The following is a 115,343-nucleotide window of genomic DNA, read 5'->3' on the forward strand; positions in this document are numbered from 1 at the left end:
GATTTCCCATTGGGATGACATTGTGAACACTTTGGGCCAATGGTACATCTTCCAAAAACTGGGCCAGTTGGTGTCGTGGGTTGGTGATCAGTTTGAGCTCTTTGGCCATGCAGCCATGGCAGTTTGGACCAATCTCATCACCACGCTGCGCAGTGTGCCATTTTTCAATTACCTGACCACCCATTTTCAATTGCTCTTTGAGAAAGCCACCGGAGTGTTTGAAGGCATCGCACTTGTGGGGCAAGGGGCGTGGCAAGTACTCGGGGGCGCGGTCAGCTTTTTTATGTCGCCTTTCACCGTGGCTTGGACCTTGGCCAAAAGCTTTTTCAGTTTACTCAAAGACGGTCCCAGCGCGGCGATGGAAGTGCTCAGCACCATTCCTCAGCACTTTATCAACATTGGCCAGAGCATTAGCTCGGGATTGGGGATCGGCTTTGATGGCGTAACGCAGTTTGCTTCCTCGGTGATGGACGTCATGGGCCAACATTTTTCGATGATAAGTGATGGGATTGATTGGCTTATCGACAAGTTCAGCCTCATTCCAGGTTTAGATTGGTCGTCAGAGACGGTCGATGAATTAAAAGTGCAGCGAGCCGCGCCTGCTGTGCACCCTTTGATGAATCCTGCGCGCCCGTCTGTGACTCAGCCGATCTCCGAGTATCTGCAAGGCCAAGGGGCCCCGCGACAATCGGTCGCCACTTACATCAAACAAGCCAGTGGCACAGGGTACACCGATAACAGTCAAACCATGCACACCGGAGACATTGTGATCAAGCAAGAGCAACCTTTTACCCCTGATCAGTTAGCCGAATGGCAGGAGATGGCGACCCCATGAGCCCTCAATACATCGATTTATTAGTCAATGATGGCGGGATTGATTTTGATGCAGGTCAGCAACCGATTTACACCAGTGACCGCAACAGTATCGCTCAAGACATCAAGCACGCGATCATTGAAAGTGGTTTGCTGCGAGAAATGCAAGCCGAGAGAAACCGAGCCCTACGAGCCGACGTGTTGACGCGCATTGAAATGCTGGTTGAACAAGATAAACGCATTGTGCCAGGCAGCGCCGAAGTGACCGAACAAACCAGCGAGAAGATTTGGATCTTTGCCGAAACCGAGGCGTATGGGGCGATGCAATACGGAGTGACGTTATGAGTGTCAGACCCAGTGTGAACTTTCGCCAGTTACTGGCACAAGAAGGTGTGCCTACGACGGAAGAGGCCATGGCCATTGAACTTCAAAAGCATGTGGTGGCTGCAGGCAGTCAGGTGTCCAATGACAGTCGAATGTCGCCTTTTTGGCGCTTAATCAAAGCGGTGGTGATTGCGCCTGCGCTTTGGTTGATCGATACCTTGCTCGCGGGGCATGTGCTGCCCAATACCTTTGCGGCAACAGGTAAAGGACGTTATCTCGACTTAAAAGCTTGGGATGTGGATTTGGTGCGAAAAGCCGCCACCAAAACCCGCGGTGCCATCACCTTTTACAAATCAACGCCAGAGAATCCGCTGGTTGTGCCCAAAGGAACGGTGATTGAAACCGAGCAGATAGAGCAAAAAGTGTATCGCCTGATGGTGGTTGAAGATGCGCTTATCCCTGCAGGTCAAGCACACGGTTTGGTCTTGTGTGAAGCGCAAGAGGCAGGCAGCGGGTTTAATCTGCCTGCGGGGTATTTTGCCATCATGCCCAAAGGCGTATCGGGCATTACGCATGCGGTCAATGAAGCCGATTGGATCACCGCGCTGGGCTCGGATTTGGAAAGTGATGAAGCCCTTTCTCTGCGAATTCGTAATCAATTCAGTGTGGTGGGGCGTTATCACATCGATGCGATATACCGCTCAATGCTGGCTTCAGTGGCAGGGGTGCGCAGCGATCAAGTGTACTTTTTGCATGACGCGCCGAGAGGGCCAGGCAGCGCGAATGCCTATCTATTGATGGACGTGGGCCGCACACCAAGCCAACTGTTAAGGCAACTCAATCATTATGTGATGGGCGAAGGCCACCACGGCCATGGCGATGATTTGCTTTGCCTGGCATTACCAGAAACCGAGCATGACATCGAAGTGACCGTGACGGCCAAACCCAATACCTCGTTAGCACGTCAACATCAGTTGTATCGAGAGGTAGAAAATATGATCCGTGCGGCGTTTCGTGAAAGCGATTCCTATCGCCAAGTGACGCGCACTTACCCCAAAAGCACGTTTTCATTCAGTAAATTGACCGAAGAAATTCACACCGAGCTCAATGCGGATTTGCTCAGCCTGAATTTTAACTGCAGCGACATTGTGAGTGCCTTGAGCATTCCGCGTTTGGCCAGCGTCGAGGTGATTGATGGAGGAGCATGATAAGCAAGCGCCCACACTGCCCAGTCGACAAATACCATGGTGGATGGACGGGCAGACGTTAGCGAAAAGCCTCAAAGAGCCGCACTTTCTTGCGGCCGGCTTACAACAATTTTGGGGCAAACTGCGCCGCGTGATGCTCTACCCACTGGCGCAGTTAGATCCGATGACCTGCAGCGAGCGATTGCTTGCGGTGCTGGCGTGGGACCGAGACATTACCCGTTTTTACCAAGAGCCGACGACCCTGTTTCGCAAGCGGGTGAAATACGCGTTCGTGAATGCCCGCGATGCAGGGGAAACGCACGGATTTATTGAGATCTTTAAACGGCTTGGTGTGGGCGTGGTCGAAATTGATGAGCGCACCCCAGAGCGGGATTGGGACATCATCACCATCCGTCTCAGTGACAAACAACTGGCCAATAATCATGATTTATTAGCCACCTTACTGCAGCAATACGGCCGAACGTGCCGACGTTATGAATACCAGGTGATCGACACAACCCCGATGTGCCTCACCGTCTCACCGCTGGATTGGGATCACCAATGCACGGTGGCAACGCTAAAGGAATAAACATGGCCCAGAGCATCATTACTCGTGAATTTGAAGCCTACAAAGCCCAGCAAGACGCGCTTGAGCAGCCTGTCATTTTAGATGAATTCGTCTTGGCGAAGGTGCCAGGACTCGACCCTGATGAGCCGATTGACCGAGATGAAACCCTGCCAGAGCGCGAGCACATTGTGTATGTGGCTGGCGTCACTCAATCTGGCTACGTGAACCCCAACGCGGTGGTGTATTCGCTCATCATGGACACCAGAGTGGGGGATTTTCAGTTTAACTGGGTGGGGCTGCGCAACAAAGAAACGGGCCTGCTTGGGGCCATTCTTCATTTGCCCGAGCTGACCAAGTACCAATCCATTGCTGGAGTGCAAAACGGCAACGCCATCACGCGCTCAATCTTAATGAGTTATGAGGGTGCGCAGCGCATCACAGGGATCACGGTCGACGCGTCCACATGGCAAATCGATTTTACCGCCCGTTTGTTTGGTCTTGATGAAATGGACCGTTTGGCTAATTTGGATGTGCTCGGCCCTGCTGCCTTTTTGGATGAAGGGTTTAAAGTGGTCCCGACGGAGCAAGGTTTTCAGGCCCTTGCAGGGTGCGGCTATGTGGGTGGGCTGCGGTGTTATTTAGATGAACCTCATACACTGCCCGCGCTGACGCTGCCGTGTAAGCTTTATCTTGACGCCACTTGGAAAGGGCAGCCAACCAGCCAATGGCACTGTGAATACGTCATCAGGGTGGCAGAAACGTTAACCGATTTTCACGATGAGGACGGTTACGCGCATTTTGTTGCGCCGATCGCCGAGATTAATGCACAGGGTGAAGTCACTGACCTGCGCTTTCTTGAAGGCTTTGCGCAATATTATCGGCAGAAACACGTCGACCGATTGCTCGATATGAAAGTCGATAAAGCGGCCATCACGGACAGCACCAACGATTCATCCAGCGAAAAAGTGGCCTCAGCCAAAGCGGTGAAAGACGTCGCTGAAAAAGTCCAAGAAGCCATAGCGCAGACGGAAACCAAACTGCCCAAAGCGGGCGGGACCATGACCGGAAACATCCGCTTTATTGATAATCAACAAGGCATCGTTTGGGAGCGCAATACCGATGGCGCGTTCATTAGATTTAAGAACGACAGCGATCAAGACACCGATTCGTATTTGGAGTTCGGCACGTTGGATAATGGCAACGAGTTCTTTAAATGGACCATTGATGGTATCGAGCGCGCCAGCTTAAAAAGCGATGGTTTTCGGGTGGCCAACACCATTTTTGAAGGGGGTACCGCACTCAGTAATAAGTATCTTGGCAAAACAGGCAAAGCCGCCGATGCTGATAAACTCGATGGCGTGAATTCAAGCGGGTTTGCTCGGGCGTACTCCTCCAGTCATGGCACAGGGGGCGGACACTGGAGCACTGCGCAGTTGGTCAGCTGGCTGAAAAGTAAGGGCTGTTTTAACCACCCGTATTGGATGATGAAAGCCTCTTGGGATTACGCGGGCAATCGACTGATTAGCGATACGGGTTGCGGCAAAATTCATCTGGCAGGCTGCGTGATTGAAGTGATGGGGCGTGAAAGTGCCTACACCATTCGAGTGACGACCCCTACCACCTCATCAGGAGGGGGCACCACCAATGCGGTGTTTACCTATACCAACCACGGGCCCGGTTATCATCCGTCATGGCGTCGGGATTTTAATACCAGGCAAAAGCCAACCGCGGGTGATATCGGTGCCCTGACGCAAGCGCAAGGCGATGCCAGGTACTTAGGTAAAACCGCCAAGGCCAGCAGCGCGACGATCTCCGATAAAATACAAATTTATCCTTCTTCGACCACCAACTTTCACCCCATTGTGTGGAACAGTGTCAATATGCTCTACACCACCAACTCAGGCAGTGGCATGTCTTACCGCCCGAGCGATGGGTTTTCGAAAATCAAACATGGCCAAATGGCTGGATATTATTTAACCCACGACACCTCGGGAAAAATAAAACCTGCCAATGATAATAAGCGCAGTGCGGGTATGTATGGTTTGTATAACTCACACAAAATTGCCCACATTTGGTCGATGGGCGAAGCGTATAAAATTCATGATCGAGGAGCCAACTTTGGCAACTTACACGGCCTTGCTTATAAGCACACCAACAATGGCACAGGCGGCACCATGGCAGGAGGCCATCAAGCGGTGTGGTGTGAAAATGGCAGCCCGAAAGCGGCCATGGGTAGTCACGGGCTTTGGGGGCAACAGGTGTTTGATGGGGCGGGCAATAATCGCAAGCGGGTCTACAGCCCAAACAATCCGCCACCTGCCCCGCCACCTGCCCCGCCGCCAGGAGTCAAATGGGTAAAAGTGGCCTCTGGTTCACTGAATCATCGCCTTTTGAGCCATTCTAATGCCAAGCGTGAAACGGTCGTGACAAATTTCCCTTGCTCAGGTGGGCGACATCATACGAACCGATTTAAAGTGGTTATTACTACTTCTGGCAGTGGCGTTGTGACTCACGACATTCCAAATTGTTGGTGGAGTGCGAAAGCCGTGATACATGAAGAGCGCACACGCTGGAGTGGTGCCGCTTATGTAACGTTTGATGTCTATACCACCGGAGCCAATATTTTGAATGGTCCCACTTGGGGCAAAGTGACTGGCTGGGAACTGTGGGAGCTAAAATAGTGAGTTATTATCAAGCGCTGATTGCGCATCAACCGAAATGTTATTACTTACCAAGCCACAAAGCGTTTGCCAATGTCACTGAAACACCTGAGCACTTGCCCTCTGATGCGGTGCTTATCACGATTGAGCAGGCGATCGCCTTATCTGAAGAATGGCGCCAAGAGGCAAGCGAATGAGTTGGCAATCAGGTCAATGGCGTTTACCACCTTGCACGCAAGCCATTAATGATGCTGCGCAGTCGGTGACCCAGCAAATCCCTGCCGAGCAAAATCAAGCGTTAGCCCGTTTGCGTGCCCTTGGCTCTAAAGTGGCGTTTACCCCGCCAAAACTCAGTGCCCAAGCCCAGCAACATGAGGGGCTAAGAGCAGAGCTAGATAGAGTGATGGCCAAAGGGCAAGCCTTGTGCGTGCATCCTTATCAGCAAGACGTTGGCAGTAAATATGGCCGTGAGCATCATTTGACGGCGCGAACGGCAACACACGTTTTGGCTAAAAAACTACGAGATACCCACGATGGGCATCACCCCAAAGGCACCTTATATGGATTGGCTTGGATGCTCAGTGAAGCCAATTTAGCCGCGTTCGCCAGTGCCACGCGTCGTGCCTATGCGCAAACCGGATTACCCGAATTAGGCATGGTGAGCCGCCGAGCAAGCTGGGAACAAACCCAGCAAGCCGATAATTTGACTCAGCCACCGACCATCATTCAGCCGCGCTTGTTGCCCCGTGCTGATTTAAATGTGACACCATGGCGAGTAACGCGCCGTCAGGTCAGCGGCCAGTTAGCCCAACTTGAATCCTTATCTCAAGGGCAAGCCACGCCCGTGGATAAATTGGTGGCGCTGGCCCAAAAGCGCGAGCAACACCTGCAGCAGTTACAAGCGATGCCCACCTTTGCTGGCGGCTCATTACACCGATTGTTCTATCAAGGTGAAGCGGGGGTGCTTGCAACGGTGCTTGAGCAGTCGACACTGCCGAGTATCACAGGGCCTTATACCTTTGTGGTGCTGTTTTTAAGTGCGCACCCTCTTAACTATTTGATGGAGGTCTTGGCATGACCCAAATTGCCTTAGATGCGGAAATTATCCCGCTTAATTCACCGCGTTTGGATTTGTCGATGGAACTCAAAGAAGAAGACATGAGCGGCCAAACCTCCGGCACGGATGGCAGTGAGCAAGGGGACAAAGGCATGGTGCTGTCGGTGACGGGCCTGATCCCGTTTAAAGAAGCCAAAACTCTCAAGCGTTTGATGGTGCTATCGAGACAAAAAGAAGGCGGCAAACGCAAGATTTACCGGATAGGAAACGAGCTGGCCAAGAGCATGACCATTCGCCAAGTGCGCTTTGTGGGGCGTGTGACCGCCGATGAACAAGAGCGATTGATGTCATGGAAAGTGAGCTTTCAGCTTAGAGAGCATTTATCGGTTTCGGAAGTAAAAGAGCAGCGCGAGCAAGAAAAGGCCAAAGAGGCCAGTGTGCAAAGTAATGACAGCGCCAAGCCCGTGAAACCTAAAGCTCATGCCGCGATTGATAATAACCAAGCCTCAGAGACAACCACGCGATTTGAGCAAGCCTTAAAGCAACAGGAGCGGGAACTGTAATGAAATTAAACCAACGATTGACCATCAACGGTGAGCCTCAAGTGTTAGTCGATGCACAGGTCATTCTTGAGCTGTGCGCCGGAGGCCGAGCGACCTTTGTGGTGAAAGGCGAAGTAAAACCTAATGACTTGGTGCTGTTTGATATCGGCTATGAAGCGGAATTGGTGCGTTATTTTGATGGTTACGTGAGTAAAGCCCAGCCCGCGCAAAATGGGTTTACTCGGTTTATTGCCAGAGAGCGTTCGGGACTGTTGGCGTCAAGGTGGCCTGTCAGTATTCAACATGCGACCATCAGTGAAATCATTGAGCAGCTTAGTTTTGATACCGGCTTAGATTTTGTGTTACCAGAGCAAGATTATGTGTATGAACGCATCGCAAACTTTACCTCTCAAGGCAGTGGTTACCAATTACTGAGCCATCTTGGCCGAGCGTTTCAGCTTGAAGACTTTGTGTGGTTTCAGCAATCTGATGGTCAAATCTATTTAGGCGAGTTTACAGAAAGTCGCTGGCACTCAAGGCCGATTACCATCGATCCTGCTTTGGCCAAGCGTGCAAAAAATGGGGAGAGCATGACCTTGGCGGTGATGCCTTCGGTGCGTCCAGGTGTGGTTCTCAATGACAAACGCATCACTCAAGTGCATTTGCAGCAGGGCAACATGACGCTGTACTGGGCGCAAGGGCCAAGCAGTGAAAAGCGCAAAATGCATTATCTGTTTCCTGAATTGGCCGCAGGTCATCACCTGCCCAAATTGGCGCGAGTGGTGGCCATCACAGACCAAAGCCAAGCAGGCCAAGAAAATCACCCTTTTCGTCCCCGTTACGCGGTGGATGTTCAGCTCTTAGACCAGCATGGCCGTGATGATGCTTTGGTGCCGCTCTATAAAGCGGTCCCTTTGCCAACGGGGATTGGTGGGCCAGAGCAAGGTCAATTGGCGATGCCAACCGAGGGCAGCATTGTTGAAATTGCGTTTGCTTATGGTTGCAGTGATAAGCCTTTTATTCGAACCGTGTTAGGTGATGGGTGGTCGCTGCCCAGTCTCGCCCCAGGTGAGCAAAGAACGCAGCAACGCCATGAAGTGTATTGGAATACGGATGCCGCAGGGCATCATCGCCAAAGTACAGACCAAACGCGTTTAATCGAGGCATTTCAAACCACAGAGCGAGCCGAGCAGCACACCAGTGAATTTGGTTTGCATGAGCTTTTCACGGTGGAACACAGCCAAGAGTGGATTGGGGGACAAAAGCGCATTGAGGCGATGGGGGCCATTGATGTTTTGGCAGGTGATGCCATGAACCTCGCCACATTAGAAAGCATGCACTTAGCCAGTGGTGGGGAATGGGCGCAAGTGATTGGCCAGTTACGTGATGTGGTGGTTGGCTTGGATGACAAACTGACGGTGCTTGGAAATCAGGTGATTAAGGTTGAGAAAGACATCGAAGCCAGTGCTAAGAACATGCGCTTTAGCGCTGACCTTATCACCATGAATGGAGGCAAAGGTGTAGTGCAAGGCGATTGTATTTGCGCGTACACGGGCAAACCTCACTCTGATTTATCTTCAACAGTTAAGGCGGGTAAATAATGGCATTAGATAAAACATCACTGACAGATAAACTCGTTAAAGAGTTACAAGCGAGAGGGTTTGAGACCAATGGCCCACACGCGAAAAGCGCCGCCATGGCCGAAGCGATTGCCCATGCAGTTATAGATGAAATCACGCAAAATGCTCAGGTTACGGTTGATGCTGGGAGTTCTGCAGGGGAATATTCTGTCTGTTAAAACTGGGGTGGCTAATATTTGGTAGTGCTAATAAAATACATCCTAATTAAATAATGTATTGAGGTAAAAACACAGGCTGATTAGTAAATTAAATGGAGGGTAATTAATAATAGATAAAAGTAAGCACATTCTTTTAGGTAATAAGAATATTTGTGGCTCTATTCCATCGTTAAAATGTAATTTAATTCTAATCATCAAACAACACAATAAATGGTTTATTAGTGTTTATTGTGTAATTAAAAGTGACGTTTAGTTTGAGGTGCATTCAAGTATTAATTAATTTGTGGTGGCTATGTTATATGTTGAAGTGATATAAGTCTGGCTTATTAATACAATAATATCTCCTATTGTTAATAATGAATCTCTCCCATGCAATTAAAATCGCTGATTTTCACGGCTGCACTCTTAGCCAGTGGGCCTCTTTTCGCTTCAGAGCAAGAAACCATCACTTGTGATTCCAAAACGCCCGGAACGGTGATGATTGAAAATGATGAAATCTTTGTCATCGTCAATGACAAGTTAATCCGCAATTCAGACTATTGGCAAAACTTTTTGGATGGCAACATTCAACTCTGCACCAGTCACGTAACAGACATGAGTGACCTGTTTGCTAAAGACCAATACTTCAATCAGGACATCAGCCGTTGGGACACCTCTCGTGTGACCAATATGGACCGCATGTTCTCCGGCGCCAAGCGCTTCGACCAAGACTTAACCCACTGGGACGTCAAGCGTGTCTCCCGTCATGCCGACTTCGCCAAAGGCAGTGGCCTGTCTGAAGATAGCCTTCCAACTTTTACGCAATAACGTCTATTCAACCCAAGGAAAATACAATGAAAAGAACCATAACTTCCCTTCTAGTAGGCGCCGCTGCGCTCGCTAGCCAAACCGCATTTGCTGCAGATATCTCAGTAAAATGCCCTGACCAACCTGTTAACTCCGTGATGCTTGAAAACGGGCAAGTCTATGTGGTGGTGGATAACACCCTAATAAAAAACGAGACGTTGCTCGATAAATTAGAGCAAGGCCACATAGGATTTTGCACAACACAGGTGACGGATATGAGTAGAGTTTTTTATGACCGAGTTTCTTTTAATACAGATATTAGTGATTGGGATACATCAAATGTGACGAACATGGCTTGGATGTTTAAAGGAGCTAAATCTTTTAACCAAGATATAGGTTATTGGGATACATCTAAAGTGGCGGATATGCGCTGGATGTTCGGAGCCACAAAATTATTTAACCAAGATATAGGTCACTGGAACACATCAAATGTGACTGATATGGGCTACATGTTTTATCAATCAGAAGCCTTTAATCAAAATATAGGTCATTGGGATACATCAAATGTGACTGATATGGGTATGGTGTTTGCTAGAGCAGAAGCCTTTAATCAAAATATAGGTCATTGGGATACATCAAATGTGACGAATTTGACTTATATGTTTAGTGGTGCAAGTGCCTTTAACCAATATATCGGTGGGTGGGATACATCGAATGTGACAAGCATGGAAGGCCTGTTCACTAGAGCACAAGCATTTAATCAAGATATAGGTGCTTGGGATACATCGAATGTGACGGATTTTAGTTTTATGTTTGATGGTGCAAGCGCTTTTAACCAATATATCGGTACTTGGGACACATCCAGTGTGAAGGTTATGAAATATATGTTTAGTGATGCAAGTGCCTTTAACCAAGATATTGGTGCCTGGGATACATCAAATGTGACGAATTTGTCTTTTATGTTTATGGATGCAAGCGCCTTTAACCAAGATATAGGTGCCTGGGATACATCAAATGTGACGGATTTTGGTTATATGTTTAATGGTGCAAGTGCCTTTAACCAATATATCGGTGGGTGGGATACATCGAATGTGACAAGTATGGGAGGCCTGTTCTCAAGAGCACAAGCATTTAATCAAGATATAGGTGGGTGGGACACATCGAAGGTGACAAGTATGAATGCCCTGTTCTATGAAGCCCAAGCCTTTAACCAAGATATAGGTGATTGGGATACGTCAAATGTGACGAATATGGTTTTTATGTTTTATGAAGCCCAAACATTTAACCAAGATATAGGTGATTGGGACACATCTAATGTGACACGTATGAGAAGCATGTTTGAGAAGAATAAAGTTTTTTCCCAAAGTTTAACCAGCTGGAATGTTAATAAGGTAACAGACCACACTAACTTTGCGAAAGACAGTGTTCTGACTGAAGAACACCTGCCGTATTTTGTAGACTAACCCTCTCATCGGTTTAACTAAACAAAAGCCAGTGTTGATTGATTCAGTGCTGGCTTTTTTGTTGGTTGAGTCACTCTTAAAAAGTGGCGGCAAAGTGGCGGGAAAGACACTTCCTATTGAAGGGAGGAGTTGTTACAACGACTGAGACTGTCGCCACTTTGTCGCCATAAACTTTATATATTTTTATTAAGTTATTGTTTTGTATGGTTTAATTTTTATTTTGTACATAATGGCTTCTTTGATTCAATCTGGTTTAGATCTCTCACCGATCATCACCCATCACTACAAGATTGATGACTTCCAAGAAGGCTTCGATGTCATGCGTAGCGGGGCTTCCGGCAAGGTTATCCTTGATTGGGAATAGGCAAAATTAGCTCCTAAATAGCAAAAGGCGACAGTGTAAATTGTCGCCTTTTTTACGTCTAAAACCGCTAAATAATGTTCTATAACCAAGTGACCTTAACTCTCAGGCTTTGTTAACGATTCTCAATGTAGAACGACTATATCTTCGAATCGTTGCCGCGCCTGAAAGTTAAGGTCATCTCGCTGAACACAGCATCTTGAGGTTACTTGATGTAATGGTCTTCCCCCGCACTAATCGGCATCGCGATGTGCCAAGATAGAATTGAAAAAGAATCTTATCTAAAACGAGGGAAGACCATGAAGAAGTGTAAGACAATTGGTATCGATTTAGCAAAAAATACATTTTATCTCATCATGTTGGACCAAAATGGCAAGCAAGTTGGGCGAAAAAATTAAATCGACAACAACTCATGCGTTATCTCGTGAAGCTGGAAGCTTGTGTTGTAGCGATGGAAGCCTGCGGTACTGCGCATTACTGGGGACGAAAAATTAGCCAACTCGGACATTCAGTTGTGTTACTTCCCGCTCAGCATGTGAAAGGCTATTTACGAGGTCAAAAGAATGACTACAACGATGCCAAAGCAATTGCAGAAGCGTGTCAGCATGGAGCAATACGTCCGGTAGCGATAAAATCGTTAAAGCAGCAAGATGAACAGACCTTTTTATGCATGCGTCAACATGTGAGCAGTGATAGAACACGTTTAATCAATCATGTGAGGGGATTGTTGGCAGAGTATGGCGTGGTGCTTTCAAGAGGAAAGCACGTGCTGCGCAAAGAGCTGCCATTTATTCTAGAAGATGCTGAAAATGGCTTAACAGACGAGTTCCGAGAGCTCCTATTCAGACAGTACAAGCAACTAGAAAGACTTGATGAAGAGCTGCAGTGGTACGATGAAAAGCTCGCAGTAAAAGCGAAGCAAGAAGAGACTTGTCAGCGTTTAATTGAAATCCCAGGTATTGGTCCAGTGGTCAGTGTTTCATTGAAAGCTTGGATGGGAGATGGTCAACAATTTAAGCGGGGGCGTGATGCTTCTGCTGCATTAGGTTTGGTGCCCAAACAATTTAGCACAGGGGGCCGTGATGTGTTGTTGGGTATCACAAAACGAGGAAATCGGCAGTTAAGGTCATTAGTGGTTCACGGGGCAAGAGCGGTTGTGAGCCGAGCCAAAGATAAATCAGATAGGCTGAGCCAATGGATAATACGCCTGGTTGAAACGAGGGGATTTAACAAGGCAGTAGTCGCCTTAGCGAATAAACTAATTCGAATATCATGGGTAATAATCTGTCGAGGAGAAAAATATAAGGCTCCAGTCGCGATTTAACGAGAAGAGTTAACAAAGTAAAAACCACCCCCAAAGCATTGCGTAGATAGCAATTAAGATGAAAAACAGGTAAGACCAGCATATAGCGAATCTGATATACCCAAAGGTTTACTAAAACCGATTACTTGATAAGGGCTATATGCGCGAAGTGTCATCAAGGCCAGAAGCGACAGCTTCACGCGTAGGCCGGATATATGGAAGCAACCTGTCCCTTTTATCGGCATTGGTATCTTGTCAATAGGGAGAAGACCATATATGGGTATATTACAGTGGCTGCCGCCATTTTGCTGATTTATTAGCATTAAGTGTTTTTTAATAATTTATCTGTTTTTTTGGAGGAACGGTCTTTTTCTTGAATAGAAAATCGAAAGAAATAACCTTAATATATTATGATAAATTAGGGTGGGGGTTTACTAAAAATAAAATGATTTGAGTCAGCCTAATTCTCATGAAAATATTAATCAATGGCTTATCCACTTTGATGAACAAACTAAACAACCTAGTACAGGTTATCCAAAAAAATGACTTATAAAAGCATGATTTTAAAATATCCTGATAGCGATTTTGAATTTAATCCAAGTCTAGATGACTTGGTATGGAGATTTGGAATCTATGATCGTGAAGATACTTTAGGTGAGTATTTGAGCCGTTTCGACCCCAATGACCCCGAACAGCTTTGCACCTTACTTGATGAAAGATTCTTTAAGTTTATAACGAAACCTGATTATTTATCAGAACATCATTATGTACTAATGGAAATGTTAAAAGTTGCTCTGTGTGATAAAGAGTATGACTTTGCTCCTTTTCTTAACAACAATGATGATGAGTATTTTTATTTACCTTGGACTTGGGATATAAAAAGTCCTCGTAGATTCTTTGAGATTGCATATCAGCAAATGTATAAGAATTGGGCTGAGCAGCTTATAGCGGAAGGTTATGAAGTCACAAAACCAGAAGAGATATTTAAAGAAATCTAATTATTTATCCAATTCAATGAAAATGAAACCATGACCTTAAAACATCCATATAGTGAAGTAGATTTCAATGTCACTGCTGCTTTCTGCCTTGGTGGCTTTAATATATACGATCGTGAAGAATCCTTGGGTGAGTATTTAGATCAATTTGACCCTAATGACTATGAACAGCTTAGTATATTGCTAGACGAAAGATTATTTGAAAGTAGAATGAAAAATGGTTACTTACCAGAACATAAAAAGGTAATCATGAATGTGTTGAAAGAGGCATTAATAGATGAAGATTATGATTTTGAAGCAATTCTACAAGATGACGATGATCACTACTTTTGCTTGCCTTGGGATTGGATTATCGAGAACCCACGAGGATTCTTTGAGTTCGTATATTTAAAAATGTATGAAAAATGGGCTGAGTTGATTGTGGCCGATGGTCTTACAGTGACAAAACCGGAAGAGATAAGCAGTATCGCGAATAACTAATCATGTAAGGCAACTGCTAAGTAGGTCTAATGTGAAAAAAGTCGGTTTTTTTGTTGGCTTTCATGTAAGAAATATTGGGTCACATAGAAAGAGAGCCCCTTGTTATGCTAGTTATTCTAACATCGCAAAGTAGTTTTTGACCCTATGACAGGCGAGGTGTTTAGTGTGTTCCCAACTTTAAAAATTCAATAATGATAAAAATAAACTCTGATATTGTAAAACCGACAGCAATGGTTGAATTCTTAGAACGATTCCAAGATAAGATTCCTGCTACTTTTTTTACACCAAAAGGTGATATTTTAAGTATTCAATACTTCGTTAAGGACGGTTGGTTAAAGAGGCCTGAAAATCCCGATAATTTACTTATATTTGCAGTTAGTACCGATGCACAGAGATTATTAGTTGATATCAATGATGAGAAACTTGAAATTCTACAAGATGAACAGATAGAAATAGATTACATCGATATAACTATATTTGAATTACTAGAAGCAGTTGTAGAGCCACTCTGAGTTTGGAGAGATAAGAAAGATGTTTGAAGAAGCTCACAGCATCAAATAGTTCATTCACTTCTCCTTATATCCTGCAACTTCTTGGCGAATATGTTATCGCAATTATTGGTCTCATCTATAAAAACAGAGAGAATCTCAATAAAGAAAATTTGGTTTACCATACATCGAGAAACCCAGAACACTATGAAAAAATCAGGCACTATGCCTATAACTACTGGGATTGCTACTATCGGCGTACATACCCAAAATTCAAGAGAGGTACTATTCCAAAGGGCGATTGTGACCTCGATCATCCTAGGATAAAAATGGTATGATACATCAATACATTATTGCCTAGCCACAAGCTCTAATAAAATATCATCAGCAGGCGAATATGAGACTATCAATAAATAAAATAGCGGCTTTGGTCATCATCTTCATTATCATTGTTATGGCTTTGAAGATACCTAGCGTAGATCGAACGGCTAAAAGATATGGTGATGGATTATATTGGAAAGACGTTAATTATATCGCTGTAGGCGATAATTATACCACCCCGAAGAACGATCAGATTCTCGCTGAAGATCAGAATGGAGGGAGTGTGATTGGTTTTGGTGAGGACAATCAGCATACATACTTGATGGTAGATTCTTTCTTAGATCAGAGATTATTTGTTAGAGAAGACTATGTTCCTAACGATAATGGTCCCTTGACCGCTGTTGCGCTTAGGGGCGCACTGGTTAAGTCCGTTGAATATGGGCATCGAATTAAGCTGCTTTTAGAAGAATCAAAAAAAGCGCGCTCTAAAAATTGTAAATTCAATAATATCAATGAATTGTCCAAGGTTGAGTATTCCTACAATGATAGCCGAGTCACTGACTTCTTTGCTGGCTATATTTCATTTCATAATGGAGCCTGGGTATATGTAAGGAGGCTGAATGATGATAGTTTTATGGACCTTTATCACCGTAAAAATGTGAACGTTGAATGTTACGAAATTACGGACCCCCATAAAGTGTTAACAAATAATCATTAGCTAGACCGTACAGTGTGGAGCTGTTGCAAAAATTGAAGATGTTTCGGGGGTCACATACTGATCTGCTCAGTGATGAGTCATAGTGAAAGTCTAAGGGGCATGAAGTTATTACAACAGTCCTAATAATCAAGCATATTTACTCTTCGCTGAGGGTTACGATACACGCTTGTGCTAGCTGCTGATATTCTGCTTGCATGGTAAGGAGAAAATCATCCGCGTTTTTAAACTTCTCAATTGGTGATCCTAATACTACATCACAGTTAAAAGGGACAAACATCGCGGTTCCTTTGGGGAGCGCTCGGCCCAATCCGCGCATTACTACTGGAATGACTGGGCAGACTTGGTATTCATGAACTAAGTGATATATACCTTTCTTTAATCCGCTCATGATTTCAGGCTCACCACGGCTGCCTTCCGGAAAGATAATCAAGATATCTCCTTGATTAAGGGCCTTATGGCACTCATCAAACACTGCGTGACGATCACTTTTACTCGGTGAACGATGAATAGGAATAATGCCCAAGATATTGAGTGATAACCATGCTGAGATTTTGTTTTTGAGAAAGTAATCTGCTGCTGCCACTGGGCGCACTTTATGTATCATGCTGATCGGAAAGAGAGCCAGGAGTACCAATGTATCAAGATGACTATTATGGTTGGCAGCGACCACCATAGGACCACTGAGCGGCAAGTTTTGTCGATTGATGATGTTGAGCCCTAAACCAACAAATACTAGCGGTTTCACAAACAGTAAGACGAACAAAACTTTAAAAACTCTCATGTCGTCCTCTTAGTAGTAAAGGTAATAAATAAAGTGGAAGAATAAAGGAGCGGTGAACATCAGGCTATCAATACGATCTAAAATACCGCCGTGGCCGGGGATGAACTGACTGGTATCCTTAATTTGTAAGTCCCGTTTCACTGATGAAATGACCAAATCGCCAATAAAGCCACTGAGGGCGATGATCATCCCTGCAACTAATCCTTGAACAGACGTTAATGGTGTCAGGTAAGGTGCCACAAAATAGCTTGAGATAATGATAGTTGCTGCCCCACCAAGAAAGCCTTCCCATGTTTTGTTAGGGCTGACTTTCGGTACAATTTTGTGTTTACCGAAGCTCTTACCCCATACGTATTGGCAAACATCATTTAACTGAGTGAAGACCAATAAAAACAGAAGCATTCCCATTGAACCCGCCTCTTGGTTTTTGCTTGGTAATACCAATAGATAGGCCATATGGCTCACACAAAATACCGTTAGCATTAGCGCCCAATGAATGATGCCGGCTGAGCGTATGAAACCTTTGGTATCACCAATCAACACCGCGACCATAGGAAGGTAGAGGAACATGTAGACTGGAATGAAGATGATATACATGCCATACCAACCGATTGACAACCAGTAGTATTGAAACGGGATTGAAAGATAAGCCCAGAAAATAACACGTCGATCTGTCATGCGAGTGGGTACAATGGAGAGAAATTCTTTCAGCGCCATAAAGCTTAAAAAAGCGACAAAGATCAGCGTGTATCGAGTGGGTAGGTAGAGCACGACAAAGACGATCCCGATCATCCACCACCAAGAACGAATACGGAGTTTGAGCTCGTGGTAATCCTTGTTTGGATTACAGCGTGATAAATAGAGGTAAACCAAGGTGCCAATGATGAGTACGAGCGTGATCGCAGCCATCATGTACAGCGAATGAATAGGAATATTAGTCATGGATAATATCACCAAACGGCTTATCAACTGAGTCATTGGCGGTGGGCGGCTCAGTGTGTGGACTATTTTTTTTACTCGACGATGAGTTAGCGAATTGCTCTTTGGTATTAAAAATAGAGACTAAACGACGCCAACAGGTTATAGAACAGCCAATGATCATGATCGTAAGCGCGATATCCATCAGATATATGTCAATAATAGGTAATAACGTAAACCACTGGCTAAGAGCCATGGCTAATAGTGTTACGGTGAGAAGGGCCATTCGATGTTGTTTGGCCATTGGCCCCCTAAAATCTGCCGAGCAATCCATGCTAACACCCAATACGCGAATGTAGGCCGAAAGTACAGCCAGTAGTGCCGCTAGCCAAGCGAGAGGCATAGCGAATGTAGAATGGGCGACGAATCCTGCTGCGATAATAAGCAAAGGATCGGCGATACGATCTGGAACATCGTTGAACAATTCACCGGTTGGGGTTTTCTTGCCACCTTCGACAGCAACCATACCATCAAATAGGTTGCACAATAAGCGCATTTGAATCATCAAAGAGAACAACACTAACCAAATAGGCGCAGGCCAGAAGTGATAACCAACTGCAAAAGCAAAGCCAATAGCGGCAAATAAGATGCTCATTAATGAGATTTGGTTGGGAGTAATGTTTTTCTGGCTCAGCCAAACAGCAATACGTTTGGTAAACGAGATATTACGCACAGCAAGAGGGCGGCGATTAGACTCGTGTTGAGATTCCATGCAGTTAATATCCTTAAATGAGTTTTTTTGCATTATAACTATTTATATTTCTTAGTAAAAGACTATATTTATTAGGTGGGTTTGTTATAAAAGCTGAATATTTTTCTGAGGTGCCCACCTGAGTACCTCAGAAACATACATTAATTACAAAGATATTTAAGTCACATACTAGATGATGCTTGAATGAGAGCTGGTGGCAGTTAAAGGTTCAACTGACTTTGAACATTTTTATGCTTTAACTGAATAACTGTACCTTGAGAGCACTGTCACATCTCCAGTCATATTTACGAAGAAACATTAAACCTAGCTTTTTAGATGAAATAACAAGAGTTTTATTCATATTGACGGAAGATAATGAGTTAAGTATCAAGTAAAATGGATGTGAAATATTAAAAATGTCGTTTTTGGTAGGGAACAGATGGCAACTAATAAAGATGTAAAAAGGGCTATAGAAAAAGTAAAGAACAGAGTACATCAAGCAGATAATGAAGACGATCTTCTTAGCACCTTAGATGAGGTGATTGATTTTGGTTTTCCACTAAAATACAACAATCAAATACAATGGTTTTGTGGTGCAGTTTCATTAGCTATCGGTGTTTTTTATCTTGTATATCAAAACACGACTTCATATTATATCAGTGATGCGGACTATATTATACTTGGCTTTTTTTCTATTGTAGGAGCGATGTTTATTTTTTATGGTTGGTCAAGAATAAATAGTGTAAATTCATTATCTGATGAGATTTTTAAAAAAGACTTACTATTCGATAATGATTTGAATATAAAATCAGTTGATGGTGAAAAATATGCAAAGGAACTCAAAAGAGATTTTTTTGACTTTAACCGAGGTAATCACTCTCGCGATATTGAGTTTCTATCATATGGAAAATATACAGGAATAGAGTACCAGTATGATTTTGAGTATTATTGTTTTCACTACGTGAATAAAAGAACTGTAACCACTACGACATCAGATGGAAATGGAGGGAAAAAAACAACTAGACGTACAGTATATGATGACTATAGAAAATACGGTATTTTATTTGATTTTAACTTTTCCTCTGCCGTTTCTATATATAATGATCCCCCTGAAGGGAAGTACAAAAAAAACTTTAAATCTGCTTCAATAAATTTTAATAAACATTATTCTGTTTCCTGTACAGATGAAATGGTTGTAGCTAAGCTTTTAAAGCCTGTAGTAGTCATTAAGCTTGAAGAAATGGCTGCTAAGTTTCGAGGATTTAATCTTGAAATAAATACTGATGGAAAAGCATGTATTTCCGTGGAAGATAATCTTCTAGATGTTAAGCGAGTTTATGGAATAGATCAGCCAGAGATGTTTAGGAAAGAAATAGCACAAAGCAATGAGTTAAAAAAACTTAATACTATTCTAGAGTTTTCTCATTATTTAATGAAGCAATCAGACAACAACTTTACGAACTAGAGGTAAGCTATTATGGAAATATGGATTATATCTGCCATAACTTTATTAATAATTATCACCATTATCATAATATACAATGGCATAATCAGCAGAGATAATGCTGTCAGAAGAGCTTGGGCTAATGTAATTAATCAAGAACGTCAAAAAAATAAAATAATTTCACATTTAGAGGAGTTAACTACCCAATATAGAGGCTTTGAGCATACAGTATTAAAGCAAATTACTGAGTTAAGGGCAGCGATCAATGACCTTGATGACTCAAGTTTGGATAAAGCCGCTTTAGGCAAAGCTGAAACCAAAACAAAAGATTTGGTTACAGGGCTGAAAGTAGCTGTTGAGAACTATCCAGAGCTGCAAGCTTCTAATCTTTACAACAATCTAATGAAGCAAATAGCTGAACAGCAAGAAAATATAGGCGCATCTATCCGAATATTTAATCAAAATGTTGAACTATTCAATACTGGTATACAGGTTTTTCCTAATTCTCTAGTCAATTCATTACTAAATAAAAAGGAGATTTTGAGCACGTTTAAAGATTCTGATGCTGAAAACGCCTTTGAGTATAAGCCAAACTTTAGCTAAGTTCCGTTGTTCATGATGCCTAAAAGGCTGGTTGCAAAAACTGAATATGTTTCTGATTTCAAATATTCACATTTGAAATCGTACTTGTTTTAATTTTGGTCAGACGTTATGACTATAGAAAGCACGCTTTGCCTAGCCTTTTGGGCACTATAAATCATTAAAATTTAGTAAGATACCTCATAATCGTAAATGTAAGGATGTTGGTATGCTTGCCTTATTTCTTGTGCCTAGTGGTACTTCGATAGATTAGGAATATACCATTTAATGCATTGTTAAGCTGTATGTGATTCTCTGGGGAGAAATATAAATGACCATTGGGACGATTGATTGGCCTGAAGAGCCTAAAATGGCGATTGAACTTTATTTGAATTTTGTGATTAGAATTATTAAAGAAAATAATTTGATCTTTCCTACTCAGTTTAAAGACCCTATCGTTATCACACAGAGGTATCTTGAAGAAAGTATTTCTGTAGAAGAATATAAAGAAGCTGTAGTGGAGTGGTGGGATTATATTGATACAAATGGATTTATTCGAGAGTTTTCAGATAGAAATGCCTTAGTTGCAAGGGTAGCAATTTGCTTATTGTCCGTCACTGCTGAAGACGTCCCAGAGCTCGGTCAGCATTTGTCATGGTTTTTTGAACTACTAGATAAGTTAGGTATCAATACCGATTGCCCAACCAATCAAATGTATGAGCATTTTCCATTAAAATAGTCACCAATTTTATCAGAGACTTTTTGAACTTGAATGATGGCATAAATTGAAAAAGCTTTTAAGGTACTTAGGTACTTAGGTACTTAGGTACTTAGGTACTTAGGTACTTAGGTACTTAGGTACTTAAATTTCGTTCAAAGTGAACAATGTCGACACCAGCTTTAACCTTATAAAGTTGCGCTAAACGTCCACCTGATTTCACTTTTTCATCTGTAGTTTCAAACATGTCCGATGCTTCTATACGTCGAATTAAACTTTTTCGTTGAATGGTTTTGCCGATAATGGTTTCTATCACCGACTTAAACTGACCGACAGTAAAAAACTCAGGCAAGCAATAGACTGGGATCATGGAGTAAAGTGCCTTTTGCTGCAAACGCTCTTTTGCTTGCTCAATAATAAATTTATGATCAAACGCCACTGCTAGTTGATTCAGCATGCCAACGTCAATCCACTTGGCATCCTCAACAGATTCTATGTGTATGGAAACATCGTGTTCAGCAGTGAGTGCAAAATACACCAGAGTAACGCTAAAACCTCTTGGATCACGGCTTATTCCAGAGAAGGTTTGTAGCTGTTCTAAGTATTGTGGGGCCACATTTGTCTTTTCTCTTAACTTCCTGAGTGCCGTCATGTCGGTTGAATCGTCAATATCTACGTCGACAAAGCCTCCCGGTAGTCCCCAACGTCCGATAAATGGATCATTGGCACGTTTAACCATGAGTACTTTCAGTGCATGGTCTTTTACCGTAAATAAAACACTATCCACTGTAAATAAGGGGTTTTTAAATTCTTTAATATCGTATGAGGTTTTCAAGCTGCATGCATCATATTTAGTGTCTTAGTGACACAATAAATCAATTCGTAGTAAACATCAATATATTTGGCCATCTTAATCCCTAACTCAAAAAAGAAACTCACTATTTCATTGTTTTTATAAAATTATACCTCTAGAACACATTTTTTATTGATCGTGGCATTTTATTTTGTTAGATTCATTTTGTGTCGTTGAGACACAAATTAAGGAAAGAGAAAGATGAAAGTCGTTGGATACACATTATTGGGTGAGAAATCTCCAATTATTTATGAAAGTTTTACCTTTTCCGGTGGTGAAGAGCATGTACGATTTGAGGCATTTTGTGCCGACAATCTCTCTAAAATCGAAATACTTGAGCGAGTGACGGATTCTTCTAAAGTCATGAGGCTGATGCTGGCCGTCGATGCATTAAAAAGGATGACAAACGAGTCACTGCCAATAGAGCTCGTTATTCCTTATTTCCCATATGCACGCCAAGACAGGGTGTGTGTAAAAGGTGAAGCATTAGGCGCTTCTGTTATGGCAAATATTATTAATAGTTTGGGGTTTTCTAAAGTCACTGTTTGGGATGCGCATAGCGATGTATCTCCAGCGTTACTGGAAAGGGTTATCAATATTCCCCAAATTAAACTGTTAGAGAAGTGTGACGACTTAGCCCAACGACTTTCAAGCGGTAAATTAACATTGGTTTCACCGGATGCAGGGGCAGCGAAGAAAACCATCAAGATCGCAGAAACCTTCAATGGTGAACCAGAAGTTATTCAAGCACAGAAAGTGAGAAACCTGAAAACAGGTGAAATTGTCAAAACTGAGATTCTTGGTGATGTGAAAGACAAAAATGTACTGATTACAGATGATATTTGCGATGGCGGAAGAACGTTTATTGAACTGGCCAAAGAGCTCAAAGCAAAAGGAGCAAAAGAAATCTCATTATTTGTCACTCACGGTATTTTTTCAAATGGCTTATCTGTCTTCGACGGCTTGATCGAGCACATTTACACAACTGACTCATTCAGAGCCAAAAACGAATTCACCTTTAGTAGCCAAGTTAATCTTCAAGTTTTTGAGATGTAGGGAGAAAATTATGACTATCACAGCGGCAACCATGCAAAAAGACGTCTACAAAGAGTTTCACAGTCGTGCTTACCACCCAGAAGTCAGCGAAGTATATGCCAACTATACATCTCGTAGTGGAAAGTTAAGTAATGTTGAAAATAATGACAAGGTCGCATTTGTTGGGCTTCAGTACTTCATAAAAAGCTATTTACAAGAAGAGTGGGCTGACTTTTTTGCCATGGACAAAGAAAGTGCAGTAAAGAATCATCGAAGAATTATGAGCGCGATGTTGGGATACTCGGTCAATGTGAAATACTTGGAAGACTTACATGATTTGGGTTATTTACCACTGAGAATTAAGGCGCTTCCAGAGGGCTCGTTGGTTCCTTATCTAGTCCCACCGATCACGGTTGTTAATACCAAAGAAGGATTTCAATGGTTGACTAATATGATCGAAACGGTATTGAGCTGTGAAAACTGGCCGATTCAAACGAGTGCGACGACCTCCGTAGCATATCTCAAGGTATTTAAAGAGTTTGCAAACAAGACGGGGCTTCCATTGGATATGGTTCCTTTTCAAGGCCATGACTTTAGCTTTAGAGGGATGTTCGGTAAACAGGCGGCTGCAATGAGTGGCTTTGGTCACCTCGCTTCGGGACTTGTAGGTACTGATACGATTCCTGCGGTATTGTTTGCAGAAAAATATTACGCTGCGAATGTCGATGAAGAATTGGTGGGATGTTCTGTTGATGCAACGGAACATTCAGTGACATGTTCTTGGATTATGGAAGGAGAAATTGAATTCTTTCAGTACCTAATGAGAGAACAATCTCCTACTGGTATTTTAAGCGTTGTTTCTGATACGTGGGACTTCTGGACACTGGTTACCGACTACTTGCCTCAGCTCAAAGATGAAATTATGGCGCGCGACGGAACATTAGTGATTCGGCCCGATTCAGGAGACCCTGTCAAAATTTTAACAGGCTACACAACTTCTCCAGTCTCGGATTACAGTGAGCTATTTGCGACCCAAAAAGAAGCTGAGCAGGACGTGATTGAAAAGGGATATGAAGCGTATCGCTGGCACGGAAAGTACTTCAGCTTTGAAGATGAAAACACGATCGCTTTGATGGACTGCGAAGTAAAAGGACTGATCGAATGCCTGTGGGACATATTTGGTGGCACAATGACTGACAAAGGATACAAGCTCCTCGATGAGCACGTTGGGGCGATCTATGGTGATGCTATTACCCTCATTCGTCAACGCCAAATCTTACAGCGGTTAATGGATAAAGGGTTTGCTTCAAAAGTCGTCTTAGGTATTGGTTCTTACAGCTACCAGTATGTGACTCGCGATACACACGGTTCAGCAGTGAAAGCAACAAGTGTTGTAAAAAATGGTGAGCGAGTGGCTATTTTTAAAGACCCTAAAACGGATACCAAGAAAAAATCGGCAAAAGGGTTACTAAAAGTTGAAAATATCGATGGCGAGCTGACCTTATTTGACGATGTATCTGAACAAGAAGAAAAAGAAGGGCTACTAGAAACTGTGTTCGAAGACGGAAAATTAGTGAAAGAAACGACGCTGAAACAAATCAGGGCCTTAATCAGCGAACAGATCTAAAACAATGATAAGTCATTGGGAAGATGAGCATTGAACCTGATTGTGTTGCGATTAAAAAGTGTATTGCCACTACAAGGGTTTCAAAGTTCAAAGGTAAGATGAGGCTCAATCTTTGTTTTGGTTCACAAAAGCGGCTGAACAGGGGTTCGTTCCTAACGCTCAATGCCTGCTAGGACTCTTATATTATACAGGAGACAAAGTCGCTCGTGACAAAACTAAGGCTATGTCTTGGTTACAAAAAGCAGCTAAGCTTGGGTACACTAACGCTCAATTCTTCCTTGGAGTGATGTACGATAGAGGGCAAGAAAACCTTCGTGACGAGAATCAAGCGTTATATTGGTACAAAAAAGCGGTTGGGCAGGGACATACAAGCGCTCAATTTTATTTAAATAGGATGCGTGATAAGGGTCGAGGAAACTTGCAAGATGGGAGACAAGAGGTTGTCTCTTGGCTCAAAAAAACCGAGCAGGGGTATGATGATTTTCTATTCTACCTAGGAATTACTTTCTATGAAGAAGGCTTCGATCTAGATAAGAAGCAAGCCGTGTATTGGTTCAAAGAAGCAGCTGGGCAGGGAATCAGTGAAGCTAAATTCTACCTAGGGTTTATATATTTGAAAGGTATAGATGTCATTCGAGATGAAACACAAGCCTTGTATTGGTTTAAGAAAGCTGCCAAAGAGGGGCAAGCGGAGGCTCAATTCTACCTAGGTGTTAAGTATAGTGAATACGCCACTCAGGATAAGGCTCAATCGTTATATTGGCTTCAAAAGGCCGCTGAACAAGGCCATATTGAATCAGTGGAATACCTGCATCACAACGATGAAGTAAAAATGTAGAGGTAAAACGGTATTTTGAGGTTATTTAGGTATATATCATTGAAACAGCATAAGTTGAATTCTGGCTGTTACTCGATAATATTCTGAATGATTTGCCAACATTTCGTGGGGTTTGTTTGAAGGACGAAATGAGTCCCCTCGACCTCGTGAATGACGAGTTTCTGGCACCGCCTTTTAAAAGCCTCAAGTGCCCTTTTAGACACCAAGTTATCATTCTTGGGCCGAATATACGAGCAAGGTACTTCGATTTCAATCGTGTGATCGTTTAACTTTGCAATATGATTAATTCTACTTTTTAAGACGTGTTCACTGACAGAATTTAGCGATTTATTGAACAGGGAAACTAATCGTGTATCTGAGAATTGCCCGAACAGCAGCTTACTTAAAATTGGCTTTGGTAAAATATTTCTTTTTAAAACAGTCAAAGGTAAATATTTAGCAAATTGAGCTAATCGAGAAGGGCACTCTAGAAAGCTTGCAACAAAAATGATGTGTTTAATGTTTGGGCTGCCAATCTGTAACATGCTGTAGGCAACCATCCCTGAATAAGATTCAGCAATCAATACAATAGGATCTTCACCAATGTTGGCGATAATATGCTGTGCTTGATCATGATAATCTGCATCAGAACGTTGAAGAAGTGGTAATGAGATTACTTCAATCTCGTCTGGTACCACTTCAATGAAAGGGGCGAATAATAAGCCTGTCCCATCCATTCCTGGTATTAAAACTATTTTCATTATTTAGTCTGATTAATTTATCTAAAAGTGATGCCTATAAAATAACGGTTTCTCCATTAAAAAGTAAAGAATACATACACTCCTGATATACACATGACATATTGGATATGTACTTTATGCTCTCAAAAGTGAAATTTTTCATTCATAATTTATGTTATTGTGAAGTCGGAGGCTTAAGTCAATTTCGTTATTTCTTTTTAACGGAGTGTACTAACCAGATGAAAATTGCTGCATTTTGTTAATCTAATAGGTGAAATCTGAATATAAATCATTGATTTATATTTGTTTTTGTATTTTAATCTCGACAGGAGTGGTTGAACAGGACACACAAGGAGAGCCAAGCCGATGCGGTACTTATTTTTATTGTTGATATTACCTTTTTATTCTTTTGCTGAAATCAACCTCCCTTTGCAAAAGGAACTTATTGAAATGGAGAATCAAGACCAACATATTCGAAAAGTAATAGGAGAGACAGGGTGGAAAGATATACCTAAAGAACTCATAGAAAAAATGATTGAAATAGACAAAACTAATACAGTAAAGCTTAAAGCGATCATTAAAAAACATTCTTGGCTAACAAAAGATTTAGTTGGGATTGAAGGAGTGAGTGCAGCATTTATGATCATCCAACACTCACCTGATGAGGCATTTCAAGAATATATGCTTCCTTATTTAAAACGATCATATTCAAATGATGAAGGTGTTAGTGGACAGCAAATTGCTCTTTTAACTGATAGAATTCTTGTACATCAGGGAAAGAAACAAATCTATGGTACTCAAGCTACTATAACTGATGGAAAAGTTGTATTTCACCCGATTGAAGATGAAGCTAATGTTGATGAACGTAGAGCAAGCATGAAGATGCCGCCATTAGATTTTTATCTAAAAATTATGGAGGAGAGCAACGGGATTAAAGATCACCCTGAAATAGACTTAAGCAAGATGTAATAAGGCATTAACTTCGAATGCCTTGCTCTCCGGTATGTTCATGTATTGCAAATGAAAAACTAATCTTGTAAGTTCGGTTAAATATCAATTTATAAAAAACAGTGTGCTCATTTAATACGCACAACTATGATGTTAACGACCAAGGAATATTCTGTGCGTAGTGAAATATTAGAGAACCTTAAAGCTCTTGAAGTCAAAGAGGACATTAAAATACTGTATGCTTGTGAATCAGGCAGTCGTGCATGGGGGTTCCCCTCTGCTGACAGTGATTACGATGTGCGTTTTATTTACGTCCGAAACAAGGATTGGTATCTAAAAGTTGACCATGAATATCAAAGAGATGTCGTGGAAAAGCCGATCAGTGACTTATTAGATATCAGTGGCTGGGACTTAAAAAAAGCACTTAAACTTCTCAGAAAATCAAACCCTGCTCTAATAGAGTGGTTTAACTCGCCAATTATTTATCATCAAAATAAGGAATTTACAGACGCTTTTAAAAAGCTAATACCAACCCTGTATTCTCCACGATCTTGCTTTTATCACTATTCTCATATGGCAAATGGAAATTTTAGAGAATATTTACAGGGTGAAACAGTAAGAGTTAAAAAGTACTTTTATGTACTTAGGCCTATTTTAGCGATGCAATGGATTGAGCAAGAACGCGGCGTCGTGCCAATGGAATTTGAAGTATTAGTGAACGAGTTGGTGCATGATGAAACCTTGAAATGTGCCATCCAAAAGCTGCTTGAAGATAAACGTCAGGGCTTTGAAAGTGCATATCTTCCTAGAATTGATGTAATTAGCGACTTTATTAGTTCAGAATTAGAAAGGTTTAAAGATAAGGCTCAAGAACAGCAAAAATCTGAAACAGATTTTAGTCAGCTTAATCCATTTTTCATTGATGTTTTGAATGGTGTATATGGCAGTGAATAAGTAATGAGTGATGAACATGAGTTAAAGTGTGGTGGATAGTTAAAGTTTTTCAGCAAGTCCTTCTGAGTAGGATATACTTATTTATGCAAGATTTTATTGAATATATCCACTAGCTGATTAAGTTTGAATTAAGCCACTAAAAGCACAATCAAAAATATGAAAGCAAATAAAAACAATGATCTACACTTTTATGAATTGTTCATCACCTTGCAAGGCCGTATCAGCAGGCAAACATTTATTGTCGGTACTGTCTTTGTAATAGCGGCTTTTCTTTGTGCGAATATACTGCTGAGTTACACATCTGTTCATACAATGGCTGCTTCATTTTATGTGTTTTTACCCTTCGCGTGGGCCTTGTTAGCGTTAGCTGTAAAGCGCTGCCATGACATCAATTATTCCGGTTATTGGTTGATCGTTTTGCTATTACCAGTAATTGGCCCATTATTCCTTTTGGGCCAATTATCATTCCGTAAAGGAAATGCCGCTCTTAATCGTTTCGGTTTACGCTTTGAAGACATTGAAACAGACTATTTTAAAAATCCAGATGTTGAGAATAGACTGGTCAATGACGTCACCTTACAAAATCCAATCACCGTGAAACAAAGTCTCAAGCCAGCTACGGTTGAAGAGCTTATCAATTTTATTAAAACGACTCACGAGCCTATCTGTATCGGTGGCGGTCGTTTTAGTATGGGTGGACAAACTGCGAGTGCCGAAGCCACGTTTATTGATATGCGTGATCTCAACCAAGTGACGCACTTTTCACTTCCTAATAAAACCGTCACTGTACAAGCTGGCGCACGCTGGTGTGATATTCAACGCTTTATTGAGCCATTCGACCTATCCATTAAAATTATGCAAACCTATTCCAACTTTACTGTTGGTGGCTCCCTCAGTGTGAATGTGCATGGTCGGTATATTGGATTAGGCCCATTAATTCTCTCTGTTAATTCAGTGACAATTCTTCTTCTCGATGGCACAGTGAAAACCGTTTCGCCAACAACGGATTCGGAGTTGTTTTATGCCACCATTGGAGGCTACGGAGCAATCAGTATTATATTGGAGGCAGAGTTGAGTCTGGCAGACAATATTCGTCTCGAAAGATCCAAACAGCGCCTATCCGTATCAGAATATCTCAAGTTTTTTAAAGACAACGTTCGTCAATCTCAATCGATTGTATTGCATAATGCCGATATCTACCCACCGCATTATAACAAACTCCTTGCGATATCGTGGCAAGCAACCGCTCGCCCGGCTACAACCGCTACGAGAACTCAAACAGTTAAACGTGTTTATCCGATTTTCCGTTACTTGTTCTGGCTAGTTTCTAGCATTCCTTTTGCAAAATACTTCCGTGAATATGTCATAGATAGCTTGTTTTATAGTAAGAAAGTCGTCCATTGGAGAAACTATGAAGCTGGCTATGATGTTGCTGAGTTAGAACCGGAATCAAAAAGGAAGTACACCTATTTTTTGCAAGAATACTTTGTTCCAATTGATCGCTTGGATGACTTTATGAGCGACATGCGTGAAGTCCTAAAGCGTTATCAAGTTAATATGATTAATGTTTCGATCCGACACGCCTTTGCTGATCATGGCTCATTGTTGGCCTGGGCACAAACGGAAGTCTTTGCTTTTGTGATCTATTACAAGCGTAAAAATACGCCAGAGGATGCTAATAAAACCGCTATTTGGACGAGGGAGTTGATCAATAAAGTATTGAGAGTGAATGGCAGTTATTACTTACCCTATCAGATACAAGCGAGTGAGAGAGCGTTCCATCAAGCATATCCGAGAGCAAAAGAATTATTCGCGTTGAAACAACAATATGACCCAACATATCGACTGCGTAATCAGCTCTGGGACACATATTACAAACCACAAATTGATAGACAGGCAAAGACAACATCAGCAAATGCAGAGTTTCATGCCGTTTTAAACCATAGTGATTGGCACGACAAGCTGTATTTGTTCTTGCAAAATATTTTCCGCCTTTATCCTGAAGACAAATTTTTTATCTTGATAAAAGAGCTCTCACGCGGTTTTGATAACGATAATGAGACGTACAATGCGATTCAACAACAGATTAAATCCATCAAGCCATTGTTGAGTGAGTTAACTTATGCGGTTCCGGCTCTGCGTACACAAAAAGCAGAAATGCTGAAACAAACCCGGCAGTTATTGGGTATGCGTAATCAATTTGATGGTTATGTTGAAATGGGGTCGACCGGTCGCTATTTCAGTGTACTCAAGAAGCACATGAGCTTCACAGGGAAACAATACTTTATTCATGAAAGCCCACCTAGCAATAGTCCACCTGATCTATTAGATAGAGGTCAATTTAAATTTGAAGGTCAATACCTGCCACTCAATGATTATGCAGCGATAACACCTGAACAAATACCTGATAATAGTATTGAACTGTTTACTTGTTATATTGGGCTTCACCATATCACACTTGACCGTCTTGATGCCTTCATCGCCTCTATCGTCAGAGTGTTGAAGCCGGGTGGTGTCTTTATTTTACGAGATCACGATTGTACGACAGAAGAAATGAAAACCTTTGTTTCACTTATTCATACAGTGTTTAACTGCGGCACTATAGAAACGCTGGCCTATAATCAAGCGGAGTTTAGACACTTCCGTGCAATCAGTGAATGGGTAACAATGTTAAAGCAGCACGGTCTAACCACAGATGGCAGAAAGCTTTTACAAGCCAATGATCCTTCTGATAACTTACTGATGCTCTTTACTAAAGAGGAGCGTTCGGCATGAATCTGAAAAAAGTAACCTTGGTTACCCTTGGCTTACTGGTCGTTTTAGGTATTAACAACTTATGGCGTTCTTCTGAGCCAAGACAAGTTATTGATTCAAAGCCAGCCCAATCATCTGAAATTGTTACCCCGATAGAATATCAACGTCCACTCAATCAGACACTGCTGACTTTCTCTGAATGGTATCTTGTTTATAGCCCCAGTAACTTTGCGACGTTTATTAAAACCCATTTCACCAATCAGTTTCCTTTCTTCGGTGAGAGCTTACAATTTTGGCAAGGCTATTATCAAATCAGCAGATATGCGAAACAATTGAATTATTCAAATGTATCCTACCATATTATGCTCTGGGTCATTGGAAGCAGTACAACGATTGAATACACCATCCGTGGTATTTATGAACAAACCATTGGTGCCTTTACTGCGAGCGTTTCTGGTCGGGTACAGGAGGATGATTACGCTGCCAAAGTCGCACAAGATTACGTGGATTTTATTAATAAACGTCCTTGGTATGAATTTGACTTCGGCTCAGCCCTCAAACATCTATGGACTGATAATGCATCAACACCACTTTCATTGAGAAAATTTGAACGTCTCTATGTGTTGACTAGTGAGTACCTCGTTAAAATGATTTATGCGAAAGTCATCAAATTAGGTACCCATAGCGCATTTGGTGTCGCGAAACCAACCACTGCTGTACTGCTGCAAGCAAAAGCAACAGAAATTCCAAAATCGGCTGAAATTAAACAACGTTATGAGAACGGAGACGTGCTGGTACTGGCACCACGTTATGAACCTTTTACACAATTTGTGCTTGAATTGAGTAAACAGCCTGCAGCGATCAAAGAAATCGCCGGCAACAACCATTTTATTACTATCAGCGCCATCTCGGCTGATACCGCAAACCTTAAATGTAATGCGTGCCTCACCTTATTTACACAAAATATCCTTACTCAACCGCATCAGATCAGAACCGTACTGATTGCACCAGTGACTACCCTCCTCGACAATATCCGTGAGATCCAAAGCAGTGGTTATAGGATTGAACATGTTTATGATTTTTGAGGATGATTAAAATTGCTCCACTTCCAGAGTGGCGTTGTATTCACAACGGAGAATGGCGTACCGAGTCTGAGATTGCACAATTAAAAAAAGACAGTGGCAATACGCTAAGTGATACGGTTTGACGTATTTTATATGATTGCATTAAGCCATCATGGAATGAAATTAAGAAGCCTTTCTAACTGGAGGCTTCTTTTTTTATTCGTGAAGGTTTAAGCTTTGGGGTGCAGGCAAAAGAGATATAATCGTGAAATGTTTATAGCATACCTGCCAGTTTTCAGTGTTTGTCCCTGTTGCTCGTGCCTGTTTCGCTGTTTTCGAGCAATGTAAGAGGATGAGCACATACATTTCTCAGCCAACGATAATATTTTTAAAGGCTTAGCTGAGGTTTTTTATTGAAAGATTTAAACTGCAATAGATGAACTAATAGTTCCATGCCGAAAAACTTATCAGGTTTGCGGTTAGAAGCATAAAACTCGAAAAGAAGATCCAATTCTTTCTCTTAGGTCGTATTTTATACACTCTTTCATCACGTTGTACATAGACGTCACCACTAAGAAGCAAGACAAGAGTGATAGGCGTGCATAACAGCATAGTCATAATTATAAACCAAGCCCGACGGTACCATGGCGTTTGCTCATAGCGGATATCTAATATTTCAAATTGGTCACTGGGAAGTAATGAGTTATCTTTATTCTTTGTCATAAACTATATCTAATTTTTAATCTTGAAAATTTGATTGCTGTGATCATCATAGCTAATAAAAGCTGCTATCTTTTAAACGTTGCCATGAGGAGAATTGGTATTTTTGACCAAACGATGCAGAAATATACATGCCATTAGTTTAAAGTTTATATTTTGTAATGAAAAATAAAATAAGCCTGAATAATTAGTGTTTTTTACTAAATCTTTCTTATTGTGATTTATGTCACACTTTAGTTTTTTCTATACCCTCTGAGAACAATTCAACGAAAAAGTATCAAAATATTATTTTTAAATCAGACTATTGATTAATAGGTTAAAGTACTTATTGGTTTAAGAGGTAACGCTCATCAAGATCCAAGTGGCTCTTCACTTTGCTTTACCATTCCAGTAGAAAAAATTTATAAACTTAAAGCCAGGGCAAAACATCAAATTTATTTTTAATCCGGCACCATCTTTGAAATTCGGAACTAAAGAGATAGACTGTCATTCGCTTATCATCTGTATTGATGGTATATTTTGTGCTGGTGAGCAATTTTCCAAGGCTCCGTTTGTTATATTGCCTTATCCATTTTGAGTGATATTGGTGGGGGCCGCTCCATTACTCAGTATTATTCCTTTCTTATTCAATGGTGTATTTGCAACTGAAACTATATCAATGCTTCCTTGTTACATTCATGTCGCTTTAGGCTTGATATGGTTGATTCTTAGTGCAAGCATTTTATCATATAGGTACCTGATCTATATGCGAAGTAAAATTTGGTTATAAGGCATGACTACTAAAGAATTATATAGCGCTTAGTTGATACTTTGATTACGAAGTTAATATTTACTCTAAAGGAAAATTAAGAGTAAAGGCACCTCTGTAGTGCCTATACTTGTTTATTTCTTTAGTTATGTTCTTTATATTTTTATTGTTGTTTTTCACCGTGCCTAATTACAAAGCGATTGTGGCGTCGACTTCTACGAGCAGATCGGGGTGAAACAATCCTGCAACCTGAACCAAGGAGCTTGCGGGGTAATGGCCGTTATAGATCTCTATTAACGCTTCTCTTGCTGTAGGAATATCTGCGGTATTAGTAATGTAGATTGTGACTTTTATCAGTGACGCTAATGTCTCTCTATGATCCAGGGCAACGGTTTCAATCTGTTTATAAATGACTCTGAGTTGTTCGTCAATGCCTTGTTTTTGCGCACTCGAACCGAATGCAGTAAAGCCCGAAGTATAAAGTACATTTTGGTGTTCTACTGCATGAACATAAGGACCCACTGCATCCCCGAGTTCTGAGTAATGGTGCTTCTTAATTTTAGCGTTAGGCATGTTATTTTCTCTGAAATTTGAATTGGATTATTTTTAACGTGATGCTTTGGATGAACGGACCAAAAACGATGGAAATAGTGGCTGCTGTAGGCCAAGCAAACATAAATGCTTTCCCCAAGCACTTAAAAAACTTTCTTTAAACCCTATATTTAACCACGTGATCCACAGTGTCATTATGCTTGATAATAACAGCGACATGAGTAATCCCAAAATAGCTCTTTGTTTCATATGAGTGTTTATCTGTGAGCCCTCCATTGGAAAGCTTGCACGATCTTTATCATCATCAATGTATTACGGTCTCACATTTATCAGTCTGGAATTTCAAACATAAGCAAACGAGAGAAACTGCATCAATTCGGCAGCAGAGTAATCTCCAAGTTGATGATATTAAGATGGCAAGCCAGTTCGCTCGTGATGGGCTTGGTTTATCTTTATTACCTGTTTCTGAGGTTTACAATATGTTGCAGTCAGGTGAATTAGTGATGCCACTACCTAATTGGTTTGGACCAAAACGAGATTTATACTTGATCTGGCCAAGCGGGCGTCTACTTGGTGCTAAAGCACAGGCTTTTAAATTTGATGTACAGAAGTATATGAGAGAAGTGATTCATTCGTTTATGCAATTTTACTAATAGGGTAGGCTAGATGGTGTTTTCCCATATTGACTCTGTGTGCTTAATTACCTAAGTTTTTTCTTTAAAAGCTTGTTTATATTGCGGTAAATTCGATAGAGGGAGAGGTTGTATTGAAAATTACAGAAGTGGCTAAGCCAAGCGATGAGGAGTTTGAAACGCTTAAATTTGGCCTAAATGGATTTAATGAATTTTATACTGGGTTATTATACCGAGAAACGGTTTCTTCCTTTGTAAAAGATAACAATGACAAGACTGTTGGAGGTATTCTCGGGGAAATAAAATGGGGTTGGTTGTACGTGCAAGGGCTGTGGATTTATGAACCTCTGCGTTCAAAAGGCTTGGGTGCTGAATTATTGAACCATCTAGAAGAATTTGCGTTGTCTAAAGGTATTAGGAATTATCGACTTGAGACAACTTCATTTCAGGCTTTAGGGTTTTATAAGAAACATGGCTATGAGGTATTTGGACAACTTGATGATATGCCACCAGGTTATACGAGTTTCTTTCTCAAGAAACAGATAGATTAATAATTGCGAGTAAAAGGCAGAAATTAAACAATAAAGGCTAGAAAAATAGGGACCTTCCGATCTCTACTCCTATTTTATTTTGGGTATATATAAATAACCGACCTATACTCTATCTACCTAGTCACCTACTAAGTACTCAGGAGTTGCGTCATGAAAAAAGTGTTATCTTTATTAATCGCAGTATGTTTTGCTGTACCCAATATGGTACTGGCTGTCGATGTCAATAAGCTGACAGAGTCTGTCGATAAAGAAAAAGTGACTGATTCGCTTGATATGGAAAAGTTAAAATCATCAGTGGATGGAACAGATGTCGATTACAAAAAAGCCTATGAGTCCATTGATAAAGATAAAGTCAAAGATGCGGTTGACCTAGATAAAGCAAAGGCTGCGTTACTTGAATAGTATCGAGCCGTATTTAAGATAACCGGGCGATCATTGGATCGCCCTCTTTATTTCTTGTTATTATTATACCCTAGTCTTTAGATGCCCATTCTCAGTATTCACTTGTTGTATTCGAGTATGATTTTATATTTTCACCGTATTTGGTTGCTGGTTTTCTTTCATGGTATTGACCTCTTGTACTTGAATACGCTTCCATATGTTTACGGTATCTAGCACTCGGGTCCTCTAACTCGCTATTTTCTGATTCTATCTCCGTGTTTTCAGCTGTTTTAGTAATGTCTGATTCTTGGCTTTCTGGTTCAGCACTTACTTCTGATAATAGCGAATTTTTGTTTGCTTCAGTGATACTTGGTATTGGGTTTTCTTGTTCACTATCGGCTTCTGATAAGCGTGCATCTTTGTCTGTTTCCGTGAGATTCTGTATTGGGATTTCTTGTTCATCATCGGCTTTTGATAACAGCGAATCTTTGTTTGTTTCAGTGATACTTTGTGTTGGTTTTTCTTGCTCAGTACTTTCTTCGGATGAGAGTGAGTGTTTGTCCGTTTCTACGTTCGCTTCTACGATGTTCTGTATTTGGCTGCCTTGTCCAGCATCCGTTGCTAGCGCCTGAGGTTGTTTATCTGTTTCTACGTAATTTGGTGCTTGGTTTTGTTGCTCGAGCTGAGCTTCTAATCTCTGAATTTTTTGCTCTAACTCTGTGATTGTTCGTGCCTGGTTTTGTTTTTCTATATTTACTTCTAGTGCCTGAAAGTCTTGAATATTTCTAGTCGTTTCCTTTGCTTGTTTTTTTTTCTTGTAACGCACCTTTTGCTTGTTAGGGTGTTTGTTGGCTTTTGTTGTACTTGGTGCCAGATGCTGTTTCTTTTTACGTACTTTTTGTGTTTGAGAGTGCTCTTCAGCCGTTTTGGCGCTGATTACCGGTGTATAATTTTCTTCAATCACTGGCTGTGTTTGGATGCTTTTATCTAGTCTCGCAACATCCTCGGCTAGCAGTTGGATACGCTGTTCCATGAACGTGTTATCAGAAGGGCGCGATGTATCACTAATACTATTTTTCTGTGAGCGAGAGAGCCCTATTGCAACTGTCGTAAAAAAGACAATAGTCGCAGGAAGCCACAAACTCTCATTATATAAGAGACTAGAGAGCATCATTAGCCAATGGTTTTCTGAAACAAGTCTTATACCCATCGTTAGACATACCTCATTCACCAAGGTAAAGCCTGCAATCAAAAATACAATAGTGATGAAAAGTTTACCAATTGCATGAGCAAACCAAGCGAGCAAACTAACAATTATGACGGTTATGATTTCCATACGTTTTTATGCCTATATTTATTATTAACACCCCTGAATTTAAAAGGGATCAGGATAGCCTGACGTTATGTCATCGGTTATTAGAGGCATCATGTCAATGCCTTCAAAAGCGAGGCTTTCGATATTGTATCTTTGGTAATTCAAATGAATAAGTGAATATTCTATAAACCCTCATATGCACTAAATAAAAATACGATTAGAAAGTATTATTTGAAAGTGAATAGTGACAATCACTATTTTGACTGTTTTTTCGACAGATGAAAGGAGCAAACAGGGGAGTAAGAGTATATTGAGCTAAAAAATCATCAACTTGTTATTTTTTACATTTATATCGTAATTTATTAAATGACAATTAATTTAATAAATTACGATATTATTCATAATAAATCATCAATAATATGGTGATTTGGCTATCACATTTTCACAAGATCAAAATTAATATCAGCGATGTCCTGCACTGTATTAGAGTGTCGTGACCCTAATTTGCGTCTCTCTGTTCAACACATTAACGACGCGTGCTTGAAAAATGCTAACACCTTCAAATGTAACAATCCAAACAGGTACTCCTGAACCTAGTAATAAACCTAAAAACCTATCGAAAAACTCAAAGCAAAATTTCTCTAAATCGGTAAGAAAAGTTTCAATGTAGTGGTTTAATGATCCCGGACACCAAGTTAGGTGGTAAAGTCACCACCAAAAATGAGGTGTTCAATGACAAAACGACAACGACGAACATTTTCGTCTGAATTTAAAATGGAAGAGGCAAGCTTAGTTCTTGACCAAGAATACTCGATACCTGAAGCTGCGCGCTCCATAGATGTGGGAGAAATGGCGTTGAGACGTTGGGTCGAGCAACTCAAACTCGAACGTTCTCGTTAATTGACCAATTGAGGGAGTATGAATCAGTCAAAATGCTCTACGAACTGTTCAGTGTCGCCTCATCTTGTTACTACGCGTCTAAACAGCGTAAACCAGATGCCCAACGGGTCCGACTGATTAGCCGAATAAAAGAGCTCTTTAGCATGAGCCGAGGTTCAGCAGGCAGCCGACGCGTTGTCGGCTGGTCTCTATCCGACAAGCCTGACACTGACTTAGCTTGCAGAGCTTTAGAAATGGCTTGGGAGCAGCGAGGGCGGCCTAAGAATGTTATGTTCCACTCAGACCAGGGCAGCTAATACACCAGTCGGAAATATCGCCAGAGGCTTTGGGATACTCAAAACGCAGACTGAATATCAGCCCCAAACGAGCTAGAACTATGCTTGCTGATTAAGTTGAGAGATGGTATCTACTTGATAAATCCTAAACAAATCAAGGTGCCTTTGATATGGATATTAAAAAGCTAAGGCAAGTTGAAACGGACACGATGGAATTTTCACAAAGGCTTGAGGATAGCGTTGAAGTCAGCCGTGCGAAGCGCTCTATTATGGAAAAACAAGATACGCCAGACTTTTCTGGAGTGTTGATCGCAGTGAATAGAGCGGGGAATCAATTTAATATTTATTCACGGGTTGAAGAATCTGGATCTTTGAGGGAGCGCTTGGGAACTGGACGGCCATTCGGCTGTCCAGAGTTTGACCGTAATTGAGCAATATTTTTGTCGAGTTAGATTTTGATTTAAAACGTAGGGATAGACTTATTGAAGTTTTTAATGGTATTTTGCATTTGATTATAATATATAGTGCAACTATATGCGTTGTATTGTGTTACATCAGTTCTGAAGGGTACATCACCAAAACTTGTACTTGTTCTGCTATTAAAAATAGAAATGTTTACCATGTTAGATACTTTATTTAATATCAATACCATTATGTATACTTTCCCAATTGCAGGTTGGGGTGTCGATACTTATGCGATGTCTTATCTGGAATTTTGGGTTAGCCTGCTTAATCTAGGCTCTGTGATTGCTTTTCGTAAAAACCATATCTCAGCTTATCCGCTGTCCATTATTGCATGTGCTGGCTTAGCCGTCATGTTCTATCAAATTAACCTCTACTCAGATCAGTTACTTAATATTTATTTTATCGTGATCTCAATATTTGGTTGGATTTGGTGGAAAAAGAAAAAAGATGATGGCAGTGAGCTTTTTAGTATTCGTTATATGAATAAAGCTTCTCAACTTAGAATGATTGTGGCCTCAGTTATATCTATTGTTTTACTTGGCACTTTTATAGACCCGATTTTTTCCTCACTGGCAACATTAGTCGCGACAATATTAGGTGAGAGCTATACTCACACCAATGCCGCTTTGCCGTATTGGGATGCTACAACGACCGTTTTATCTGTATTTGCCATGTATTTGTTGACAAGACGATATGTAGAAAGCTGGATATTATGGGTGATCGTTAATGTGATTAGTGTCGGGCTTTATTATTATCGTGGTGTTCTGTTTCTTTCGCTTGAATATATTATTTTCCTAGCAAACGCAATTTACGCTTGGTATCTCTGGCATAAGGAGAGCCTTTCATACTCAAGCAACCTCAATACATGTGACTCAGTGACTCGCTCCTAAAGGGACGGCCAGGAGTCGTCCCTCCATTTTGTGATGAGCTGTCTTATGGTATGAATCCGTGACAGCTATTTACCTGTGATTTTTCTGATAGAAAGCTTAATCAAGATAAATATTGCGATGATGGCTACAATCACATACTCAAATGAGGCCATAAAGCCGACAAATAGATTTACTTTCATCAACATCAGTGCACAAAACATCGACAGAGCTAACATCAGAAACAGCCCTATAATGCGCCCAAAACCAGGGATATACCTAAGGTTAGTGTCTTTAGAAATAATCAGAAGGCTGACGATCATCGAAATGATCGTAAGAAAGTAGAAAGTATAATTCACATTTAACAAGCTTGTCCGTGTGAAAAATAATGTATAAGCGGTTAACACAAAACCAATCGCACCAGGAATAGCAGCCGCATAGATGAGGAGAGAGTAGACATACTTATGTGGAGCTTTGATTCGTTGTGCAGGTTTATTGAGTAAGTTGTAGAACAAAGAAATTAAAGGTATCGCAGCAAGGTATATCAACACTTGTAGGTGATATTGCTCAAGTGAAATGAGCAACTGATTTATTGTCATGATTTTGTCCGTATTATTCTGATTAAAATCATTTTAACGGTCAATCTTTTATGTTGAAAGCGCTTATTTTACTATCGAACTTCTTTCAGGTGGTGATAGAAGCTTCTCTTTAATGATTGCTCTCACTGCTTTATAAAACATGGTTTATATTTAAAAATGACAACATATGAGATAGAGTTAAAAATCATCCAATACTCAAAGGAATATCGAAATGTTAGTGAAGAAAGGGTTAATCGCGGCCATGCTCGTGGGAGCTTTTAGTGTTCATGCCAATGATCTTCAAGATAAAAGTGATCTACAGGATGTAAAGGATACGATAGGTGATATACAAGAGAGTATTGCACAATCTCAGGATACGATGCGATTCGAGCGCTCTGTCTCTCCGCCTTTCAACACGCCAGAACCTAAATACAATAAGGATAAGCCTTCACACAGTTACTTTGTATTAGAGAAGTATGATATCTATAGCAGTGCTGAGGGAGAACGCACAGTACAAGCGTTCATCACTAACAACTCTTTTAGTGGTGTTAAACTGAAGCCTTCTCAGATCAAAGCTTACTTTGGTGGTCAGAACTATGTATCGCCAATATCCATCGATCAAGAAGGTAGTTTCGCTCAAGGAGAATCAAAATCAGTGACGCTTCATTTTGGTCAACATGATGTACCCGTTATGGGCTTGATCACTCGAAGTTATTAGAATCTTTTGGCGACAACACCCTACCCAAACGGCGTGGTTAAAATCGTTAAAAAAGTCTGAGAATTAAGGTCGCTCGCTTTTTGTGGGCGCGTTACTGTGCCGACTTCTTACGCCAGATAACCGTTCTTCTTACAAAAAAAGAAAGCGCCTGCTATTCCGTTTCGTTGTCTTCCTTGAGTTCGACTCAGTGACCTCGCCCTTTGGGAGCGTATCACTGAGCCGACTTCTTGGGTCAGAAAACCATTCTTCTTACAAAATAAGAAAGAGCCTGCTATTCCGCTTCGTTGTTTTCCTTGAATTCAACTCAGTGACCTCGCTCTGAATCAAGCATCTTGAAGTCACTTGGGTATAGACCGGCATTTTATTTTGGTCATTAATGTTTCATATCTCAAGCTCGTTCTAACTCGTCTCGCTGAGCAAAGCAGCTTCATTGAAAATATTATTCTGAGGTTACTTGAGTATAATTCAGCCCCTTTTATTTGAATTAAAAGCAGTTGCGCTCCGCTATTTACCCATAATTAATAGCTCACCTTTTTAATCGCTTGTATATGGAATAAATCTATATTTTACATTTATGCGAGCGTATCAGGCAATTGAATGAGTATCTTACGCGATCAAATAAAACGTTTACTTAATCAAAAGAAGTGTTATTTAAAACGGAATAAATTAACACGCCATGGAAAAAAATCCTACGGACTATTAATTTAACAACATTAACATTTAGTAATAAAAACTACGAACAACAGCATTAGTGAAAGATTGTTATTTTTAATTTTATCATGTATTTGACTTTACTTCAGGATTTTAGAGCATGCGTACGTATGTGCTGGTTAAATTATATAAAATAAAGGGAATTTTATGGATATTATAACTTTAGTTGGTGAACAAAATAATCAAATTAAGATCTGTCATAAATTACTTACCGATGCAGGTTTTTGTGTCCATTTGGATACTGCTTGGGATACCCCCTTTTTAAAAAAACATCAGATCTTGTGCTGATTGAACAACCGCAACTGTTAAGCAAAGCAATACCATATCCGTTACCTAACAGTATACCTGTCATTGCCTTAGTTAACTCATCGGTATGCTGGCCGATGACAGAGGTAAATCATGAGATCTACGATTACATTTGGACACCAGTGATTGGTGAAGAATTGATCTATCGCGTTAATCATGCACTTAAGAATACTGCGCGAGTAAAGCTGATAGATAATGACGATAGCTGCGAGGACAAGAGACTGGACATGATTTTTAATAGTCTGGAGACAAACCCTCAAGTTACTCCATTGGTGTTGAAAACTTGTCATTATTTGCATCAACACATCGAGCAAAAGCTAGTTCTGGATCAAGTTGCATCAGCGATGGGTACCAACAGGAGTAAATTGGCCGCAGAGTTCAAGTACTCACTTGGTAAAGGTGTGTTTGAATGGCTGCGTGAACAAAGGTTGCTGAAAGCCAAGCATTTACTTAGCCATACCAAAATGAGCATTCAGCAAGTTTCGCTATCGGTGGGTTATGAAAATAGTGGCAATTTTTCAACGGCCTATAAGAAGCAATTTAGCTTGTCGCCTAAGCAGCAAGTCAAATTAATTCGGTAAAATTCTATCCATTTTTGCAGAAATCGATGCACATTATTACGCGATAAAATGCATATCTTACGCATTCAAAAGAAATGGTTTTAGATTTGCAATAAATTAACAGGGTGGATTAACACCCTGTAATGAAAAGTCACAATAATACAGAGGTTTAAAGAATATATTAGCTATGATTCTGGTGTTGTTATTTACCAGTAATCGTGTGAATAAGGAAATTATCTTAAGAAAGTCAAATGGGACTTTTCGGCGGAGCCTGCTCGAAGGAAAAAAAATGCAATATTGGTATGCGATTTATACAAATCGAGATGCAGAATTCAAACTGCATGACAATATACAAAACTACAGTAATAGCAATTCTCTGAATTACGAAATCTATTTACCAATAGTCAAAGAAAAGCGTCAGTGGAGTGATCGAAAAGTTAAGGTGAATAGGCCAATGTTCAAAAACTATTTGTTCGTCAAGCACGGAGCAGAGGGGTTTCATCAACTCAAATCTCTTCCTGGTTTTAAGGATTATGTTCGGTTGGGACGTTATCCAAGCCAAATTACGCAAGAAGAAATTGATATGGTTAAGGTTGTCGAAAAAAACTTCGATAAAGTTGAATGTGTATCCTCTCGATTGATGCGGGGAGATAAAGTTAAAGTGTTTAATGGTGCGTTAAAAGGGCATCAAGGAATTTTGATCAAAGAGCCACACGGCTACAAAGTCGCATTAGAGCTCACTAGTTTAAGTCAGTGTATTAACGTTGAAGTACCAATTGAACACATCACATTATTGTCGTGAGGACACGATTACCATTGCAAGGAGCATGTTATGAATACACTAAATTATCCATCCATTTCACGCCAACAATGGCAACAACTTACTCAGATGATTGAGAGTAAGTTCGCGATTGTTATCGATTCTGAGCAAGGTCAAGCCAAGAGTAATGGTTTTCGATTTAGCTGGGCATATAACTCGCAGCAACAAGCTCTAGAGCTCATTTGTAACGAGAAGCCTATTTTCGTGCCATATACTCTGATTAAGCATCAAGTAGACTCTCTCGTAAGCCAACTTTAACCGCTGCACTAATCCGTTAGGTTCAAATCATGGATACCACACAAAAACTCTTTAACCTTGTACCTAACCACTGGCAAGATGTGTTGGTACAAGCGCATAAATTTGAAGGCTACATCGACAAGGCGGAGACTTTTGTCGATGAACAGAAAATAGCCCTAGAAGCCCACGTTTCAGAATTATTTAACTTTCTAGATATTGATTGGGAGAAGCTTTCTACTTGGTTGCTACAAAACCCAATTTTAACTAAGTTCTCGGCCGTTAATATTGATATACCCGCGTTCATCGCCTTACCAGATGGGTTTGATGGCAACGACACCGCGCAGATGCAGGCACTTGTCAAAGAGAAGCTCGAATTGCTCAAACAAGCCTTTGCGCCGGTCGAGTTTGAGCAGATGAATCTGGACGAGCTGTTCCCACAGTTAGAAACCATCATCCAAACCTTAGTCGATTTACCCGAAGACCTAGACTTTGACGATCCACTGGCGGTGAACGAATATAAAAACAGCGTGATTGATTCGCTGAGGCCGCAAATTTACGCGCTGGTCAGCTCCTTGTTTGATCTGGACCTGAAAGACAGCATGTTGAATAGCACCTTAACCAGAACACAAACGCTGACCGACGATTTTGCCCAGAAGCTAACACAGTCTCCTCAGTCGCCACCAATGCAGAGCACGCAAGAAGGGCAAGATGTCGATTTCACCGATGAATTGCCCCTACAAGAAGAACCTCAAGAGGGTGTTATTGATCCAGATTTAGGCACACTGTTTGAGCAAAACCCTGTGCAGGGCATTATCGCTTTTGTCGATAAGCTGAAAACCTTGTTACCTGCAATTGCTAACCAGTTTCAAGGCCAAAGCATCGCTGGCTTTGAAGTTGCGACGCTGATTACCATTGCCGAAGAGCTACTTACCCTTATTGCCGATAACCTTGCTGAGCTAGTGAATAAAATCGTAGAGACAGACTGGCAAAATCTAAACCTTGATGGCTTTGTGGCAGAGGTTCAATCAATCAAAGCGTTCGTGATTGAAAAGATAACCCAATCACCGCTTGGTGGATTGTATCTCGCCATCAATTGGCCTTCTTCGTCACTGGGTTACGTGGAATCAACCCCAGAGCAAGCTTATGAAATGCTGAAAGAAGTGATAGCGGTGCCGCAAGAGCTCGAAAGTTGGGGTGAGTTACAGTCACTAACTTTACCGCAGCTGAGCGAAATCGCCCGTACTAAGCTCACCAGCGCGTTTGAACTGTTAAGGCACCTATCACCATTTGGGCTTTCCCCAGCAGGGTTAATAGACAAAGTATCCGAGCCGATGGACGCACTGCTTAGCGTGGCAAACGACCATGATTTTGACGATTTAAGTGCCAATGTTCGCTTAGTGATTGGCAAGCTTACCTACCTTATTGAGCGGTTTTTCCCCAATTTAACGGGATCGTTAGAACTGCCTGATGAGCATGACTTTAACGACCTGAAAGCCAACGGTCGTTTGTTGCTCGAAAAGATAATGGATATGGCTGATAAGTTGATTCCAGAACAAGATCGATCTTTAGACGCCGGTTTAAAACCACTTGGGGAGTTGCCCTTATCGAGCTTGCTGTATTTTGTAGTAGAGCAACTTAAAAAAGGCCAACTGATTTACGACTTTATTCAACAGCAAGACATAAAAATCGAGCTAGTCGATCAGACCCAACCCGCTGCCACAGGGCAAAAGGTGGTGGTGGAAGCACAGATTGGTCAGGAGGAGAAAGAAACCACTCAAACAACAAACCCAACTCAGCCGAATCAAACACAGGCCGCCAATCAACAAAACACCGCTGACACAGAGGCAGAAAAGCCTGATACTGACAATAACAATGCGCAAGACCCAAATTTTGATAACGCAACAGATACCCAAGCAGATCCTCTGTCGCAAACCAATAGTGCGTTGTTAACGAATCAGCAGTGGTTAATGGCGATATTAGGTAATAAACAAACTGGCCTAATAAGCCAGATTGAAAATCAAGCCGAACAAGACTTTATCTTAAATCTACTCAGCGGCACGTTAGTTGATCAGGCAGTGAATACCTTCTTAGCGTGGCCAGAAGTCGCTAGCCTAAAAAACAATGCGCTAAGCGGCTTTGATGAGCTGCTTAAACAGTTAAGCCTGCATCCAGATCAAACCGACACCGCGCCATTAACCCTTGGCAGTTTGGTGACCTTCTCAGTTGAAGCGGTAGAAGCGGTATATAAAGCACTGCTGTCGCTGCTTGAAAAATCGATAATTACAGCCATTGAACTGCTTCACCGCACACTGTCACTATGTTTTAGCTTGCTTCGCTCTGCTCAAGTGCCAGAGGGCATGCTGCCACAGTTTTTCGAGCAACGCTTTGTACCTGTTATCGAATACACAACAGACAGCGATGCAGATGATGGTAGCGCATTGATTCAATATACCGACAGCACTCCCAACATTTTGTGCCTAATGTTGGCGCTACCCGTGTCGACCATATCGAAACTATTAACACTGCCGCTTGAAGAATTGCAAGAGTGGATGGGGGAGGTGACCTAATAAGAGATAGTCTTAATAGGGGCGAAAGGCAAGACCTGCCCCCGTGAGTGTGAGTTACTACGTATATAAACAACGAGAAGGAAGAAAAAATGTCATGGCCAATAGATGAACCTGTTTCAATTGAAGAGTATATTCAGCAAAGTATTGCAAATCAAAAGCTTGTTAAACTTTGTAACAAAGGTATGGAAACATACTCACAAAATACAGAAAAGTTGAATATTTTATTTGATGCTATATTTGAAATATTAGATAGCGCTCAAGGTTATTGTGATAATCATAAACTTAGAAAAGCTGATAATGCATACAAAGGAATCAGTGAGAATGTCAGATTTTTAGTTACCAATTTGGCATCATCAATTAAATATAAGCGAACAAGTACTGAGTACGAAGAAATATGGTCACTATCGGAGGGTGGAAATGACTATAGAAAGCAATTGATTAGCACGGGTGAAAAAATTGAGGATAAAAAAATTTGGTATCTTCCACTTAAGTTGCTTTCTAATTTCGAACCTAAAAAATATGGCTTGTATGGTAGTGGTGATGACTTCTCAGGAAATGTTAGTTGGAATGTTGATGAAAACTCACGTGAAGAATATGAGCTCGTCGAACCCTATGATAGAAATATAGACGCTGTTAACAATGTTGATGTTTTATGCGTCGAATGTAATAGCATCATTGAATTATATAGTCTATTTGAGAAAGTAGATGAATCTAAGGATACAAGTACGCCTGAAATTGTATCTCAAAACTTAATTTATGAAATTATAAAACCAGATGGGTATGAGAAAGGAGACTTTAGTGGTTTTAATGATTATTTTATACTGTCAAAAAATAGAGAAGATTTAGTCAACACCTGTGTTGAGCTCGTTGAGGCAGTGTGGCTTCGCTATATAAATAAGGCGGAGGTACTTTTGGCCAACAGAACTACCGTTATTGATTCATTAAAAATGACGAATAGAATTATACGTAACGTGATCAATTATAGTCGAAAGAATACTACTATAGAGTTAAACGAAACTAAAATAAAAGTACTACCAAACCCTGTAGCAGAGGGATTTATGAATTCAATATCAATGCAAAGTAACATTATTGATAGTCGTAAGGCACTTAGTATTTTGAAAGGGGCCACCTCCTTAGTTTCGCATGACTATCTCATGGTTAAAAATAAGATAGACTCATATGATAATCAATTTTTAGGGGTAAAATTAACCAAAAGTAGTTTGAAATCAAGTTATCCTGAAGAACTACATCGAGGTATAAAATTAAATATCAATATTGAGAAGGGGAATGAAAAATGGGTTGAAACAAAAAAAGTGCTTTTGAAGAAGTTGGATTCTGGCAATGAGCAGTTAGAGGATGATATCCGAATAGTTGATTCTAAATTGTCTTCAAAAGAAATTAATGATATTCCATATTTGAGAACTTCAGTTACTAGATTAATGCAGTGGGCTCGAAAAGAGCCTCTCAATATATCGGTATGGTTGGATGAGTTATTATTGATTATAAATGAGAGAGAGAATCTAATAGGCTCTATAGGATAAGGGACGCTTAAAAGAGGAACAGTAAATAAAATTACCCTGATGCGTTATTTACTACATACCAATAGTACCAAACCCACACACCAAAACATCTCAACAAAATAAACCACCCAACTCAAGCAAAAGGACTTCCCATGCTTGCCAAACTATTCGCAGAAAAAAGCCTGCGCCTGACCACCCCTGCGGTAGATTTGGCGTTGGACTACGATGCTGTGGTTGACCACAGCATCTCCGCCTCAGGTTATGCTATTAGCCTGGGGGTTACCCCAAAACAATTAGAAGGAGATATATTTACCATCATCGAGCTGCTTGGCGGTGACGGTGCAGGACAAGATGCCAAAGACTTTCTTGGCGAAGGTATTGCCGATGTAATGAGCTTTATTCACTTTGAAACAGGGCAAATCAAGCTAGGTGATATGGTGTCGTTCTCCTACGATGACATTCGTTTAGTATATGAACAGGCTGCTAAGGGTGATAAAGAAAAGGAGGAGGCTAACAAAGGCGATACTGGCTACGATGACACTGATAACAGCGAAACCCTACTAACCAAACGCAACACCTGTATTGAGGTACGCGGTGGTTTAATGTTTGATGTTGATGTGTCAGATCTGCTCGGCGAGGGGGCGTCGGTTCCCGAGCTAAACTTTGCAGGACTGCTGCGAATCAACGTCGGTAACATGGGGTTTGCGCCAATCTCGTTTGTGCCAGACGAGCAAAGCGTCGTACTACCAAAATCGTTAACCATTCCTCTGTTTGGCTTAGAAGACGATTTAACCATCACCCCAGATATTGAAGGACTTAACTTTGTCTCCCGAGGCTCGGGTAAAGACAAACACGCCTTGGTCACCTTTAGTGGCACGCTGCTTATCACTGGTGGCCCCTCGTGGATGCAGCCTGCCAATAATGAACCGCTTAAACTGCCGCTAGTACTCAGTGCTAAACAAGTCGATGGGGTGCGAAGACTCGCTCTGACCACGCCACTGTTTATTCAGGCGTTAAGTCTTGATTTGGCTGAGATATTGGGCACAGCAGCAGACCTTGGCGAGTTGGGCTTATCGCTAGGTAATCTGAATCTATTGGTCTCCAGTGGTCACTCAAATAATGGCGACCAAGGCAAAGCGACATGCAGCGGCAGCATAGAATGCCATTGGCGTTTGCCGAGTGTGCTGAATGATGTGTTACCCATTGAGCCGTTTGTTGTCTTTGATAGTAATAGAGCAGAACAAACCACCTTTAAGATGCGTTTGAACTTCTCTGAAAGTGGCTTAACGGTTGATCTGCTTTCATCGCCATTGGCTCCGGCAGAGTTCGCAGGGTTTGAGTTTTATTCCGAGACGCGGCGAAATACCTACAACGAGTCTTGCCTGTGGTGGGTGATGAAATCGCATCAGTTCGGTCACATTGAATTTACTTCACCAAAATTTGTTAGCGATGGTTCGGGAGCCATGCGTGGTAGTGGTAGCTATAAAATCCTTGAGCCACTGTCGCTGCCACTCTCGTTGCTTAAAGATTTGCTCGCCAATGTTGGCTTGGGTGCAGTGGGTGAATTACTGCCTAACAGCGTCGCCCTACCGATACAAAGTGAAGGCAAGGATCTCAAATTAGGACTTGATTCATTCGGCGTTTTGGGCGAGTTAATGGATGATGCTTTAGGCGCTGTCGGTTTAGATATCGATGCGTTTAAAGCATTGTTGCCCGATTGGCTAGAACACTTCTTTACCATTAGTTTGCCATCACAATGTGATTACCACTTTAATATCGACAGTAAGGGCAGTTGTACGGGAGGAATAACGCTGGCAGAAGGCGAAACGCTTAAATTGCTCCTACCAGCAGGCCCCGCATTGTATGGTATCGAATTAAATTCGTTTTCACTTGGCCAATACCAAGCGGGTAAAATGGGCGTGCTTGAAGCCGATGGCACCATTGATCTGTTCTTGTTGCCCGAGATTGTTGCGTCTATGGCGGCAAGTGCTGCCAAGGTGCCGATGTTACCACCGTCAAGCTCGCTCATCACTCAGCTGAAATTTGAAAATCTGCTTGCGCTGGTGGATTTGAATACCAAGTCAATTCAACCTGTGTTTTTTGACGACATCAGTTTAAGTCGAACAGGGGTGGAAGGATTTGAATTGGTGAGTCAATGGCATTTCCCCAAACCGACGGTCGATGCCTTGCAACTTGCTCACACCATTACTCCGCTCATCGACTTTGTGACCACTAAAGAAGCGCTGCTGGAATCTAACGCAGACGACAGTCCTTTTGATACTTATTTTGAGATTGGTGAAAATTATCTCCAATTACCGGAATACTTAGGTGGTGTGATACTGGGTAAAAAAGGGGGCTCGATTGAGCGGTTTGAAGCCAAAGAGCTGTGGCCGTTTGTTGCCAACTCTTTAAATTTTATCAAAACAGGTCAGGTGGAACACTTATTGGCAGCCATGCCAATTGAATATCGAATCGGTAGTCAGGATGTAAGCTTCTTTGGCTTAGCGGATATACAAGTTAACTATCTGCTGAGTTCCCCTGACGAATTAGCGGATGTCGGCTTTCAAAAGCTACAACTCAAAGGAGAAGATCAAACTCGAGCTCTGTCGGTTCTACCTAAATCAATAGTAAATGGGCAGGAAGAAGGCAATGGACTCGTTACATTACTGCGTGGTGAAGTCGACCTGAGTGATGCGATGAAAATGAGCACAACTTTTGGCTTCGCAATGAGTGAACAAGGAGTGCACAGTGGCTTTAATGCTAGTGGTCAGCTTGCCCAACTTTTTGCGATTGACATTAAAGGGGCAGTAGCACTGAATACTGAGCCTAAAGCAAGTATTATGCTTGAAGGTGCGACCAGTTTAAGGGTGGCGGATCATCAAGTTATGTTCGGTTCAGTATCAATACAAAATGATAATTTACGCATCACAGGTGGCCTTGACTTGTTCCCTTACTTGCCACAAGTCAATATGAGCGCATTCATTGAAGGAGAGCTAAGCTCAAGTGACTTTTCATTAAATGGCCAACTGATTTTCAGTTTATTTGGTAATTCACTGCTTAAAGGCGATTTGGTGATTGCGCCAGATAGAGCGACATTGGACGCCAGCATACTAGGCAAAAATCAACGTTTTGGTATTGCCGAGCATCGTGGCGGCGTTAAGCTCAGTGGTTTAGTCTTTAACTCGTTTGAACTTGTTAATACAGTCGCTAATGTCGCGTTAAGCCTTGACGAGCAGGCCTTGAATTTTGATGGAACATCGCGCTTAGCACTCCCTAGTCGTAAGGTATTGAAGTACCCAGTAGCTTATGCCGAGATGGACTTTGATGGCGATATGCGTTTGGCTGATGGTGTCGTAAAAATTAATGGTAAGGTCAACAATAATAGTTATGTTTTAGCGGGTGAGTGTAAGCTTAAAGGTGAGTTTGCCTACTATGCGTGGTTCAATGATGAACGATCAGGGGACTTTGTTTTCTCTTTAGGGGGATACCATCCTAAATATAGCAAGCCAGCTCACTATCCAAGTGTCTCTCGCTTAGAATTTGGCTGGAAAATAAGCCGTAATTTGTCGATAAAAGGGGATATGTACGCTGCCTTGACCCCTTCATGCATCATGGCAGGAGGAATGCTAAAAGCCAGTTTTGAAACCGGACCTTTGGAAGCTGGCTTTAAGGCAAAAACCGATTTTATCATGGCATGGCAACCCTTCTATTATGAAGCCGAACTCAGCGTTGATGTTTACGCAAGCGTGGAATTGAGGGTAGATTTTGGATTGTTCACCGCGTCTGTTGAATTTAGTACTTCGATTGGCGCTGATCTATCTATATGGGGACCTGACTTTGCTGGGAAAGCGCGTATTGATTGGGACATTTATGAATTCTCAATTGGCTTTGGGCCTAAGAAAAACCAAAATACCGCAGGTATTAGTTGGGGAGATTTTAAAGACCAATACATACCTAGCTTATCATCGCCTGAATTTGTTGACCTGTCGATTGAGTCAGGGCAGATAGGGTCTATTGATGCATGGAAAGTCGTTGATCCCGATCAACTAGAACTTCGATGTCAAAGTCCTATTCCTGTCAACATGTTAGCATTAAAATCTTCGGACAGAGAGGCATCAAACCGCGATTATGTCGAACAAGGTGACGCGTTTAATTTAGCGCCAGTTAAGGCCCAAAAAATAACAGATTGGGAAATCGACATACTCTATAAAGTATCCAATGATCCCGATTTTACTAGTCTCAAAAAAGGGATGTACTTCGAAGGAGACTCTCTGAGTAAAAACTTCCCTAAAGCGATTTGGGGCAAAGATTTCATACCAAAGCTCGAAACGCAAAGTCACTCTACGATTTCATTACTCAATGGAGCGCGAATTGTCGCGGCTAATGGTAAGCCTCCTGGCTTTACCGAAGCACTGGATGCTGACGAATTTAAATATCAAGATATCGTAGAAAATGATCCTTATTGGCAATGGGGCAGCGCCCTAAAACCATTAGTACCGAAACACGATGCCACTAATATACAAAGCATCACAGACAGTCTTACCAGTGCTGAAGTGGCCATCAAGCGGGCCAATATTGCACAGCTGTTTGATAGTGATGTCGAGATGGATGTAACTCCATTACATAGAGATATTCAATCGGCCTTTATCGGGGTGCCTCAAGTCTACGATCGTTAATCATCACGCTTTACCTTCTTACGCTCTAACTCAATACCAATGTCTCACATTGAAGTCATCGGCTTCGATATGGGGGTTATTTCTTCCTTGAATTCGGCTCAGTGGCCTCGCTCTGAATCAAGCATCTTTAGGCCACTTAGGTATATGGGTTGGTGTTTTTCAAAGTGGTAAAGCAGCAAATGCAAGCGTTGAGAATATAAAAGTAATGTTCAGAATATAAAAATAAAGGTGGGATATTCAATGACGGATGACCAGTTACAATTTATTGATTACCGTAAGCCTAAACTTGAAGCTGGTTATTATCAGTTTGATGCTAAACAGAGGTTTCAAGGCGAATCAAGCAGTGACAAAATGCAGGTATGTGTTGCGGGTGAACGTGTCAGTATCGACCCCAAATTTATCTTTGCTCAATACCCACCTCCGGGCGAAAAAGGAGACTTCTCAGATACCATTCCACATATCTCATTTACGAAGGGCAGTTTACCGTGGCTCCGCTCTGCCTATGATAAAGATGATGAATTGGACGCTGGTGAGAATTATGAGATTTATGAACCTTGGTTGTACTTGCTAACGACCAATCAAAATGACGTCGAAGAGGGAAGTGTTAGGTTGAATGGACCTATCCCGTTAGAAGAACTCAATAAGGGCGTCTATTTCCCACTAAATCAAAAAGCGTCGCTCATTGCCGATATATCCCTACCAGCGGCATCAAAAACCGTACGAACCATTGATGTTAAGAAAAGTTTGTTTAATAAACTGATTCTTAATGGGAGGCTAAACACCAAAGATAAAGATCAACTTGAGTATTTGGCGCACATTCGTCGTCGATGGCAACCTGTAGGGGATGAAATCCGCTTGATGAGTACCACTAAAGCTGATCTCAATAGTGGTGATTTATCAAAGCTGGCAGAGCTGAATTTACCTAGGGGATCTTCAGTTTCAGTGATCTCTAAAGACCGTGGTTGGCTGGTACAAAATAGCCTAAAAGGTGACATGCTGATTGATGCTGTGCCAACAGTGGATAATCATTTTGTAGTTCAAAAAATGTCACTAAAACGAGAGCTTTCGGTATTAGTATCAAATCGTTTTGGGCAAAGTGCGACTTCAGAAAATGCGAGTCGATACCCTGGTGGGCTAGAAAATACCGCGAGTGTGCTGTCTTTAGAGAGTTATTTAACCGAAGCGGTATTATCTGAAATTCGATTACTCAGCGATAATGATTATCTTCGGTTTATTGTGCTGACTTCTTGGGATTTCTACTGTCAACCTGCGAAGATCAACTTTGAAGAGCGCGCTAAAGCATTAGATGTGAACGCATTTAAACTTCCCGACAGAAAAATACAACAAGCGAACGATTTTAGTGATCGATTACAAGCAGGTTTGGTTGCTGTACCTCACCAGTATCGACAAGGCGCTCAATCGATTTCTTGGTATCGAGGACCATTATCACCCACCACTATGGGGGACTTTTCTACGATACAATTATCAGAACTAGAGCGTTGCCATTTGAATAATTCTTATAGTGCAACTGACGCCGACAAACTGTTGCGCTTCCATAGAAAAGAGGGGATGTTTGATATTACTTATAGCGCTGCTTATGAGCTAGGACGTTTTTTGTCCTTTAAAAATTCTCAATTCCTAAGCGCACTAACGCAATATAAGCGTGCTCGATCCCGTTATGTCACACTGACAGATTCTGACGAAGTTCGAAATAATGCGGCAGCACAAAGAGGGATTAATATTGCGCGTTTACCCTATGCCAAACTTGATGAAACTGAAATGGAATCACAAAAAAGCGATATCCATCAATGGCTCATGGAACTTGGTGACCTATCGGCGGTGCCTAATTGGTATCTCATTCCAGACCCAGACCTCTTACCATCTCGCTGCTTAAGAGTATTCAGTATCGACCCTAAATGGATTCAAAGTTTATGGTTGGGCGCTTTGTCATTAAACGGCCGGCCTGACATTACTTATGCTCTGTTTGAGGAATGCCATCAAGCACTATGGAATCAGTTGCCTCAGCATGGGGTGTTACTACGGTCAGATATCGTGTGGGCATATCCGGAGTTGATGGTGGAAATGAGAAATGTTGGTGACGCCTCAACCCATCTGAACTTAGATTTAGAAACATACAAAGGCGATAATGCTGATGAATACACCGACTTTATCGAGCAGCAATGTCCGCTAAGCCCGATAACGATTAAGCGGGATTTAGCCAAAGATACCTTACTTGTCTGTACACAAGTTCCATTTGATTATGCATCCCTTGCGTTGCCTCCAGAAAGTTTACATTACGGCTCTGACTTTAATTATCAAACACATCTTTACACTAAAGATATTAAGTTCCGTGGTACCACCGCTATTGAAGGCTTAGAGATACCTATGACAGATAACAAGCTCGCGATTATTGACGTAACGGCTTTGTCAGAGGCTATCGTGACTCAATTAACGGCTGTACTGCAAAGCAAGCCAGAAAACGCAGACTATATTGACGGATTATCGCATTTTAAATCCGCAAGGTTTAGCCGATTTATGCTGGAGGGGGAACCAAAAGTGGAATTTACCGTTGGTCTTGAAAACACAGGAACACAAGAATGAATAAGACAATGAACTTCTTAACTGTCCCGATGAGAGTCGATGCGCTTGTGGCTGATTTCCCCATGAATGCGGTAAAGACATCAGATGACTTTGATGACTTACCTTATCTAAGCCAAGACAATATCGACGTAAACTACGATACCGCCAATTTGGCCTCTTCTATCGCGAATACCTCATTTAACAACCTGTGTACGTTACCACCAGGCATTCATCTGCACTGGAGCTTACCGGATGCGCTAACCAAGGGTGAGGTGACAGACGAGGGACTTAAAATGCCCAAAGTCCCCAATCGGTGGCTCATCTTACGTAATCTGAAAACCGATACAGATCCTGAGTTAGTTGATAATGAGTTATTGGCTAATAAGAGTTGGATCATCGAAAGTGATTACATTCACTCGGAAGACGCGCAATCCGTGCGCGCAATTTGTATTCCGAGCCTAGATAAAGGCGAGGGGAAACAAAAGCCCTATCATTATCTAGGACGTCAAATTGAACTTAATCAGTGGCTCAGTGAAACAGAAGAGCAAAAAGCAAAAGCCAGCTACTTGCCAGAGCTTAATGTGCTCGGTTGGGGTACGCCTTATTTTTCGTCACTTTATACGGACTGTTTTAGCGTCTTTGGGGCTTTCGATGAAGGCATGACCAGTGAACAAGTGGCTAATTATGAATATCAAGTATTTGGTTGGTATTCCGATGAAACGCAAGATTATGTTCAGGACTCACTTATCAATGGAGAGACGTCTTTAGACACATTCATTTCCGACGCTAAACAAACCGCAAACTGGCAGGTTGAAGGCGATGTTATTGCTCAAAGGTTGCTATGTTACGGAAAAGTCAGTTTTGCTGATGAGCTTAACTTACGTGACTCCTTTAATGAAAAAGAGACAAGGTTTAATTTTTCTAAAAGTCCAATGGAGGCGGTTGCTCGTCATCTGGCGCAACGGTTTGTTGCAGAGCATGTGGAAAGTACCTCCGACGAAGATGAGAAAGAAGAAGTTGAAAAGCTTGAAAATCAGTTGCTCTCTGTTTTGATCAATGAAGACGTTCAAGGGCAGAGTATTGATTTTGTGGATAGCCTGAAATCGTCGCGACATGAACAAGAGTTTGCTGCTGTTAGCTCGGGTTATTTATGGAAGTTAAAATCGGACGAAGCGATATTTAAAGAGGCAGTGATTGACCTAGATAGTGACAACGAAAGTGAACTACAGTCACTAAAGCTGAAGTTGAATCAGTTCAAAATCAAGGTCAAAATCCGTTTGTCTGAACTTAACCGATTGCAAGAGCTAGCCAACCAAAACAAACACACGTTACAGTTTTTTCGAAGGTTACTTTACAGTGACTGGACCAAGTACATGCTGAGTTTGCATCCTACCGATCTTCAAAGTGATAGCTATCCTGATTTCAATCAAATTGCGTTTATGATGCGAACCGATACGATAGCGAAGCTGAAAGAACATGAAGATTTGCAGAGCTCGTTAATGAGTTCAATTGAGGCTGAAATTTGCGGGATTATGGCTTCTTACCGGGGAGAGCTCGATTTGAGTGAATCGGAAGTCGAGCGCTTTGCCTCGCCACTAATTCAAGTTCCAGGTCCTCGATATTGGAAGCCAAAAGATCCAACGCTGTTACTTTCAGGTGAAGTTGTAAACCCCTCTCGTCGACACGGAAAAGATGGCGTATTGAAGTGCCAAGTTGTGTCGTGTGAAATGCTGACCAACGAGATGGATAGATCGATGACTCAGTGGTTACAAAATATGGATACACAGCAGCCTTGGCAATGGGCCGCTCATTCCCTGAATCAGTGGCAACAGCAACCGTGGTCACCTTTATTCATGGAGTGGCGTGTGGCAGGCTTTCCTGATGAACGAGCGAGGACAGACAAAGAGGGAGAGAACTATCAATATGACCAAGATTATGTCACTACACAGTACAGAATTCCCCTTAATGATGATCATTACTCGTTACCAAGTGCCGCTGTTGATCTGACTAAAGACAGAGAGCAAGAGCATTTAGTCACAGAAAGTCCCAATACCGTAAATGGACGGTCTTTACTGACTTTCTCTTTTAAAAAAGTCGTGTTAGAGAAGCTAAAAAAATACAAAGATGAGCTAGAAGACCAAGCGATTAATGAGGATGTTGACGAGTTTAATCATCGTCTTGAAACCATTTACGAACAATATGATGCTGAACCCATAATGATGCAAACCTTGGATGGCTTGCATGATGAGTTGATAATGTACAGTAACTTAACTTTGCTAAAATTGTTTGACCCTTCACAGTTTGCCCATACAGATGGTTTTGATAAAGATATCAGCGATGAAGTGAATGCGCTTCTTGGTAACAAAAAATTTAAATTGCCGTCTACTGGGCATCGCTTTACACCCATTAAAAATGGTGACCTGCAAATAGAACAGCTTCGAGTCGTTGATACGTTTGGCCGTTACAAAAATATAATCAACCCACATCGCTTACCAGAAAATAGCCGAATAAACTCAATGCCACGAGTATTATCCCCTTTAAGGCTTTCATTTCGTTGGCTTGATCTGATTGACGAGGATACACAAGCTGTATCACCGATCAGTGGCTGGATTGGATACAATCTTTTTGATGAAACCGTGATGATTTATGATTCTCAGGGGTACTTTGTAGGGGCAATAAACAGTGATGGTGAGTGGGTTGATGATCATGGTGATAAGCAAGCGTTGAACGTTGTTAATAATGCCAAATTACGTTCTTTGATTCTAAAATTACTCAGCTTTCATAACGATAATCGTATTTCTAAAGCTCAGTTTATTGACCAATCACATGTGACCGAAGAGCTTTGGCAAAACTTTATCGAATTGAACCTTATAGTCCCCTACAAGCAAGGCACTAAAGCTTATCGGTTGCCGATAACCCGCGAAATGTGGCCAGCAGAGGCAGGCGTTGAGTATGAAGAAGCACTATCGCTATTTTCAGCATCAAGAAGTTCGACGAACTATTGGCCAAAGTTGAAACAAGCGATTAGGCGTGGACAAGATAACGTTGAACCTTTGGGTAGTGAAAATAACATGTACTGCCCATTTCAGCCGCTAGCGATTGTCAGTGCTAATCTGGATCTGCAGTTAATGGGTAAAGCCGATGTCGATAAAAGTTGGGCCGCACTAAATGAGTACTTAGAGACAGGAAAGCGCCGGAATCGACAGTTCACTAAGGTGAAATGGCCAATTAAACTGGGTGAATACAATAATATTGATGATGGTTTGATTGGCTATTGGACAGTTGCTGAAGGTGTTCTGTCAGAAACAGGATACTTTCCTCAATCTGATATGAGGGATGTTCATGGAGAAACGGATGAGTCGCTTGTCGATGCGGCAAATTTTGATCCGAATGAGCATGATTATGTCGACCAAATACGAGGTGAAGGTGTGCTAAACCTTACTCGTTCATTGGATGACGAACCATTAGAGCTACTCATGCTGATGGATGTTCAAAGCAAAGTCCATGCGACCACGGGGATAGTACCAAGAAAATTGCTAAGGCTTGACCCAGAAGATTACATTAACGCTCTAAAGAATATTCAAGCTGACTACTTTGCAGCTCCGTTACTCAGTCCAACAGAGACATTTTCTATTCCGTTGGCGAGTCAGATCACTTGGGAGTGGCAACAAACGTTACCACAGGGAGAAAGGTTGCAAAAATTCAGTGGACGGCTTGTTAATAAAGCGACTTTTATTGATCGTATTATAAACAGTCAGAATGGTGGTGAAAACACTCACATAATCGTTGGGAGTGTCGCTATGAACCCAGAAGAGTTGTGGCAATGGATGATTCAACATGAAGTATTAGCCATCATTCCTAGTGCACCTAATCTAGGGTTGCTTAACGCAGTTGATGTTTCTTTATGGTCAAAAGAGTGGCAGCAAGTGTGGGGACAGCTAGATCCTATCGTTCAAGCAAGTTGTGAGCAACAAATAGCACCTCTATCCAGCGTAGGCGTTTTAGCCAGTAAATTAAAGGCTGTAGAAGGTAGACTAAAACCCGCTATGGATAATTAATACTGTTTTTAAAAAACAGTAGACATCGGAAAAGTAGTAAATGTCGAAAAAGCTACTTTATTAATTTTTTAATTAATATTTAAATTAAATAATAAAATTAACCAGGTGTTTATTATGTCAACGACAGAATATTCAGGAATAAAAGAAATGCAAACCAGTACATTAAATAGACAGGCATTTACAAATAGTAGCCCAATCGACTTTTTATTAATGAACCCAGAGGGTGGGCCTTGGGAAGATCATGCACCTAATACACTTTTTATTGTCGATGTGATGGGAAAAACAAAAGTTGAACAAAAGTTAATAATAAAAAACAGAAGCCAATATACAATCAGACTAGGGTTATTAGAAGAAGAGCAATGTTATCATTTTCGCTTACTATTCCGTAATGGTGTATTTCAAAGCCCATATCCTCCAGTATTTGAAGAGCAAGAAGGGTGGCAAATAAGACAAGCTCAAGATATAGGTGATGGCAGTTGGTGTGTCGATTTTATTTGTGAATACAGTACCAGCCTTCAACCTCAGGATGAGTTTACCTTTTCTTTCTCTTACCGTACTGCTGATGCGCTGTTGGGGAAACGAGGTACAAGAATGAAGATATGTGCTCAGGGTATGCGCTTTGAAGAGCAAGCAGAGTCATTTTCTACGAGTGTTGAGAGTCAGGTCGATATCTTAAATTTGTCTTCAAACAATGCATATATATCTGAAATTGCGACTCAAATCGGTCAATACGATAGCAAGACCGATGATATTGAAGCGGCGCTTTTAGGTGCGTTATATGCAACCAAAGATGATAATGAAGATAACTTAGCTTTTGCAAATGATCTCACAAAAGATATGACAAAAGCGAAAGAAGAAGCGGATGGAAACGATGAGGCCATTCAATATAATGAGCGTACGCAAAAGTTAAACGATTACGATCTCGCGACGAAAACAGATACAGTTAATGACGTCATAAGTGGTAGAGATAACAAAAAACATTCATTACGAAATAAGTTAGATCAGTCGGATCAATATGGCGAGAAGAAGTTTGCAAAAATGAAGCAGCTTATTTCGTTGCTGGTTCAACATGGTATAGCACTTGATAACGAAGTCGATTTAAAAAGTGAAGCGTATAATGCGAAGTTTGAAACGCTAGAGGCGATGTACCCATTAGCTCTATCTTGTGAAACGCCGACGGGCTTAACGACAAACCAATCATCTTCCTTTTCGGTATTTTTATATAACCGTTCAAACCAAACATTAGCGTTTAGTGAACACGCCAGTATTAAATTAATCGTACCATTTGGTGATGAATTTAGTGCTCTTGCAAAAAATGATGAAGAAACGGGTGTGCCCGTCAATAATAGCAGTGGGGTATTGGAAAAGCTTAATAGTTCACACAACACATCTGTTTTCTCATGGACTCCAGCAGTAGATTTTTTGCTTCCAAAAGGGGATGCGATTGAAATTAAGATTGATAATATTACCCCTAATCAGCACATTGGGCGGAGCTTTATTGACGTTAATATCTCCGGTTTAATTGGGCAGCAAAATAATACTTTTTCCTTAGCCATTACAAAAACAAACAGTAACTTAGCACGACTCGTTGGAAATCAAAATGTAGGAATTGGTATAGACAGTACCAATAGTAATAATAATGAAGCTGAAGGCATTGATAGTCAATCTCCTCATAATAGCCTAGACGTTCAAGGTGATATCAATACTCGTAGTAAGATAAAAGAGTTAGGCAATGATTTAATCCCTAGAGGCTTCATTGCCATGTTTTATAGTGATGTTATCCCAGAAGGTTGGGCGTTATGTGATGGGAAAAATTACACATCAACAGATGGCAAACATACATTAAAGGCTCCTGATCTCAGAGACCGATTTATTGTCGGGGTAGGAAAAGGCTACAAGATCAATAATACTGGAGGGGCAAATAGGGTCACTTTGAGTATTGAACAAATGCCAAGGCACAAACACGGTATATCAATACACTCCGGTGGTACACACACCCATGATGTAACCATAGATGCTGATAAAGGAGAAGCCGGAGGAACTGTTACTCACGGTTTGGATGGCTCTGAAGGTAAAGAAACGACGAATACATTTGTCTCATCAAAATCAGGGTATCATAACCATTCTGCAACGTGTGATTACTCTGGGAATACTCACAGTCATGAAAATCGACCTCCTTATTACGCTCTTTGTTACATCATGAAACTATAAAACCTATCTCTACTTCTACTATTTCGATTTAAAACACGATTCACCTCAGTCTAAATTCAATAAATTTAGAGCTATTTTTGCTAGCGATTTTCTTTCGCACTACCTGTTTAACATTCAAAGGGACTACCATGACAGACACCATAGACACATCTGTAATTAATCAAGAGTTCGCTTCCGACTTATTTGACAATCGCTTATTCGATGTGAACATTGTTGACCCAATTAATAACGATAGTATTTATTTCAATCAACTTATCGTTACAGATGGTGTAGGAACAAAAACATTAAAGCAACGTTTAACCATCAAGAACATGACCAGTAATGATATTAACTTTACTGATATGTCAGAATTTCCAGCAAGTGAAGAATATCATCATTTTGAGCTGAAATTTCGATCTGGCGTATTTTTGGAATCAGACTATTTCCCCAAATTTTCTGAAGTGGATAACTGGCATATTAGTGAACCGAGAATCAATACAGAAACGGATATGTGGTCGATTTACTTTGTGTCAAGTAAGCCCATCTCTTTAGCGACTCAAATGACGCTGAATTTTGATTTTGAGTACCGTTCAGCTATGGGGATAAATACTAGCCAGCATGAGGGCGCTGCTGAGTTATTCTTTTCTTATCATCAAATAAAGGCCAACCAACAAGAAGATCATACGCAAGGCCGGGTAACGAAAAAGATAGCTATTCTTAATCAGTCAAGTGGCAACCCGTACATTAGAGATATGCGAGATTATCTCGTACAAAATAACAAAAAGATTGATGGGATCGAACTCAATGTACTTTCAAAGTTCTACGGGTTAAAAAACTTAAGCAATCAGAGAGATAATGAATTACTTCAACTCATCGAAAAACAAGGTAATGATTTAAATCGTGTTGACGAAGAAATTAAAAATACCGTTACTGCAACTAGAGTCGCATTAGATCAGAAAGATGAAGAGCTAGCCCAACGTCTCTCAGAGGCAACACTGCAGTTAAACACAAAAGATGACGAACTCAAGGCACAGCTCGTTGCAGCTGAATCACAGCTTCTAGCCAAAAATGATGAATTGGGTCAGATCCTTTCCACTGCAAAGCAAGAGTTAGAGAGCCAAGATACGCAATTTGCTAACCGTTTGGATGAACATCGAGAATATCTCGAGAGTCATATTACTCAAGCTGGTCAAGAGCTGGTTGCACAGCGATGTGAACTTGATGAAAAAGACGCTCAACTGGCACAAACGATCGCGAATCACAGATTAGAGCTAGACACGAATGACAAACACTTAGAACGTCTCATAGACAATAATCAAAGTACTTTAGCCCACTCTATCGATGCCTTGACTGTTCAGGCTAATGAACAATCTCTGCTCATTACTGCAAATGAGAAGAAAGCTGAAGCCGTCGAGGAAAGGAACCGTCAGCAACATATTCAACAAAACCAGAAACTTGACCAGAATAAAGTTGAACTGGTTCAGAAAGTGGACGATGAAGTATCGTTGCTCAAAGATGAAATCGACAGAAGTGTTATTCATTTTAATGAACAGCATTTAGAAGTTAACATGCAGCTTGGTCAGGTCGTTGAGTCATCTAAACAAGTTTTGGAAAAGTTCGAGCAGACAAAATCTGAACTGGAAGATTCACTGATACAAATGACTACAACGGTTGATGATGTGGTTACCGAGATGTCTGTTGAAAAAGGCAGGCTTGAAGCTGTGAAGGACATCATCACTAAGGTTGAATCTGATGTGGTGGCAGCACAATCAGACATCATTACAAATGCTGTTCTATCGAAAAATCAGCACGAAGAAAATCATCAAGGCCTGCAAGAGCTTGGAGAACGAATCAGTGTTCTTAATAGTAAACTCAAAGAATACCAAGAAAAAGTTACTACTCGATTTGATGAGGTTACGGCCTTAATTGCGGAAAATAAAGCCTCTCAGGATCAGTTCAACCGTGATTATGTTGATCGAATCAATTTACTTCAAGAGAGCATTGACTCAGTAAAAGCTATGCAGCAATTGCAATTGCTTTCAGTGTCCGTCTCAGTCTCCAAAGTTATTAAACGTCAAATGGTTACAATGAGACTGACAGCTTACGATTTTACCGTTGGTTACAGTGTGTCTGCTTTGCATGGAGAGATCAGTATTGAAGGAGATGTCATCCATTACAGAGCGCCAGATGATCAAGTTGAAGAGGTCATTACATTAACCGCTAATGAAATTTCACGTGAGATCAAATTTGATGTACTTGAACATTGCGGTAGACAACTGCCACATTGGAATTCAGGCTCAGTTTATACCAAGGGAGATCGAGTGGTTGAGGCTGGCATAGAATATGTGGCCAACTGGTGGACAATTGGTCAGTCTCCGAAATCAAATTGTAAGAAATCTGATGCATGGCGAAAGGTGGGACCGATGAAAGATGATTGTGATGAGCATGAATTTGAGAGGTAATTGTTGCTAATGGTTCGGGTGAGAGAGCCATTTTTGTGCAATGTGGCTCTTTTCCTTTTAGTTGCTGGAACCTGTTGATCTTTCGAGCTGACTTTATACCCAAGTGTCCTCGCTCCGAATCAAGCATCTTGAATTCACTTGGGTATATATAGAAAAAGTTTAAATCTCAAAAGATATACCCCACCTATATTCAAGTATCTGGAAGTCACTTGGGTATATTGTTAGACAAGGAATCGTCTTTATGAGCATCAAGTTAAGCTCATCGCTGTGGAGCCTACTGTTTTTTAGTATGACTGTGGATGCCGAGGCAATTATGCTGATGAACCAAACTTATAATAAGCCTTGGCATACTAAACTCAGCTACTTTATTTCTCTCTCTCAAGAAAAACGCGATGTAGATATTTCTCGCCTGTCTGAAAATAGTGCATTTGAACGTGAACTGTTCAAAGCTGATTACGATGCTACGCTACTGTCGTTTACCGTTGGAGGTAATGTATTTGATCAAACTTCGGTGCATTTAGATGTCACAGCAAGTCGTTTTGAACTTGTCGGTGATATCTATGCACCACAAGCGCAAAGTGTTCAATATCAACGTAACAAAACCTTGATAGAAATCTTTGCCGAGCGAGATTTAAAGCAAGGATACACTGTAGGCTTTGATGCCTACTATGGCGGTGACTTCTATAAAAACCAGGGAGATGATAATAGATATTATGACCAAGAATATGGCGGAGGTTTGATGCTATCAAAGAAGTTTCGTTTTGATGATTCTCACCTTCGCTTTGATTATATATTTAGTCATCGGCAGATAAAGGTAGACAGCTTAGAAGAGGGGAACATTGGAAACAGTTTTCACAATATTATCGCAGGTTATAGCTACCAGTGGAACTTTGATTGGTATACCGACATGACTGGGCGTTTGTCTTACTACCCTAATTATGACCTCAATCGGTATTGGGATGCGAGGTACATCACCTCGTTGGCGACTGAGCTAGGTTATCGGATGTGGGGGAACAATATCATGAGTTTGCGAGCTGAACGAATGTGGTTTGGCGGTCATTCGAACAGTAATATTTTCACCTTAAAACTAGAACATCAGTTTGGCACCAAGAAATCGAAGCGTCGTCAACGTCGCTATAAAATGCCAAATTTATTGATTAAATAATATCTAGTCTCTTGGGTATATACCCAAGCACCTTGAGGTCATTTGGGTATAACCAAATAACCACAGAATTACTCATTATTAAATAGGGGGACGATCATGCCCAGAAATACCAGTATTAAACTCGCATTGTATGGAGGGGCGGGTATTGGCTTATTATTTGGTATTGTAATGGGGTCAAGCATCGCACCTATTGCAGCAAAAACCTTAGCGGTGCTTGCTACGTTACTTGCAGCAATGCTTGGTTTAAATGACAAATATTTCAATGATACAAAATCGGTGAGAATTGGTTCATTTGGTTTTGCGTGCGTGCTTGGCATCATCATTGGAATGTTCGTTAGAGCGAATAATATCTTATCCCCTTCTATGATGGATTTAAAACAGCAGTATTTGGCGGTTGGATTTAGTGAGGAAGAAGCTCTACATTTTATTGTCATCAAAGAGTTTGGCGGCACGGTATCGGGTTCAGATTCGTCAGTAAATACTCCACAATTGATTCAGCAGTTAGAAGGAGAAGCAAAACAGAATAACCAAAGTTCAACAGCACCAATTCAATTTGCACAATCTATTGCAACTGCTCAGCATGCAAGTGTTTTATTTAGCTCTCCTGTTGAGCTAAATGGCTGTGATGAACTGGAATATACGGACAACTCTCTTCCGCTTGATGAAGTTGTAAATAACTTTGAGCTTACAGGAGGTGTCTGGGAGGATCTCGTTGATCACGTTACAGAGCAAACTTCGCTTCAAGATAAAAAAGGGTTACTTCTTACAACAAAACATGCGGTCTGTCAGGTCGAACAGGTCGAAGAGCAAGAGTGTGATTCACTCACACCAGAAGTGATGAACAGCAAGGATTATGAGTCTATTTTTTCTACTATGTCTAGCTTAGACCAAGATTGGCATACCGTCGCTTCCTCAATTGATACTTCATCACTCCATGAAGACCTAAAACTTCATTCGCTAAAAATGGTAAAAAATACATTGTGTGGATTCTAAGATGATCGTTTTCTTATTGGAAAATAAGCGTTACTCTTGGCTGGTTAGCTTGGCGTTATTTTTTGCTTTTTTTAGTAGTAATTTTGTTTACGCAGGCTTTGACCCCGATAAATTAAGTCAATCAACAGTGAGAATCTTAATTAAGGGGAAGCAAGGCGTCACGGGAGCTGCGACAGGCTTCCTTTGGCAAAATAACCGCCAAGTCGTGACATCTTTACATGTCCTCTCTGGGCATTCAGAAAGCAAAATCATTGTGGAATTTGGTAAGAAAAAGCGTCTAGGTCAGATAAAAGCACTCTTACCTGAAGCAGATTTGGTTCTTCTTGAGGTAAACAAGCCTGTTGAAGGTTGGATACCTCTCAAAACTTTTGACCAAGCGTCGCCAGAGTATAAAGAGGAAGTGTCTGCGCTGGGTTTTAATCGTGGTTCAATCGGTATGAGTACACGAGAGTTACGCAAAGGATTCGTTAAACCTGAAATATTGAAAGTGCTATTGCCACCCGACGCACTAAATAAGATTATTGCAGCTAATTTGTTAGATGTTTCATTACCAATTTACTACCTAGATGGCAGCTTGTTACCGGGTTACTCTGGTGCACCAATTGTCAATACGGAAGGTCAGTTGATCGGTATAGGTAATGGTGGCTTGGAAAACGGTGCGTCTAGCGTTAGTTGGGTTATTCCTGCATCGAACTTAGTACAACTGACTCAAGCGAATACACCGGTAGAACTGCCACCTTCATTGAAGGCAATCAATACGTTGTTTAGCCAAGATCGGGTTGATGCATCTCAACAAATATCCTTGTTAACGCCCACCCGAGATACAGATGCAAAAAGTATATTCAATCTACTGTCATCTTTTCTGATAGCACCAGCAAATGCCGACGAAGTGCAAGAGTTTGAATTTGGTTTATCTCAGCCTATCGAGGTGGATTACCAACAATTTCGTTTCATGAAGGTTAAAACCCGAACCTATCAATCATTGCTTGAATCCTCCGCAATACCGAGCGACATGAATAAGATCTTTCAGCTATTTGATGTCATTTTTCGTGATTACAAAATTCACTATCAAAACTTGGAATTTGATGTGTATGAGGATGGTCGATATGGGCTAAACATTGTTGTACCAAAGGGTGTTGCATTGATTGTTGAAGATGGGTATTTAGTGACTCAAGGCGATATGTTTTGTCGAACATGCTCGTATGAAATTCAGTATCATGCGAGGGTGTTAACGCCACAAGAACAGCTCGATATACAGGAGGGGCCTGACAAGTTTTTGCATCTTGTTGCTAATAATCATTGGGATGATCTTAATCAAGAAGGAGATTATGGAAAATACGGAGATTTTACACAAATAGAATCGTTTGGCGCGCAACGGTATGTGCTCAGGGCGGCGTATTCCGACTTTAACGAACCATTTAAAGAAGTATTCGAGCTTAATTACTTTGTAGCGGCAACAAACCGAGAAGCTTGGTTTCAGGCACAAGGTATTTTAAATCGGTTTGATCAAGACTTTTTTACACGACTAGAACGTTTTCAAGGAACCGATTGTTCAAATCCGCAACTCAGCCATGATCAAATGAGAGTGTGTGGTGAGATTGAGACAATGTTTAAAGTCATGGTGAGCGTCCATTTAACAACATTTTCAAATAAATTCTTCCTTTAATTTATACCCAAATGATCTCAAGCATTTGAGGTCACTTGGGTATATTTATGATTATTAAATATGTTTTCATCTAGGAGTAATATGACCATGCAAGTTTTTAAGTGGGTCATTTTTTTTATACCTTTGAGTTTTATTTTAGGCTGTCTTGAGGTGGGAGAGAATCAAGGCAGTTTAAAAGTGATGCTTTCGGGTTCTTTGCTAAAAGGCGTGGTGCGCAATGCTGATATTAAAGTGATCAATGAGAAAAACGTCTTAATATGGCAGGGAGAAAGTAATAATAATGGTCTTTTCGAAGCAGAATATGCCTTAGGGCAAGGCTCAATATTTACACTTATTTCAGACTTGTCCATCAAAGGAAGTATGCAGTGTGATTCAGTGTTCTGCTACGTGCCAAATCAAAATGAGCCATATAAGTTTGATGAAGATATACTCAATGAAGACTTAGGAAGTGTCGCGCTCAAAACAGCATGGTATCAGGACTCGCAAACTGATATGACAGGTGGTTTCGTCAGAGAGACACAACTTAATGGGTTAAGCACGTTAGTTGTTAACCTTGTTGAAAATGAGCTTGGGCACCCACTTGATCAACAGAAATTTGATGCTTTGAGCAAAGTTGGGAGTGACATTGTGCTTGAGCTTTTTGGGTTCGAGTCTAATCTAGACTTGAATATGCTTAATCTAAGTCTTCCAAACGTTAAAGAAATTACCGATAAAATGGATGAAGAGTTTGTATTATTATCTTTAATTAATGCTGCAATTTCGTCAAATATTTCCTATTTATCTCTATTCACACAGCAGGAAAGCTTTTCTGAAGAATTTATCCTTACAGCTGAAATGAGAACCTTACTTTCTGAAATAAGAGTCAAGGTTTTATTAGCGGCGAATGATTTAATAACAAGCCCTTATATTCCATTAAAATCCCCTTCCATTGGTAAAGAAATCAATAAAAGAGTGGTAGAGCCTATCGATTTTTCTAGGTTATCTGCACTGTTTGAAAACTTAGCAAGTATAAACCGTTCTTCAGCACGTCGGCCTGATGAAGTATTGTTTATTAATACTATCAATCAAGAGTTTACGTATGGTTCTCAGCCATTTTTGGCTTCCGCGAATTCAAGTAGTGGTAGACCTGTGACATATTCATCAAGCAATGAACAAGTCGCAACTATTAAAGAAGGGATGATAACTATTATAGGCTCTGGAACCGCCACCATATCAGCAAGCGTGAGTGAAGATGAAGACTATTTAGCTGCGATGGATGCTTTTACTTTAGTTGTGAGTAAAGCACTAAACCCTATACCATTTCCATTTTCGCAATTAGAGAAAACGTTCGGAGAAAAAAGCTTTTTCTTGCCCAGTATTATCAATGATGGCGATGATAGATCTATTGAATATTTTTCTAGTAATCATGAGGTTGCGACTGTAGATCCTGTTACGGGAGAGGTAATGATTAAAGGGACGGGTAGCACGACCATTTCAGCACGTGTGGAGGAGGATAACCGCTATTTTGCAGCGACAGACAATTTTATTCTTAAGGTTAATAAAGCTAACAAGCGTGAACCTTTGCCATTTTCTGAACTAGAAAAAATAGTAGGGGATACTGATTTTGTATTACCAAGTATTGTGACCAATGAAGACGATAGAACGGTTCGATATCACTCGAGTAATCATAGCGTAGCAGTGGTCGATTCTGAGACTGGTAAGGTAACGCTTAAAGGAGCTGGTACGACAATTATTACCATGAGCGTAAATGAAAATGAGCACTACTTAGCGATACGAGATACTTTGACGTTAATCATTAACAAAGAAACGAGTACCGTACCCTTCCCATATTCGCACTTAGAGAAGACGTTTGGTGATGTAAGTTTTACATTGCCAAAGACTACGCCAGTTGGCGATAACCGAGCAATACAATATGTGTCAAGTAATCATGATGTAGCAGTCGTTGACTCAGAGAAAGGAAGCGTAATTATTCAAGGTGCTGGCACGACACTCATTTCAGCAAGCGTGAACGAAAATGAGCGCTTTTTGGCAGCGGAAGAAACCTTGACACTGACGGTCAAGAGAGCTGTCGATCAGGCGTCTTTTCCTATTGCTAAAATTGAAAAAACGTTTGGTGATAAAAACTTTGTTCTACCGAGTATTATCAAAAGTAGTGAAGGTGGCATCGTTCAGTATTTCTCGCTTAATCATGAGGTCGCATTAGTGAATGTAGATAGTGGAGAAGTGAGCATTAATGGTGCGGGAAAAACAAAGATTCTTGCAACCATCTCAGGACGAGATAACTATCACGATATCGTTTTTAGTGATGATGTTTCTGTTGAGATTGATATAGCCAAAGCGGATAGAATTGCGACATTTTCTCAGCCTTTTATGGCAGGAAAAAAAGGCGATAGTTTTATTCAGGAAGTTCTTGTTGATGGTTCCGTGAGTGAGATTACTTATATATCATCAGACCCATCGGTGGTGCTGGTTGATCAAGCAAGTGGGCAAGTGAGTTTATTAAAACCTGGTACTGCAACGGTAACAGGGACAGTAACAGAAGAAGCGAATTGGAATCCTGCCTATGCGGATTATAGCGTGTATGTTTACAGTAAAGAGGTCAACGATACAGGCCTAACTCGATGCTTTGATCATATACAGCAGATAAATTGTGGTGAGAGCTTTATTGGGCAAGATGCGGAGTATGGTCGTGATGTTTCCACTTATAATGATCATGATGGCTATGGTGGTTTCAGTTTTGCGAAGTTAGACTCACAAGGAAAAGTAATTAATGAAGATGTAGACACCACAGTGACTGAATGGTCTTGTGTCTTGGATCTTGTTACAGGGCTAAGATGGCAAGTCAAAAAACAAGATGGCAGTGTTCATAGCAGCGAGAGGCAGTTCTACTGGTTCAATGATGACCAAACGACAAATGGTGGAAAGGAGGGGACGAAATCTGATAGCAACCATCTTGATAGCCAAGATTACGTTACCCTTGTGAACGAAAGCCGACTTTGTGGGGCTGAAAACTGGCGTTTGCCAACAGTCATTGAACTGTCGAGCTTAATCAATTTTGGAACGAATGGATTAAAAGTAGATCATCGATTTTTTCCAACGATCAATAATGGCATTTATTGGACATTCAACTCATTTTTACCAGATTCAGATGATGCATGGTACATAAGTTTTAGTACAGGCCATAGTTCATATCGTTCTAAAACAAATACCGCCAATTATCTAATACTTGTTTCTAACTAATATACCCAAGTTTTTTGCTTTAAGAAGTCGCTTTACTGAACGCAAAATTTGGCGGTTAATTGGGTATATAAAAAATCACTCGGATGAAGAGATAACGGGTTTCAAAAAATAATTAATAAGGATTTATTATATGAAAAGGAGTCTTATTGTTATAAATAAGATATTTCTTATTTATTTTATTATCTATTCAATAAATTTACAGGCTCAAACATGTTACAGCAATATTGAACCAACGGCTCCTGATCAAAGATTTCAAATTGAAGAGCCTACCCCCAATGAAGCTGTAGTTATTGATACCGAAACATCATTGATGTGGAAGCGATGCAGTGAAGGTTTAGAGGGACGTAATTGTGATCAAGGAATAAGAAGTAAATTGACTTGGGAGGCTGCCTTATTGTCCACGATTTCGCAAGGTTTTGCTGGTTACTCTGACTGGAGAGTGCCAGATATAAAGGAACTGACAAGCTTACTTGAAATGTCATGCAGAGTACCTGTTATCAATGGAAATATATTTCCTGTATTTGGTGGGGGCTACTACTGGACATCATCAACAAATATTGACCAGCTCGACCAAGCGTGGGTGATATATTTTAACTGGGGGTATATTACCACCGGTAGTAAAGATGGAACTAACGAATTATTACTTGTGAGAAATAATTGAATAATTGGACAGGAGAGATAAATGCATACAATCAAATCAGGTGAAACATTAATGTCGATTTGTAATGAACAATATGGTGATTCAAATTTATATCTTAAGGTTGCCAAATTTAATAATATTTCAAATCCGAATCTAATTAGAGAGGGGCAAAATATTTCACTTCCTAGTATAGATGACCTGTGTACGGTAAGTACAAATAAAACGAATCATAATGGTTATGTTACCACTGATATTGTCTCTCGATTATGCTCTCATTTTAATCGAGAAAAATGCCATGTTATTTCTGTTGCATTAAATGAAAACATGGATAAGCATGATATTAAAAGTAAATTACAAGTAGCTCACTTTTTAGCGCAGATATTACATGAAAGTAATATGCTTAAAGCGACCAGTGAAAATCTGAATTACAGTGCTAAAGCGCTAAAGAGTGTGTTCGGTAAGTACTTTCAATGTGATGAAGATTGTGTGCGATACGCAAGGAAACCTGAGAAGATTGCCAATCTTGTTTACGCGAATAGAATGGGCAATGGCACTATCAACTCAGGCGATGGTTGGCGATATCGAGGCCGAGGATTAATTCAATTAACAGGTAAAAATAACTATATTCATTTCAATAAAACAGTAGATCTGGATGTTGTGGCCAATCCAGATCTTGTGAGTTCTGATCCTGATCTTTGCGTGGCTTCTGCGTGTTGGTTTTGGCAGAAAAATAAGCTCAACGAATTTGCAGATCATGATGATGTTGTTAAGGTAACAAGACGAATCAATGGTGGAATAAACGGGTTAGCCCATCGTAAAGAGCTGTTATTATTAGTCAAAAAACTGCTCAATCAAACATAATCAACTAAAAATACGATATCACCAAATCGTATTGAAGTACGTGCAATGTCCAAATGACTTCAAGATACTTGATTTGGAATGAGGTCACTTGGGTGTATTAATTAGAAAATGAATACTTTTTAAGGATAAATCATGTCATTATTTTCATCGACATTATCTTCTGGTGTCAGTCACTTAGTTGACTCAATAGGCAATGCAATTGACAGTTTAATTACTTCGGATGAAGAAAAAGGTCAACTTAAAATAGAACTTGAAAAAGAATTGAATGGATTCAAAGTTGCTCAACTTAATGCTTTAGCAAAGAAAGATGAGGAAGTAAGCACTAGGCATCAAAATGATATGAAATCGGACAGTTGGCTTTCTAAAAATATACGACCACTTTCTGTTGCATTTTTGACCATCTCTACGATGGTATTGGCTTACCTTACTATCTTTATTCTTTCTCCAGAACATATTGATATAATTACCCCTTGGTTAGATTTACTGAAAACGCTTCTGATTACGATATATGCGTTTTACTTTGGAAGTCGAGGTATAGAAAAAGTTCAGTCGATTCGGAGTACAAAATAGTTCATCAGCTCGAGTAATTTAGCTCCACGAGAGCGAGCTCCGAAGTTTAACAAACAGTAGAAAATCTCCTGTACATGTTTTTCATTCAGAAAGACTTTCAGGTTGATCTTGTTGCTTCTTTTAACGTATCACCTTATGAAACCACGTTGTTTTCTTCGTTGTTTTTCGCGCAGTATGCAGCCAGCACTGCGCTTTTTTTCTGCCGTCAACGCAATCAAACTAATCTTACTCTCTACTCTCTACTCTCTACTCTCTCACGTCTGTCATATCTTGTTGTAACCATAGCCTTCCAATTTGCCTCTGTTCCTAAAGATCACTTGGATATGGTTTAATCGCTCTAGATCAACTTACTCATTTAATTTATCTATTATACCCAAGTGACTTCAAGATGCTTGATTCAGAGCGAGGTCACTGAGTCGAATTCAAGGAAGACAACGAAGGGGAATAGCAGGCTCTTTCTTATTTTTGTAAGAAGAACGGTTGTCTGACGCAAGAAGTCGGCTCAGTGACACGCTCCCAAAGGGCGAGCGACCTTAACTCTCAGACTTTGTTTACGATTCTCAATGTAGAACGACTATATCTTCGAATCGTTGCCGCGCCTGAGAGATAAGGTCATCTCGCTGAACACAGTATCTTGAGGTTACTTGGGTATATTGATAGACATAATGACTTTTTTTATAACCATTGTGCTTATTTCATAGGTTACCGACAAATATCCATTCCAAACTTATTATGACTTATGTTACTTTTGTTGAATATGTCTTCATTTCCTTGTGCTTTGTGTGATGCAATAGGGTTGAACTTACCTTGTCTTTCTCGCTTGGTTCTCAGACTTTTGAATAGCGCTTAATACAGATTAATCTCTGTGAGTCATTGTTGTGTCTGAAACCTAGGGAGTTTTGTCGAACATGGTACTTTGAAATATTTGGCTTTCTCGCATTTATAATAATAGGATACTAACCGAATGGAATACATTGATCTGGCAGCGTTGGGAAATTTTGCAGCATATTTTTTCACAGGACTTGCCTGCTTGTTAATATTTAAATATATCGCGATCGCTTTTACACCATATAATGAATGGAAATTAATAAAAGAAGAAAAAAATATAGCAGCAGCTATTGCTCTTGGCGGCTCTCTTATTGGTTATAGTATTGCGATTAATGGTGTGTTTCAAAATGCAATCAGTTATGTTGATTTCGCTACTTGGGCATTCGTGTCATTACTGACTCAAATTATTGCGATTAAAATTGTTCGCTTTGTATTCATGCCAAAATTCGTTCAGCGTATCGAAAATAACGAAGTCGGTGCTGCGGTAATTGCAGCTGCATTGTATATCGCAATAGGTCTTCTCAATGCTGGTTCAATGACGTATTAAGGGTGACTTCAATGAGTAAATTACAGGGCAATGTCGACATTAAAAAACACCTGATTGGTGACCGAAAGCCTATCGTTATGTTTCTGGGCCTGAGCTCCGGTGCGATGCTAAGTGGATGCGATACGGCAGAAGCCCCTTATTATGCATTCACCAAAATGGAGACGTGTAATAAGGTGCTATCAGGCCAATGTTATACTGCATACAAGTTTGCTGAACGTGAAGCAAAACGCACCGCGCTTAAATATATGCTTGAGTCTGAGTGCTCTCGAGACTTTGGTTCTAAAAACTGTCTTGAAGATAAAGAGGGTGTTTGGTCTCCTAAAATGGCTGGTTTTATCACTCATAAAGATGAAAACAATGATAAGAGCTATCCATTTTTTACCTCTGATTCTTATAAAAGCAGCCTCTATAACGTCGCGTTTATGGCTGACGGTCGGAGGATATCCGATATCCAAGATGCTGATGGGCTTAATCTTGCGCTTGATGACTCGTATAGAAAAAACCTGCCAAGCTCTAGACTTGATGACAATGAAGCGGAGTACCTTCGATGTCAACAGGCTCAGCAACAGCTTGCAGAATTTGAACGAACAGATTGCAGTGAATACAGAGTAAGATCTGGTACTGGACGTATTGGCGGCGTTAATAGCAATAACTTTTATGGCCAGCAAAAGAAAAAATCGAAATTAGAATCGAAAGTTAAGTCTGCCACTAAGACGCATGCTTTCAAAGCCAGCTCAGTTAAATCGACAAAGTCATCTGGTGGATTTGGAAGATCTGGCCGCTCTTTTGGTGGCTTTGGCGGTTAACGGGGATTGGGAAGATCTATGCTTCAAATTGATATTGAACCTCGTAAAAACTGGGCAGAACGCTTATTAGAGCTTGGGTTTGATTTTTATGAAGTGTCTTCAAAACATCCTTATTGGTGTGAAAACCGGTATTTTCAGGTGAGTCGTGAGCAAGTTGATTACATTGATAAAGTGACCGAAGAGCTGCATGGTTTAGCGATTAAGGCTGTGGCTCATGTATTTGAACATGACTTACTTCATCTATTTGGTTTACCTGAAAAGCACCACCGTTTGTTACGTCAGTCTTGGGCAACGGATAAGTCTTATCTGTATGGTCGGTTTGATTTCGCTTGGGACGGTTATAGTGAAGCAAAAATGTTGGAGTATAACGCTCAGACTCCGACTTCTTTATTCGAATTGTCCGTAGCGGCTTGGGATTGGATGAAGCAGTGTGTTGATTTAGCTAAGTTGCCACGTCATGTCGATCAATTCAACTTGCTTGATGAACGAATTATTGCTCAGTTTGCTTATTTGCGTGAAGCTAAAAATCTTGAGTCACTGACATTGCATTTTGCGTGTGATGAGACATCGTCAGAAGATAGACGAACGGTCACTTACTTAGCCCAATGCGCAGAGGAGGTTGGCTTTCAGACTGAAATGGTTGATATTAATCAGATTCAACTATCTGTCGATAATGAATTCTTAGATCACAATGCCAACAAGATATTTAATATGTTTTCATTGTACCCCTATGAATTTGCTTTACTTGATGAATACGGCGACTACTTAGCTGAAAGTGGTTGTCGATTTATAGAGCCAATCTGGAAAGTGTTATTAAGTTCGAAAGCGCTTCTACCCATAATGTGGAAACTTTACCCTCAGCATCCCAACTTGCTCGAATGCTACTTTTCATCTGAAGACTCAGCAAAGCGAATGATTAATAAGGTAACTAAGCCAATTTATTCTCGCGAAGGTTCGAACATTGAGATTGTGCTGGAAGGTAAAACAGTAGAGGGCACGACTGGAAACTATGGTAATGAAGGGTTTATTTGTCAGGAATATGTACCATTAGCGGAATTTGAACATGGACACATCGTTGTCGGTTCTTGGATGATTGGCAAAACCGGTAGTGGTATTTCATTTCGCGAATCCAATAATCGCATTACCAATGATGTTGCTCGTTTTATTCCCCATATTATTGCTTAGGTAGGTCAACAAACTCTGGTGTTTGTTGACTTGATTTTTAAAGTGAATGATAGGGGGTATACCCAAGTATCTTGAGGTTACTTGGGTATATCTTCCAAGCAAAAGAGCTTAAATTAATTCCAGTGTATTCAAAATCATTATCCCGATAGTACAGGTTATGGTAGAGAGTACCGTTGTTAAAGCAATGATGTTGGCGGCCAAAACGGCATTCCCACCCATTGAACGGGCCATAACATAGCTTGCAGAAGCAACAGGAGAGGCATTCATAAAAAATAGTATCCCAAGTTCAACGCCTCTAAAGCCCATAAAATAAGCACCGGAAGTAATGGCGATTGGCGCGAGCATGAGCTTATAACTGCTAGCAAACCATGATGGTGCTTTTTCCTGCTTCATTGAATTCAGATTAAGAGAGCCACCAATACATAAAAGAGCGAGCGGAAGAGTCATTTTTGATAAGTAGTGTCCAGCCTCTATTGCGATGCTGGGAACGGGAATAGACAATACGTAACAGAACAGTCCCGCCATAATGGCAATGATCAATGGGTTTTTGGTCAAAGTTCTTGCCATCATTTTAGCGGTTTGCGAGCCTGAAGTCGTACCTTTCGGAGAGAGACAAATAACGGCTTGAATGTTATAAAGGAAAATAGTGATGGCCATGTAAAGAGCGGCAAGGGCAATTCCCTGAGCACCATAAGTACTAGTGACGTAAGCTATGCCAATAATGCCGGTATTAGAGCGAAATGCACCTTGAATGATGACACCTTGCTCTGGTGAGCAACTGAAAAATAGTTTGACAGAAATATATGCAAAAATGAAAAAGCATACAGTAGCGATAATTCCGTAGCTTACAAAGCTCTTAGCTGCGACAAAGTTATGTTCAGAGGCCACAATACTTAAAAAAAGCATGGTTGGTAATGTTACTTGAAAAACTAATTTAGCCCCAATTTCAATAAAATTATCGTTAATCAGCCCAACACGTTTAAACAGAATACCCAATAGTAACATTAAACAGATTGGTCCAGTGATAGATAAAGATAGTTGCAATTGCTCTAAGATTGTCGCCATAGGTCACCCAGTTTAAAGAAGATTATATTCCCAGGTAGGCTCACACACTACATACTAAGGTGCTATTTTAGCTCTCATAGGTTGCAGTGTGATTAAATAATTATTTTACCTTGGAAATATAAATGTTGTACATTGCAAATCGCTATAAAGGCAGTGAATCAAGCGCATCATAATCCAAAAACTGCCTAGAACTTACCTAGATATGCCAGCTGAATTGAGATGATGTTGCTATGGCTTGATATTGTCTTTAATTATTTTTATTCAGTGACATAGCTTAGAATCAAGCATGTTGAAGTCACTTGGTATACTGTAATTTAGCCACATTTTTAACCTTTTGGATAGCCATAAAATCAAAAATTTTGAGTGAAAGCCGGAGTTTTTAGTTCATTAGTTAACCAATTAGTGTATATGTATATTTATTATTAATTGTGGGGGGATAGTGATGAACAGTAATATAATAGGATATAAACAAAACACTATTTCTAGAATAATTATTCTGAAATAAGTACCTTTACCTATGATAATAATAAAAGACTTTCTTTGGCTTTTTGAAGTTATTAGATTTCTTTTTAAAAATATTTTTTCAATATTGATCGTTAAAATTACATCATCAAAAGTCTAAACACATTCCTTTTAAAGCCTCGCTACTCAAGTTTTTTGGCGAGTCAAGTTAAATTATAGGGAGGTAAAGCAGACACGTTAGAGGAATGAGAGCCCTATGGCAAAAATGTTTTTTAATAAGACGGAGCTTGCGAAGAGCACTTAAAATACTTGTCATACAGATTGATTTTGTCAGAAAACTAAAAAAGAGGGTTTATTGATGTCGTTTTCAACGTCAAGTATGAAAGTCGCTCTAGGTTTACTTGCTGTCACTTTTGGCCCGATGAATTTGGCTAGTTCTTCGGAGGTACCTTTGTTAAGTGCGAGTGAGTCTGATCCGATTACATTGGGGTGGATGCAGGGCTTTCCTGTGCCAAAAAATAAGCTCATCATGCAACCAGAATCTGATTTCTTTAGCTTCCCTAAGATGCGATGGACAGTATGCCATATCCGTGAATTGATGCCGACCAAAGAAGTCAGCCGTGGTATCGGAGCGGCGGCAAGTATCACTCAAAATCTGGATAAAGCGATTGATAAGATAGAATTTAAGCCCCTTGGTAGTGATAAGGTCATGACATGGAGGGCATCTTTAGCTTCCAACTATACTGATGGTATGCTGATTTTACATCAGGGGCAGATTGTCTACGAGCACTACTCTGGCTGCCTCGACCCAATCACTCAGCATGCTGCGATGTCGATGACAAAATCTCTTACTGGGTTGTTAGCTGAGATTTTAGTTGTTGAAGGGGCATTAAATGAGGATGAACTTGTCGCAAATATCATTCCTGAGCTTAAAAACAGTGCGTTTGGAACGGCTACGGTCAGACAAGTTATGGATATGACAACGTCATTAAAATACAGTGAGAACTATGCTGATCCTAATGCTGATATCTGGGTTTATTCAAAGGCAGCGAGCCCCTTACCAAAGGATAAAAGCTACCAAGGGCCAGATGGTTATTTTGACTATCTAAAAACATTGAAAAAAGACACTATCGCTCATGGTGAAGTCTTTGGCTATAAAACGGTCAACTCAGATACTTTAGGTTGGATAATATCAAGAGTTACTGGTAAGAGTATGGCTGATTTATTATCCGATCGGATCTGGTCTAAAATGGCTGCAGAGCAGAGCGCCTATATGACGGTTGACGCGAAGGGCGTTCCTTTTGCCGGAGGAGGGTTGAGCGCTGGACTGCGTGATTTAGGACGAATTGGCTTATTGATGCTGAATGGTGGAGTGATTAATGGCCAGCGATTGTTTCCAGAAAAAGTGGTGAGCAATATTAGAGCTGGAGGAGATAAAAAAGCGTTTGCTAAAGCGGGTTATAAAACGCTAGAAGGTGGCAGTTATCGCAGTATGTGGTGGGTGATGCACAATGAAAATGGTGCTTTCTCTGCCCGTGGCGTGCATGGACAAACCATCTATGTTGATCCAAGTGCGGACATGGTGATTGTCAGGCTTTCTTCTTACCCTACCGCTTCGAATTCAGCCATTGATCCGACTTCATTACCAGCCTATCAAGCGGTTGCCAATTACTTGAGTTCAAAATAATGACTTAATTTCTCCCTCCTCTTTGTTAAAGAATGTTTTGATATAAATATATACCCAAGCACCTTGAGGTTACTTGGGTATAATGATGGGATGGAGAGCATAGAGTCATCGTGATAGACCCAAGCAGCCAGAGGTTGCTTGGGGATCAACGGTGAGCTAAAGCCCTAATAGTCTGTTGGATTAAGGGGTAGGTCTTTGTACGAGTGGTGCGCTAACTTCTTGAGGCTCTAACTTGATTGTTTGAGTAGGGAAAGCAATATCGGCATCATGTGCTTTGATGATCGCAACGACCTTCATTAAAACGTCTTGTTTGACTTCGTGATAGCGAACCCAGTTCACCGTTTTAGTGAAGGTATAAATAAAGAAGTCGAGTGATGAAGCACCAAACTTGTTGAAGTTAACAATTAAAGTTTGGCTACTGTCGATATCATCATGTTGTTTCAGCATCTCTCGTACGGCATCGATGATCAACGGTATTTTTTCTGCATCATCATAGCGTAGACCTATGGTTTCATAAATTCTTCGGTTCAGCATGCGCGAAGGGTTTTCAACCACAATATTACTAAAAACTGAGTTGGGTACGTAGATAGGGCGTTTTTCAAAGGTACGAATGCAAGTCATTCTCCAACCAATGCGTTCTACAGTTCCTTCGATTTGACGATCAGGTGAGCGGATCCAATCTCCGACTTTAAATGGACGGTCAAAATAGATCATCATGCCACCAAAAAAGTTAGAGAGTAGATCTTTTGCGGCGAGACCGACAATCAAGCCACCCACACCACCAAAGGTCAGCAGCCCGGACAAACTCAGACCGAAGGCTTGCATAATGGTCATTACGCCAATGACAATAAAGAACAGCCGAAACACTTTTGCGATGGCTTGAACTGTGGTTTCATCACGATTCTTTTGTGCCAAAATATACGCTTCAACATTGCTCACTAAACGCAGTACAGCCCACACGAGCATACAAATCACAAGCAGCAGTTTTAGAGTGCTCAGCCAGTTCACTTGGCTATCGAGCTCGCTTTGCAAAACGATTCCTAAAGACACGGTCGCAGGCCAACACCAGATAAGTGCGCTGACTGGAGTTTTAATTGCCGCGAGGATCATGTCATCCCATTTAAAGGGTGTTTTCTCAAATAAAATGGTAAGACGAGAGCAGAGAATTCGCCATATTACCCAAGAGAAAAAACTGGCAACAGTAATGAATAAAACACTGCTGCTCCATTGTTGATGGTTAGCTAATATATATTGTTGGATTTCAGAGAACCAAGACGTCATAGTTATCGTGTAATTTTATCATTCAATCGGTCAACACTAACAGAATGGCATCGATTACCCCAGTAAAATTGTCAAAGCCTCAATATCTCGCTGGACGCAGTATTTTGAAGCCACTTGGATTTATCTTATTTTTTTAAGAAAAGGCATACTGCTTGTTAATGGAACTCAACAAAAGGAATGAAGGGGTATCTGCCTGATCCCCCCTTAATAAGCAAATTGCCGATGGTAGCGAATGATTAGCTTTATGCTACTGACATCTAAGAGCTATCGACCTCTAGGGTTGCTCAGACAAACTTGAAAAGATCGCTTCAGCATCAACAATACCACCAGAAATGGATAAGGTTTCAAATGGGACTAACTGCTCTGGTGAAGATGGCTTTTTCACTAATAAGTCAGCATAAGGTCGAGCTTGATCCATTAATACCGATTTCAGCTCTGTTGCTGTGAGATCAGGGTGATGAGACCAGACGAGTGCAGCGACACCCGAGACCACGGGCGCGGCCATGCTGGTGCCGCTGAGTGATTCATAAGTGTTATCGGGAGTTGTCGATAGGATACGGTAACCCGGAGCGAAAATATCAACACTGGTTTGGCCAAAATTACTGAAGCGTGCGACCAGTTTTTCGTCAGCATATTTCGCTGAAGCACCAACATCCATCCAAGTTTCAATTGGTTGTGACCAAGCATGTTGAGCAAAACGATTTGGGAAACTTGGTTTTAAGTCATTATCACTTTTGCTGTTGCCAGCAGAGTGAACGATGAGCACACCTTTTTTGGCCGCATAGCGGAAAGCATGATCGACGACAAACTTGCGTGGAGAATAACTTTTACCAAAACTCATATTGATAATATTCGCGCCGTTATCAACGGCATATCGAACCGCGTTGGCAATGTCCTTGTCACGTTCATCACCGTTAGGAACCACTCGTACAGACATGATTTCTACGTTCTCAGCAATACCATCAATACCTATCCCATTACCACGTTCAGCCGCAATGATCCCGGCTACGTGAGTACCGTGTCTGCCTGATGGGCCTTTAACCAGGTTATTTCCATAGCCTTTCTCCCAAGGATTGCTAATATCATCTTGCACTATCATTTGACGGGTATCGAAGTTGACGTTGTAATGATACTGCAGTGCTTCTAAATAACGATTATAACGAGAGTCCAAATATTTAAAGGAATACCAAGTGTCAAAAAGCTCGATTAAATCCTTCGCTGCTTTAGCAACTTGTGGAGAATCATGCTGCAAGAGTGGCGTTAAACCATCAACACTAAAGTCATCGTGTAAAATCACATTTAGGATTTGTTGTTGAAGCGAGCGAGCAAGGCCTGTTGCTTGTTCAACGCGTTCTAATGCAGAGCGATTACTTTCCACGGCCTCAAGGTAGTTTTGTTCGATTTTTTTGTAATACGCTTGTTGTTCATCATCTAGCCATTGTTGTTCCGCTAAAATATCAAGGTACTTTTTGTATTCGCGAGTCACTTCCAGTGTGTCTTGGTTAACATTCTGTCCATGCTGATTGCCAAGGAAATTCCAGCCATGTACGTCATCAATGTAACCATTGTTGTCATCATCGAGACCATTATCAGGAATTTCTTTTGTGTTGGTCCACAGTTTATTTTTAAGATCCTCATGCTCGATATCAACGCCAGAATCTAAGACTGCCACAACAATCGTTTTTGGGATTCTAGGAGGCAATAAGGCGTCATAAACAAAATTGGCACCGACACCTTGTACATTAGATGTTATCGGTGAAAGGTTAAACCAATCTTGCTGACTCTCTAGCGGCGGTGTTAAAAAACGTAAAAAGGAATACACCGGCTTAGGCGTTGCTTTGATAGAGTAATCTTCAACAATGGTGCCTTTGACGTTGGTTATATAAGGTGAATTTGCGCCATAAGGTGAATCAGTATGTCCGGTTGTGTACGCAGCAAGTGCATGAGACGAAGCCAACATAGCGATATTTATAACAGAGAGTCTCAGCGTTTTCTTCATGGTTTTAACCACCTTTTCGTTGATGTTTCAGTTAACGTTGAGAAAATCCTAAATATTAAAAGCAACTTTGCGAGTCAAATGTTAATAAAATGTTAAATTGATCTCGCTGTCACAATGAGCAACCTAATAAACTTTGAACTGCTCAACTTTATAAAAAAAACAGCAGATAATTTTATTAAAACTGTGCATTTCTATTGTTAATTCTAACTTTAGCGTTTGGTCTCAATTATTTTTCACGTGCTAAATATAACTAAAAGGTATAAAGAGAGTTAAATAGAGGGCGATAGTGTATGCCATTACTCAAATATAACCATATGGTTGCTTGTAAAGTGTTCAAACACACCAGTGTTGAAGGTAAATCACTTAAATTTAAGTAAATAGTCTCTACACTTAAAATATGACAATAAAAACAAGGAGACGCATATGGCAGGACAAAGGTTAGAACCTAAACAGCTATATTCTGTTGCTGAGCTAGAAAATATGCCATGTAAGTCAACCAAGGAACTCCCTCCGATTGATGAAATAGTGGGGCAAGAACGTGCTCAAAAAGCGGTTGAATTTGCCATGTCAATCAAGGAAAAAGGGTACAACATTTACGCAATTGGTCAGAATGGCTTAGGAAAGCGTACGATGATCCTACGCTATTTAAACCGACATCAGCATGATGAAACGGCGTTATTTGATTGGTGCTATGTCGCGAATTTTGAGGATACGCGGACCCCAAAGGTATTAAAGTTACCATGCGGAGTCGGGAGCCGCTTAAAAAGTGATATCGAAAAACTGATGGCGAAGTTACTCAATGCCATTCCACTCGCTTTCGATAATGAAATGTACTATAGCCGTGCAGATAGATTGAAAAATCAGTTGGCGAATAAGCAGCAACTTGAGCTAGACAGCATAAGTAAGGAAGCCAAAGAAAAAGGCATCAGCTTGACCATCACTGCACAAGGCGATTATCAATTTGTTGCAATGGATGGTGAAGAGCTCCATACCGAAGAATCGTTTGATGCTTTGAGTAAGAAAGAACAAGAGTACTTTTCGAGCAGTATCGATGAGCTTGAGGTAAGCTTAAGAGGAATGATTCGTGAGCTGACGGAATGGGAAGAGTCGTTCAGTGACAAAATTAAAAAGCTCAATGATGATGTGACATTAGACGTCATCACGCACTTTATAAAGCAACTTAAACTGGACTATGCCGGCTATTCAGAAATAAAAGCTTACTTAACCGAATTACAAAAAGACATTGTTGAAAACGCAGATATCTTTTTAGAACAGAGTGGTGAGCAGGGCGAAATGGCCACGGCCTCTTTGGATAAAAAGCTACCAAGGCGTTATAAGGTCAATGTTTTAGTCGGTAGAAAAAACAGTGACTTTCCAATTGTCGTTGAAGAAAACCCGAACTATCACTCTTTGTTTGGTTCTATTGAAACGGCGACATTCAAAGGAACAGTGTTTACCGATTTTTCACTGATTCGCGCCGGAAGCTTACATAAAGCCAACGGTGGTGTGTTGCTAATGGATGCACAGAAGGTTCTTGAGCAGCCTTATGTCTGGGACGGATTGAAACGGGCGCTGCGTTCAAGACAACTCAGTTTTACCTCCTTAGAAAAAGAGGTGACGTTAACCGGCGCTGTATCTCTTGATCCAGAACCTATTCCCTTAGACATCAAAATCATTTTGTTTGGTGACTATCGTACTTATCAGCTTTTACAGCATTACGATCCAGAATTTGCTGAATTGTTCCGTGTCACTGCTGACTTTGAAGACGAAATGAAACGGACACCAGACTCTGAGTTACAGTATGCTCGCTTTATCTCTAGCGTCGTCAATGACAACAACATGCTGCATTGTGATAAAAAAGCCATTGCTCGTATTATCGAATACAGCTCTCGTTTGTCAGGTGATCAAACCAAGCTGTCATTGCATTCTGCCAACATCGCCAATTTGCTGCGTGAATCCAACTATGTTGCTCGCCAGGCCAATTCAAATATGATTCGTATTGGTCATGTTGAGGAAGCTTTAGGTAATCAAGCGATGAGAGTGAGTCGGCTGCAAGACAGTGTGATGGAAACGTTTGTTAACGGCACTACCTTGCTGCGGACAGAAGGCTCAGCGGTAGGGCAGGTTAATGCCCTTTCTGTATTGAGCACCAGTGATCATATGTTTGGTGCGCCCAATCGAATTACCGCGACTACTTGCTACGGTGATGGCGAGGTCATTGATATTGAAAGAAGTGTTGATCTTGGTGGCAGTATTCACTCAAAGGGAGTGATGATTTTGTCGGCTTACTTGTCGTCGGTATTTGGTAAGACCGCGAGAGTGCCATTAACCACAACCATTACCTTTGAACAGTCCTACGGTGGCGTCGATGGAGACAGTGCGAGTATGGCAGAATTTTGTGCCGTGGTGTCTGCTTTTTCAAGACAGCCTAACCGACAAGATATCGCTATTACAGGCTCAATGAATCAATTTGGAGAAGCTCAACCTATTGGTGGGGTGAACGAGAAAATAGAAGGGTTTTATGACGTATGTATGATAAAAGGTCGTCATGAAACGCAGGGAGTGATCATTCCTCGCTCCAACGCCCACAATTTAATGCTGCGTCCGGATATTGTTAAAGCGGTTGAAAAGGGCGATTTTCATATTTGGGCCATTGATCATGTGACGGAAGCGGTTGAACTCTTTACGGGTAAAGCCGCAGGGATGGCAACCGATGAGGGCTCCTACCCAATTGATACCATATTTGGTTTAGCGCAAGCAAAACTGAATGCTTTAAGAAAATAGTCACGTTACCTGAAACTTATTCGATCAAGCATTTATATCGCGGTTGTAAAACACTTATCAAATTAATCTCTAGCAAGCTTTGAGCTTTCTAGAGATTTTTTTAGCTTTATATGAACTCTAATGATGTTTGCTTGTCATACACAGTGTGACAGTTATTTTAGGTGCATTTTTACTCTCACTTATTAAGAACTCTGTTCCATATGAAGTAAGTTCCCTATTTTTTTGTGATCCTATGCACATTTTTTTGTGTTAATTCACATTAGGAAGTGTAAAAAATTTGTAGTCATACGCGATTATGAACCATCTGACTGACAATTTCCCCGCCTCTGGTTAGTCATTTTGCCTATTTTTATAGTCATTTCGAAAATAAAGCTAGTCTATTCAACCTGTTGCGTCATTTTCTAAAGTTGTTACCATTCTTCCCGTCTTCTTAATCGAGCACGATATCATTGTGCTAGAAATGGGAGACTGTCGATAAAACAATGGTATGGAAAACAAAATGAAATTAAAAACTCTAGCAGTAGCAGTGGCTCTAACAGCAGCTGGCTCACAAGCATTCGCAACAGAACTATACAGCCAAAATGGCGGCACTCTAGAAATGGGCGGCCGTGCTGAAGCGCGTCTATCTATTATGGACGGTGAAGGTGCTGATAAGTCTCGTGCTCGTATCAACTTCTTAGGTAAGCAAGAAATCAACAGCAACGGCCTATACGGTGTTGGTTACTGGGAAGGTGAGTTCAAATCTAAGAAAGCAACTTCAGAAGGTGTTGCTGCTGTTCGTGATACACACGGTAACGTTTTAGTAGGCGCGACTGCTTCTGAAAGTGACAGCACTTACCTAGAAACTCGTTACCTATACGCTGGTATGGGCGGTAAATTTGGCGAAATCACTTACGGTAAGAACGACGGTGCACTAGGTGTAATCACTGACTTCACTGACATCATGTCTTACCATGGCAACAATGCAGCTGTAAAACTAACTGTTGCTGACCGCGCTGATGACATGATCTCGTACAAAGGTCAATTCGATAACCTAGGTCTTAAAGCAAGCTACCGCTTTGAAGGTCAAGAAGGTCAAGACCAAGATGGTTACTCGCTATCTGCAACTTACGCATTTGCTGACACTGGTTTTGAAATCGGTGCTGGTTACGCAGACGAAGAAAGCCTAGATGAGTTCATGCTAGCAGCAGGTTACACGATCGGTAACTTCTACATGGGTGCTAACTACACTGGTGGTGATTTCGTTGAAGCTGACTACGAAGCATTTGAACTTGCAGCTGCTTACACAATGAACAAGACTGTGTTCTCTGCAACGTACAACAATGGTGACCTAGAAAACGATGAAGTTGTTGATGCCCTAGCAATCGACGTAACTTACTACTTCAAGCCTAACTTCCGTGGCTACGCGTCTTACAACTTCGACCTACTAGACGAAGAAGGTTCTGATGACCAAGACGAGCTAGCACTAGGTCTACGTTACGACTTCTAAGCCTTAACGACAAAAATATCCCCCCTTTGTCTTAGTTAAGTCAAACCCCTTGCCACTGCGGTAAGGGGTTTTTTGCATTATCGTGATGCTAGTGAATAAGTGAATAAGTGAATAAGTGAATATATGCCTAAAAATCTTGAGATGACTTGGACATAGACGCATAATCATACGGACATGTTATTCGGCCAGTGAGTATGACCCATTTAATCCACCCACACTATCGAGATTACCCAACCTCTCTCTATGCTTCCATTGGCGAAGAACTCAATTTAGGGAGCTTTAAAAAATGCGAGATTATCCAGCCTTTGTGGAGTGGTTATGGACAACTGGTTCGGATTCATTTTACCCAAGGAACGGTAATCATAAAACACGTCCAATTGCCAAAATCACAACAGCACCCTAGAGGATGGAATAGTGATCGAAGTCATCAACGTAAGCTACGTTCTTATCAAGTTGAGACAGCCTGGTATCAGCGGACCAATACTCATATCGATCAACGATGCCGCAGTCCAAAAGGTCTTAAATGCTTGCAGACAGACCATTCTTGGCTGATCGTTATGGAAGACCTAGCAAAGTCCGGTTATCCCGTTACACTGACGATAGCGAATACCAAGCAGATACAATTATGCTTAGCTTGGCTGGCTCATTTTCATGCACGCTATATTGGGGAGTATGACCCAACGCTTTGGCCAACAGGGACTTATTGGCATTTGGCAACCCGACCGGATGAGCTGGATGCACTCCAAGATCACAAGCTAAAAGCGTATGCAAAACGGATTGATAAATCATTGGCACAAGTGCGTTTTAGTACTCTCGTTCACGGCGACGCAAAATTAGCCAATTTTTGCTTTAATCAGGACGATACAAAAGTGGCCGCGGTTGACTTTCAATATGTGGGGCATGGCTGTGCAATGAAAGATCTCGCTTTATTTATGAGTAGTGCAATTGCACCTGAGAAATGGGCAGAGATGGAATCATGGCTGCTGGATCATTATTTTGCTATTTTAGCCGATGCGATTGCGTATTATCAGCCTCACCTTGACAGCCGTGAAATTGAATTAGAATGGCGACCATTATTTGTAGTGGCGTGGGCCGATTTTCATCGGTTTATTAAAGGCTGGAGCCCCAACCACTGGAAAATTAACAATTATACAGAACAAATTGCTTGCAGAGCCATTCACTTCCTTGATCCTGATTTCTCTTCTTAATCACAAAGCTTCGAAAGTATAAACCGAAGTAACCTCAAGGTAGACAGAGCAAAGGTAGACAGAACATCTAATAGGTTACTTGGGTATACAGGTATAAACATCCCTGTTATTGCTGTTTATTGCAGAATTAATCGCTTTGTAAAAATGCCCGTCTACTGGATTTCAAGCGATTTTTTTCGAGATTAATGATCCCTGGGTTACCCAAACGAACAATCTGCAGCATGTGTCTGATCCAAGTCGGAAGTGATGGTGATAGTCGATAATGGATCCATAAACCTTGTCGTGTGTCCTTTAGGAAAGTTGTATCCCTAAGAAGTGCGAGGTGGCGTGAAACTTTAGGCTGACTTTCTCCAAGGGCCATTTTAAGGTCTGTGACGGTTAATTCTTGCTCGTCCTCAAGCAACATCAATATTTTCAAACGCAGCGGATCGCTCATCAGTTTAAAAAATGCACTTGGGTCTAAGTGGATATCATGATCTTCATTATTGATCAGCAAGAACAGGTTTATCAGATTGATCAATTCATTTGCCGTTTCTTGGAATGGCTCGGTTCCTTCAAGTGGCTTAGGATCTACCAAATTCCAGTGTAACTGATGAATATCTTGTTCAAAGGGGGCACACTCGTTTTTGGCATTATCACAAAGAGAAATCACAAAGTCATATTCATTGTCTTCGACATCAGCAAAGTCCTTAGAGCTGAGGCCCTTACTGCAGATATTATGATTTTGTAGAACATGGTGAACTCTTGGATCGACTTCACTTGGTTGAAAGCCAGCACTGTCTGCGTGAAAATGTTCACCTGACATATGATTGAAAAGGGCTTCTGCTAGTTGAGATCGAGCAGAGTTACCAGTACAAAGAAACAATATATTTTTTTTCATATATTAGACCGCTCTGAATCAATTTGTCAGACCAGTATACCCAAATAAATGAGAGATGCGACCTAGAATGTTAATCGATTGTTCTATCTATTTTATTGTATTTATAAGATCATGATATATAGAGATAACTTCGTCAAAATTTATTCAAAAAAGAACGACTTATTCTCCTTCGATTTTTCAGGGGAAATATCATCAAGATTCTGAACAAATTTGGTTACGGCCTTTCGACTTTGCTCGATATAACGCTTGATCGGCACGATAAAAAGTGCGCTGTGTATTTTCACCTTGTCGATGCAGTGTGACACCAATTGAAACCGTTACATCACGTTCTCCCAAAATAGTATGCCAATCAAATTGGTGTATTTTTGTTCGATAGTGCTCAGCATGAATAGAGGCTTGTGCAAGGCTAGTGTTTTCTAAGATGACTAAAAACTCTTCACCACCAAAACGGATACAATGGCAATTAGGGAAGTGAAAATAATGAGTGAGTTGTTTCGAGACTTGTCTGATGACCTTATCCCCAATAAGGTGGCTGAGTTCATCATTAATCAACTTAAAGTGATCAATGTCGATGACAAGCAAAGCAAAAGAACTTTTCTTCAATCGTAACTTTTTAACTTTTAGTTCTAACCAACGACGATTATGAAGTGATGTCAGTGGATCGGTTAAGGCGTCCTGTTGAAGTTGCGCAACTGCGTTTTTATGTTGTAGGGTTGTTTCTTTTAATTCTTTATTTTCTATTTCAGATAAAATGAGTTTGAGTTGTAATTCAAATCGAGTAAGACGTCTTAACTGTGCTGGCCCTAGATCGCTGATCGGAATATTCTTTACCAACTCCGATTCAATTCGAAATGCTTTCTTTTCATAATTGAGCGCTTGTTGAAAATCTTTTTGTGTTGCAAATATTTTACTTCTCGCATTATAGAAACAGTGTGCCACAAGTGGTGCGTCGACTTCGTTAATGCGTTTTTCAATCGATGCTAACAGCATGTTTGACAATGACGTATGGCCTACTTTGTTTAAACTATACGATATCTCCAGTTTGACCATAGTGGAGAGCCAATGGGTATGATGGTTTCCAACGTCGTATTGTATTCTTGATAGTGTCAATAATGCTTGTTGGTAATCTTTTTGGAGACGATAAAGTTTGGCGCGGTAGAGAAGAACCTGGCCAGTGAGATTTTTATCGCTTACTAGGGTACTGAGCTCTTCACACTGATTGAGGACGAATGAAGCTTGAGTAAACTGTTTTAAATTAATATGGCATGCAAGAATAAATAAGTGATATTTTAGCTTTAGTGGTCGATGGCTAATGGCGTGAGCGATGGCATCGATTCGATGGTAATAGCGTAATGCACGCTGATGGTCACCGTAAGCATCGCACAGATTACCCATGCCCAGTACAGCCAGTACATAGGATTCAATGCACCCATGCTCTACGGCTAAACTGATTGATGAAGTGTACTCTGCTAGGGCGAGGTTATAATGGCCTAAATCAACTAAGCGTTCACTGAGACTGGCCTTGATTGAGAGCACATCATCTACATCTTCGGGCAGTTTGAGTAACTCAAGAGCAAGCCTGAGTTCTGTGATGCTTTCTTTAAGTTGCTTGAGCTTACTTCGGTATTCTGCACTAATGAAATAGCAATGTGCTTTTTCTTTATCTGTCGAGGCAATATTAAGTTGAATCTGTTGCCACAGAATAATGGCTTCTTCTCCAGTGACTGATGCAGGATCTAACCCTTCTCCGGTGACTTTCTTAAGCAGTTTTTCCATTTTTCATCACCTCAATATGGCTTTGTTCTAATTGTTCTAATGTGAGAGGGAAAGTTAAAATATCTTGCAGATAGAGAGTTGGGGTGGGACCTTGTAAACCATGCCTACCCCAAGGGTAAAGTTTCAGCATACCACCAATAGTTTGGCACAGAGCTTCGGCAGCCAAATCTTTTTCAGCAATTAATATCGCTAACCTTTTGGTACTCAATCGCGTGATTAAGTCACTCGAGGTAGTAAGGGAGTGGATTAATTCTGTTGATAAATCCAAGAAAGCAGGGTTTTCATGGTGAATCATAATAACCGAGTAATTTGCACCGTTAAGTTTACTTTTAAATAAAACGAGCTGTTCCCACCAATAGGTTTCAGAGACGACGTTGGAAAACTGCTTTTTAGGGTTGTATTCATATTGCGAGCGGATGTGATTGATTAATTTTCTTGCTCGTTGTTCTAGTTGACGCTTTGAAGCTCGAGTTTTATCAAGGTTTACCCGATGGGTTTGTTCTTTGAGTTGTTTAATGGCATGTTGACGGTGCTTCTGAAAAGCTTTGTAGGCAAGCTTGTACTTTCCTTGTTCTTCAGCAACAAGCGATTGTTGGAAACAAATTTGACTTAAAAGCTCACCGTTATCGAAGGCAGCAGCAGATTGCTCGGCCATTTTTAGCAGTTTTGCGGCACTCGCTGTATTCTTTCGGAGTAGTTCTAATCTTGCCCTTGTGATGAACGAATGTGCTTTCATCCAAACCAAGTCGTGCTCCATTGCCAGTTTATATGCTTGTTTTGTCGCTTGCTCAGCGGCATCTAGACGTTTTAGGCCTAATAAGGCAAGGCCCTTGAAGTCTAATATTTCAGCCTGCCATGTGCAATCTTGATGATTCATTAGCGATTCTTCTGCGCCGTCTAAAACGGTAAGCATTTCGAGGAAGTTTTCGAGTAAGTAATAGTCCCAAGCTAATAAAATCTGTGCTTTTCCCTCCAGCCATGGCATTCTGCAATTATTTGCTACTTTTACAGCAAGCTCATGAGTCGAAGCGGCCAACTCATACTCGTCGGTGATGCGCCATACGTTACCAAGGCCGATAAGAGATTCAATTTGGATCTCGTTATTGTCCGATAAAGCGGATTTTTCTAATGCATTGATCCAATATTGTTGGGCGGTGTAATATTTTGCTTTACCCCAATGATGTAACGCAAATAAATGCAGGATCTGTGGGAGCATTTCGTCAGTATCTTGCTGGTTTTGCAGTTGGAGCGCTTCTTCAGCAAGTTTCAATCCTTGGCGATAATTCATTTCACACCAAGATGCATGGGACATGATCAAAAGCGCTGATATTTCCGCTTCAACAAAAAGCCTCAGCTTCGCACGATCGCGATACTCTTTGGCTTTTCGAAACGCATATTGTGGGTCTGACTTTATTTTGCCCTCTAGGACACTAAGCTCATTTTTGAGCTGAATTTGGCTATTATCCAACGTCCACATCCATGGTTACCGAACTTGACTTGACACCTAAAATGAGCGATTTATGTTGAACAAATAGGTGTTGCCTATATTTAGGCCAGAAGCTGTTTTATGGTCAACGGTTCTTTAGACACGCCTAACCGCTGTGCCGCTGTTAACTCGTTTATATCTTGCTCACACAAATTATGCCAAGCTCTGAATATATCTAAAAGAGGCAAAATACTTGCAGGTCGTAATTTGCGACGTGGCTCGTTAATAAAGCATTCAAAAAGCGCCTGAAAACGATATTGGTAACCTTGGACTTGCCTTAAAGTGGCATGCTTAAACCAATTTACAGGATTGTTTTCTTCACCAGCAAGATGACAAATACCTTTTTGATGATGGATTGTATGGTGTTCTTTTGCATTTTTCTGAGTTGAAATCATCCAGCGATCCCGCCACCAACTCATAAAAACAGTATCCAATTTTTCAGATAGTTTGTTCATGCGCCAAGAAGCTCCTTCTTCAACGTACATCAAATTAATACGACCAGTTTGAATACGTGGTAAAAAAATGCTCATTGCTGAAGAACGTAACAAAGGATCTTGGGGGAGATAAATCGTTAAAGGACGTTCAGCATCACACAGATCCATCAGGTGAAGATAATGAGCATATGCCGTGTAGGGAGGTCGAATTAGAGCACCTTTAGCAGGATAAGAAAAAGTAGAAAGATCACCTAATGGGTCTTCGACATTATAACGCGCTAAGATCGTTTGATATTGCCTATCAATTTGTTGCTGTAAAGAATGAGAGAGTGAGTAAACGCGCTCATTGTTTTCAGGTTGATATTCCTGAGAGACAAAACGGGAGGTGTCATCATAAGGATTGTGTACAGAACTGCCCGTGGCTTTTTCTGTCGATGAATAATTGGTATGTTGACAAAGAACGTAACCAGATTGTGCGTCTCCTGACGCAATCCAATACACACCGTTATTACTTTTGGGTTGAAGCGGCACGAAGTGTGAAGCCAGTTCGTAATTTTGTGCATGTTTAGCCCAACGAGCATCAGTGACGGCGAGTTTTCTACGACAGCGGCTAGCGATGTGGTTGAGATTATCATAAAACGTTTTTGGGTTAATCTTCAGGGTACGACAGATTTCACGAACTGAATAGCCCTTAAAGATCAGTCCAATCAGGCTCTCATGAAATCGTAGATTTGAATTATCTCCTGACCATTTATCAACAAAAGTACTCTGGCAGTTTTTGCAGCGATAACGTTGCCTGTCACCGCTGTAGCCAAAAGCATGATAAAGATGTTTATGACTGAGGCAGGAAAGGCCAAAATTGGCACAGTGGCTATTGTTGCAGCCAGGCAGCTCATTATGATATTCCGCTTTAAGTCTCTGATACTCCTGAAAAACGTCTTGGTTATTGAGCAAAGGTGGAAAAGCACCACAACCACGACATACCATGAGAGGTCGTTTAGGGTTTGTGTGTTGCAGAATATAGCGGCTAGGTTCACTGACCCCAAAGTTTTCACAAGACAAGGTTTTACAAAAGTTGAGTTGTAAACCATTCTCGGCTGGTGGAAGATGATTATTTGACACGACTGCCCTCCATGGCTTTCTTCGCTATACCCAAGTAACCTCAAGCAATCTATAGATGCCAAGGTATGCACAACCCGCTTTGATGGGCTGTGCATCAGGTGCCATCAGAAACGCTTAACATCTGTTGATGAAGGTGTTTGATGAAGGCTAAGGAAGAGCTTAGATATTAATCGCTGTTTCCAGAGCGATGTTCATCATTTCATTAAATGATTTCTGGCGTTCATCAGAACTCAACTGTTCACCGCGTGTAATGTGGTCAGAAACTGTTAAGATCGTTAAGGCTTTGGCACCTAAGTCTGCCGCAACGCCGTAAATGCCCGCAGCTTCCATATCAACACCTAAAATGCCAAGCTTGCTCATTTTAGCAAAGATAGCCTCTTCAGGAGTGTAAAATAAATCCGTGGAGAAAACGTTGCCAACTTTAACAGGGACCTTATGAGAGCGTGCCTGGTTAACGGCTTCTTCAAGCAAGCCAAAATCAGCGATAGCAGCAAAATCATGGTTATTGAGGCGAATACGATTGACTTTCGAATCAGTAGAAGCCCCCATCGCGATTACGATATCCATAAGCTTCACGTCATCACGAACCGCACCACAGCTTCCGATACGAATAATATTTTTTACACCGTAGTTACTGATTAACTCATGTGCGTAAATGCTGCTTGATGGAATGCCCATGCCGTGTCCCATAACAGACACTTTTTTACCTTTGTAGACTCCGGTATAGCCAAACATATTGCGCACATCGCATATCAGTTTTGCATCATCTAGAAAGTTTTCAGCGATGAACTTTGCACGCAAAGGATCGCCTGGCATAAGAACGGTTTCAGCGAAATCATCCGGTTTTGCATTGATGTGTGGGGTTGGCATAAGTGCTCTCCAAAGTTAGCTAATTCAGCAGTTTTACGTTTTTACATTGACACGTGCAGTATAAACAAGAGCTTATATTGATTCGTTTTTTACAGTAAAAGCATCAATGTTAACGAAAATTGTTGAGTTTCTTTACTCATAGTAAGTCGATATTAGTGGGTTATTGAGAAGGTTCATGAGATTTAACTCACAAAAATCTGCGGTATTTAACTTATTGTCACTAATGTTAACCAAAAATGTTGAATTTATTTATTCTAAATATACCCAATTGATACGATCCTAAAGGTCACGACGCTGGACACAGTATCTTGAGGTTACTTGGGTATAAAGTCGGCTTTATCTCGGAATGATTTCAGCTAACTTGATGTATTTCGCTCGGAGAGCCACTTGCTTGGAATGGAGTGTCGATTGATCTTTTTTCTATCTAATTACGAATAATAGGTGTTGAAACTTTCCACTCTTCTTTATCCTCAAAAAAGTTATACAAAAATATATCTTGTACAAACTGAGATTGCTTGCTATAAGTTATACAACAAAAAAAAATGTATAGGGTCTGGATTATGGAATCAACAATCAAAGTCGGTATCAGTGCTTGTGTTTTGGGCGAGCGTGTTCGTTTCGATTCAGGGCATAAAATCAGTAATTTTGTCACCAAAGAACTCATGGACTATTTCGATTTCGTCTCGGTCTGCCCCGAAGTCGGCGTTGGCATGCCCGTTCCGCGGCCAACAATTCGTTTAGTGACCAACGAAGAGCGACTGTCTTTAGTTGAGACCAAAGATCCAAGCAAGGATCACACAGATGATATGATTGCCTATTCTGAAAGCAAAACCTCGGAACTTCAGAATGAACAGTTATGCGGATACATTGTTTGCGCCAAATCACCGACTTGTGGAATGGAGCGAGTGAAGGTGTACAGTAAAAATAGTGCAGCAAAAGAAGGCGTAGGGCTTTATACAAAAGTATTAATGGAGAAAATGCCATGGCTTCCTATCGAAGAAGATGGTCGTTTGAATGATCCCGTGCTCAAAGAAAACTTTATTACCCGTATTTACTGCCTTAACGACTTCTATCAATCAATGGGTGGAGAGCCCTCACGCGGTAAAATCATTGATTTTCACTCACGCTATAAATTAACCTTAATGGCACACCACCCTGAATCCTATCGGGCTTTAGGTCGCTTGGTCGCTAACGTTGCAGCGTACGATCTAGATACATTTTACCATCAATATCGACTCGGACTGATGTCTGCACTTAAAAACCGTGCTAGCAGAAAGAACAACACGAATGTTTTAATGCATTTACAAGGTTATTTTAAACGTTCTCTTACCGCTGAAGAGAAAGCGGAGTTGGCGAATGTGATCAGCGAGTATCGTACTGGTCTTTTACCACTGCTCGCGCCTCTCACGCTGATTAAGCACTATTTGAATGCCTATCCAGACGCATATCTGCAAAAACAGAAATATTTAGAACCTTACCCACAGGAGATGAGACTTCGTTATGGTTTGTAGCCAAGAAAAAAAGTTGTATGCAATTCGAGATGTATCAGAAATGACGGGAGTCAAGCCCGTCACTCTGAGAGCTTGGCAAAGGCGTTATAATTTAGTTCAACCGCAAAGAACAGAAAAGGGTCATCGTCTCTATCGTCAGGAAGACATTGACACTATTAGCGAAATCCAAAGTTGGCTTTTGAAAGGGGTTGCCATTGGTAAAGTAAAGGAATTGCTTGGAAGCGTCCCACGTTCTGACGAAACTTTCGATTCATATCAACTAGAAGAAACTGGGAAGATATTGGACGCGTTGTCTGAATTGAACCGAGGTAAAGTTGAATCGACACTCGCACAAGTGATGAAAGAATATCCACTAGGTATTGTGATTGATAAGTTGATTAATCCAACGTTTGAGGCGCTGGAGCGAGTTAAGTCATCATTACGTTCATTACAAATCGGTTTACTTCAATCTTGTTTGATGACCCGGTTATTATTGATCATTGATGCGGAGAACAAAGCGGCATCTCTAGGGAAATGCCTGTTAGTCAGCTTTGAAAAGACACGTCCCATAGAGAGTTGGTTGCAAGCTGCGATCTTGTGTGAGCAAGGTTATCATGTGACCTTAATTGAGCACGTCGATGATGTTTCAGGCCTTGTGGGACAGCGGGCTCTAGAGCAATACAGAAACATTTTCTTTTTCTCTAATCAAGCACTTCCGCAAAAGCAAGTGGAATCGATAAAGACATTGCGAAGCCAATATCCACAGCAGGTCAATGTGTCTCAAGTAATTGAAAAGGTGAATTATTTGTAGTGATCGGTTTTTTGGGCATGTTTTGTCACACATAGCCTAAAACTTATTTATCCTCATACTGTTTATCCTCTAATTAAAAAGGATTTAAAAAAATGATAGTGGTTTGGTTTCGACGCGATCTGAGAACACTGGATCACATGGCTTTAAAGGCTGCTTTGGAGACTGGCTCACCTGTGGTTGCGTGTTTTGTTGCAACACCAGAACAGTGGCAGTCTCATCACATGGCACCGATACAAGCGGATCTTATTGCTCGTCGGTTAGAATATCTAGAACAGGAACTTGCTCAACTGAATATTCCTTTACTTTATCGAGAAGTGGCCGATTTTAAGGCGGTTCCAGATCTCATGCTTCGATGGACGAACATGTTAGAAGCGACAAGTGTGGTGGCCGTTAAGCATTATGAAGTCAACGAACAAGCGTTGGATGAGGATGTAGCAAAGGCTCTATCATCACGTGGGACTCGTTTAGATTTGGTAGAAGACAAGTGCATTCAGCCGCCCAAATACGTACTTAACAAACAAGGTGACTACTTTAAAGTATTTACACCTTTCAAACGTGCTTGGCTAAAGTCCCTAGTTCTATCACCAATTTATCAGCCTGCTGCTCAAACACCACTCGATGATGATGTTCTATCTATCCTCAAGGAGGAACAATATCATTCAGGTGTTGCTTTTACTTACCCGCGTGAGTCAAGTGATGCTTGGAAGGTGTCCACTACTGAGATTATCGAACAGCTAAGATCCTTTGTTTGGCAAAGAAGTGAGGCCTATCAAACCCAACGAGACTTTCCTGCTATCGAAGGGACAAGTCAACTTTCTCCTTATTTAGCCATTGGTGCTTTATCTGCGAGGCAATGTCTTGCAAGACTGTGTAATGAAATGCCGCCAGAGGAGTTAACTGATGGTAAAGCAACTTGGCTCAGTGAACTCATTTGGCGTGAATTCTATCAGCATTTACTGGTGTTTGAGCCAAAGCTGGTTAAGGGGGAGGGGTTTATTCCTTGGGAAAGCCGCATTCAATGGTCTTATGACCAAGAAGCGTTTGAACGTTGGAAAAATGGAACGACGGGGTACCCGATTGTCGATGCGGCAATGCGCCAACTTAATCAAACAGGTTGGATGCATAATCGTTTACGTATGATTGTTGCTAGCTTTCTGACTAAAGACTTGCACATTGACTGGCGTTGGGGTGAGCAGTATTTCATGACCAAGCTGGTGGATGGCGACTTTGCGGCAAACAATGGGGGTTGGCAATGGTCCGCTTCGACGGGGTGTGATGGTCAGCCTTACTTTCGAATATTCAACCCGATCAGTCAAGGTGAGAAGTTTGACCCAGAAGGCCACTTTGTCCGTAAGTGGGTGCCTGAAATACAAAGCGTACCAAATAAATTCATCCATAATCCTTGGCTTTGGAGTGGCTTTATGACGCTGGATTATTTTAAGCCAATGGTTGATCACAAGGCAGAAAGAGAGATAACCTTACAGTTGTTTAAAAATGCCAAGGAATAGAGAGAGATGCCCAGTCAGCTGCGTCTGAACAAATACGTGAAACGAACGCTTTTATCCCTATCATTATCTTTAGTAAGCAGTCTATCTTTTTCTAAGATGTATGAATTACCTGAAGACGGTGCGAGAATGATAGGTCGTATGGAAAATCATGTGGTGAAACATGGTGAGACCATGGCGAATATCGCCAAGCAATACGATGTTGGTATGCTGGCGTTAATGGCAGCAAATAAAGGTGTTGACCCTTTTCTACCTACCGAAGGGCATGTATTAACCGTCCCTACGCAGTTGATTTTACCGGATGTGGAGCACAAAGGTATTGTCATTAATCTGGCTGAGCTAAGGCTGTATTACTTCCCCCCAAAGTCAAATATCGTGCATGTTTTTCCCGTCGGTATTGGCCGCATTGGCCGAGACACGCCTGAAATGACCACCAGTATTAGTCAGAAGAGGCCGAACCCAACTTGGACGCCACCTTCCTCGATCAGGGCAGAATACAAGGCGAAAGGCATTGAATTACCTGCCGTCGTTCCATCAGGCCCAGAAAACCCTTTAGGTATGTTTGCGCTAAGGCTTGCCTTTGGTAACGGGGAATATCTGATCCACGGGACAAATAAAGACTTTGGCATCGGAATGCGAGTCAGTTCAGGTTGTATTCGAATGAATCCTGAAGACATAGAATGGCTCTTTGCGAAAGTACGTCGTGGAGAAAAGGTCCAAATCATCAACAAACCGGTAAAAGTCACATTGGAGCCCGATCGAAGTGTGTTTGTTGAAGCACATGAGCCATTGACTCGAAGTAATGGAGAAAAAGACCATCTTAAAGTACCTATGGAGCTTGATTGGTGGCTACAAGAATTTGGTATGACAAATGTAAAAGTTAAGGCTGTATTAGCGGCTCAAAATGGTGTTCCTGTGGAGATTACTTCGCTTTAACTTGGTTTACGTTGTGATGAGGCGAAATTTACAATTTAGATAAAAATGAGGTGCCCAGACGAGCACCTCACAAACATCTTCAGTTTTTGCAGCTAGTCGACAATTTAGGGTGTCGTCAGTCGTTCGATATCTTGCTGCGATACAATCAAGATGTTCTTTAAGGCTCAAAATTGCCACATTTCTATTCGACTCAGTGACCTCGCTCTGAATCAAACATCCTGAAGTCACTTGGGTATATTTATTTAGCTTCAAATTTGAAATCGGATAATAGCTGACCTTTGTCAAAGGGTACGAATTTAGAACCGTCATTGTATGCACCTGCAACATATTTGTTATTTTAGTGATAGTTGGCCAGTATAATGGGTTGGTTCCCTCTAACCTAGTATGGTAAAGGTATGACCGTAATACCTTACTCTATTGGCCGTTACTCCCTTGGTGTTAAAGGCATATCTAGCTTCTGTGACAGCAAATCCAACATCCATATTCCTTCAAAACCTTGAATCGTTGCCCAAGCCTGCTTTCGCACTTTGAAGCCAGCGTTGACATGAACGACATCCACTCTACGCTCGAGTTTTATCTCTTCAATATCGCGATGACCAAGTCTGTAAGAAAGGTAATAACGAATAGCTTTAAGAATGATTTCTGAAGGGAAATGGCAGCCTACAAATATGAGGGTGGGTCTTTAGTATTTATTTTATCGCTAATTACACATATAAGATGTCACTTAGAGTGTGATTATATATTTTTATTTTTAGTAAATCACTGATTTTTATTTACTTTATTTGTGATTTCTTTTTTTTACTTTCCTAAAGGCTTCAGGATTTTTATCTTAATTATCTCTGGATTTGCCTCCTCTGCGGTATCTCCATGAAGAAAATTATGGGTAGTTAATAAAAGGTTTAATGATGAAAAAACGTGTAATGGTTGACGTGGGTGACGTATTTCCTTTCGATTATTTTTTGGGTTTATAGTATGAAAAACAAACGAAACTTTAATATTAGCCTTGTGACCTTATTTATAGGGGTAGCTTTTCAAGCGAATGCAGTGACGCTTTCAGATGTTCGACCATTTGTAGATGTTGATGCAGGCATACAGTTAGATTACACCTCACCAGTATTAGGTGTGGCTACGGGGTTACAACTTACGCCTTCATGGTCTGCTGATGTTGGCTACCAATCTCTAGGTAAGGGTGAGGGCGGTAAAAGTGATTCTATCTCGGCAACCGCTAGTCTAATTACATTAGGCGTACGCTATGACTTGGAGCTTAATAACCGCTTTTCAATTTACAGTCGCTTAGGTGCGGCTTATTTTGATGTCGAGAAAAAAGAGCTCAATAACCCTGCAAAAGACGCTTCAGGCCCAGCACCGATGGGTGAGGTCGGAGTTAAATACCAATTTAACGACAACTTAAGCTTTGATGCGGGCTATCAATTGGTTCTTGGCATTGGCGATGACGTCACGAAAGAATACGACAGTAATGCTCTAATGCTTGGCGTTCGTTACCAGTTCAATCCTTTTGCTAAAGAGGTTCTACCGCAGCTACCACCTGTTTTCATTGAGCCAAAGGAGGTGAAAACCACTGTGGAAGAAGTTATCACTACCCCTGTGGTTATGAACAAAACTGTGACAGTTAAAAAAAGTGTCGATGGGGTTTTATTTGCCACTAACTCAAGTGTCCTTGAAGACATTCGTCCTTTAATGCCAACGCTTTTATTACTGCAAGAGGATGCTGATGCAACGCTGTTGATTGCTGGCCACACAGATAGCACTGGTAGTGCCAAATTCAACCAACGGATGAGTGAGCGGCGAGCTGCATCCATTGCTCAGTATTTTGAAAACAATGGCATTGCTCAATCACGAATTAAATCGGTTGGGTATGGTGAGAGTCGTCCTATTGCTTCAAACGCAACAGCTGAAGGTAAGAAAAAAAATCGTCGTGTCGAACTAGAAATAACAATGAAAGAGTCGAAATCGACCGTGGTAAATCAAGAGACAATTAAGAAAACCACTGTCACAAGTAATAAAAAATAGTGCATTTTGCTTAGGTGATAATAAACATGAAAAAAATATGGTGTTCCGTCTTCACTATCTTAGGGGCGTTTGCCTTATCTGGATGTAACGAAGATGAATTTTTTAACCAATCTGAGGCGACAACAAGTCCGAGTGTCGCGCCTTTAAAATCGATTCAAATATCGGTAGTCGCTAATAAAGTTCATGGTCGTTCTAGTCCTACGGTTATCGTTGGTCAAAAAACGCAATATGGTGCCACGGGCACGTACGAGGACAACTCGCAAAAAGACATTACCAAGAATGTAAAATGGTTAAGTTCTGACAATGATAAAGCCAAATTTGATGCGAATGGATTATTAGAGGGTTTGGCTGCGGGTGAAACAACGGTTTCGGCATCGTTATTTGATATTAAAAGTAATATACAAGTCGTTGAAGTGACGTCTGCTAAGCTTGAGACAATCGCTGTTACGCCAGATAAAACGTCAACCCCATTAGGTTATACGGTGCAGATGAAGGCCACGGGTACATTTACGGATGGAACTACGCAAGACTTAACAAGCGTCTCTTGGAGCTCAATGACACCTGGCACGGCGACAGTGACTCCTAACGGTTTGGTAACACCCGTTGCGGTTGGTAAGGCGGTCATCATGGCGACGAAGGACGGTATTGAGGCTACAACCACTTCATTTGAAGTGACGGATGCTAAGCTTGAGTCAATCGTTGTTACGCCAGATAAAACGTCAACCCCATTAGGTCAAACGGTGCAGATGAAGGCATCGGGTACATTTACTGATGGAAAAACGAGAGACTTAACGGGCGTCTCTTGGATGTCAACGAATACTGATACGGCGACAGTGACTCCTGACGGTTTGGTAACCCCCGTTGCGGTTGGTAAGGCGGTCATCATGGCGACGAAGGACGGTATTGAGGCTACAACGACTTCATTTGAAGTGACGGATGCTAAGCTTGAGACAATCCATGTTACGCCAAATAGAAAGTCAACGCCATTTGGTCAAACGGTGAAAATGAGCGCACTGGGTTCTTTTAGTGATGGAAGCACGAGACCCTTAAAAGGCGTCTCTTGGATTTCAACGGATCTTGACACGGCGACGGTGTCTTATGACGGTTTGGTAGAACCCGTTGCGGTTGGTTGGACAGACATCATTGCGATGAAGGATGGCGTTAAAGCAATGACGACTTTGTTTGAAGTGACGGATGCTAAGCTTAATGCAATCGATGTTACGGCAAATACGGATAAAACGCCATTAGGTCAAAATGTGCAGATGATAGCTGAAGGTACATTTACTGATGATAAAAAACGAAATTTAACGGACGTCACTTGGATTTCAACGAATCTTGATACGGCGACAGTGACTACTAACGGTTTGGTAAAACCCGTTGCGGCTGGTAAGACAGACATCATAGCAATAAAGGATGGTGTTGAGGCAACAATGACTGAGTTTGAAGTAACGGATGCTGAGCTTGTAACAATCGTTGTCACGTCAGATAGCGTTGATATGTCAACGCCATTAGGTCAAAATTTTGAGATGAAGGCATTAGGGACATTTACTGATGACAGTACACATGAATTATCAGACGTCTCTTGGAGTGCATCGGAAGGTGGCGTGGTGTCAGTGAAAAATATGGGTTTGGTAATACCCGCTAAGGTTGGTACGACGGAGATCACTGCGACGAAGGATGATGTTAAAGCCACGGTTTCATTTGAAGTGACGGATGCTGAGCTTGATACAATCGAAATTACGACAAACAACAATATTATGTCAACGCCATTAGGACATAATTTGCCGATGACGGCTACAGGTATATTTACTGATGGAAAGAAGATAGACTTAAATGACGTCTCTTGGAGGTCAATGAGTCCTGAAACGGCGATAGTAGATGCTGACGGTCTGGTAATACCAAAACAGGTTGGTAGCACGGTTATCAAGGCAACGAAGGATGGTGTAGAAGCAAAAACGAAGTTACTGATGGTGACGGATGCTGTGCTTGAGGAAATCCGTATTACGTCAGCAAACGAGTTAACGCTATTAGCAGGTCAAAAAGTGCAGTTGAAGGCCGTGGGTAAATTTACGGATAACACCACGCAAGACTTAACAGACGTTACTTGGACGTCAAATTCAACTGTCACGGCGACAGTTAATGACAACGGTTTGGTAACCGCAGTAGAGACTGGTAAAGTGTCTATCAGTGTAACATTCGATGGTTTTGAAGCTGATGCCGAGTTAGATGTGCAAGAGGGAAAACTGACGGATGGTCGTATCGATATTTTCAACAGTGGCGATGGAACGTTATTCACCAGTCCACCATCGATAGCTTTCCTTAACCAGTATGGCTTACATTATCATGACATATCCCCCGATGGTTACGGCCTATTTGTAAAGGCTGGGAATCCTGTACCAATTTGTAGGAAATTCAACAATATTAAACTCGGTGGGCGTGTCAACTGGCGTATACCAGAATTGAATGAGCTAAAAACACTCTATAAATCTCACGGCAATATGTATAGCTATCGTAAATGGCCTGTTGATAAGAACTTCTTAACCTTGATTAGTAGTGGTTTAAATCCTTATATATTAATCGATCTGTCCTCTTCATATACTCAGGCTTATGATTTTCATATAAATCAACCTGAATACACTGGATTTTTTGTCTCGTGTGTCTCAAGTCCTAGTTCTTAGTGTTAACGTTTCGAGTATAAAGTTCTAATTTTTAAACTTAAAAGCGCCATAGCGAATGACTTGGCGCTTTTAGCTTTGTTTCCGCACTCAATTCCCCCCCTGTCTTTTGGAGTCATTATTCGGCTCGATAGCTCTCGGGCACTCCAAGCGGCGTAAATCGATTTAATAATGATACCGATAACGTCATTTCTTGCTGTTGATTGTTAAAATCTAGTGGATTATGACGTTTTGCAATACCTCCTATGTAACAAGTTTGGTTACGGTATTTCAAATGGATATGATTGCTAGTACGTAAGATCAGTGAGATGACTGTTATAGCTAAGCATCTGAAGTCACTTGGGTATAGTTGCCATATATCGTTAGTTCCATTAGCAGTCTAATATGGCGACAGTTGTAGTCACTTGATACCCGTGTTACAGGTAGAATCACGCAAATAAGGATATGTGTCGTAAAACTGACATCTATCCGAAACATTGAATAAGCCAAAGCCTTATATAATTCAGTTGTTGGAGCTAATTATACACCGAATGGTTTTAGTTAAAGTGCATAGATATCAGCGCCTTATAATTCTAAAGCTTTGGCTCTTAGTAGACAGCGCATGTCTGCAGTCGACACAAAGTGTGAACAATAAACATGCCTAAAAAGAGTCGCATTAAATTGATAAGTTAGTGCTAATATTATGACCAAAGAACGGTTGAAAGTGGCAAGGACGCATGACGACAAACCTAAGTAATGACAAGGGGCTATACTATTCTACGACACGTCGTTATTTGCTCGCTGTCCTCATTATTGCGCTCCTTTCTACTGCGGCTTATTTCACTCTTCAATCTGCGTTATCAGATTCTGATACAACCGCTTATATGGTCAACTTGTCTGGTAGGCAGCGTATGCTGAGCCAGCATATTGCTTTAGATTCGTATCGTTTGCATCAGACCTATCAAACAGGGCAGACTCCCACTGACCAAAATTTGTCCCAGATGGACAATAATATTTTCGACATGAGGCAGGCAAATCGGCAACTGTCTTCTGGTGTGCTCTCTAAAAATAAAACAGTAGATTTATCCAGTGCAATCAGAGAGATATATTTTGGTGAAATGAACCTCTATGCGCGGGTAAATCGTTACTTGGATGTTGCTCAAAAGCTCAAAACGAGTTCAGTAAATAAAGATAGGCTGTTCTACCTGAGCTTGATTGATAGTCAGTCTGAACAAATCCTAAAAGATCTTAATAAAGCCGTTCAGCAGTACCAACTTGAAGGTGAAGAAAGCTTGTCGAGGATTGAAGATCTTGAGTTGTTCGTTTGGCTAGCCACTCTTACAGCATTACTTTTGGAAGTGCTTTTCATTTTTAGGCCAATGATAAAATTAATTGTCACATCCCAAAGAGAACAAGAGCGAACCCTTGAGTGTCTTGAGGAAATGGTTGAGTTACGTACTTTGAAGCTTGAGATAGCAAACAAGAAACTTAAAGAAGTCGCCACTTATGATCCTCTGACCAAACTTAAGAACAGATTGACTCTGGAAAATGATGTTGAAGTCCTGATTACATTAAGCAAAAAAAATCATGTGCCCTTTGCACTAGCTATAATCGACATTGATTTCTTCAAAGAAGTCAATGATGGCTTTGGCCACTTAGCAGGTGATTATGTGCTGAAAGAACTTGCCGTGCTTATGTTAGGAATCACGCGAGCGTATGATCACCTTTATCGAGTAGGAGGAGAAGAATTTGTATTGGTGTTAAACCGAGTCAAGCTAGATGAAATGATCGCCATACTTGAAAAGCTGCGCTCTAAGGTAGAAGCGCATAAATTTGATTATGAAGGGGAAAATATCAATATTACGATCAGTGTAGGGGCCTGTCATATTAGTCAGCTTAATTTGGCACGTGTTCAAGACATTCTTCGAGTGTCTGATCAGGCGCTCTATTCAGCTAAGAATTCTGGGCGAAATCGCGTTCGACTAGCCCCATATGAAAGAGCGAAACCAGCTCTTCAAACCATCTAAGTAAAAGGATGACCAGCAGGTAATCTTCGCGCATACAACCGTAATCACATCGCATCAAAGTATTTATTATTGATTCTTAACACATGGCATTATTGTTTATGTGTTAGTCTAAGTTCTTAAGGTGATATACACAGCTTCGCTCACCCATTTAAAATGGCATTATATTTTAGGAAGACGTTTATGATTAGGGAAATAACAAAGGCCGATTTTGAGTCGTTTTGGCCAACATTTTCAGCGATAGTTCAGGCTCAAGAAACCTATGCCTTTGACCCAGATATGACACGAGAACAAGCATTCGAAATATGGTGTGAATCTCCACTGAAAGCCTTTGTTTTTGTAAAAAATGACCTTGTTCTGGGTTCTTACTACATTAAGCCAAATGCGATGGGACCCAGCCGTCATATCTGTAATTGTGGATATATGGTTTCAAGCAAAGCCAGAGGCAAGGGTATTGCACGTCTTATGTGTGAACATTCTCAGGAAATGGCTCTAGAGTTGGGCTTTGATGCCATGCAATTTAACAGCGTGGTTTCTACCAATGAAGTCGCGGTGAAGCTGTGGAAGAAGCTTGGTTTTCGTATTATAGGTACCATCCCTAAGGCATATAAACATGCTCATTTAGGGTTAGTGGATAGCTACGTCATGTACAAATGGCTACGAACATAATAAACGTTGAAGGATGCAAGGAGACAGTGTGGAATCTGGTAAAGTGAGGTTTGCTCTAGCGCAATACAAGGCAGTGAGAGGAAATATCAAAGAAAATTTAAATCGCCATAAAAAGTTTTGCTTTGAAGCCGCACGATTAGGGGCTGACATTATTACTTTTCCAGAGTTATCTTTGACAGGGTATGAGCTGCCATTGTTGGAAGATTTAGCGATAGAGAAGTCTTCTACTCATGTTCATGAATTGTCTCAACTTGCTGTTTCAAATAGCATGACCGTTATCGCTGGGTGTCCCTTAAAAAGTGAGCAATCAAAGCCATATATTGGCGCTATGATTTGTCATCCTAGTGGAGACGTAGATTTCTATTCCAAGCAGTATCTACACCAAGGAGAGAGTGAGTACTGCCTAGCAGGTTCTAAAAACTATTTCTTCAATGTTAATCAGGTCAAAATTGCACTGGCTGTGTGTGCAGATTTTACGGAACCTCGTCATCAATCTGACGCACTTACTGAGCGGGCTGCGGTTTATTTGATAAGTGCGCTTATTTCAAGGGATGGTTTTTCCTAAGATAGTGCGTTGCTTTCCCATATCGCGACCAAGATTAAAGCGCCTGTTTTACTCTCAAATTTTATTGGTAAAGCTGGTGGTTGGGATGCGGCTGGTAAATGCAGTGTGTGGGATAAAAAAGGTCACACTGCAGTTCAAGGAAGTCACACTGAAGAAGGCCTTGTTTTTTGTACCTTCGAAAATGAGGTTATTTATGATGTTCGCTTCCAGCCTGTTGATTAAATACACATATACCCAAGTAACCTCAAGATGCTGCGTTCAGTGAAGCGTCTTATTCCATCATAGGGGAACACTTCAAGCCCATCATTGGTAAACCGTCTTCCTCGTAGGGCAGAGTCGCGGCTTCAAATCCGTATTGACCATAGTATTGAACAAGATGGGCCTGAGAGGAGATGAATATCGATTTCCCGGGCCATGTTTCTTTCGCTGTTTTCACACTGAATGCCATTAGCTGGTGACCCAATCCTTGGCCACGGCATGCGGGACTGGTAACAACACGGCCGATGGCGATATCGTTGGCGTCAGCAGGGATTTGGTCATGGACTTCATGAGGGTAACCAAGCCCAGGCGGTAAAATTCGGCTGTAGGCAACCAGCTTGTCACCATGGTAGCCAAGTATATGTAGAGTATTGGGATCGGTGTCTTTGTCATCCAAATCATTATAAGGGCAATTTTGTTCTTTGATGAAGACGTCAACACGCAATTTGAGTAAATCGTACAATTGAAAAACAGTGAGTGTAGAAAAATTAGAGACTTTCCAGTACAACATTTTGATGCTCCTTATTGAATTACCGTAATGTAAAGCTTCGGTAATTTAGTGTCATTAACAATGGTTAAGAATCGCATAAAACCAATTTCACGGAGAAGGAAGCAAAAAGTCTCAGTATGAACAAATATACAACAAGTAATGATTAATAGTTGCGCAGTCAACAGCATGAGAATCCATGTAATAAAAAATAAATAGCTGGGCTAATTTGTGATCCTGATCTCATATTATTGCTATTTTACAAATTAAATTTTTGAACAAAAACGCTAGTAATAAAGTGAATATGGATATTGAAATAGTCAGTAAGACTGTTTTGATATTTTTATTCACGGGCTATTTTGGTTAATTCGCCTGACACTGGAAAATCTGTTGAATAACAAGATGGTGGTATCATACTTTGTTATTTACTAGTTAAACAGGATAGGCATGGAAATGTCAAATAAAGACGATTTACCATTGGAGCTTAATTCTCGTATCGGATGGATAAGTGAAATTCATCCAGATTTAGTAAGAATTAAAATCGACTTTGAAGCCAATCCATTCGGACAACCCATATGGGGAACCCTAGGGCGCGCGTTTACGAAATCTGATATCGAGTTGGCAATTGATAACAAATTAGATTGCAGAGTGGAGTTTTTTACTGGTGATTTAAATTTACCTGTTATTTTGGATATCTACACCTCTCTTCTAAAACAAGAGCAAATTGTTTTTCGTGCCGAGCGGATGCTTATCGAGGGTGATGAAGAACTGGTATTACGTTCAGGAGACGCTCAAATCACGATGACAGCTAGAAATAGCACCATAAACACAGAAGCAAAATATATCCACAGCACGGCCGAAAGAGTTCAAAAGATTCAAGCCGAGAAAATCAGTTTAAATTAATTAAGAAGAGAGAATAGGCATGGCCGTAACGATTGCAGCAAACGGATTAAGTATTGTACACAAAGATTCTGGGGGGGAGGCGAACGCGTCGTCCCCGGATGTGTGCTTGACCAAAGTTGGTAAGCCTGTTGTGCCTATTCCCTATGGTAATAACGCCAAGTCATCGGATTTAGCGGGGGGAACAACGACGGTTACTGCTGATGGCGGTAACAGTATCGCGTTAAAAGATAGTACCTTTTCAAAAAGTACGGGTGATGCTGGAGGGGATAAAAAAGGGGTTTCTTCAGGTACCATTGAAGCAGAAGCAAAATTTATTTCAGCCTCCTCCACTGTTTTGATTGAAGGTAAAGGCGTTGCACGTCAGACAGACCAAATGACGATGAACAAGGCCAATACCATGTGTTCTGGTGTGCAAAATCCACCAGTGAGTGTCGTAGAAGATTCAGAAGAAACACACGATCTAGAGGTTTGCATTCGTTACCCCAACGGCAAGCGCTTAACGAATGCCCCTTTTGAGTTGATTAACGAAGAGGGTGCTGTTGTTGGCTCTGGTACTCTTGACGGTCAAGGCAAAGCCATTGTGACAGGGCTTAAGCCGGACAAAGTGAAGTTGGTCGCAGAAGAAAGTCAAGATGACTTCGAACTCAAAACCATTCGTCGAGATAATCCTCATTATCAAGAATCAGTATCAGATGAAGATTTTTTTGAATTAGCAACAAAAGGTCAACGAGGATTCTGGCAACCGACCCGAGTCGAATCTTTCGGTACGGCATGGGGGTGTATTGGGCCAAATTTGAATGAGGATAAGTTTTTCCACGACATCCTTGAAACCGAGATAAAAATGCATTTCTCGCATTTTGATGCCTCCAGTAAATATGATTTTGACAAAGTATGTGCTTCTTCGTTGTGTCACCTTCGCCAACCGCTCCCTCATACCACTGAGTCTTTGTTAGCTAAAACCATGCCTCATGCTCTTGAAGAGGGCGACATACTTTCTACTATTTTGTGCTTAGACCCTCGAGAAACATCGGATAGCATGTTGGGTTACATTCGTGGACTCGGAGAGGGTAATCCGCAAAGCTTTCTTGAAAAATATAACTGGGAAGCGGCCAAAAAAACGATGCAAAAGGAACTTGAATCCTTAGACAAAAAAGTTCGAGGCCGCTTAACCTATCTTCATGATGAAGCACATAAGGAATATGAATCTTTAGAAGAAGTCTTGTCCGAGCACCTCAATAAACTCGACGCCTATTCAAAAGCGAAAACAGAACAGATTTCCAACGCTTTTGCAAAGTTGGAAGCCAAGGCTAAAAAAATTCTTGAAAATATTGAGAACGTCAAAGTAACTCAAGAAGAGAGGCCTGTTTCTACGGAAAGCAAAACCGTAACTTCAACGGTTAACGCGCCAAACACCATAAAAACGGTGGAGCCGTACCTTGAAGAAATTCCTGGTGTGATTAAAAATGCCATTCCTATTTATCCTGTTCGTTATGGGTATGCGAATGTCTTTGATGAGATAATAGAGGCCCAAAACCCGCTAACCTTGCCTGAAATGAAGGAGAAGCAAAATATTCAGGAGACTGGAGGCTATTTATTCAGGTTATTAAGAGAAGGCTGGATATACATTAAAGAAGAGCGAGAAGGGAAAGTAAAGCCGTTCCATATCTTTAAATATTCGCAAATAGCACTACCAAATGGTGTCCTTGAAAAGTTCGAAAAATATGAGTTCACAAACAAGATAAATGCGAGCGGAGGACTGACTCTAGACACCTCTTCAGGCAAAACATTCTATCCATGTCCATTTGTGAGCACCAAGGCTAAGAAAGTGTCTATCGCCTATTCTGCACATGAGTGGACTGTCGAGCTGATTGATAGCATCAATGATGATAAGAATAAAGAGCTGCGTGAAAAAACCATGCAGCAGATTGATGTCACCGAGTCTGAAACCGATTACAGCATAGAAGCGACACCAGAAAATCTAACCAAGCTGGTCGAGGACTATCGAGCAAACGATCAAAAATGGCTTGGATTAAAAGACAGTCAGGCTGAAGAATATGGGTTTGATTATCTTACTGCTGATCTCAGTTATCACCTTTCTCCTGAAGGGATCATTGAGAACATGTACAAAGGTAATAGTGAAAATAAAGGCGGCATCTTAGTTGCACTATTTGATCCAATTGGACGACAAGCGGACCTCGCATTTGCACTTACTCAGTTAACGGTCTGGGAAGAGCAAGATAAAGTACAAAAACGATACCCGAGAGGAATTGCACAAATTCTTAATCAGGCATTTCTAAGTGAAAAAGCGCCGGAGGAGATAAAAGAAGCCGCTCTAGATAACTTGCATATAGAGGAGCTGAAAAAATTTAACGAAGAAACCGATAATATTAAAGCGTATTTCAAAGAACGGCGTATTGCCATACTTGACGTGTATCGTGCTTTTGCTTACAAACAAGGGGATGACCAGCGTTTTGTCAATTCTATCGGTTCGTTAGATACTTATTTTAAGACATTTTTCGATATTAAGTCAGATAAACCAAAGGATCCGGTAAAAGAGGTAGAAGAAGTCGCCAGTGTGGTTGCTGCAATTTTTGAAGGAGTGGGATCTTCAGTAGAAGGGCAAGATTTATTAGCAGATATGATGAATCAAGCTTATGAAACTGACGATGATCTAATCAAAGATTCAGAAAACAGTTATGGATTACCATTAGATTATGTTCAGAGAATACTTACTCAGTGTCAGAATGGTGTTGCAACAGACTGGGGAGAGGCAACAAAAAGATTACTGGAAATATTTAAAAATCTCTATAATCATGCAGCGGCAGTAAATATTTATGGCCTAGGAGTATCCGAGACATTTCATACTAAACTGACTGGCTCATCGATAAAAAAAATTGTTAATTCATTATTACCGACATTCTCCAAACATGTTTTTGGTTTTAGCCTAACAGGGAAAACCGTCAGTGTCCAAATGTCAGAACTGTCATTATTACTTGGGGAGTTCATCAATCCTGGAGGTAAATATCCTCGATATAATTGGGAAGACCCTAACCTTAATTGGGTAAAAAAGCTCATGTCATATAAAAATAAAATGGATCAGGCAAAAAATAAAAATGGTCCAAGTTTAGAGGTTCCTGAAGTAGAACATCATGGCGCCGATGGTAAGAGCACATCAAGTGCTGGGGGGAACGCGGCATCATTCTTAGTATCAGCGGTCGGAGCAGGTTGGTCGTGGTATATCAATGCGACAACATTACTTGGCTTTTTATCTGATGAGCGGTTTAAATCATCAGACCCACTTGCTGATCCTCATGGCGGATATTATGATTATTTACAGATAGTTTCAGCACTTACTGCAATAACGATAGACAGCGCTGCAGTAAGTGGTATGGCGCTGAAGGTTTACGAACGTTCCTTAAACAGTGCGAGGTTGGGAGCGACAGGAATACAAAAAATATTACCTGCAGCTTCAAAATCCGCTCAACTTAAAATTGCAACGTTTCTCTCTTCAAAAGTAGCCAACGGTCTTATTGCAACCGCAAACTTAGCGGTTGCTTTCACAGAATCCAGGCAAGCATACCTTGATTGGGAAAGTGGGAATATAGGAGGGGCTATAGGGCATGGTACAATTGTATTATCTTCTTTATCTTTTGCTGCCGCTGGGGTTGGTGGGATAATATCTGCATCTTCAGCCATTATCGGAGCACTGAATATTTTTGGCTTTGTCTTGCTTGTGATAGGTGGAACGTTGTTATGGTTATTTACTAAAAATAAAATAGAAAATTTACTGTTCAACTGTTTCTGGGGGAAAAGCAAAGTTTATGGGTTTTGGAGATATATTGCAGATGAGGGAAAAGTAGGTTTATCCAAGCGTTTCGAATGGTCAGGTCGAATTGTAGAAAGTTTGCCAATACAAAAAGCTTTTGAAATTGAAATGCAAGAGTTTAATAACTTATTATGTATGCCAAGTGTGGAAGTTGAGCGTTCAGGCATTTTCTTGAGTGGGCAAAAAACGGTAAGCTATCAATTTAAATTGCCTGGATTTATTACGGACGTTTCTGAAATCTGTGGTTCAGTCCAAAGATTAGCTGTAGATCACACAATTCATCCAATGCCAAATGCGGTACACATGGTGCGTAACGAGCTAGATCAAGAAGGAACCGAAGCATTTAAAAAAGCACTACAGCGAGCATTGGATGATGCCCCGCATCATAAAAATGGGGGGCTGGTTCTTAATAAGGGAGTGTTAGAGTTAAACGTAGAAGTAACTTTACATGAGAACTCGAAACTTTACTGGTATTATCAGCCCCAACCAGGTGTAATCACACCAAAGCGGATGTTAGAGTCAAATGGTCTAGCGAAAAAACCAATTATAGGCATGATAGATAAGGACTTAATCTGATGACAGAAAAAAGTAGTAAAAGAAATAAATCGGGTATTTATGGTAAAGCCATAAAATTCATTGAGCTAAGAGAATGGCTTAATAAAACGTTCATTATGGAAGCCTATGATGACCCCAAAAGCTCAATTAGCTTAGTGGACGACAAAACATTAGCAATATCTTCTCCTATGCATATTGCAAGGTTTGTCTATATTGCCCCTTTTGTATTGGCATTCTGGTGTGTATTTTTTTCTATAGGAAGTTCCATGTGGCCAAGCGAAGGACATATTGAGTTTGCTCATGACATGGCCAGAATAAACCAGGAGAGCCGGGAAAGAGGTGAGCTAGTTGAAGAACATTTCCTCTATTTCGACGCTATGCTTGGAGAAGATGGAAAGAGCTCACTATTAGATTATACAAACGCAATAATTAATTATGGCTCTGAAAGTATGAAAGAAGGGCTTTATAAAGATTTTATTATTTTAATTGTAACTTTTATTATTTCTTTAGCCGCTACCATTCTTTTCCTTCGTATTCCACGAATGGCAGACCTTTATTTTGATCGTCAACGCCAGATCGTTTACACCTGGCGCAATGGAAAAGTCGCTGCCTGCCATTTTGATAATTTAGGTTATCGAGAGACCGTCTACGGCCTGGATCTATTTTTGTATAGGGAGCATAAAAAAAAGCAATATTGGCCAACGAGAGTGACCGTTCAGCCAACAGGTCGAGTCCATTTCAATACAGAAGATGACAGTACCGTTTTTATGGCTCAAGTGTTCAATTTTATGGATAAAGGCAAAAGTGCGGTGATTACTGGTGATCGATTTGAACGTAAGCCCGCAAGATTTTATTTACGCGTTGATAAAAAACCAGAGAACTTTGAGCAACGAGTAGCAGAAATTTTAAAACGCGATCATGAGTTACCGGAGCTGTACACTAAGCACCTGATTTAATCGAACAGCGTAAAGTATGCGAGATTTAATAAGTAGAATATAGGGCGGCGTGGCCGCCCTGATTTTTATGGTAACTATAATGAACTTGCCACACAAAAGTTATTCACTGAACGCTAATGTTGTGTTTTTGATAACGTATTTTTGTCCAAATAATTTAAATAAAGCCAACACGTATAGCTGTTACGCTCTACTTGTATTTATTATCTTTATTAATAAAGATAATAAAGTGCCTAAATTAGTACCCCATAAATACCTTCAGCTTTTGCAACGAGCCCAATGACATCAAAGATAGGATGGGTTGAATACGGAAACAAAGCCGCTGACAACGATTGGAATGAAAGATGGGCAGATACTCTAATGATAGAAAGTAGAAATAAAAATAAACCTTTTAGGTCGATAAGACATTCCAAGCGCTTTATTGAATTGCGAGAATGGATAAATGACAGAGTCACACTGGATGCCTATGATAATCCTAGGAATACGATTACATTAGTTGATGATACCACATTGGCAATAAGCTCTTCTTTTCATAAGGCTCGGTTTTTTTATTTAGCCCCTTGGATATTAGGTGTTTGGCTCTTCCTTTTTTATATATGTAGTACCTCATTTTGGCCGAGTGATGGTGAGATTGAATACGCTAACTATAGACTTGAGCTTAAAAAAGAACGTATAGAAAGAGGAATAAAAATTGATAAAAATGACTTTATTTACCATGAGTCCATGTTGGGAAATGATGGTAAAAGCTCATTGTTAGAGTATATCAATGCTATTAGGAATTATGGCACTGAAGGTAGTAAAAAGTGGCTTTACATAGATATGATTCTTGCTTTAATCCTCTTGGTTTTATCTGTGGGGAGTACGATACTTTTTCTCCGTTTTCCCCGTGTGGCAGATATCTACTTCGATCGCCGTCGACAGGTCGTATACACTTGGTCTTTTGGTAAAGTTTTGGCTTGTCATTTTGAAAACTTAGGTTACCGTGAAGTATCATTAGGGCTTTATTTCGTTTTTTATGCAAAACATAAAAAGAAACAATATTGGTTTAAAGACTGTATGGTTCAGCCGACAGGTCGTATACATTTTAACTCCGAAGATGATAATACGGAACTCATGGCAATAATATTTAACTTTATGGACAAAGGAAAAAGCGCAGTGATCACAGGTGACCGATTTGAGTGTGAACCAGATAAGTACTATCGGTATTACCTTCGTGTTGATGAAAAACCAGAGAATTTTGAGCAGCAATTAGCAGAACTTTTAAAGCGTGATCATGAATTGCCAGAGCTTTATACTAAACACCTATTTTAAAGTCATTAGATTTACTTTGAATTAAAATCAGAAATAGAGCGGCGATTTGGCCGCTCTATTCCTTTTGTTCAAACATGCAGGACGTT

At 41.0% G+C, this 115,343-nt stretch carries 90 protein-coding genes and 2 pseudogenes (1 of these 92 running past the window's edge); 74 read left to right on the forward strand and 18 right to left on the reverse strand.

What is annotated here, in order from left to right; genetic code table 11:
* The 18 genes and pseudogenes from BS333_RS15080 to BS333_RS15165 form a co-directional block, all read left to right on the forward strand.
* A protein-coding gene (locus BS333_RS15080) for a phage tail tape measure protein (RefSeq protein WP_021711909.1) crosses the window boundary here: on the forward strand, positions 1-835 show its 3' portion. It extends 1,541 nt beyond the left edge of the window; only the last 835 of its 2,376 coding nucleotides appear in the window; its start codon lies off the left edge, out of view; it ends in the stop codon at positions 833-835.
* On the forward strand, positions 832-1,158 hold the full coding sequence (locus BS333_RS15085; protein WP_101903930.1) for a DUF2590 family protein: 327 nt from the start codon (positions 832-834) through the stop codon (positions 1,156-1,158). Before BS333_RS15080 ends, BS333_RS15085 begins: the two co-directional genes overlap by 4 nt.
* Complete coding sequence (locus tag BS333_RS15090; protein ID WP_101903931.1) at positions 1,155-2,345, forward strand: baseplate J/gp47 family protein; 1,191 nt, start codon at positions 1,155-1,157, stop codon at positions 2,343-2,345. The genes BS333_RS15085 and BS333_RS15090 overlap by 4 nt, the downstream gene beginning before the upstream one ends.
* Positions 2,332-2,913 (forward strand): phage tail protein, encoded by a 582-nt coding sequence (locus tag BS333_RS15095; RefSeq protein WP_021711832.1) that lies wholly within the window; start codon positions 2,332-2,334, stop codon positions 2,911-2,913. Before BS333_RS15090 ends, BS333_RS15095 begins: the two co-directional genes overlap by 14 nt.
* 2 nt (positions 2,914-2,915) lie before the next feature.
* Positions 2,916-5,573, forward strand: a complete 2,658-nt coding sequence (locus BS333_RS15100; protein ID WP_158297058.1) for a phage tail-collar fiber domain-containing protein — start codon at positions 2,916-2,918, stop codon at positions 5,571-5,573.
* Complete coding sequence (locus BS333_RS22090; protein ID WP_021711834.1) at positions 5,573-5,749, forward strand: hypothetical protein; 177 nt, start codon at positions 5,573-5,575, stop codon at positions 5,747-5,749. Before BS333_RS15100 ends, BS333_RS22090 begins: the two co-directional genes overlap by 1 nt.
* Positions 5,746-6,630, forward strand: a complete 885-nt coding sequence (locus BS333_RS15105; RefSeq protein WP_021711839.1) for a hypothetical protein — start codon at positions 5,746-5,748, stop codon at positions 6,628-6,630. Before BS333_RS22090 ends, BS333_RS15105 begins: the two co-directional genes overlap by 4 nt.
* On the forward strand, positions 6,627-7,172 hold the full coding sequence (locus BS333_RS15110; protein WP_021711840.1) for a baseplate complex protein: 546 nt from the start codon (positions 6,627-6,629) through the stop codon (positions 7,170-7,172). Before BS333_RS15105 ends, BS333_RS15110 begins: the two co-directional genes overlap by 4 nt.
* Positions 7,172-8,752, forward strand: a complete 1,581-nt coding sequence (locus BS333_RS15115) for a hypothetical protein (protein WP_021711841.1) — start codon at positions 7,172-7,174, stop codon at positions 8,750-8,752. Before BS333_RS15110 ends, BS333_RS15115 begins: the two co-directional genes overlap by 1 nt.
* Positions 8,752-8,949 (forward strand): hypothetical protein, encoded by a 198-nt coding sequence (locus BS333_RS15120; protein ID WP_021711842.1) that lies wholly within the window; start codon positions 8,752-8,754, stop codon positions 8,947-8,949. The genes BS333_RS15115 and BS333_RS15120 overlap by 1 nt, the downstream gene beginning before the upstream one ends.
* 369 nt (positions 8,950-9,318) lie before the next feature.
* Complete coding sequence (locus BS333_RS15125; protein ID WP_021711843.1) at positions 9,319-9,756, forward strand: BspA family leucine-rich repeat surface protein; 438 nt, start codon at positions 9,319-9,321, stop codon at positions 9,754-9,756.
* A gap of 26 nt (positions 9,757-9,782) precedes the next feature.
* Positions 9,783-11,198: a BspA family leucine-rich repeat surface protein gene (locus BS333_RS15130; RefSeq protein ID WP_021711844.1), complete on the forward strand. Its 1,416-nt coding sequence runs from the start codon at positions 9,783-9,785 to the stop codon at positions 11,196-11,198.
* Positions 11,199-11,421: 223 nt separating this feature from the next.
* Positions 11,422-11,562: pseudogene (tdh, locus tag BS333_RS15135) on the forward strand (L-threonine 3-dehydrogenase); the annotation flags it as partial.
* 409 nt (positions 11,563-11,971) lie between these two features.
* A complete protein-coding gene (locus tag BS333_RS15140; protein WP_021710380.1) occupies positions 11,972-12,883 on the forward strand; it encodes an IS110 family RNA-guided transposase in 912 nt (303 codons plus the stop codon).
* A gap of 521 nt (positions 12,884-13,404) precedes the next feature.
* Complete coding sequence (locus BS333_RS15145; protein ID WP_021710379.1) at positions 13,405-13,860, forward strand: hypothetical protein; 456 nt, start codon at positions 13,405-13,407, stop codon at positions 13,858-13,860.
* Between the two features lie 30 nt (positions 13,861-13,890).
* Complete coding sequence (locus tag BS333_RS15150) at positions 13,891-14,337, forward strand: hypothetical protein (RefSeq protein WP_021710378.1); 447 nt, start codon at positions 13,891-13,893, stop codon at positions 14,335-14,337.
* Positions 14,338-14,528: 191 nt separating this feature from the next.
* Complete coding sequence (locus tag BS333_RS15155; protein ID WP_021710377.1) at positions 14,529-14,849, forward strand: hypothetical protein; 321 nt, start codon at positions 14,529-14,531, stop codon at positions 14,847-14,849.
* Between the two features lie 373 nt (positions 14,850-15,222).
* Entirely contained in the window at positions 15,223-15,864 is a 642-nt protein-coding gene (locus BS333_RS15165) for a hypothetical protein (protein WP_021710375.1), read from the forward strand.
* A 136-nt stretch (positions 15,865-16,000) separates the two neighbouring features.
* Here BS333_RS15165 and BS333_RS15170 read toward each other — a convergent pair whose 3' ends face one another.
* Genes BS333_RS15170 through BS333_RS15180 form a run of 3 tightly spaced genes read right to left on the reverse strand, consistent with a single transcriptional unit; the run spans position 16,001 to position 18,335 of the window.
* Positions 16,001-16,645 (reverse strand): lysophospholipid acyltransferase family protein, encoded by a 645-nt coding sequence (locus tag BS333_RS15170; protein WP_021710374.1) that lies wholly within the window; start codon positions 16,643-16,645, stop codon positions 16,001-16,003.
* A gap of 9 nt (positions 16,646-16,654) precedes the next feature.
* Positions 16,655-17,587: a phosphatidate cytidylyltransferase gene (locus BS333_RS15175; protein ID WP_021710373.1), complete on the reverse strand. Its 933-nt coding sequence runs from the start codon at positions 17,585-17,587 to the stop codon at positions 16,655-16,657.
* Entirely contained in the window at positions 17,580-18,335 is a 756-nt protein-coding gene (locus tag BS333_RS15180; RefSeq protein WP_021710372.1) for a CDP-alcohol phosphatidyltransferase family protein, read from the reverse strand. The genes BS333_RS15175 and BS333_RS15180 overlap by 8 nt, the downstream gene beginning before the upstream one ends.
* 418 nt (positions 18,336-18,753) lie before the next feature.
* Here BS333_RS15180 and BS333_RS15185 point away from each other — a divergent pair, with 418 nt between their 5' ends.
* From BS333_RS15185 to BS333_RS15195, 3 genes are all read left to right on the forward strand, one after another.
* Complete coding sequence (locus BS333_RS15185) at positions 18,754-19,779, forward strand: DUF3137 domain-containing protein (RefSeq protein WP_021710371.1); 1,026 nt, start codon at positions 18,754-18,756, stop codon at positions 19,777-19,779.
* Between the two features lie 12 nt (positions 19,780-19,791).
* The gene (locus BS333_RS15190) at positions 19,792-20,361 is read left to right on the forward strand and encodes a LemA family protein (protein ID WP_021710370.1); all 570 of its coding nucleotides are present in this window, start codon (positions 19,792-19,794) and stop codon (positions 20,359-20,361) included.
* 307 nt (positions 20,362-20,668) lie between these two features.
* Positions 20,669-21,076, forward strand: coding sequence for a hypothetical protein (locus BS333_RS15195; protein ID WP_021710369.1), 408 nt, complete (start codon positions 20,669-20,671; stop codon positions 21,074-21,076).
* 115 nt (positions 21,077-21,191) lie between these two features.
* Here BS333_RS15195 and BS333_RS15200 read toward each other — a convergent pair whose 3' ends face one another.
* Positions 21,192-21,890, reverse strand: a complete 699-nt coding sequence (locus BS333_RS15200; protein ID WP_021710368.1) for an NUDIX hydrolase — start codon at positions 21,888-21,890, stop codon at positions 21,192-21,194.
* A 219-nt stretch (positions 21,891-22,109) separates the two neighbouring features.
* Between BS333_RS15200 and prs the strand changes: the two genes are divergently transcribed.
* From prs to BS333_RS15215, 3 genes are all read left to right on the forward strand, one after another.
* Positions 22,110-22,964, forward strand: a complete 855-nt coding sequence (gene prs, locus BS333_RS15205; RefSeq protein ID WP_021710367.1) for a ribose-phosphate diphosphokinase — start codon at positions 22,110-22,112, stop codon at positions 22,962-22,964.
* Between the two features lie 10 nt (positions 22,965-22,974).
* Positions 22,975-24,570: a nicotinate phosphoribosyltransferase gene (locus BS333_RS15210; RefSeq protein WP_021710366.1), complete on the forward strand. Its 1,596-nt coding sequence runs from the start codon at positions 22,975-22,977 to the stop codon at positions 24,568-24,570.
* Between the two features lie 112 nt (positions 24,571-24,682).
* Positions 24,683-25,408 (forward strand): tetratricopeptide repeat protein, encoded by a 726-nt coding sequence (locus BS333_RS15215; protein WP_021710365.1) that lies wholly within the window; start codon positions 24,683-24,685, stop codon positions 25,406-25,408.
* Positions 25,409-25,476: 68 nt separating this feature from the next.
* Here BS333_RS15215 and BS333_RS15220 read toward each other — a convergent pair whose 3' ends face one another.
* Complete coding sequence (locus BS333_RS15220) at positions 25,477-26,148, reverse strand: alpha/beta fold hydrolase (protein ID WP_021710364.1); 672 nt, start codon at positions 26,146-26,148, stop codon at positions 25,477-25,479.
* Positions 26,149-26,493: 345 nt separating this feature from the next.
* Here BS333_RS15220 and BS333_RS15225 point away from each other — a divergent pair, with 345 nt between their 5' ends.
* From BS333_RS15225 to BS333_RS15240, 4 genes are all read left to right on the forward strand, one after another.
* Positions 26,494-27,096, forward strand: coding sequence for a DUF6624 domain-containing protein (locus BS333_RS15225; RefSeq protein ID WP_021710363.1), 603 nt, complete (start codon positions 26,494-26,496; stop codon positions 27,094-27,096).
* A 153-nt stretch (positions 27,097-27,249) separates the two neighbouring features.
* Complete coding sequence (locus BS333_RS15230) at positions 27,250-28,029, forward strand: nucleotidyltransferase domain-containing protein (RefSeq protein WP_021710362.1); 780 nt, start codon at positions 27,250-27,252, stop codon at positions 28,027-28,029.
* Positions 28,030-28,185: 156 nt separating this feature from the next.
* The gene (locus BS333_RS15235) at positions 28,186-30,804 is read left to right on the forward strand and encodes an FAD-binding protein (RefSeq protein ID WP_021710361.1); all 2,619 of its coding nucleotides are present in this window, start codon (positions 28,186-28,188) and stop codon (positions 30,802-30,804) included.
* Complete coding sequence (locus tag BS333_RS15240) at positions 30,801-31,868, forward strand: hypothetical protein (RefSeq protein WP_021710360.1); 1,068 nt, start codon at positions 30,801-30,803, stop codon at positions 31,866-31,868. The genes BS333_RS15235 and BS333_RS15240 overlap by 4 nt, the downstream gene beginning before the upstream one ends.
* A 1,636-nt stretch (positions 31,869-33,504) precedes the next feature.
* Here the strand turns inward: BS333_RS15240 and BS333_RS15250 are convergent.
* Together BS333_RS15250 and BS333_RS22630 are read right to left on the reverse strand one after the other, a co-directional pair.
* Entirely contained in the window at positions 33,505-33,888 is a 384-nt protein-coding gene (locus BS333_RS15250; RefSeq protein ID WP_021710359.1) for a RidA family protein, read from the reverse strand.
* Between the two features lie 33 nt (positions 33,889-33,921).
* Complete coding sequence (locus BS333_RS22630; RefSeq protein ID WP_472579707.1) at positions 33,922-34,143, reverse strand: DUF2798 domain-containing protein; 222 nt, start codon at positions 34,141-34,143, stop codon at positions 33,922-33,924.
* On the opposite strand from BS333_RS22630, the gene BS333_RS15260 reads away from it, so the two are divergent.
* From BS333_RS15260 to BS333_RS15270, 3 genes are all read left to right on the forward strand, one after another.
* The gene (locus BS333_RS15260) at positions 34,131-34,520 is read left to right on the forward strand and encodes a LysR substrate-binding domain-containing protein (protein WP_021710358.1); all 390 of its coding nucleotides are present in this window, start codon (positions 34,131-34,133) and stop codon (positions 34,518-34,520) included. The genes BS333_RS22630 and BS333_RS15260 overlap by 13 nt on opposite strands.
* Positions 34,521-34,633: 113 nt before the next feature.
* Positions 34,634-35,050 carry a GNAT family N-acetyltransferase gene (locus tag BS333_RS15265; protein ID WP_021710357.1) on the forward strand — a complete coding sequence of 139 codons (417 nt, stop codon included), beginning with the start codon at positions 34,634-34,636 and terminating at the stop codon, positions 35,048-35,050.
* A gap of 150 nt (positions 35,051-35,200) precedes the next feature.
* Positions 35,201-35,452, forward strand: coding sequence for a hypothetical protein (locus tag BS333_RS15270; protein WP_021710356.1), 252 nt, complete (start codon positions 35,201-35,203; stop codon positions 35,450-35,452).
* Between the two features lie 91 nt (positions 35,453-35,543).
* Here BS333_RS15270 and BS333_RS15275 read toward each other — a convergent pair whose 3' ends face one another.
* Positions 35,544-36,767 carry a hypothetical protein gene (locus tag BS333_RS15275; protein ID WP_021710355.1) on the reverse strand — a complete coding sequence of 408 codons (1,224 nt, stop codon included), beginning with the start codon at positions 36,765-36,767 and terminating at the stop codon, positions 35,544-35,546.
* Positions 36,768-37,478: 711 nt separating this feature from the next.
* Between BS333_RS15275 and BS333_RS15280 the strand changes: the two genes are divergently transcribed.
* The 4 genes and pseudogenes from BS333_RS15280 to pnuC all read left to right on the forward strand — a co-directional run bounded on the left by BS333_RS15280 (position 37,479) and on the right by pnuC (position 39,276).
* Positions 37,479-37,646, forward strand: coding sequence for a transposase (locus tag BS333_RS15280; RefSeq protein WP_021710354.1), 168 nt, complete (start codon positions 37,479-37,481; stop codon positions 37,644-37,646).
* Between the two features lie 164 nt (positions 37,647-37,810).
* Positions 37,811-37,939: pseudogene (locus BS333_RS22310) on the forward strand (DDE-type integrase/transposase/recombinase); the annotation flags it as partial.
* 152 nt (positions 37,940-38,091) lie between these two features.
* Positions 38,092-38,352: a hypothetical protein gene (locus BS333_RS15290; RefSeq protein ID WP_021710352.1), complete on the forward strand. Its 261-nt coding sequence runs from the start codon at positions 38,092-38,094 to the stop codon at positions 38,350-38,352.
* A 189-nt stretch (positions 38,353-38,541) separates the two neighbouring features.
* Positions 38,542-39,276 carry a nicotinamide riboside transporter PnuC gene (gene pnuC / locus BS333_RS15295; protein WP_021710350.1) on the forward strand — a complete coding sequence of 245 codons (735 nt, stop codon included), beginning with the start codon at positions 38,542-38,544 and terminating at the stop codon, positions 39,274-39,276.
* 65 nt (positions 39,277-39,341) lie between these two features.
* Here the strand turns inward: pnuC and BS333_RS15300 are convergent, their stop codons facing one another.
* On the reverse strand, positions 39,342-39,851 hold the full coding sequence (locus BS333_RS15300) for a hypothetical protein (RefSeq protein ID WP_021710349.1): 510 nt from the start codon (positions 39,849-39,851) through the stop codon (positions 39,342-39,344).
* Positions 39,852-40,062: 211 nt separating this feature from the next.
* Here BS333_RS15300 and BS333_RS15305 point away from each other — a divergent pair, with 211 nt between their 5' ends.
* From BS333_RS15305 to BS333_RS15405, 21 genes are all read left to right on the forward strand, one after another.
* Entirely contained in the window at positions 40,063-40,548 is a 486-nt protein-coding gene (locus tag BS333_RS15305; RefSeq protein ID WP_021710348.1) for a hypothetical protein, read from the forward strand.
* A 956-nt stretch (positions 40,549-41,504) separates the two neighbouring features.
* Positions 41,505-42,146: a helix-turn-helix domain-containing protein gene (locus BS333_RS15310; RefSeq protein WP_033003998.1), complete on the forward strand. Its 642-nt coding sequence runs from the start codon at positions 41,505-41,507 to the stop codon at positions 42,144-42,146.
* A 268-nt stretch (positions 42,147-42,414) separates the two neighbouring features.
* Positions 42,415-42,927 carry a UpxY family transcription antiterminator gene (locus tag BS333_RS15315; RefSeq protein ID WP_021710346.1) on the forward strand — a complete coding sequence of 171 codons (513 nt, stop codon included), beginning with the start codon at positions 42,415-42,417 and terminating at the stop codon, positions 42,925-42,927.
* A gap of 30 nt (positions 42,928-42,957) precedes the next feature.
* Positions 42,958-43,203 (forward strand): hypothetical protein, encoded by a 246-nt coding sequence (locus BS333_RS15320; RefSeq protein WP_021710345.1) that lies wholly within the window; start codon positions 42,958-42,960, stop codon positions 43,201-43,203.
* A gap of 29 nt (positions 43,204-43,232) precedes the next feature.
* Positions 43,233-45,749: a hypothetical protein gene (locus tag BS333_RS15325; RefSeq protein WP_021710344.1), complete on the forward strand. Its 2,517-nt coding sequence runs from the start codon at positions 43,233-43,235 to the stop codon at positions 45,747-45,749.
* 89 nt (positions 45,750-45,838) lie between these two features.
* Positions 45,839-47,290 (forward strand): hypothetical protein, encoded by a 1,452-nt coding sequence (locus BS333_RS15330; RefSeq protein ID WP_021710343.1) that lies wholly within the window; start codon positions 45,839-45,841, stop codon positions 47,288-47,290.
* A 131-nt stretch (positions 47,291-47,421) separates the two neighbouring features.
* A complete protein-coding gene (locus BS333_RS15335) occupies positions 47,422-51,945 on the forward strand; it encodes a DUF6603 domain-containing protein (RefSeq protein WP_021710342.1) in 4,524 nt (1,507 codons plus the stop codon).
* Positions 51,946-52,185: 240 nt separating this feature from the next.
* Positions 52,186-54,546 carry a hypothetical protein gene (locus BS333_RS15340; RefSeq protein WP_021710331.1) on the forward strand — a complete coding sequence of 787 codons (2,361 nt, stop codon included), beginning with the start codon at positions 52,186-52,188 and terminating at the stop codon, positions 54,544-54,546.
* Positions 54,543-58,583, forward strand: coding sequence for a hypothetical protein (locus BS333_RS15345; RefSeq protein ID WP_021710332.1), 4,041 nt, complete (start codon positions 54,543-54,545; stop codon positions 58,581-58,583). Before BS333_RS15340 ends, BS333_RS15345 begins: the two co-directional genes overlap by 4 nt.
* A gap of 114 nt (positions 58,584-58,697) precedes the next feature.
* On the forward strand, positions 58,698-60,794 hold the full coding sequence (locus BS333_RS15350) for a tail fiber protein (protein ID WP_081638542.1): 2,097 nt from the start codon (positions 58,698-58,700) through the stop codon (positions 60,792-60,794).
* 128 nt (positions 60,795-60,922) lie between these two features.
* Positions 60,923-63,235: a hypothetical protein gene (locus BS333_RS15355; RefSeq protein WP_021710334.1), complete on the forward strand. Its 2,313-nt coding sequence runs from the start codon at positions 60,923-60,925 to the stop codon at positions 63,233-63,235.
* A gap of 241 nt (positions 63,236-63,476) precedes the next feature.
* Positions 63,477-64,400 (forward strand): hypothetical protein, encoded by a 924-nt coding sequence (locus BS333_RS15360; protein ID WP_021710335.1) that lies wholly within the window; start codon positions 63,477-63,479, stop codon positions 64,398-64,400.
* A gap of 96 nt (positions 64,401-64,496) precedes the next feature.
* Entirely contained in the window at positions 64,497-65,393 is an 897-nt protein-coding gene (locus tag BS333_RS15365; RefSeq protein WP_021710336.1) for a hypothetical protein, read from the forward strand.
* Between the two features lies 1 nt (position 65,394).
* On the forward strand, positions 65,395-67,059 hold the full coding sequence (locus BS333_RS15370) for a S1 family peptidase (RefSeq protein ID WP_021710337.1): 1,665 nt from the start codon (positions 65,395-65,397) through the stop codon (positions 67,057-67,059).
* An 87-nt stretch (positions 67,060-67,146) separates the two neighbouring features.
* The gene (locus BS333_RS15375) at positions 67,147-70,299 is read left to right on the forward strand and encodes an Ig-like domain-containing protein (protein ID WP_021710338.1); all 3,153 of its coding nucleotides are present in this window, start codon (positions 67,147-67,149) and stop codon (positions 70,297-70,299) included.
* A gap of 130 nt (positions 70,300-70,429) precedes the next feature.
* Positions 70,430-70,960, forward strand: a complete 531-nt coding sequence (locus BS333_RS15380; RefSeq protein ID WP_021710339.1) for an Lcl C-terminal domain-containing protein — start codon at positions 70,430-70,432, stop codon at positions 70,958-70,960.
* A 21-nt stretch (positions 70,961-70,981) separates the two neighbouring features.
* Complete coding sequence (locus BS333_RS15385; RefSeq protein WP_021710340.1) at positions 70,982-71,800, forward strand: glycoside hydrolase family 19 protein; 819 nt, start codon at positions 70,982-70,984, stop codon at positions 71,798-71,800.
* 132 nt (positions 71,801-71,932) lie between these two features.
* Positions 71,933-72,370: a hypothetical protein gene (locus BS333_RS15390; RefSeq protein WP_021710341.1), complete on the forward strand. Its 438-nt coding sequence runs from the start codon at positions 71,933-71,935 to the stop codon at positions 72,368-72,370.
* Positions 72,371-73,334: 964 nt separating this feature from the next.
* Positions 73,335-73,745 (forward strand): DUF350 domain-containing protein, encoded by a 411-nt coding sequence (locus BS333_RS15395; protein WP_021708493.1) that lies wholly within the window; start codon positions 73,335-73,337, stop codon positions 73,743-73,745.
* Positions 73,746-73,756: 11 nt separating this feature from the next.
* The gene (locus tag BS333_RS15400) at positions 73,757-74,551 is read left to right on the forward strand and encodes a DUF1190 domain-containing protein (protein WP_021708494.1); all 795 of its coding nucleotides are present in this window, start codon (positions 73,757-73,759) and stop codon (positions 74,549-74,551) included.
* Between the two features lie 18 nt (positions 74,552-74,569).
* Positions 74,570-75,736 carry a glutathionylspermidine synthase family protein gene (locus tag BS333_RS15405; RefSeq protein ID WP_021708495.1) on the forward strand — a complete coding sequence of 389 codons (1,167 nt, stop codon included), beginning with the start codon at positions 74,570-74,572 and terminating at the stop codon, positions 75,734-75,736.
* A 108-nt stretch (positions 75,737-75,844) separates the two neighbouring features.
* On the opposite strand, the gene BS333_RS15410 is transcribed toward BS333_RS15405, so the two are convergent.
* The gene (locus BS333_RS15410; protein WP_021708496.1) at positions 75,845-76,801 is read right to left on the reverse strand and encodes an AEC family transporter; all 957 of its coding nucleotides are present in this window, start codon (positions 76,799-76,801) and stop codon (positions 75,845-75,847) included.
* 820 nt (positions 76,802-77,621) lie between these two features.
* Here BS333_RS15410 and BS333_RS15415 point away from each other — a divergent pair.
* A complete protein-coding gene (locus BS333_RS15415) occupies positions 77,622-78,950 on the forward strand; it encodes a serine hydrolase domain-containing protein (protein ID WP_021708497.1) in 1,329 nt (442 codons plus the stop codon).
* 180 nt (positions 78,951-79,130) lie between these two features.
* Here BS333_RS15415 and BS333_RS15420 read toward each other — a convergent pair whose 3' ends face one another.
* Entirely contained in the window at positions 79,131-80,231 is a 1,101-nt protein-coding gene (locus tag BS333_RS15420; RefSeq protein ID WP_021708498.1) for a mechanosensitive ion channel family protein, read from the reverse strand.
* Between the two features lie 274 nt (positions 80,232-80,505).
* Entirely contained in the window at positions 80,506-82,230 is a 1,725-nt protein-coding gene (locus tag BS333_RS15425; protein ID WP_021708499.1) for a S8 family peptidase, read from the reverse strand.
* A 423-nt stretch (positions 82,231-82,653) separates the two neighbouring features.
* Here BS333_RS15425 and BS333_RS15430 point away from each other — a divergent pair, with 423 nt between their 5' ends.
* The 3 genes from BS333_RS15430 to BS333_RS15440 all read left to right on the forward strand — a co-directional run bounded on the left by BS333_RS15430 (position 82,654) and on the right by BS333_RS15440 (position 87,711).
* Positions 82,654-85,014: a Lon protease family protein gene (locus tag BS333_RS15430; RefSeq protein ID WP_021708500.1), complete on the forward strand. Its 2,361-nt coding sequence runs from the start codon at positions 82,654-82,656 to the stop codon at positions 85,012-85,014.
* A gap of 499 nt (positions 85,015-85,513) precedes the next feature.
* Positions 85,514-86,503 (forward strand): porin, encoded by a 990-nt coding sequence (locus BS333_RS15435; RefSeq protein WP_033003337.1) that lies wholly within the window; start codon positions 85,514-85,516, stop codon positions 86,501-86,503.
* A gap of 194 nt (positions 86,504-86,697) precedes the next feature.
* The gene (locus BS333_RS15440) at positions 86,698-87,711 is read left to right on the forward strand and encodes a phosphotransferase (RefSeq protein ID WP_021708502.1); all 1,014 of its coding nucleotides are present in this window, start codon (positions 86,698-86,700) and stop codon (positions 87,709-87,711) included.
* 127 nt (positions 87,712-87,838) lie between these two features.
* Here BS333_RS15440 and BS333_RS15445 read toward each other — a convergent pair whose 3' ends face one another.
* From BS333_RS15445 to deoD, 5 genes are all read right to left on the reverse strand, one after another.
* The gene (locus BS333_RS15445) at positions 87,839-88,591 is read right to left on the reverse strand and encodes a metalloregulator ArsR/SmtB family transcription factor (RefSeq protein WP_021708503.1); all 753 of its coding nucleotides are present in this window, start codon (positions 88,589-88,591) and stop codon (positions 87,839-87,841) included.
* A gap of 192 nt (positions 88,592-88,783) precedes the next feature.
* Entirely contained in the window at positions 88,784-90,367 is a 1,584-nt protein-coding gene (locus tag BS333_RS15450) for a GGDEF domain-containing protein (RefSeq protein WP_021708504.1), read from the reverse strand.
* Positions 90,351-91,835 carry a hypothetical protein gene (locus BS333_RS15455; RefSeq protein WP_033003346.1) on the reverse strand — a complete coding sequence of 495 codons (1,485 nt, stop codon included), beginning with the start codon at positions 91,833-91,835 and terminating at the stop codon, positions 90,351-90,353. Before BS333_RS15455 ends, BS333_RS15450 begins: the two co-directional genes overlap by 17 nt.
* Positions 91,836-91,915: 80 nt before the next feature.
* Positions 91,916-93,409, reverse strand: a complete 1,494-nt coding sequence (locus tag BS333_RS15460; RefSeq protein ID WP_021708506.1) for a hypothetical protein — start codon at positions 93,407-93,409, stop codon at positions 91,916-91,918.
* 159 nt (positions 93,410-93,568) lie between these two features.
* On the reverse strand, positions 93,569-94,279 hold the full coding sequence (deoD, locus tag BS333_RS15465) for a purine-nucleoside phosphorylase (RefSeq protein WP_021708507.1): 711 nt from the start codon (positions 94,277-94,279) through the stop codon (positions 93,569-93,571).
* 560 nt (positions 94,280-94,839) lie between these two features.
* Between deoD and BS333_RS15470 the strand changes: the two genes are divergently transcribed.
* From BS333_RS15470 to BS333_RS22315, 10 genes are all read left to right on the forward strand, one after another.
* Entirely contained in the window at positions 94,840-95,790 is a 951-nt protein-coding gene (locus BS333_RS15470; protein WP_021708508.1) for a YbgA family protein, read from the forward strand.
* Positions 95,780-96,580: a MerR family transcriptional regulator gene (locus BS333_RS15475; RefSeq protein ID WP_021708509.1), complete on the forward strand. Its 801-nt coding sequence runs from the start codon at positions 95,780-95,782 to the stop codon at positions 96,578-96,580. The genes BS333_RS15470 and BS333_RS15475 overlap by 11 nt, the downstream gene beginning before the upstream one ends.
* Before the next feature lie 92 nt (positions 96,581-96,672).
* The gene (gene phrB / locus BS333_RS15480; protein ID WP_021708510.1) at positions 96,673-98,088 is read left to right on the forward strand and encodes a deoxyribodipyrimidine photo-lyase; all 1,416 of its coding nucleotides are present in this window, start codon (positions 96,673-96,675) and stop codon (positions 98,086-98,088) included.
* Positions 98,089-98,094: 6 nt separating this feature from the next.
* On the forward strand, positions 98,095-99,021 hold the full coding sequence (locus BS333_RS15485; protein ID WP_021708511.1) for a L,D-transpeptidase family protein: 927 nt from the start codon (positions 98,095-98,097) through the stop codon (positions 99,019-99,021).
* A 972-nt stretch (positions 99,022-99,993) separates the two neighbouring features.
* Positions 99,994-101,052, forward strand: coding sequence for an OmpA family protein (locus tag BS333_RS15490; RefSeq protein ID WP_021708512.1), 1,059 nt, complete (start codon positions 99,994-99,996; stop codon positions 101,050-101,052).
* Between the two features lie 26 nt (positions 101,053-101,078).
* Positions 101,079-103,730 carry an Ig-like domain-containing protein gene (locus BS333_RS15495; RefSeq protein ID WP_021708513.1) on the forward strand — a complete coding sequence of 884 codons (2,652 nt, stop codon included), beginning with the start codon at positions 101,079-101,081 and terminating at the stop codon, positions 103,728-103,730.
* A 713-nt stretch (positions 103,731-104,443) separates the two neighbouring features.
* On the forward strand, positions 104,444-105,733 hold the full coding sequence (locus BS333_RS15500; RefSeq protein ID WP_021708514.1) for a diguanylate cyclase: 1,290 nt from the start codon (positions 104,444-104,446) through the stop codon (positions 105,731-105,733).
* A gap of 180 nt (positions 105,734-105,913) precedes the next feature.
* Positions 105,914-106,399, forward strand: coding sequence for a GNAT family N-acetyltransferase (locus BS333_RS15505; RefSeq protein ID WP_021708515.1), 486 nt, complete (start codon positions 105,914-105,916; stop codon positions 106,397-106,399).
* A gap of 28 nt (positions 106,400-106,427) precedes the next feature.
* Positions 106,428-106,964 carry a carbon-nitrogen hydrolase family protein gene (locus BS333_RS15510; protein ID WP_021708516.1) on the forward strand — a complete coding sequence of 179 codons (537 nt, stop codon included), beginning with the start codon at positions 106,428-106,430 and terminating at the stop codon, positions 106,962-106,964.
* A gap of 9 nt (positions 106,965-106,973) precedes the next feature.
* Positions 106,974-107,186 carry a hypothetical protein gene (locus tag BS333_RS22315; RefSeq protein ID WP_021708517.1) on the forward strand — a complete coding sequence of 71 codons (213 nt, stop codon included), beginning with the start codon at positions 106,974-106,976 and terminating at the stop codon, positions 107,184-107,186.
* A gap of 49 nt (positions 107,187-107,235) precedes the next feature.
* Here the strand turns inward: BS333_RS22315 and BS333_RS15515 are convergent, their stop codons facing one another.
* On the reverse strand, positions 107,236-107,733 hold the full coding sequence (locus tag BS333_RS15515) for a GNAT family N-acetyltransferase (protein WP_021708518.1): 498 nt from the start codon (positions 107,731-107,733) through the stop codon (positions 107,236-107,238).
* Positions 107,734-108,162: 429 nt separating this feature from the next.
* Here BS333_RS15515 and BS333_RS15520 point away from each other — a divergent pair, with 429 nt between their 5' ends.
* The 4 genes from BS333_RS15520 to BS333_RS15540 all read left to right on the forward strand — a co-directional run bounded on the left by BS333_RS15520 (position 108,163) and on the right by BS333_RS15540 (position 115,257).
* Positions 108,163-108,612 carry a hypothetical protein gene (locus BS333_RS15520; RefSeq protein ID WP_237359116.1) on the forward strand — a complete coding sequence of 150 codons (450 nt, stop codon included), beginning with the start codon at positions 108,163-108,165 and terminating at the stop codon, positions 108,610-108,612.
* 19 nt (positions 108,613-108,631) lie between these two features.
* Complete coding sequence (locus BS333_RS15525; protein WP_021708520.1) at positions 108,632-113,014, forward strand: PAAR-like domain-containing protein; 4,383 nt, start codon at positions 108,632-108,634, stop codon at positions 113,012-113,014.
* Positions 113,014-113,949, forward strand: coding sequence for a hypothetical protein (locus tag BS333_RS15530; protein ID WP_021708521.1), 936 nt, complete (start codon positions 113,014-113,016; stop codon positions 113,947-113,949). The genes BS333_RS15525 and BS333_RS15530 overlap by 1 nt, the downstream gene beginning before the upstream one ends.
* Positions 113,950-114,225: 276 nt before the next feature.
* Entirely contained in the window at positions 114,226-115,257 is a 1,032-nt protein-coding gene (locus BS333_RS15540; RefSeq protein WP_021708522.1) for a hypothetical protein, read from the forward strand.
* Positions 115,258-115,343: the final 86 nt, after the last annotated feature.

The organism is Vibrio azureus (assembly GCF_002849855.1).
GTDB classification, from domain to species: Bacteria; Pseudomonadota; Gammaproteobacteria; order Enterobacterales; family Vibrionaceae; genus Vibrio; species Vibrio azureus.

Excerpts from the sequence above, each read along its gene's own strand:
- BS333_RS15085 (WP_101903930.1), top strand. The coding sequence starts at position 832 with ATGAGCCCTCAATACATCGATTTATTAGTCAATGATGGCGGGATTGAT.
- BS333_RS15090 (WP_101903931.1), top strand. The coding sequence starts at position 1,155 with ATGAGTGTCAGACCCAGTGTGAACTTTCGCCAGTTACTGGCACAAGAA.
- BS333_RS15095 (WP_021711832.1), top strand. The coding sequence starts at position 2,332 with ATGGAGGAGCATGATAAGCAAGCGCCCACACTGCCCAGTCGACAAATA.
- BS333_RS15100 (WP_158297058.1), top strand. The coding sequence starts at position 2,916 with ATGGCCCAGAGCATCATTACTCGTGAATTTGAAGCCTACAAAGCCCAG.
- BS333_RS15105 (WP_021711839.1), top strand. The coding sequence starts at position 5,746 with ATGAGTTGGCAATCAGGTCAATGGCGTTTACCACCTTGCACGCAAGCC.
- BS333_RS15110 (WP_021711840.1), top strand. The coding sequence starts at position 6,627 with ATGACCCAAATTGCCTTAGATGCGGAAATTATCCCGCTTAATTCACCG.
- BS333_RS15115 (WP_021711841.1), top strand. The coding sequence starts at position 7,172 with ATGAAATTAAACCAACGATTGACCATCAACGGTGAGCCTCAAGTGTTA.
- BS333_RS15120 (WP_021711842.1), top strand. The coding sequence starts at position 8,752 with ATGGCATTAGATAAAACATCACTGACAGATAAACTCGTTAAAGAGTTA.
- BS333_RS15125 (WP_021711843.1), top strand. The coding sequence starts at position 9,319 with ATGCAATTAAAATCGCTGATTTTCACGGCTGCACTCTTAGCCAGTGGG.
- BS333_RS15130 (WP_021711844.1), top strand. The coding sequence starts at position 9,783 with ATGAAAAGAACCATAACTTCCCTTCTAGTAGGCGCCGCTGCGCTCGCT.
- BS333_RS15140 (WP_021710380.1), top strand. The coding sequence starts at position 11,972 with ATGCGTTATCTCGTGAAGCTGGAAGCTTGTGTTGTAGCGATGGAAGCC.
- BS333_RS15145 (WP_021710379.1), top strand. The coding sequence starts at position 13,405 with ATGACTTATAAAAGCATGATTTTAAAATATCCTGATAGCGATTTTGAA.
- BS333_RS15150 (WP_021710378.1), top strand. The coding sequence starts at position 13,891 with ATGACCTTAAAACATCCATATAGTGAAGTAGATTTCAATGTCACTGCT.
- BS333_RS15155 (WP_021710377.1), top strand. The coding sequence starts at position 14,529 with ATGATAAAAATAAACTCTGATATTGTAAAACCGACAGCAATGGTTGAA.
- BS333_RS15165 (WP_021710375.1), top strand. The coding sequence starts at position 15,223 with ATGAGACTATCAATAAATAAAATAGCGGCTTTGGTCATCATCTTCATT.
- BS333_RS15170 (WP_021710374.1), bottom strand. The coding sequence starts at position 16,645 with ATGAGAGTTTTTAAAGTTTTGTTCGTCTTACTGTTTGTGAAACCGCTA.
- BS333_RS15175 (WP_021710373.1), bottom strand. The coding sequence starts at position 17,587 with ATGACTAATATTCCTATTCATTCGCTGTACATGATGGCTGCGATCACG.
- BS333_RS15180 (WP_021710372.1), bottom strand. The coding sequence starts at position 18,335 with ATGGAATCTCAACACGAGTCTAATCGCCGCCCTCTTGCTGTGCGTAAT.
- BS333_RS15185 (WP_021710371.1), top strand. The coding sequence starts at position 18,754 with ATGGCAACTAATAAAGATGTAAAAAGGGCTATAGAAAAAGTAAAGAAC.
- BS333_RS15190 (WP_021710370.1), top strand. The coding sequence starts at position 19,792 with ATGGAAATATGGATTATATCTGCCATAACTTTATTAATAATTATCACC.
- BS333_RS15195 (WP_021710369.1), top strand. The coding sequence starts at position 20,669 with ATGACCATTGGGACGATTGATTGGCCTGAAGAGCCTAAAATGGCGATT.
- prs (WP_021710367.1), top strand. The coding sequence starts at position 22,110 with ATGAAAGTCGTTGGATACACATTATTGGGTGAGAAATCTCCAATTATT.
- BS333_RS15210 (WP_021710366.1), top strand. The coding sequence starts at position 22,975 with ATGACTATCACAGCGGCAACCATGCAAAAAGACGTCTACAAAGAGTTT.
- BS333_RS15220 (WP_021710364.1), bottom strand. The coding sequence starts at position 26,148 with ATGAAAATAGTTTTAATACCAGGAATGGATGGGACAGGCTTATTATTC.
- BS333_RS15225 (WP_021710363.1), top strand. The coding sequence starts at position 26,494 with ATGCGGTACTTATTTTTATTGTTGATATTACCTTTTTATTCTTTTGCT.
- BS333_RS15235 (WP_021710361.1), top strand. The coding sequence starts at position 28,186 with ATGAAAGCAAATAAAAACAATGATCTACACTTTTATGAATTGTTCATC.
- BS333_RS15240 (WP_021710360.1), top strand. The coding sequence starts at position 30,801 with ATGAATCTGAAAAAAGTAACCTTGGTTACCCTTGGCTTACTGGTCGTT.
- BS333_RS15250 (WP_021710359.1), bottom strand. The coding sequence starts at position 33,888 with ATGCCTAACGCTAAAATTAAGAAGCACCATTACTCAGAACTCGGGGAT.
- BS333_RS22630 (WP_472579707.1), bottom strand. The coding sequence starts at position 34,143 with ATGGAGGGCTCACAGATAAACACTCATATGAAACAAAGAGCTATTTTG.
- BS333_RS15270 (WP_021710356.1), top strand. The coding sequence starts at position 35,201 with ATGAAAAAAGTGTTATCTTTATTAATCGCAGTATGTTTTGCTGTACCC.
- BS333_RS15275 (WP_021710355.1), bottom strand. The coding sequence starts at position 36,767 with ATGGAAATCATAACCGTCATAATTGTTAGTTTGCTCGCTTGGTTTGCT.
- BS333_RS15280 (WP_021710354.1), top strand. The coding sequence starts at position 37,479 with ATGACAAAACGACAACGACGAACATTTTCGTCTGAATTTAAAATGGAA.
- BS333_RS15290 (WP_021710352.1), top strand. The coding sequence starts at position 38,092 with ATGGATATTAAAAAGCTAAGGCAAGTTGAAACGGACACGATGGAATTT.
- pnuC (WP_021710350.1), top strand. The coding sequence starts at position 38,542 with ATGTTAGATACTTTATTTAATATCAATACCATTATGTATACTTTCCCA.
- BS333_RS15300 (WP_021710349.1), bottom strand. The coding sequence starts at position 39,851 with ATGACAATAAATCAGTTGCTCATTTCACTTGAGCAATATCACCTACAA.
- BS333_RS15305 (WP_021710348.1), top strand. The coding sequence starts at position 40,063 with ATGTTAGTGAAGAAAGGGTTAATCGCGGCCATGCTCGTGGGAGCTTTT.
- BS333_RS15315 (WP_021710346.1), top strand. The coding sequence starts at position 42,415 with ATGCAATATTGGTATGCGATTTATACAAATCGAGATGCAGAATTCAAA.
- BS333_RS15320 (WP_021710345.1), top strand. The coding sequence starts at position 42,958 with ATGAATACACTAAATTATCCATCCATTTCACGCCAACAATGGCAACAA.
- BS333_RS15325 (WP_021710344.1), top strand. The coding sequence starts at position 43,233 with ATGGATACCACACAAAAACTCTTTAACCTTGTACCTAACCACTGGCAA.
- BS333_RS15330 (WP_021710343.1), top strand. The coding sequence starts at position 45,839 with ATGTCATGGCCAATAGATGAACCTGTTTCAATTGAAGAGTATATTCAG.
- BS333_RS15335 (WP_021710342.1), top strand. The coding sequence starts at position 47,422 with ATGCTTGCCAAACTATTCGCAGAAAAAAGCCTGCGCCTGACCACCCCT.
- BS333_RS15340 (WP_021710331.1), top strand. The coding sequence starts at position 52,186 with ATGACGGATGACCAGTTACAATTTATTGATTACCGTAAGCCTAAACTT.
- BS333_RS15345 (WP_021710332.1), top strand. The coding sequence starts at position 54,543 with ATGAATAAGACAATGAACTTCTTAACTGTCCCGATGAGAGTCGATGCG.
- BS333_RS15350 (WP_081638542.1), top strand. The coding sequence starts at position 58,698 with ATGTCAACGACAGAATATTCAGGAATAAAAGAAATGCAAACCAGTACA.
- BS333_RS15355 (WP_021710334.1), top strand. The coding sequence starts at position 60,923 with ATGACAGACACCATAGACACATCTGTAATTAATCAAGAGTTCGCTTCC.
- BS333_RS15360 (WP_021710335.1), top strand. The coding sequence starts at position 63,477 with ATGAGCATCAAGTTAAGCTCATCGCTGTGGAGCCTACTGTTTTTTAGT.
- BS333_RS15365 (WP_021710336.1), top strand. The coding sequence starts at position 64,497 with ATGCCCAGAAATACCAGTATTAAACTCGCATTGTATGGAGGGGCGGGT.
- BS333_RS15370 (WP_021710337.1), top strand. The coding sequence starts at position 65,395 with ATGATCGTTTTCTTATTGGAAAATAAGCGTTACTCTTGGCTGGTTAGC.
- BS333_RS15375 (WP_021710338.1), top strand. The coding sequence starts at position 67,147 with ATGCAAGTTTTTAAGTGGGTCATTTTTTTTATACCTTTGAGTTTTATT.
- BS333_RS15380 (WP_021710339.1), top strand. The coding sequence starts at position 70,430 with ATGAAAAGGAGTCTTATTGTTATAAATAAGATATTTCTTATTTATTTT.
- BS333_RS15385 (WP_021710340.1), top strand. The coding sequence starts at position 70,982 with ATGCATACAATCAAATCAGGTGAAACATTAATGTCGATTTGTAATGAA.
- BS333_RS15390 (WP_021710341.1), top strand. The coding sequence starts at position 71,933 with ATGTCATTATTTTCATCGACATTATCTTCTGGTGTCAGTCACTTAGTT.
- BS333_RS15395 (WP_021708493.1), top strand. The coding sequence starts at position 73,335 with ATGGAATACATTGATCTGGCAGCGTTGGGAAATTTTGCAGCATATTTT.
- BS333_RS15400 (WP_021708494.1), top strand. The coding sequence starts at position 73,757 with ATGAGTAAATTACAGGGCAATGTCGACATTAAAAAACACCTGATTGGT.
- BS333_RS15405 (WP_021708495.1), top strand. The coding sequence starts at position 74,570 with ATGCTTCAAATTGATATTGAACCTCGTAAAAACTGGGCAGAACGCTTA.
- BS333_RS15410 (WP_021708496.1), bottom strand. The coding sequence starts at position 76,801 with ATGGCGACAATCTTAGAGCAATTGCAACTATCTTTATCTATCACTGGA.
- BS333_RS15415 (WP_021708497.1), top strand. The coding sequence starts at position 77,622 with ATGTCGTTTTCAACGTCAAGTATGAAAGTCGCTCTAGGTTTACTTGCT.
- BS333_RS15420 (WP_021708498.1), bottom strand. The coding sequence starts at position 80,231 with ATGACGTCTTGGTTCTCTGAAATCCAACAATATATATTAGCTAACCAT.
- BS333_RS15425 (WP_021708499.1), bottom strand. The coding sequence starts at position 82,230 with ATGAAGAAAACGCTGAGACTCTCTGTTATAAATATCGCTATGTTGGCT.
- BS333_RS15430 (WP_021708500.1), top strand. The coding sequence starts at position 82,654 with ATGGCAGGACAAAGGTTAGAACCTAAACAGCTATATTCTGTTGCTGAG.
- BS333_RS15435 (WP_033003337.1), top strand. The coding sequence starts at position 85,514 with ATGAAATTAAAAACTCTAGCAGTAGCAGTGGCTCTAACAGCAGCTGGC.
- BS333_RS15440 (WP_021708502.1), top strand. The coding sequence starts at position 86,698 with ATGACCCATTTAATCCACCCACACTATCGAGATTACCCAACCTCTCTC.
- BS333_RS15445 (WP_021708503.1), bottom strand. The coding sequence starts at position 88,591 with ATGAAAAAAAATATATTGTTTCTTTGTACTGGTAACTCTGCTCGATCT.
- BS333_RS15450 (WP_021708504.1), bottom strand. The coding sequence starts at position 90,367 with ATGGAAAAACTGCTTAAGAAAGTCACCGGAGAAGGGTTAGATCCTGCA.
- deoD (WP_021708507.1), bottom strand. The coding sequence starts at position 94,279 with ATGCCAACCCCACACATCAATGCAAAACCGGATGATTTCGCTGAAACC.
- BS333_RS15470 (WP_021708508.1), top strand. The coding sequence starts at position 94,840 with ATGGAATCAACAATCAAAGTCGGTATCAGTGCTTGTGTTTTGGGCGAG.
- BS333_RS15475 (WP_021708509.1), top strand. The coding sequence starts at position 95,780 with ATGGTTTGTAGCCAAGAAAAAAAGTTGTATGCAATTCGAGATGTATCA.
- phrB (WP_021708510.1), top strand. The coding sequence starts at position 96,673 with ATGATAGTGGTTTGGTTTCGACGCGATCTGAGAACACTGGATCACATG.
- BS333_RS15485 (WP_021708511.1), top strand. The coding sequence starts at position 98,095 with ATGCCCAGTCAGCTGCGTCTGAACAAATACGTGAAACGAACGCTTTTA.
- BS333_RS15490 (WP_021708512.1), top strand. The coding sequence starts at position 99,994 with ATGAAAAACAAACGAAACTTTAATATTAGCCTTGTGACCTTATTTATA.
- BS333_RS15495 (WP_021708513.1), top strand. The coding sequence starts at position 101,079 with ATGAAAAAAATATGGTGTTCCGTCTTCACTATCTTAGGGGCGTTTGCC.
- BS333_RS15500 (WP_021708514.1), top strand. The coding sequence starts at position 104,444 with ATGACGACAAACCTAAGTAATGACAAGGGGCTATACTATTCTACGACA.
- BS333_RS15505 (WP_021708515.1), top strand. The coding sequence starts at position 105,914 with ATGATTAGGGAAATAACAAAGGCCGATTTTGAGTCGTTTTGGCCAACA.
- BS333_RS15515 (WP_021708518.1), bottom strand. The coding sequence starts at position 107,733 with ATGTTGTACTGGAAAGTCTCTAATTTTTCTACACTCACTGTTTTTCAA.
- BS333_RS15520 (WP_237359116.1), top strand. The coding sequence starts at position 108,163 with ATGTCAAATAAAGACGATTTACCATTGGAGCTTAATTCTCGTATCGGA.
- BS333_RS15525 (WP_021708520.1), top strand. The coding sequence starts at position 108,632 with ATGGCCGTAACGATTGCAGCAAACGGATTAAGTATTGTACACAAAGAT.
- BS333_RS15530 (WP_021708521.1), top strand. The coding sequence starts at position 113,014 with ATGACAGAAAAAAGTAGTAAAAGAAATAAATCGGGTATTTATGGTAAA.
- BS333_RS15540 (WP_021708522.1), top strand. The coding sequence starts at position 114,226 with ATGACATCAAAGATAGGATGGGTTGAATACGGAAACAAAGCCGCTGAC.